General features: G+C 64.8%; 113 protein-coding genes (2 of these 113 cut by a window edge). 60 read left to right on the forward strand and 53 right to left on the reverse strand.

Annotated features, from left to right (window positions below):
- The 7 genes from AC1Q6Z_RS19110 to era form a co-directional block, all read left to right on the forward strand.
- Window positions 1–741: the 3' portion of a RelA/SpoT family protein gene (locus tag AC1Q6Z_RS19110; protein WP_435265147.1), read on the forward strand. The gene continues 1,491 nt to the left of window position 1, outside the view; the window shows 741 of its 2,232 coding nt (coding positions 1,492–2,232); its start codon lies beyond the left edge, outside the window; its stop codon occupies window positions 739–741.
- Between the two features lie 169 nt (window positions 742–910).
- Entirely contained in the window at window positions 911–1,063 is a 153-nt protein-coding gene (locus tag AC1Q6Z_RS19115; RefSeq protein ID WP_256118772.1) for a DUF3563 family protein, read from the forward strand.
- A 120-nt stretch (window positions 1,064–1,183) separates the two neighbouring features.
- Window positions 1,184–1,777 (forward strand): DUF2062 domain-containing protein, encoded by a 594-nt coding sequence (locus tag AC1Q6Z_RS19120; RefSeq protein WP_492648892.1) that lies wholly within the window; start codon window positions 1,184–1,186, stop codon window positions 1,775–1,777.
- On the forward strand, window positions 1,774–2,184 hold the full coding sequence (acpS, locus tag AC1Q6Z_RS19125; RefSeq protein ID WP_256118774.1) for a holo-ACP synthase: 411 nt from the start codon (window positions 1,774–1,776) through the stop codon (window positions 2,182–2,184). The genes AC1Q6Z_RS19120 and acpS overlap by 4 nt, the downstream gene beginning before the upstream one ends.
- A gap of 94 nt (window positions 2,185–2,278) precedes the next feature.
- Window positions 2,279–3,022 (forward strand): signal peptidase I, encoded by a 744-nt coding sequence (gene lepB, locus AC1Q6Z_RS19130; RefSeq protein WP_256118775.1) that lies wholly within the window; start codon window positions 2,279–2,281, stop codon window positions 3,020–3,022.
- A complete protein-coding gene (gene rnc, locus AC1Q6Z_RS19135) occupies window positions 3,019–3,738 on the forward strand; it encodes a ribonuclease III (RefSeq protein ID WP_256118776.1) in 720 nt (239 codons plus the stop codon). The genes lepB and rnc overlap by 4 nt, the downstream gene beginning before the upstream one ends.
- An 8-nt stretch (window positions 3,739–3,746) precedes the next feature.
- Entirely contained in the window at window positions 3,747–4,691 is a 945-nt protein-coding gene (era, locus tag AC1Q6Z_RS19140; RefSeq protein WP_439630569.1) for a GTPase Era, read from the forward strand.
- A gap of 3 nt (window positions 4,692–4,694) precedes the next feature.
- Here era and AC1Q6Z_RS19145 read toward each other — a convergent pair whose 3' ends face one another.
- From AC1Q6Z_RS19145 to AC1Q6Z_RS19155, 3 genes are all read right to left on the reverse strand, one after another.
- Window positions 4,695–5,663, reverse strand: coding sequence for a glycerophosphodiester phosphodiesterase family protein (locus AC1Q6Z_RS19145; RefSeq protein ID WP_492648893.1), 969 nt, complete (start codon window positions 5,661–5,663; stop codon window positions 4,695–4,697).
- 69 nt (window positions 5,664–5,732) lie between these two features.
- Entirely contained in the window at window positions 5,733–8,096 is a 2,364-nt protein-coding gene (locus AC1Q6Z_RS19150; protein ID WP_492648894.1) for a putative bifunctional diguanylate cyclase/phosphodiesterase, read from the reverse strand.
- Window positions 8,093–9,133, reverse strand: a complete 1,041-nt coding sequence (locus tag AC1Q6Z_RS19155; protein WP_256118780.1) for a polyamine ABC transporter substrate-binding protein — start codon at window positions 9,131–9,133, stop codon at window positions 8,093–8,095. Before AC1Q6Z_RS19155 ends, AC1Q6Z_RS19150 begins: the two co-directional genes overlap by 4 nt.
- Before the next feature lie 229 nt (window positions 9,134–9,362).
- Here AC1Q6Z_RS19155 and AC1Q6Z_RS19160 point away from each other — a divergent pair, with 229 nt between their 5' ends.
- Window positions 9,363–11,672 (forward strand): Tex family protein, encoded by a 2,310-nt coding sequence (locus AC1Q6Z_RS19160; protein ID WP_492648895.1) that lies wholly within the window; start codon window positions 9,363–9,365, stop codon window positions 11,670–11,672.
- A 141-nt stretch (window positions 11,673–11,813) separates the two neighbouring features.
- Window positions 11,814–12,704 carry a BKC/GPC family carbapenem-hydrolyzing class A beta-lactamase gene (bla, locus tag AC1Q6Z_RS19165; protein WP_492648896.1) on the forward strand — a complete coding sequence of 297 codons (891 nt, stop codon included), beginning with the start codon at window positions 11,814–11,816 and terminating at the stop codon, window positions 12,702–12,704.
- Between the two features lie 29 nt (window positions 12,705–12,733).
- On the opposite strand, the gene AC1Q6Z_RS19170 is transcribed toward bla, so the two are convergent.
- Window positions 12,734–13,057 (reverse strand): ArsR/SmtB family transcription factor, encoded by a 324-nt coding sequence (locus AC1Q6Z_RS19170; RefSeq protein WP_492648897.1) that lies wholly within the window; start codon window positions 13,055–13,057, stop codon window positions 12,734–12,736.
- A 71-nt stretch (window positions 13,058–13,128) separates the two neighbouring features.
- On the opposite strand from AC1Q6Z_RS19170, the gene AC1Q6Z_RS19175 reads away from it, so the two are divergent.
- Together AC1Q6Z_RS19175 and AC1Q6Z_RS19180 are read left to right on the forward strand one after the other, a co-directional pair.
- Entirely contained in the window at window positions 13,129–13,617 is a 489-nt protein-coding gene (locus AC1Q6Z_RS19175; RefSeq protein WP_492648898.1) for an SRPBCC domain-containing protein, read from the forward strand.
- A 10-nt stretch (window positions 13,618–13,627) separates the two neighbouring features.
- Window positions 13,628–13,990 carry a hypothetical protein gene (locus AC1Q6Z_RS19180; RefSeq protein ID WP_492648899.1) on the forward strand — a complete coding sequence of 121 codons (363 nt, stop codon included), beginning with the start codon at window positions 13,628–13,630 and terminating at the stop codon, window positions 13,988–13,990.
- Window positions 13,991–13,993: 3 nt separating this feature from the next.
- Here the strand turns inward: AC1Q6Z_RS19180 and AC1Q6Z_RS19185 are convergent, their stop codons facing one another.
- A complete protein-coding gene (locus AC1Q6Z_RS19185) occupies window positions 13,994–14,707 on the reverse strand; it encodes a L,D-transpeptidase (protein WP_492648900.1) in 714 nt (237 codons plus the stop codon).
- A 235-nt stretch (window positions 14,708–14,942) separates the two neighbouring features.
- Between AC1Q6Z_RS19185 and recO the strand changes: the two genes are divergently transcribed.
- The 5 genes from recO (at window position 14,943) to AC1Q6Z_RS19210 (ending at window position 20,763) form a co-directional block, all read left to right on the forward strand.
- Complete coding sequence (recO, locus tag AC1Q6Z_RS19190) at window positions 14,943–15,704, forward strand: DNA repair protein RecO (protein ID WP_256118787.1); 762 nt, start codon at window positions 14,943–14,945, stop codon at window positions 15,702–15,704.
- Window positions 15,701–16,210: a PaaI family thioesterase gene (locus AC1Q6Z_RS19195; protein ID WP_492648901.1), complete on the forward strand. Its 510-nt coding sequence runs from the start codon at window positions 15,701–15,703 to the stop codon at window positions 16,208–16,210. Before recO ends, AC1Q6Z_RS19195 begins: the two co-directional genes overlap by 4 nt.
- Window positions 16,211–16,307: 97 nt before the next feature.
- Window positions 16,308–19,148, forward strand: a complete 2,841-nt coding sequence (locus tag AC1Q6Z_RS19200; RefSeq protein ID WP_492648902.1) for a DUF2339 domain-containing protein — start codon at window positions 16,308–16,310, stop codon at window positions 19,146–19,148.
- A 36-nt stretch (window positions 19,149–19,184) separates the two neighbouring features.
- Entirely contained in the window at window positions 19,185–19,838 is a 654-nt protein-coding gene (locus AC1Q6Z_RS19205) for an HD domain-containing protein (RefSeq protein WP_492648903.1), read from the forward strand.
- A 79-nt stretch (window positions 19,839–19,917) separates the two neighbouring features.
- On the forward strand, window positions 19,918–20,763 hold the full coding sequence (locus AC1Q6Z_RS19210; RefSeq protein ID WP_492648904.1) for an MOSC domain-containing protein: 846 nt from the start codon (window positions 19,918–19,920) through the stop codon (window positions 20,761–20,763).
- Window positions 20,764–20,765: 2 nt separating this feature from the next.
- On the opposite strand, the gene AC1Q6Z_RS19215 is transcribed toward AC1Q6Z_RS19210, so the two are convergent.
- A complete protein-coding gene (locus tag AC1Q6Z_RS19215; RefSeq protein ID WP_492648905.1) occupies window positions 20,766–21,527 on the reverse strand; it encodes a Stf0 family sulfotransferase in 762 nt (253 codons plus the stop codon).
- A 62-nt stretch (window positions 21,528–21,589) separates the two neighbouring features.
- Window positions 21,590–22,582: a magnesium transporter CorA family protein gene (locus AC1Q6Z_RS19220; protein ID WP_256118793.1), complete on the reverse strand. Its 993-nt coding sequence runs from the start codon at window positions 22,580–22,582 to the stop codon at window positions 21,590–21,592.
- A 299-nt stretch (window positions 22,583–22,881) separates the two neighbouring features.
- On the opposite strand from AC1Q6Z_RS19220, the gene AC1Q6Z_RS19225 reads away from it, so the two are divergent.
- From AC1Q6Z_RS19225 to AC1Q6Z_RS19255, 7 genes are all read left to right on the forward strand, one after another.
- On the forward strand, window positions 22,882–24,117 hold the full coding sequence (locus AC1Q6Z_RS19225; protein WP_256118794.1) for an MFS transporter: 1,236 nt from the start codon (window positions 22,882–22,884) through the stop codon (window positions 24,115–24,117).
- A 170-nt stretch (window positions 24,118–24,287) separates the two neighbouring features.
- Window positions 24,288–25,367, forward strand: a complete 1,080-nt coding sequence (gene nadA, locus AC1Q6Z_RS19230; RefSeq protein ID WP_492648906.1) for a quinolinate synthase NadA — start codon at window positions 24,288–24,290, stop codon at window positions 25,365–25,367.
- Between the two features lie 66 nt (window positions 25,368–25,433).
- Window positions 25,434–27,032: an L-aspartate oxidase gene (locus AC1Q6Z_RS19235; protein WP_492648907.1), complete on the forward strand. Its 1,599-nt coding sequence runs from the start codon at window positions 25,434–25,436 to the stop codon at window positions 27,030–27,032.
- Between the two features lie 60 nt (window positions 27,033–27,092).
- Window positions 27,093–27,350, forward strand: coding sequence for a type II toxin-antitoxin system ParD family antitoxin (locus AC1Q6Z_RS19240; protein WP_492648908.1), 258 nt, complete (start codon window positions 27,093–27,095; stop codon window positions 27,348–27,350).
- Window positions 27,347–27,721: a type II toxin-antitoxin system RelE/ParE family toxin gene (locus tag AC1Q6Z_RS19245; protein WP_492648909.1), complete on the forward strand. Its 375-nt coding sequence runs from the start codon at window positions 27,347–27,349 to the stop codon at window positions 27,719–27,721. Before AC1Q6Z_RS19240 ends, AC1Q6Z_RS19245 begins: the two co-directional genes overlap by 4 nt.
- Entirely contained in the window at window positions 27,718–28,626 is a 909-nt protein-coding gene (gene nadC / locus AC1Q6Z_RS19250) for a carboxylating nicotinate-nucleotide diphosphorylase (protein ID WP_492648910.1), read from the forward strand. The genes AC1Q6Z_RS19245 and nadC overlap by 4 nt, the downstream gene beginning before the upstream one ends.
- A 68-nt stretch (window positions 28,627–28,694) precedes the next feature.
- A complete protein-coding gene (locus tag AC1Q6Z_RS19255; protein WP_256119077.1) occupies window positions 28,695–29,213 on the forward strand; it encodes a superoxide dismutase family protein in 519 nt (172 codons plus the stop codon).
- 4 nt (window positions 29,214–29,217) lie between these two features.
- Here the strand turns inward: AC1Q6Z_RS19255 and AC1Q6Z_RS19260 are convergent, their stop codons facing one another.
- From AC1Q6Z_RS19260 to ygfZ, 5 genes are all read right to left on the reverse strand, one after another.
- A complete protein-coding gene (locus AC1Q6Z_RS19260; RefSeq protein WP_435265170.1) occupies window positions 29,218–30,048 on the reverse strand; it encodes a mechanosensitive ion channel family protein in 831 nt (276 codons plus the stop codon).
- 62 nt (window positions 30,049–30,110) lie between these two features.
- Window positions 30,111–31,076, reverse strand: coding sequence for an NUDIX hydrolase (locus AC1Q6Z_RS19265; RefSeq protein WP_256118801.1), 966 nt, complete (start codon window positions 31,074–31,076; stop codon window positions 30,111–30,113).
- On the reverse strand, window positions 31,073–31,606 hold the full coding sequence (locus AC1Q6Z_RS19270; RefSeq protein ID WP_492648911.1) for a tyrosine phosphatase family protein: 534 nt from the start codon (window positions 31,604–31,606) through the stop codon (window positions 31,073–31,075). Before AC1Q6Z_RS19270 ends, AC1Q6Z_RS19265 begins: the two co-directional genes overlap by 4 nt.
- 2 nt (window positions 31,607–31,608) lie before the next feature.
- The gene (locus AC1Q6Z_RS19275) at window positions 31,609–32,238 is read right to left on the reverse strand and encodes a YfbR-like 5'-deoxynucleotidase (protein ID WP_492648912.1); all 630 of its coding nucleotides are present in this window, start codon (window positions 32,236–32,238) and stop codon (window positions 31,609–31,611) included.
- Between the two features lie 208 nt (window positions 32,239–32,446).
- Window positions 32,447–33,292: a CAF17-like 4Fe-4S cluster assembly/insertion protein YgfZ gene (gene ygfZ / locus AC1Q6Z_RS19280; RefSeq protein ID WP_492648913.1), complete on the reverse strand. Its 846-nt coding sequence runs from the start codon at window positions 33,290–33,292 to the stop codon at window positions 32,447–32,449.
- Between the two features lie 168 nt (window positions 33,293–33,460).
- On the opposite strand from ygfZ, the gene AC1Q6Z_RS19285 reads away from it, so the two are divergent.
- The gene (locus AC1Q6Z_RS19285) at window positions 33,461–34,075 is read left to right on the forward strand and encodes an amino acid transporter (RefSeq protein WP_492648914.1); all 615 of its coding nucleotides are present in this window, start codon (window positions 33,461–33,463) and stop codon (window positions 34,073–34,075) included.
- Here AC1Q6Z_RS19285 and AC1Q6Z_RS19290 read toward each other — a convergent pair.
- From AC1Q6Z_RS19290 to AC1Q6Z_RS19305, 4 genes are all read right to left on the reverse strand, one after another.
- On the reverse strand, window positions 34,062–34,859 hold the full coding sequence (locus tag AC1Q6Z_RS19290) for a hypothetical protein (protein ID WP_492648915.1): 798 nt from the start codon (window positions 34,857–34,859) through the stop codon (window positions 34,062–34,064). The genes AC1Q6Z_RS19285 and AC1Q6Z_RS19290 overlap by 14 nt on opposite strands.
- A 16-nt stretch (window positions 34,860–34,875) precedes the next feature.
- Window positions 34,876–35,145, reverse strand: coding sequence for a hypothetical protein (locus AC1Q6Z_RS19295; RefSeq protein ID WP_256118807.1), 270 nt, complete (start codon window positions 35,143–35,145; stop codon window positions 34,876–34,878).
- Between the two features lie 93 nt (window positions 35,146–35,238).
- Window positions 35,239–35,664 (reverse strand): TIGR02301 family protein, encoded by a 426-nt coding sequence (locus AC1Q6Z_RS19300; protein WP_492648916.1) that lies wholly within the window; start codon window positions 35,662–35,664, stop codon window positions 35,239–35,241.
- Entirely contained in the window at window positions 35,661–36,095 is a 435-nt protein-coding gene (locus tag AC1Q6Z_RS19305) for an NUDIX hydrolase (RefSeq protein ID WP_492648917.1), read from the reverse strand. The genes AC1Q6Z_RS19300 and AC1Q6Z_RS19305 overlap by 4 nt, the downstream gene beginning before the upstream one ends.
- 60 nt (window positions 36,096–36,155) lie before the next feature.
- Here AC1Q6Z_RS19305 and AC1Q6Z_RS19310 point away from each other — a divergent pair, with 60 nt between their 5' ends.
- The gene (locus AC1Q6Z_RS19310; protein WP_492648918.1) at window positions 36,156–36,932 is read left to right on the forward strand and encodes an SOS response-associated peptidase; all 777 of its coding nucleotides are present in this window, start codon (window positions 36,156–36,158) and stop codon (window positions 36,930–36,932) included.
- A 31-nt stretch (window positions 36,933–36,963) separates the two neighbouring features.
- On the opposite strand, the gene AC1Q6Z_RS19315 is transcribed toward AC1Q6Z_RS19310, so the two are convergent.
- Both AC1Q6Z_RS19315 and AC1Q6Z_RS19320 read right to left on the reverse strand, forming a co-directional pair.
- A complete protein-coding gene (locus AC1Q6Z_RS19315; protein ID WP_492648919.1) occupies window positions 36,964–37,146 on the reverse strand; it encodes a hypothetical protein in 183 nt (60 codons plus the stop codon).
- Window positions 37,147–37,322: 176 nt separating this feature from the next.
- Window positions 37,323–37,448: a hypothetical protein gene (locus AC1Q6Z_RS19320; RefSeq protein WP_492648920.1), complete on the reverse strand. Its 126-nt coding sequence runs from the start codon at window positions 37,446–37,448 to the stop codon at window positions 37,323–37,325.
- A gap of 295 nt (window positions 37,449–37,743) precedes the next feature.
- Between AC1Q6Z_RS19320 and cysS the strand changes: the two genes are divergently transcribed.
- From cysS to rarD, 8 genes are all read left to right on the forward strand, one after another.
- Window positions 37,744–39,270 (forward strand): cysteine--tRNA ligase, encoded by a 1,527-nt coding sequence (gene cysS, locus AC1Q6Z_RS19325; protein ID WP_492648921.1) that lies wholly within the window; start codon window positions 37,744–37,746, stop codon window positions 39,268–39,270.
- Between the two features lie 176 nt (window positions 39,271–39,446).
- Complete coding sequence (locus tag AC1Q6Z_RS19330; protein ID WP_492648922.1) at window positions 39,447–39,833, forward strand: endonuclease domain-containing protein; 387 nt, start codon at window positions 39,447–39,449, stop codon at window positions 39,831–39,833.
- Window positions 39,830–40,312, forward strand: coding sequence for a GFA family protein (locus AC1Q6Z_RS19335; RefSeq protein WP_492648923.1), 483 nt, complete (start codon window positions 39,830–39,832; stop codon window positions 40,310–40,312). Before AC1Q6Z_RS19330 ends, AC1Q6Z_RS19335 begins: the two co-directional genes overlap by 4 nt.
- Complete coding sequence (locus tag AC1Q6Z_RS19340; RefSeq protein WP_492648924.1) at window positions 40,309–40,800, forward strand: GFA family protein; 492 nt, start codon at window positions 40,309–40,311, stop codon at window positions 40,798–40,800. The genes AC1Q6Z_RS19335 and AC1Q6Z_RS19340 overlap by 4 nt, the downstream gene beginning before the upstream one ends.
- Window positions 40,801–40,802: 2 nt before the next feature.
- The gene (locus AC1Q6Z_RS19345) at window positions 40,803–41,276 is read left to right on the forward strand and encodes a GFA family protein (RefSeq protein ID WP_492648925.1); all 474 of its coding nucleotides are present in this window, start codon (window positions 40,803–40,805) and stop codon (window positions 41,274–41,276) included.
- Window positions 41,273–42,232, forward strand: a complete 960-nt coding sequence (pip, locus tag AC1Q6Z_RS19350) for a prolyl aminopeptidase (RefSeq protein WP_492648926.1) — start codon at window positions 41,273–41,275, stop codon at window positions 42,230–42,232. The genes AC1Q6Z_RS19345 and pip overlap by 4 nt, the downstream gene beginning before the upstream one ends.
- Before the next feature lie 179 nt (window positions 42,233–42,411).
- Entirely contained in the window at window positions 42,412–44,028 is a 1,617-nt protein-coding gene (cimA, locus tag AC1Q6Z_RS19355) for a citramalate synthase (RefSeq protein WP_492648927.1), read from the forward strand.
- A gap of 109 nt (window positions 44,029–44,137) precedes the next feature.
- Entirely contained in the window at window positions 44,138–45,082 is a 945-nt protein-coding gene (rarD, locus tag AC1Q6Z_RS19360) for an EamA family transporter RarD (protein WP_492648928.1), read from the forward strand.
- A gap of 55 nt (window positions 45,083–45,137) precedes the next feature.
- Here rarD and AC1Q6Z_RS19365 read toward each other — a convergent pair whose 3' ends face one another.
- Window positions 45,138–45,758: an LOG family protein gene (locus AC1Q6Z_RS19365; protein WP_256118821.1), complete on the reverse strand. Its 621-nt coding sequence runs from the start codon at window positions 45,756–45,758 to the stop codon at window positions 45,138–45,140.
- 160 nt (window positions 45,759–45,918) lie between these two features.
- Here AC1Q6Z_RS19365 and AC1Q6Z_RS19370 point away from each other — a divergent pair, with 160 nt between their 5' ends.
- Together AC1Q6Z_RS19370 and AC1Q6Z_RS19375 are read left to right on the forward strand one after the other, a co-directional pair.
- Window positions 45,919–48,339 carry a LysM peptidoglycan-binding domain-containing protein gene (locus tag AC1Q6Z_RS19370; protein WP_492648929.1) on the forward strand — a complete coding sequence of 807 codons (2,421 nt, stop codon included), beginning with the start codon at window positions 45,919–45,921 and terminating at the stop codon, window positions 48,337–48,339.
- Window positions 48,340–48,462: 123 nt separating this feature from the next.
- Complete coding sequence (locus AC1Q6Z_RS19375; protein WP_492648930.1) at window positions 48,463–50,355, forward strand: ABCB family ABC transporter ATP-binding protein/permease; 1,893 nt, start codon at window positions 48,463–48,465, stop codon at window positions 50,353–50,355.
- Between the two features lie 4 nt (window positions 50,356–50,359).
- On the opposite strand, the gene AC1Q6Z_RS19380 is transcribed toward AC1Q6Z_RS19375, so the two are convergent.
- Complete coding sequence (locus tag AC1Q6Z_RS19380) at window positions 50,360–51,007, reverse strand: VOC family protein (protein WP_492648931.1); 648 nt, start codon at window positions 51,005–51,007, stop codon at window positions 50,360–50,362.
- Between the two features lie 151 nt (window positions 51,008–51,158).
- Here AC1Q6Z_RS19380 and AC1Q6Z_RS19385 point away from each other — a divergent pair, with 151 nt between their 5' ends.
- The 6 genes from AC1Q6Z_RS19385 to AC1Q6Z_RS19410 all read left to right on the forward strand — a co-directional run bounded on the left by AC1Q6Z_RS19385 (window position 51,159) and on the right by AC1Q6Z_RS19410 (window position 56,728).
- On the forward strand, window positions 51,159–51,671 hold the full coding sequence (locus AC1Q6Z_RS19385; RefSeq protein WP_492648932.1) for a hypothetical protein: 513 nt from the start codon (window positions 51,159–51,161) through the stop codon (window positions 51,669–51,671).
- Window positions 51,667–52,476 carry a phosphatidylserine decarboxylase gene (locus AC1Q6Z_RS19390; RefSeq protein WP_492649043.1) on the forward strand — a complete coding sequence of 270 codons (810 nt, stop codon included), beginning with the start codon at window positions 51,667–51,669 and terminating at the stop codon, window positions 52,474–52,476. The genes AC1Q6Z_RS19385 and AC1Q6Z_RS19390 overlap by 5 nt, the downstream gene beginning before the upstream one ends.
- 85 nt (window positions 52,477–52,561) lie before the next feature.
- Complete coding sequence (locus AC1Q6Z_RS19395) at window positions 52,562–53,413, forward strand: CDP-alcohol phosphatidyltransferase family protein (protein ID WP_256118826.1); 852 nt, start codon at window positions 52,562–52,564, stop codon at window positions 53,411–53,413.
- Between the two features lie 134 nt (window positions 53,414–53,547).
- Window positions 53,548–54,003 carry a MarR family winged helix-turn-helix transcriptional regulator gene (locus tag AC1Q6Z_RS19400; RefSeq protein ID WP_256118827.1) on the forward strand — a complete coding sequence of 152 codons (456 nt, stop codon included), beginning with the start codon at window positions 53,548–53,550 and terminating at the stop codon, window positions 54,001–54,003.
- A 107-nt stretch (window positions 54,004–54,110) separates the two neighbouring features.
- A complete protein-coding gene (locus tag AC1Q6Z_RS19405) occupies window positions 54,111–55,685 on the forward strand; it encodes an MFS transporter (RefSeq protein ID WP_492649044.1) in 1,575 nt (524 codons plus the stop codon).
- A gap of 5 nt (window positions 55,686–55,690) precedes the next feature.
- The gene (locus AC1Q6Z_RS19410) at window positions 55,691–56,728 is read left to right on the forward strand and encodes an HlyD family secretion protein (RefSeq protein ID WP_256118828.1); all 1,038 of its coding nucleotides are present in this window, start codon (window positions 55,691–55,693) and stop codon (window positions 56,726–56,728) included.
- A gap of 280 nt (window positions 56,729–57,008) precedes the next feature.
- On the opposite strand, the gene AC1Q6Z_RS19415 is transcribed toward AC1Q6Z_RS19410, so the two are convergent.
- The 5 genes from AC1Q6Z_RS19415 to alr form a co-directional block, all read right to left on the reverse strand.
- Entirely contained in the window at window positions 57,009–57,749 is a 741-nt protein-coding gene (locus tag AC1Q6Z_RS19415) for an SDR family NAD(P)-dependent oxidoreductase (protein WP_256118829.1), read from the reverse strand.
- Window positions 57,750–57,760: 11 nt separating this feature from the next.
- Window positions 57,761–59,254: an amidophosphoribosyltransferase gene (purF, locus tag AC1Q6Z_RS19420; protein ID WP_256118830.1), complete on the reverse strand. Its 1,494-nt coding sequence runs from the start codon at window positions 59,252–59,254 to the stop codon at window positions 57,761–57,763.
- A 197-nt stretch (window positions 59,255–59,451) separates the two neighbouring features.
- Window positions 59,452–60,099, reverse strand: coding sequence for a CvpA family protein (locus AC1Q6Z_RS19425; protein WP_492648933.1), 648 nt, complete (start codon window positions 60,097–60,099; stop codon window positions 59,452–59,454).
- Between the two features lie 145 nt (window positions 60,100–60,244).
- Entirely contained in the window at window positions 60,245–61,648 is a 1,404-nt protein-coding gene (gene radA / locus AC1Q6Z_RS19430) for a DNA repair protein RadA (protein WP_492648934.1), read from the reverse strand.
- Between the two features lie 68 nt (window positions 61,649–61,716).
- Entirely contained in the window at window positions 61,717–62,886 is a 1,170-nt protein-coding gene (gene alr / locus AC1Q6Z_RS19435) for an alanine racemase (protein WP_492648935.1), read from the reverse strand.
- A gap of 138 nt (window positions 62,887–63,024) precedes the next feature.
- On the opposite strand from alr, the gene AC1Q6Z_RS19440 reads away from it, so the two are divergent.
- Complete coding sequence (locus tag AC1Q6Z_RS19440; protein ID WP_492648936.1) at window positions 63,025–63,606, forward strand: hypothetical protein; 582 nt, start codon at window positions 63,025–63,027, stop codon at window positions 63,604–63,606.
- 155 nt (window positions 63,607–63,761) lie between these two features.
- Here the strand turns inward: AC1Q6Z_RS19440 and AC1Q6Z_RS19445 are convergent, their stop codons facing one another.
- The 6 genes from AC1Q6Z_RS19445 to rpsF all read right to left on the reverse strand — a co-directional run bounded on the left by AC1Q6Z_RS19445 (window position 63,762) and on the right by rpsF (window position 69,467).
- Complete coding sequence (locus AC1Q6Z_RS19445; protein ID WP_256118835.1) at window positions 63,762–65,261, reverse strand: replicative DNA helicase; 1,500 nt, start codon at window positions 65,259–65,261, stop codon at window positions 63,762–63,764.
- A 205-nt stretch (window positions 65,262–65,466) separates the two neighbouring features.
- A complete protein-coding gene (locus AC1Q6Z_RS19450) occupies window positions 65,467–66,753 on the reverse strand; it encodes a cyclopropane fatty acid synthase (protein WP_492648937.1) in 1,287 nt (428 codons plus the stop codon).
- 198 nt (window positions 66,754–66,951) lie between these two features.
- Window positions 66,952–67,527, reverse strand: a complete 576-nt coding sequence (gene rplI / locus AC1Q6Z_RS19455; RefSeq protein WP_256118837.1) for a 50S ribosomal protein L9 — start codon at window positions 67,525–67,527, stop codon at window positions 66,952–66,954.
- 22 nt (window positions 67,528–67,549) lie between these two features.
- Window positions 67,550–68,524, reverse strand: a complete 975-nt coding sequence (locus AC1Q6Z_RS19460; RefSeq protein ID WP_492648938.1) for a YybS family protein — start codon at window positions 68,522–68,524, stop codon at window positions 67,550–67,552.
- 210 nt (window positions 68,525–68,734) lie between these two features.
- On the reverse strand, window positions 68,735–68,983 hold the full coding sequence (gene rpsR, locus AC1Q6Z_RS19465; RefSeq protein WP_069059269.1) for a 30S ribosomal protein S18: 249 nt from the start codon (window positions 68,981–68,983) through the stop codon (window positions 68,735–68,737).
- A 25-nt stretch (window positions 68,984–69,008) separates the two neighbouring features.
- Window positions 69,009–69,467, reverse strand: coding sequence for a 30S ribosomal protein S6 (gene rpsF, locus AC1Q6Z_RS19470; RefSeq protein WP_256118839.1), 459 nt, complete (start codon window positions 69,465–69,467; stop codon window positions 69,009–69,011).
- A gap of 386 nt (window positions 69,468–69,853) precedes the next feature.
- Between rpsF and AC1Q6Z_RS19475 the strand changes: the two genes are divergently transcribed.
- Together AC1Q6Z_RS19475 and AC1Q6Z_RS19480 are read left to right on the forward strand one after the other, a co-directional pair.
- Window positions 69,854–70,168 carry a hypothetical protein gene (locus tag AC1Q6Z_RS19475; RefSeq protein WP_492648939.1) on the forward strand — a complete coding sequence of 105 codons (315 nt, stop codon included), beginning with the start codon at window positions 69,854–69,856 and terminating at the stop codon, window positions 70,166–70,168.
- Window positions 70,169–70,459: 291 nt separating this feature from the next.
- Entirely contained in the window at window positions 70,460–71,848 is a 1,389-nt protein-coding gene (locus AC1Q6Z_RS19480) for a nucleobase:cation symporter-2 family protein (protein ID WP_256118841.1), read from the forward strand.
- Window positions 71,849–71,887: 39 nt separating this feature from the next.
- Here AC1Q6Z_RS19480 and AC1Q6Z_RS19485 read toward each other — a convergent pair whose 3' ends face one another.
- Window positions 71,888–72,931, reverse strand: coding sequence for an aldo/keto reductase (locus AC1Q6Z_RS19485; RefSeq protein WP_492648940.1), 1,044 nt, complete (start codon window positions 72,929–72,931; stop codon window positions 71,888–71,890).
- A 182-nt stretch (window positions 72,932–73,113) separates the two neighbouring features.
- Between AC1Q6Z_RS19485 and fabD the strand changes: the two genes are divergently transcribed.
- The 7 genes from fabD to gmk all read left to right on the forward strand — a co-directional run bounded on the left by fabD (window position 73,114) and on the right by gmk (window position 79,928).
- Window positions 73,114–74,058, forward strand: coding sequence for an ACP S-malonyltransferase (gene fabD, locus AC1Q6Z_RS19490; protein ID WP_492648941.1), 945 nt, complete (start codon window positions 73,114–73,116; stop codon window positions 74,056–74,058).
- 112 nt (window positions 74,059–74,170) lie between these two features.
- Window positions 74,171–74,908, forward strand: coding sequence for a 3-oxoacyl-[acyl-carrier-protein] reductase (fabG, locus tag AC1Q6Z_RS19495; protein ID WP_256118844.1), 738 nt, complete (start codon window positions 74,171–74,173; stop codon window positions 74,906–74,908).
- A 282-nt stretch (window positions 74,909–75,190) separates the two neighbouring features.
- Window positions 75,191–75,427, forward strand: a complete 237-nt coding sequence (locus AC1Q6Z_RS19500; RefSeq protein WP_018327362.1) for an acyl carrier protein — start codon at window positions 75,191–75,193, stop codon at window positions 75,425–75,427.
- Between the two features lie 109 nt (window positions 75,428–75,536).
- Complete coding sequence (fabF, locus tag AC1Q6Z_RS19505) at window positions 75,537–76,796, forward strand: beta-ketoacyl-ACP synthase II (RefSeq protein ID WP_435265199.1); 1,260 nt, start codon at window positions 75,537–75,539, stop codon at window positions 76,794–76,796.
- A gap of 220 nt (window positions 76,797–77,016) precedes the next feature.
- Window positions 77,017–78,198, forward strand: a complete 1,182-nt coding sequence (mltG, locus tag AC1Q6Z_RS19510) for an endolytic transglycosylase MltG (protein WP_256118846.1) — start codon at window positions 77,017–77,019, stop codon at window positions 78,196–78,198.
- Between the two features lie 179 nt (window positions 78,199–78,377).
- On the forward strand, window positions 78,378–79,265 hold the full coding sequence (locus tag AC1Q6Z_RS19515; protein ID WP_256118847.1) for a YicC/YloC family endoribonuclease: 888 nt from the start codon (window positions 78,378–78,380) through the stop codon (window positions 79,263–79,265).
- 3 nt (window positions 79,266–79,268) lie between these two features.
- The gene (gmk, locus tag AC1Q6Z_RS19520; RefSeq protein WP_256118848.1) at window positions 79,269–79,928 is read left to right on the forward strand and encodes a guanylate kinase; all 660 of its coding nucleotides are present in this window, start codon (window positions 79,269–79,271) and stop codon (window positions 79,926–79,928) included.
- Window positions 79,929–80,100: 172 nt separating this feature from the next.
- Here the strand turns inward: gmk and rsmA are convergent, their stop codons facing one another.
- The 6 genes from rsmA to lptF all read right to left on the reverse strand — a co-directional run bounded on the left by rsmA (window position 80,101) and on the right by lptF (window position 87,679).
- Entirely contained in the window at window positions 80,101–80,928 is an 828-nt protein-coding gene (gene rsmA / locus AC1Q6Z_RS19525; protein WP_492648942.1) for a 16S rRNA (adenine(1518)-N(6)/adenine(1519)-N(6))-dimethyltransferase RsmA, read from the reverse strand.
- A complete protein-coding gene (gene pdxA / locus AC1Q6Z_RS19530) occupies window positions 80,928–81,950 on the reverse strand; it encodes a 4-hydroxythreonine-4-phosphate dehydrogenase PdxA (RefSeq protein WP_492648943.1) in 1,023 nt (340 codons plus the stop codon). The genes rsmA and pdxA overlap by 1 nt, the downstream gene beginning before the upstream one ends.
- 59 nt (window positions 81,951–82,009) lie before the next feature.
- Window positions 82,010–82,948: a SurA N-terminal domain-containing protein gene (locus AC1Q6Z_RS19535; protein ID WP_256118851.1), complete on the reverse strand. Its 939-nt coding sequence runs from the start codon at window positions 82,946–82,948 to the stop codon at window positions 82,010–82,012.
- Between the two features lie 146 nt (window positions 82,949–83,094).
- The gene (locus AC1Q6Z_RS19540) at window positions 83,095–85,431 is read right to left on the reverse strand and encodes an LPS-assembly protein LptD (protein ID WP_435265204.1); all 2,337 of its coding nucleotides are present in this window, start codon (window positions 85,429–85,431) and stop codon (window positions 83,095–83,097) included.
- Window positions 85,431–86,513: an LPS export ABC transporter permease LptG gene (lptG, locus tag AC1Q6Z_RS19545; protein ID WP_439628335.1), complete on the reverse strand. Its 1,083-nt coding sequence runs from the start codon at window positions 86,511–86,513 to the stop codon at window positions 85,431–85,433. Before lptG ends, AC1Q6Z_RS19540 begins: the two co-directional genes overlap by 1 nt.
- Window positions 86,510–87,679 (reverse strand): LPS export ABC transporter permease LptF, encoded by a 1,170-nt coding sequence (lptF, locus tag AC1Q6Z_RS19550; protein ID WP_492648944.1) that lies wholly within the window; start codon window positions 87,677–87,679, stop codon window positions 86,510–86,512. The genes lptG and lptF overlap by 4 nt, the downstream gene beginning before the upstream one ends.
- A 269-nt stretch (window positions 87,680–87,948) precedes the next feature.
- On the opposite strand from lptF, the gene AC1Q6Z_RS19555 reads away from it, so the two are divergent.
- Together AC1Q6Z_RS19555 and AC1Q6Z_RS19560 are read left to right on the forward strand one after the other, a co-directional pair.
- Window positions 87,949–89,439 carry a leucyl aminopeptidase gene (locus tag AC1Q6Z_RS19555; protein WP_492648945.1) on the forward strand — a complete coding sequence of 497 codons (1,491 nt, stop codon included), beginning with the start codon at window positions 87,949–87,951 and terminating at the stop codon, window positions 89,437–89,439.
- Between the two features lie 7 nt (window positions 89,440–89,446).
- Window positions 89,447–89,896 carry a DNA polymerase III subunit chi gene (locus AC1Q6Z_RS19560; protein WP_256118856.1) on the forward strand — a complete coding sequence of 150 codons (450 nt, stop codon included), beginning with the start codon at window positions 89,447–89,449 and terminating at the stop codon, window positions 89,894–89,896.
- Here AC1Q6Z_RS19560 and AC1Q6Z_RS19565 read toward each other — a convergent pair.
- Entirely contained in the window at window positions 89,893–90,264 is a 372-nt protein-coding gene (locus AC1Q6Z_RS19565) for a winged helix-turn-helix transcriptional regulator (RefSeq protein WP_492648946.1), read from the reverse strand. The genes AC1Q6Z_RS19560 and AC1Q6Z_RS19565 overlap by 4 nt on opposite strands.
- 138 nt (window positions 90,265–90,402) lie before the next feature.
- Here AC1Q6Z_RS19565 and AC1Q6Z_RS19570 point away from each other — a divergent pair, with 138 nt between their 5' ends.
- Window positions 90,403–91,242, forward strand: coding sequence for an SDR family oxidoreductase (locus AC1Q6Z_RS19570; RefSeq protein ID WP_492648947.1), 840 nt, complete (start codon window positions 90,403–90,405; stop codon window positions 91,240–91,242).
- Window positions 91,243–91,284: 42 nt separating this feature from the next.
- Here AC1Q6Z_RS19570 and AC1Q6Z_RS19575 read toward each other — a convergent pair whose 3' ends face one another.
- A complete protein-coding gene (locus tag AC1Q6Z_RS19575) occupies window positions 91,285–92,211 on the reverse strand; it encodes a Gfo/Idh/MocA family protein (protein WP_492648948.1) in 927 nt (308 codons plus the stop codon).
- 247 nt (window positions 92,212–92,458) lie between these two features.
- Here AC1Q6Z_RS19575 and AC1Q6Z_RS19580 point away from each other — a divergent pair, with 247 nt between their 5' ends.
- Window positions 92,459–93,034 carry a TRAP transporter small permease subunit gene (locus AC1Q6Z_RS19580; protein ID WP_492648949.1) on the forward strand — a complete coding sequence of 192 codons (576 nt, stop codon included), beginning with the start codon at window positions 92,459–92,461 and terminating at the stop codon, window positions 93,032–93,034.
- Window positions 93,031–94,812 carry a TRAP transporter large permease gene (locus AC1Q6Z_RS19585; protein ID WP_492648950.1) on the forward strand — a complete coding sequence of 594 codons (1,782 nt, stop codon included), beginning with the start codon at window positions 93,031–93,033 and terminating at the stop codon, window positions 94,810–94,812. Before AC1Q6Z_RS19580 ends, AC1Q6Z_RS19585 begins: the two co-directional genes overlap by 4 nt.
- A 90-nt stretch (window positions 94,813–94,902) precedes the next feature.
- Here the strand turns inward: AC1Q6Z_RS19585 and AC1Q6Z_RS19590 are convergent, their stop codons facing one another.
- The gene (locus tag AC1Q6Z_RS19590) at window positions 94,903–96,009 is read right to left on the reverse strand and encodes a TRAP transporter substrate-binding protein (protein WP_439616974.1); all 1,107 of its coding nucleotides are present in this window, start codon (window positions 96,007–96,009) and stop codon (window positions 94,903–94,905) included.
- Between the two features lie 254 nt (window positions 96,010–96,263).
- Here AC1Q6Z_RS19590 and AC1Q6Z_RS19595 point away from each other — a divergent pair, with 254 nt between their 5' ends.
- Window positions 96,264–97,106, forward strand: a complete 843-nt coding sequence (locus AC1Q6Z_RS19595; RefSeq protein ID WP_492648951.1) for a GNAT family N-acetyltransferase — start codon at window positions 96,264–96,266, stop codon at window positions 97,104–97,106.
- 6 nt (window positions 97,107–97,112) lie between these two features.
- On the opposite strand, the gene AC1Q6Z_RS19600 is transcribed toward AC1Q6Z_RS19595, so the two are convergent.
- The 5 genes from AC1Q6Z_RS19600 to AC1Q6Z_RS19620 all read right to left on the reverse strand — a co-directional run bounded on the left by AC1Q6Z_RS19600 (window position 97,113) and on the right by AC1Q6Z_RS19620 (window position 102,233).
- Window positions 97,113–97,940 carry a polysaccharide deacetylase family protein gene (locus AC1Q6Z_RS19600; RefSeq protein ID WP_492648952.1) on the reverse strand — a complete coding sequence of 276 codons (828 nt, stop codon included), beginning with the start codon at window positions 97,938–97,940 and terminating at the stop codon, window positions 97,113–97,115.
- A gap of 85 nt (window positions 97,941–98,025) precedes the next feature.
- Complete coding sequence (locus AC1Q6Z_RS19605) at window positions 98,026–99,912, reverse strand: ABC-F family ATP-binding cassette domain-containing protein (protein WP_439628313.1); 1,887 nt, start codon at window positions 99,910–99,912, stop codon at window positions 98,026–98,028.
- A gap of 54 nt (window positions 99,913–99,966) precedes the next feature.
- A complete protein-coding gene (locus AC1Q6Z_RS19610) occupies window positions 99,967–101,046 on the reverse strand; it encodes a GGDEF domain-containing protein (RefSeq protein ID WP_492648953.1) in 1,080 nt (359 codons plus the stop codon).
- A 194-nt stretch (window positions 101,047–101,240) separates the two neighbouring features.
- On the reverse strand, window positions 101,241–101,525 hold the full coding sequence (locus tag AC1Q6Z_RS19615) for a hypothetical protein (protein WP_256118866.1): 285 nt from the start codon (window positions 101,523–101,525) through the stop codon (window positions 101,241–101,243).
- A gap of 198 nt (window positions 101,526–101,723) precedes the next feature.
- The gene (locus AC1Q6Z_RS19620; protein WP_492648954.1) at window positions 101,724–102,233 is read right to left on the reverse strand and encodes a DinB family protein; all 510 of its coding nucleotides are present in this window, start codon (window positions 102,231–102,233) and stop codon (window positions 101,724–101,726) included.
- A gap of 134 nt (window positions 102,234–102,367) precedes the next feature.
- Between AC1Q6Z_RS19620 and AC1Q6Z_RS19625 the strand changes: the two genes are divergently transcribed.
- Window positions 102,368–103,069 carry a glutathione S-transferase family protein gene (locus AC1Q6Z_RS19625; protein WP_492648955.1) on the forward strand — a complete coding sequence of 234 codons (702 nt, stop codon included), beginning with the start codon at window positions 102,368–102,370 and terminating at the stop codon, window positions 103,067–103,069.
- Between the two features lie 138 nt (window positions 103,070–103,207).
- Entirely contained in the window at window positions 103,208–103,630 is a 423-nt protein-coding gene (gene ndk, locus AC1Q6Z_RS19630) for a nucleoside-diphosphate kinase (protein WP_050742909.1), read from the forward strand.
- A gap of 72 nt (window positions 103,631–103,702) precedes the next feature.
- Here ndk and AC1Q6Z_RS19635 read toward each other — a convergent pair whose 3' ends face one another.
- The 3 genes from AC1Q6Z_RS19635 to AC1Q6Z_RS19645 all read right to left on the reverse strand — a co-directional run bounded on the left by AC1Q6Z_RS19635 (window position 103,703) and on the right by AC1Q6Z_RS19645 (window position 106,229).
- Window positions 103,703–105,115, reverse strand: coding sequence for a hypothetical protein (locus AC1Q6Z_RS19635; protein ID WP_492648956.1), 1,413 nt, complete (start codon window positions 105,113–105,115; stop codon window positions 103,703–103,705).
- Window positions 105,116–105,177: 62 nt separating this feature from the next.
- On the reverse strand, window positions 105,178–105,678 hold the full coding sequence (locus tag AC1Q6Z_RS19640) for a hypothetical protein (protein WP_492648957.1): 501 nt from the start codon (window positions 105,676–105,678) through the stop codon (window positions 105,178–105,180).
- Entirely contained in the window at window positions 105,675–106,229 is a 555-nt protein-coding gene (locus AC1Q6Z_RS19645) for a CGNR zinc finger domain-containing protein (protein ID WP_492648958.1), read from the reverse strand. Before AC1Q6Z_RS19645 ends, AC1Q6Z_RS19640 begins: the two co-directional genes overlap by 4 nt.
- A gap of 66 nt (window positions 106,230–106,295) precedes the next feature.
- On the opposite strand from AC1Q6Z_RS19645, the gene AC1Q6Z_RS19650 reads away from it, so the two are divergent.
- Window positions 106,296–107,192 (forward strand): branched-chain amino acid ABC transporter permease, encoded by an 897-nt coding sequence (locus AC1Q6Z_RS19650; protein ID WP_492648959.1) that lies wholly within the window; start codon window positions 106,296–106,298, stop codon window positions 107,190–107,192.
- Between the two features lie 63 nt (window positions 107,193–107,255).
- On the opposite strand, the gene AC1Q6Z_RS19655 is transcribed toward AC1Q6Z_RS19650, so the two are convergent.
- The 4 genes from AC1Q6Z_RS19655 to AC1Q6Z_RS19670 all read right to left on the reverse strand — a co-directional run.
- Entirely contained in the window at window positions 107,256–107,723 is a 468-nt protein-coding gene (locus tag AC1Q6Z_RS19655; RefSeq protein ID WP_492648960.1) for a molybdenum cofactor biosynthesis protein MoaE, read from the reverse strand.
- Window positions 107,724–107,726: 3 nt separating this feature from the next.
- Complete coding sequence (gene moaD, locus AC1Q6Z_RS19660) at window positions 107,727–107,981, reverse strand: molybdopterin converting factor subunit 1 (RefSeq protein WP_327510390.1); 255 nt, start codon at window positions 107,979–107,981, stop codon at window positions 107,727–107,729.
- Between the two features lies 1 nt (window position 107,982).
- Complete coding sequence (pgsA, locus tag AC1Q6Z_RS19665; protein WP_256118876.1) at window positions 107,983–108,567, reverse strand: CDP-diacylglycerol--glycerol-3-phosphate 3-phosphatidyltransferase; 585 nt, start codon at window positions 108,565–108,567, stop codon at window positions 107,983–107,985.
- 143 nt (window positions 108,568–108,710) lie between these two features.
- Window positions 108,711–109,155 carry the 3' portion of a hypothetical protein gene (locus tag AC1Q6Z_RS19670; protein ID WP_492648961.1) on the reverse strand. 29 nt of this gene lie beyond the right edge of the window, so the window shows 445 of its 474 coding nt (coding positions 30–474); its start codon lies off the right edge, out of view; it ends in the stop codon at window positions 108,711–108,713.

Raw genomic sequence — 109,155 nt, forward strand, 5'->3', positions numbered from 1 at the left:
CGCACCTTCGACCGCGCCGGCAAATCCTTCTCGCGAGACGGGCTGAAGCCGGTGCTGCACCGGCTCGGCCACAAGGACGTCGAGGACGCCATTGCGGCCGTCGGGCGCGGCGAACTGTCATCGCTCGACGTGCTGCGCGCGGTCTTCCCGGATTACCAGGACGAGCGCGTGACGGTGAAGCCGAGCTCCGGCGACGGCTGGTTCAACATGCGCAGCGCTGCTGGCATGGTCTTCAAGCTGCCCGGCAAGACCAAGGCGGCGCTGGCGGAGGCCGCGACCGAGACCGGCCCAGAAGCGCTGCCGATCCGCGGCCTTTCCGGCAATGCCGAGGTGCATTTCTCCGCCGGCGGCGCCGTGCCGGGCGATCGCATCGTCGGCATCATGGAGAAGGACAAGGGAATCACCATCTACCCGATCCAGTCGCCGGCGCTGCAAAAGTTCGACGACGAGCCTGAGCGCTGGATCGACGTGCGCTGGGATCTCGACGAAGCCAACAACACCCGCTTCATGGCGCGCATCATGATCAATGCGCTGAACGAGCCGGGCACGCTGGCCGAAGTCACGCAGACGATCGCCACCAGCGACGTCAACATCCGCTCCATGTCGATGACGCGGGTGGCGGCCGACTTTACCGAGGTCCATATCGACCTGGAGGTCTGGGATCTCCGCCAGCTCAACCAGCTGATGGGCCAGCTTAAGGAACTTCAGTGCGTCTCGACGATCAGTCGGGTCTTTACATGACGGTTTCTATGCAAATTTGTGGCAACCTGCCTCGATTGAGGCAGGTTTGCCCAAGTTTTGACCAGCCGTTATGCGCCTTTCGCATGGCTGCAATGGAATAGTGTCGCTGGTAACTTTGGCGCGATAAACTATCTTCTGTCTCGGGAGGTCAACCGATACGAGGTTTACCATGCTGAAGCAGTTCAAGAACTTTACCCGCGCCCTGCGCATCCCTTCGAGCGAAGAGCGCGAAACCGCCTATCTCAACGGCGCAATCGACCGGATCGACCTGGAATACCGCCAGCGTCAGATCGACCGCGGCCTCTTCCGCAAGAATTACTAAAATCTGACCGGATCATGTGGCGCAGCCTGCTTGCGCCACCGTGACCGCGCGCCTCGGCACCATGAAGGTGTCATCCAGGCGCCATTGAAATGCCACTAACGGATCGGCTATGTCTGGGCAATGTTGTTCAGACGCCGAAAGAAGGCCACCTGGCCCGACCGATTGCGCGAATTCTTCTGGCCGCGCAAGGGATTGACGCGTCCCGCGCGCTATCTCGCCAAGCGAATTCTGCGTCTGTCCGCGTCGCCGCACGCGGTTGCCGCAGGGGTTGCGGCCGGCACTTTCTCCGCGTTCACGCCGCTTCTCGGCTTTCACGTCATTCTGGCGCTGGCGCTGGCCTATCTTTTCGCCGGCAACCTGCTGGCCGCCGCGCTCGCGACGACCATAGCCAACCCGCTCACCATTCCCCTGATCGCGCTTGCGACCTTCCGGCTCGGCGAGGTGCTGCTCGGCATCCAGTCCGCCGAAGCGGTCACGGCGGCCGAGCTTTTCCATCGGCTGGAGCATCTCCAGCTTTCCGAGCTGTGGCAGCCGGTGCTGAAGCCGATGCTGGCCGGTGCGGGCATTCTCGGCATCACCGCCGCAGCGCTTGCCTATGGCGCGACGCGGTTTGCCGTGCGCTCCTTCAAGGCACGGCGCCACGCGCGGCTCCTGGAGCGGGCCGGCCTGGTATCCGCCCATCCCGTCCTTTCCCGCGGAGAAAAATCCCTATGATCATCGGCATCGGCAGCGACCTCATCGACATCCGCCGGGTGGAGAAGTCGCTGGAGCGGTTCGGCGAGCGCTTCACCCAGCGCTGCTTCACCGAGATCGAGCGGACGAAATCCGACCGCCGCAAGAACCGTGCCGCCTCCTATGCCAAGCGTTTTGCCGCCAAGGAGGCCTGTTCCAAGGCGCTTGGCACCGGTCTTGCGCAGGGCGTGTTCTGGAAGGACATGGGCGTCGTCAACCTGCCGGGCGGCAAGCCGACCATGAAGCTCACCGGCGGCGCGCTGGAACGGCTGAATGCGATGATGCCCGAGGGCCATGAGCCGCGCATCCACATCACCATCACCGACGACTTTCCGCTGGCACAAGCTTTCGTGATCATCGAGGCGCTGCCGGCCGGAACGCCCGGATAACCGGCGCCCCGCGTCTTTTTGACCGACACGATTTCCAACACGCAACCTTTCCTCTATAGAGGGCCCCATGTTTGCAGATAAGGACAGATCCGGCGTGGCAGAGAAGACTGAGAAGGCCCAGAGCGGCCTGTGGGAAAACGTCAAGGTCATCATTCAGGCGCTGCTGCTTGCCGTGGTGATCCGCACGGTGCTTTTCCAGCCCTTCACCATCCCGTCGGGCTCCATGATGCCGACGCTGCTCGTCGGCGACTATCTCTTCGTCAACAAGTTCTCCTACGGCTATTCGAAATATTCGCTGCCGTTCTCGCCGAACCTGTTCTCCGGCCGCATCTTCGCGAGCGAACCGGCGCGCGGCGACATCGTCGTGTTCCGCTTCCCGCCGAACCCGGACATCGACTATATCAAGCGCCTCGTCGGCCTGCCGGGCGACCGCGTCCAGGTGCGCGACAGCGAGCTCTACATCAACGGCGTGGCGGTGAAGCGCGAGCAGGACGGCTTCTTCCGCGCCGACGACCAGTACGATACCGGCGAGGACGTGCCGGTGTTCCGCGAGACGCTCGACACGGGCACGACCTACGACACCCTGGATACGCGCCCCGGTACCGTCGGCGACAACACGCGCGAATTCATCGTGCCGGAAGGCCATTATTTCATGATGGGCGACAACCGCGACAACTCGGCCGACAGCCGCTTTGACGTCGGCTTCGTTCCGGCGGAAAACCTGATCGGCCGCGCAAGCCTGATCTTCTTCTCGCTCGGCAACGACACGTCCTTCAGCGAAATCTGGAAGTGGCCGACGAACCTGCGCTGGGACCGCCTCTTCAAGGTTGTTGAATGAAGGGCGCCATCCCGCTGAACGACGCGAACCGCAAGGTTCTCGAAGACCTGATCGGCTACGCCTTCACCGACAAGGACCGTCTCGACCGCGCGATCACGCATGCCAGCGCCCAGTCGGGCAAGGGCAGCAATTACGAGCGGCTGGAGTTCCTGGGCGATCGCGTGCTCGGGCTCTGCATTGCCGAAATGCTGTTTCGCACCTTCCGCGATGCGAAGGAGGGCGAGCTTTCCGTGCGCCTGAACCAGCTCGTCAGCGCCGAAAGCTGTGCCGCCGTCTCCGACGATCTCGAACTGCATCGCTTCATCCGCACCGGGGCGGATGTGAAAAAACTCACCGGAAAAGCCATGCTGAATGTGCGCGCCGATGTGGTAGAGTCGCTGATCGCCGCGATCTACCTCGACGGCGGGCTGGAAGCGGCGCGGGGTTTCATCCTGCGCAACTGGCAGGGCAGGGCGGAACGCGCCGAAGGCGCGCGGCGCGACGCCAAGACCGAATTGCAGGAATGGGCGCATGCCAGGTTCGGCGTGACGCCGCACTACCGGGTGGACGAGCGCTCCGGCCCGGATCATGATCCCCGCTTCACCGTGACGGTGGAGGTGAAGGGCGTGAAGCCGGAAACCGGCATCGACCGCTCGAAACGGGCCGCCGAACAAGCGGCCGCGACAAAGATTTTGGAACGCGAAGGCGTCTGGCCAAAGAGCCAAACCGCGGATTGACGGATACTATGACCGAAGAACAAACAAACCCCGCCGAGAGCAGCACGAACGGCGAGGGCCCGACCCATTCGGGCTTTGTGGCCCTGATCGGTGCGACCAATGCCGGCAAGTCCACGCTGGTCAACCGCCTCGTCGGCGCCAAGGTGTCGATCGTCAGCCACAAGGTGCAGACGACGCGCGCCATCGTGCGCGGCATCGCCATCCACAACAATGCGCAGATCGTCTTCATGGACACGCCCGGCATCTTCAAGCCGCGCCGCAGGCTCGACCGCGCCATGGTGACGACCGCCTGGGGCGGCGCCAAGGATGCCGACTTCATCATGTTCCTGATCGACAGCGAGCGGGGCCTGAAGGGCGATGCGGAAAAGATCCTGGAGGGCCTGAAAGAGGTCCACCAGCCAAAAATCCTCGTGCTGAACAAGGTCGACCGGGTGAACCCGGAGGACCTCCTGAAGCTCACGGCCGCGGTGAACGAGGTCGTGTCCTTCGAACGCACCTTCATGGTCTCGGCGCTGACCGGCTCTGGCTGCGACGACGTCATGGACTACCTCGCCGCCGCCCTGCCGGAAGGCCCGTGGTACTATCCGGAAGACCAGATCTCCGACCTGCCGATGCGCCAGCTCGCAGCCGAGATCACCCGCGAAAAACTCTTCCTGCGCCTGCACCAGGAGCTTCCCTATTCCTCGCATGTCGAGACGGAAAACTGGGAAGAGCGCAAGGACGGCTCGGTGCGCATCGAGCAGGTGATCTATGTCGAGCGCGACAGCCAGAAGAAGATCGCACTCGGCAAGAACGGCGATGCGATCAAGGCGATCTCGATGGCATCCCGCAAGGAACTGTCGGAAATCCTCGAACAGCCCGTGCACCTTTTCCTCTTCGTGAAAGTGCGCGAGAACTGGGGCGACGACCCGGCCCGCTTCCGCGAGATGGGCCTCGATTTTCCGACGTCGTGACGGTTACGGCCGCGCCTTGATGGCGGAGACGACCTCCAGGATACGGTTCGTCCAGATATAACCGGGAAATTGTTCGGGCAGGTCTTCCACCTGTTCGGCCGTGTCGATTCCGGCCGAGCCGCCGCCGCCGGAATAGGGGCCGACGAGGATGACGTCGCTGCCGGCATCCCGCATGCGGGTCATGAAGCGGTTCGGCCAGCCCCAGAGCAGCCAGGCATAGTTGCTCGGCACCGGTACCAGCGTGTTGCGGCAGGCCTCCGGCACATAGCCGATCCAGCCGGTCGCAAGATAATGCAGCAGGCAATCCTTGGCCGACGTGCGGGTGTAACCCTTGAGGCCGGGCAGGGCGGCAAGCGCCGCATCCGTCGGCTCGCCCCCGCCATAGACGCCGAAGACTTTTTCGCGCCAGGCCGGGTTGGCGTTCAGCAATGCCGCCAGCGCCTCGCCTTCCTCCGCCCGCCGGCTCTTGAAATTGATCAGCAGCGGGCCTGCCGGATTGGCGGCGAAGATATCCTCCAGCATCGGCATCTGCCCGACGCCCTTGCCGCGGAACGGATAGGTCTTGCCGCCATCCGCCGTATAGCCGTAACCGATGTCGAGCGTCTTCAGCACCGCGCTGTCGGTTTCCTCGGTCACGCCCTGGCCGTTCGTGCGGCAATTAAGCGTCCAGTCGTGGAAGACTGCGAATTTCTTGTCGGGCGTCAGGTGCACGTCGATCTCGACGACCGCGGCACCGGCCGCAAAGGCGGCCTGCATGCCGGCAACCGTATTTTCCAGATAGTCGTGTGTCGGCGGATCGATCAGCGTCGCCGTGCAGGTATCGTTGTCGAGCTCTTCACGGCCATAGGTCTGGTGGACGCCGCGATGCGCGAGAAGCCTTGTCTCGCCCTCCGGCGCGTTGGCAATCAGCGAACTGTTGAAGGACCAGACGAGAAGCGCGAGGCCCAGCAAGAAGATCGGCGTGTTTTTCATGAAGTTCCTCCAGCGGCCCCGTCACAGGGATAGGGGCTCGCTGGAGGCACTGCAAGTCGCGGAAAATGGTCAGGCGCTGGCGCGCCGCTCCGGGGTCAGTGCGGCCTCGCGGGCCTTTTCGACGAGCCGCTGCATCGCCCAGATGCCGATCTCTTCCAGGGTGAGGGGACGGCTGATGAGATAGCCCTGGTAGAGGTCGCAGCCGGCGGCGGCGAGCAGCGCCATCTTCTCCGTCGTGTCGACGCCCTCGGCGATGACCGACATGTCCTGCGCATGGCAGAGCGCGACGAGGGCGCGCAGCGTCGGCAGTGCCGCCGAGCGCGTCAGGCTTTCGACCAGTTCGCGGTCGAGCTTGATGGTCTCGGCCGGGTACTCGATGATCTGCTGCACCGAGGTATAGCCGGCGCCGAAATCATCGATCGAAATGCGGAAGCCGCGGGCGCGGAGAATCTCGATGTTGCGGCGGGACTGATCACCCAGCTTCACCGCGAAGGTTTCGGTGAGCTCGATCTCGATCATGCGCGCATCGACGCCGTGGCGGTCGGCGCATTCGCAGAAATGGTCGCTGATCGACTTGGTATAGAGTTCGGCCGACGAGATGTTGATGCAGAGGATCGTCTCGGGGCCGAAAAGCTTGCGGATATGGCTGTGCTCCGACATCGCCCGGTCGATGACCCACCAGTCGATCTTGCTGAACAGGCCGGTCGTCTCGGCGATGGGGATGAATTCGTCCGGTGTGACGCGGCCGAGCACCGGCGAGGTCCAGCGCAGGAGCGCCTCGCAGCCCGTCACCTTGCCGTGGCCGTCGACGATCGGCATGTAGACGAGGTGGAATTCCCGGTCCGGTTCGAGGACGCGCAGTTCCTCCTCGATACGGCGCTGGCGGTTGCGTTTTTCGTGCAGGGAGCGGGAATAGCGGGCCGAGCCGTTCTTGCCCTGGGATTTCGCCTGGTACATCGCCGCGTCGGCATGCGCCACCAGTTCCGGCAGCGTGCGGGCATCTTCCGGATAGACCGCGATGCCGATGCTGGCGGTGACCGGATAGGCCTTGTCCAGCACTTCGAAACCTTCGCCGAACAGCGCCAGGATGGCGTTGGAGATTTCCGTGATCGTGCCGCTGCCCGGCTGGCAGCGCAGCATGATGGCGAATTCATCGCCGGAAAGCCGGGCGAACAGGCCGTTCGGCAGGCCGCGTTCGCCAACGACGCGCTCCACGATATCGGAGATGCGGTCGGCCAGCGTCTTCAGAAGCTCATCGCCGATCTTGTGGCCGTGTTTGTCGTTGACGAACTTGAAATTGTCCACGTCGATGAAGAGCAGGGTGCAGCCGATATCCTCGGCCTCCGCCTCTTCGAGGATCTGCGTCGAGCGGATGTTGAAATATTCGCGGTTGGAAATGCCGGTCAGCGTGTCGGTCCAGGAGGCGTTGCGCACGAGATCGAAGGACTTCATCGAATGGTCGTGCAGCCGCTTGACGTTTGCCGAGAGGCGTCCGATCTCGCCGGGTTCGTTCATCTCGGGCAGCGCGCTGCGGTTGCCGGTCATCACGTCGGTGAGCTGGCGGTCGAGGCTGGCGATCGGATTGGTGATGTAGCGGCGCACCAGGCCGAGCACGAGGATGATCGTGCAGAGGCTGAGTGCGATGGCGCCGAGCGCCAGAAGCGATTTCAGCGTCCAGAGCCGGTTTTCAAGATAGGATGGGTCCGGCGTCAGGCGCGCGAAGAGCGAGGGGCTGAGCGTTGCGGTCGCCGAAAGCGAGCCCTGCGCCAGAAGCTGGTGCTGCCCGATGTCGATCGTTGCGCCATATTCCTTTTCCAGCGCCCGCTTCATGTCGAGGAAGAGCTTCGGCCGGACCGCTGTCTGCACCAGGATCGCGCTGCTTTTGGCGCTGGCGACCGGGCGGTTGAAGGTCAGCGGGTCGATGAATTCCGAATGCACGATCAGCGGTTCCAGGCCGGCCGTGTTGAGATAGGACCAGGAGGAGAGCCGCGGGCTGTCGATGACCTGCTGCGCATGCGCGATCTGCTGCGGCGTGATCTCGGCGAACGGGTCGTCGCTATCCTCGAAATAATAATCCACCGTCAGCGGCGGACGTATGATCGCGACCGAGATGAAGCGTTTGCGGTCGTCGGTGAGCGAGGTGATGCTCTGCTGCAGCCGCACGCCGAGCGCGGTGTTGCGATAGGCAGCATCCGGCTCGTTGACGAAGAGGCGTACGGCGCCGCCTTCGACCAGCGAATAGATGAAGCTTCGGTTCTGCGTCACCTCGTTCTGGAAGACGGCGGTGAGCAGGCCCATCTGCTGCCACAGGCGCGCGCGCTCGAGCGCGAGGATCGACGAACCCTGCACGTAATAGATCAGTGCGCCGGCGAGCACGTAACCTGCCAGCACGACCGGGAAGATGAGGGAGAGGGCGCGTTTTCCGAGCGTCACTGATTCTGGGCCAGACTGCTGATGATGCGGCGGCGGGCCTGGACCGATTGAACGGTCAGTTCCTCCTGAAGCTGGCTCTTCGCCAGGATTTCCGGTGCCGCATAGATTTCGGGATTGGATCGCATGTCTTCCGGCAGCAGGGCGAGTGCGGCCGTGCTTGCGGTCGGCATGTTAAGCTTGACGGCGTTGCGCGCGCCGTTCTTGGCGTTGCTGATATAATCGACCAGCTTCAGCGCGAGGTCCTTGTTGTTCGAGCGGGCGCTGACGGAGATGCAGTCGAGCCAGGAGAGCGTGCCTTCCTTCGGCACGACGTAGCGCCAGAGGCCGGGCGAGGAGACCTTGTCGTTCAGCGTGTACTGGTCGCCGCTATAGCCGAGCGCCATGTGGATGTTCGGACCCTTGTCCGCGCTCTGGATCGAGGTGATGACATAGTCGTAGGTCAGCACGAAGGGGGCCTGTGCCTTCATCAGCTCGTAGGCTGCCTTCAGCGTCTCGTTGTCGTTGGCGTTCACCGATTTGCCGAGCAGCACCAGCGGGCCGACGAAGGCCTCGTTGTGGTCGTCATACATGGCGATATGGCCGCGCAGGCTTTCGGCCGGCCGCATGATGTCCGCCCAGGAGGTCGGCGGCGTGGTGATCTTGTCGGAGCGGTAGAGAATGCCCATCGTGCCCCAGAGATAGGGCACGCCGTAGCCGCCGCAGCGCTTCGACCAGTCTTGTGCGTAATCCTTCAGCGCCGGCACGTTTTCCGCGTCGAGCGCCATGATGACGCCGCGGTTTCCATAAAGCTTGGCACCGTTCTCGTTGGTCACGACCACATCGACATTGCTGTTGGGGTCGGCGAGGATTTCGTCGCGCGCGTCGCCGCTATCGTAGAAGGTCTGGCGCACCTCGATGCCCGTCTCGGCGGCCCAGTCGGCGAGGATCTGCTCGTCGATATAGGATTCCCAGATGAGCAGGTTGAGTGACGCCGCATGCGCGGGCCCTGCCGCGGCCAGGGCCGCCAGTGAAACTGCTGCAAGAACTGTTGCGCGCATGCCGATGGCCCCGTTGCAGTTGCGTGCGGGCAGGATAGTCGGCAAGACTTTATGAAGGGTTACAACCAGTAAGCCTATGTTGACGGCCGTTCAACCCTGGCACAGTTCTGCCACGCCCCGCCTTCCGTGATATATATTGTGGACGTGGCCGCCGGTCCGGGGCCTTTCGGTGGCCTGCCGGGGGCCGGCGCACTATGGTCGCCGCCCGCGCCACCCAGAGGAGTTCCCCATGGCCCCGACACCGCTCAAGATCGCGAACCTGATCGCCGCCGAGATCAAGGCGACCTCCGCGCAGGTTTCCGCCGCCGTGGGGCTGCTCGACGAGGGTGCCACGGTGCCCTTCATCGCGCGCTACCGTAAGGAAGTGACCGGCGGCCTCGACGACACGCAGCTTCGCACGCTCGCCGAACGGCTGACCTATCTCCGCGAACTGGAAGCCCGCCGCGCCTCCATCCTCGAATCGATCTCAGGGCAGGGCAAGCTGACGGACGAGCTGACCGCCAAGATCGCCGCCGTCACCACCAAGGCCGAACTCGAAGATATTTACCTGCCCTACAAGCCGAAGCGCCGCACCAAGGCGGAAATCGCCCGCGAACGCGGCCTCGGCCCGCTCGCCGAACAGATTCTCGCCGAGCGCGCGCTGGTGCCGGCGGAGCTGGCCGAAAAATTCCTCTCGGCCGAGGTGTCAGACGTCAAGACGGCGCTGGAAGGCGCGCGCGACATCGTCGCCGAGCAACTGACCGAAAATGCCGACCTGCTGAAGCGGCTGCGCGAATATATGAAGAGCAACGCCTTCCTGCGCGCCCGCGTGGTCGAGGGCAAGCAGGAGGCCGGCGCGAAGTTTTCCGACTATTTCGACCATACCGAACGCTGGGCGACGGTGCCGGGCCATCGCGCGCTCGCCATGCTGCGCGGCTGGAACGAGGAATTCCTGTCGGTCGACATCGTCGTCGACCAGGACAACACCGAACCGGTCAAACCTGTCGAGCGCATCATCGCCTCCTTCTATGCCATCGGCACGAAGCCCGGCGACAAGTGGCTAGCCGAAGTCATCGGCTGGACCTGGCGCGTGAAGCTCTCCATGTCGCTGTCGCTCGACCTGATGCGCGAGATGCGCGAGCGTTCGGAAGAAGAGGCGATCCGCGTTTTTGCCCGCAATCTCAAGGACCTGCTGCTTGCCGCCCCTGCCGGCACCCGCGCCACGATGGGCCTAGACCCGGGCATTCGTACCGGCGTCAAGGTCGCGGTGGTGGACAATACCGGCAAGGTGGTGGAGACGACGACCGTCTATCCGTTCCCGCCGAAAAACGACGTGCGCGGCACCCAGGCCGAAATCGCCTCGCTTATCCGCAAGCACAAGGTGGAGCTGATCTCGATCGGCAACGGCACCGGCAGCCGCGAGACCGAAAAGCTCGTCGCCGACCTGTTGGCACAGTTGCCCGCGCCAAAACCCACCAAGGTCATCGTTTCGGAAGCCGGTGCCTCGGTCTATTCCGCCTCGGAAACGGCGGCGGCCGAATTCCCCAATCTCGACGTCTCGCTGCGCGGCGCCGTCTCCATCGCGCGGCGATTGCAGGACCCGCTCGCCGAACTGGTGAAGATCGAGCCGAAGTCGATCGGCGTCGGCCAGTACCAGCACGATGTCGACCAGGGCAAGCTGTCGCGTTCGCTCGATGCCGTGGTTGAAGACGCAGTGAATGCCGTCGGCGTCGATCTCAACACGGCGTCGGCCCCGCTGCTCGCCCGCGTTTCCGGCCTCGGCAAATCGTCGGCGGAGGCGATCGTCGCGCATCGTGACGCCAACGGCCCGTTCGGAAGCCGCAAGGAACTGATGAAGGTTCCCCGCCTCGGTGCCCGCACCTTCGAACAGGCCGCCGGCTTCCTCCGCATCCCCAACGGCAAGGAGCCGCTCGACGCCTCGTCCGTGCATCCGGAAGCCTATGGCGTCGCGAAAAAGATCGTCGCCGCCTGTGGCCGCGACGTTCGCACGCTGATGGGCGACAGCGCGGCGCTCAAGCAGCTCGACCCGAAACTCTTCGTCGACGAGCGCTTCGGCCTGCCGACCGTCAAGGACATTCTCGCCGAACTGGAAAAGCCCGGCCGCGATCCGCGTCCGGAATTCAAGACGGCGACCTTTGCCGACGGCATCGACGACATCAAGGACCTGAAGCCCGGCATGTTGCTCGAAGGCACGGTGACCAATGTCGCCGCCTTCGGCGCCTTCGTCGATATCGGCGTGCACCAGGACGGCCTCGTGCACGTCTCGCAACTGGCGGACCGCTTCGTCAAGGATCCGCATGAGGTGGTGAAGGCGGGCGACGTGGTGAAGGTGCGCGTCACCGAAGTGGACGTGCCGCGCAAGCGCATCGGCCTGACCATGCGCAAGGAGGGCGGCGAGCCGGCACCGCGCGACAACGCGTCCCGCAACGATAAAAATGCGCAGATGAAGCCGAAATTCGCCCAGGCGGCGCCGAAGCAGCAGGCGCCGTCGCAGGGTGCCTTCGGCGCAGCGCTTGCCGAGGCGATGAAGCGGAAGTAAGCCCAAATTTTCCTAATGGCTGCCGGCAGAAATCGTCGTTTGTTTTGACCCGCCCGCTTTCGCATAGTCGCGGCATGGGCGGGCTCAAACGGGCCGGGCGGGCGTAGTCACGCTCCCGGCGCCGACAGACAGGACAGAAACATGACGATCACCCTTTCACGCCGGCAGGCGATTGCCGGCGCTCTCTTTGCCGTTCCCGCGGTGTCCGTGCTGGCAGGTGCCGCCGGTGCGGCGACGGGCGACAGCCTGGAAAAGCGGCTTGCCGCGCTGGAAGCGCGCCATGGCGGCCGCATCGGCGTTGCCATACTTAATCTCGCGACGGGCGCGCGGCTTGGCCATCGCACGGACGAGCGCTTCCTGATGTGCAGCACCTTCAAGGCGCTGTTGGCCGGGCATATCCTCGCCCGCGTCGACCGCGAGGAAGAGACGCTCGACCGGCGCATCACCGTCAAGAAAGCGGACCTTGTCGACTATGCGCCGGTGGTGGAAAAGCGCGTCGGCGGCAGCATTTCCGTTGCCGAGCTCTGCGAGGCGACCATCACGCTCAGCGACAATGCAGCTGCAAACATCTTGCTGGCCGGTTCCGGCGGGCCGAAGGCGGTGACGCAGTTCCTGCGCGGCCTTGGCGACGAGATCACTCGCCTCGACCGCACGGAGCCGACGCTCAACTATCGCGAAACGCCGGACGACGAGCGCGACACGACGACCCCGGTCGCCATGGTTGAGACGCTGCGCAAGCTGATCTTCGGCGACGTCCTTTCGCCGCGCTCGAAGGCGCAGCTCGCCGCCTGGCTCGTCATGAACAAGACCGGCGACACCCGGCTGCGCGCCGGTTTCCCGGCCGACTGGACGACCGGCGACAAGACCGGCACCAACGGCGACAAGGCCGGCAATGCCAATGACGTGGCCGTCGCCTGGTCGCCGGACCGCGGCGCCATCATCGTCAGCGCTTTCTGCGAAATCCCCGGCATTTCGGGCGATGAGCGCAACGCCCTCATCGCCGAAATCGGCCGCATCGCCGTCGACGTCTGATCGCAGGGCGCCGCCCATGCGGCGGCGCCTCAGCCCTCCAGTTCGCCCTTCAAGGCCGACAGCACGTTCATCGCGTGGCCGGCATATTGGCTGATCCACCGATCGTGGATCGCCTGGATCGGCAGCGCATTGAGGTGGTTCCAGCGCTCGCGGCCCTCGCGGCGCGGAAGCACGAGATCCGCCTCTTCCAGCACCTTCAGGTGCTGCATCACCGTGCAGCGGTCCATCTCCGGAAATCTTTCGCACAGGGCGCCCGTCGTCAGCGGCGCGTGTTTGATCGCATCCAGCATCTGCCGGCGGTTGGCGTTGGCGAGCGCCTTGAACACGGCGTCCTCTTTCGATTCGCTTGACATGTTATGTTTTTATAACATATTTTGAGCGGGCACAAGCAGAGGAGGGCGCTTTCGCCCCGAAGGAGGACGGCATGACGCTGGAATTTCGCGTGAACGGGCGGATCGGCAAGCCGGTCGCCGACGTCTTCGACGCCGTGGTCAATCCGCAAAAGCTGAGCGGCTATTTCACCACCATCGGCGGCGCGAGCGCGCCGCTCGTCGAAGGCACGACGGTCACCTGGTGGGGCATGGCCCCGGTCATCGTCGACAAGGTGGAGGAGAACGCACTCATCGTCTTCCGCTGGGATGCGATGGTCGAGGAGGGGGAGGACCCCTACAAGACGCGCGTCGAGATGCGCTTCAAGGCGCTGGACGACGGCGGCACGATGGTGACCATCGCCGAGACGGGCTGGCGCGAGAACGGACGCGGCCAGAAATCATCCTACATGAATTGCGAGGGCTGGTCGCAGATGCTCGCCTGCATGAAGGCCTATGTCGAATACGGCATCAATTTGCGCGAGGGCTATTACCCGAGCGAGCTCAAGGGCGTCGTCGCCGCCGAGCAGCAGGATTACACCTGAGGAGAAGATTATGACTGCAAACATCAAGGGCGGTATCAACATCGCCATGAAGGTGCCGTCGCACCAATACGAGGCGACGATCGCCTTCTACCGCGACATCGTCGGCCTCGAACCCTTCGACGACAAGGCGCCCGCCGCGGGCTTTCACCTCGGCCCGAACCGGCTGTGGATCGACGAGGCACCGACTTTCAGCCAGGCGGAAGTCTGGCTCGAACTCTTCACGCCGGACCACAAGGTGGCGCTCGGCCATCTGGAGAAGAACGGCGCCGTGCGCTGCGACGCCATCGAGGATCTCGGCGAGGGCTTTCGCGGCGGCTGGATCATGAACCCGGCCAATGTCGTGCACATGGTGCGCGAGCCCGACGCCTGGTAGTTCTTATATCGCGGCCGGCGGCGTCAAACCGTCGGCGGCCGCCATCGGCATGGGCTCGTCCACCGGCGCATGATGCTGGAGGACCACGACGCGGCTTCCGGTCGGCACGCGGCCATAGAGATCGATGATATCCTGGTTGAACAGCCGGATGCAGCCGCTCGACACCGCCTTGCCGATCGACCACGGCTCGGACGTGCCGTGGATGCGGAAGAGCGTGTCCTTGCCGTCCTTGTGAAGATAAAGCGCGCGCGGGCCAAGCGGATTGGTCAGCCCCGGCTCCATGCCGCCCGCCCATTTCAGGTTCCGCTCCGGCTCTCGCGCGATCATGTTCTGCGTCGGCGTCCAGCGCGGCCATTCCGCCTTGCGGCCGATGCGCGCGCCGCCCTCGAATTCCAGGCCCGCCTTGCCGACGCCGATGCCATAGCGCAGCGCCATGCCGCCATCCTGCACGAGGTAGAGGAAGCGGTCCTGCGTATCGATGACGATCGTGCCGGCCGGCTCCGCCGTCTGGTAGGCGACGAGCTGACGGAAATATTTCGGGTTCACCCGGCTGATATCCATGCCCGGCAGCGGAAAACGTTCCTCCGGCTGCGGCCCGTACATCGCCACATGCAACGGGTCTGGCCCCTTTTTCACCGGCTTGGCGGTGGTGCCGCAGCCGGCGAGCGTGGCGGCAAGGGCCAGGAGGGCGAGGGCGCGGAGGGGGGACACACACATGAGTTGGGCACCTGTCTTTTTGATTCCGAAGCTGGCCTGTCGGCCTTGCCGCGGTTCTTTGAAGCCAAAGCCGGCATCGGCAGGGCGAGAAGAAAGCGAAACTGTGGCAAGGGCTTAGGTGTGGCGGCAAGGCCACGCGTCGTTCCGCCGCAGCAGGTTTCGTGCCGTCGCGAGGGCGTGCCGGGGCATGCGCGCCCGCTTGCCCCCAACCGGCCGAGAGCGTAAGGCTTGGCGCATGCAATGGAGTGATGAGGCCATCGTTCTGGGCGTTCGGCGCCATGGCGAGACGTCGGTGATCGTCGAGGTGATGACGCGCGAGCGCGGGCGCCATCTCGGCATGGTGCGCGGCGGGCGCTCGCGGACCATGCAGCCGGTGCTCCAGCCGGGCAATTCCGTCGAGGTGACATGGCGGGCGCGGCTCGACGAACATCTCGGCGAGTTCCGCATCGAGCCGCTGGAACTGCGCGCCGGGCGGCTGATGGAGACGGCGACCGCCGTCTATGGCGTGCAGGCCATGGCGGCGCTGCTGCGCTTCCTGCCGGAGCGCGATCCGCATCCCCATCTCTATGAAGCGCTCTCCGTCATCCTCGACCACCTGCACGAACCGGCCGATGCCGGCGAGCTTTTCGTGCGCTTCGAGCTGGCCGTCCTGAACGACCTCGGTTTCGGCCTCGACCTGCTCGAATGCGCGGCGACCGGCACGCGCGACGACCTCTGCTACGTTTCGCCGAAATCCGGCCGCGCCGTCTCGCGCAATGCCGGCGCGCCCTGGGCGGCCAAGATGCTGGCGCTGCCCGCCTTCCTCGGCGACGAGAGCCGGCATGCAGCGGATGTGACGGCGCTTGCCGACGGCTTCCGCCTGACGGCCTACTTCCTCAACCGGCATGTCTGCGAACCGCGCGGGCTGGAGCTTGCCGACGCCCGCGAGGGCTTCGTGCAGGCGGCGCTGAAGGCACTGACGCCGAAACACGAACAACCGAAAGAGGCGAGTGCATGACGGTCGAAATCTATCCGGGGCTGACGGTGGGCAGCGTCGGCACGCTGCCCTTCGACGTGGTGAAGCGCGACGGCGGGCTGAAAGTGTTGCACGCCATGCTCGCCGGCGACCTGCCGGCGCCGCCCATGGCGAAGACCCTCGCCTTCAGCATGACCGAGGTGGAGGAGGGCCGCGTCGTCTTTTCCGGCATGCCGTCGGCCGATCACCTCAACCCGCTCGGCACCGTGCATGGCGGCTGGACGGCGACGGTGATGGATTCCGCACTCGGCTGCGCCGTCTTCTCGGTCATCAAGCCGGGCGAGGCCTATACGACGATCGAGTTCAAGCTGAACCTCGTGCGCCCCGTGCTGCCCGGCATGGGCGAAGTGTTCTGCGAGGGAAAAATCATCCACCGCGGCCGCACCATCGCCACCTCCGAAGCGTGGCTGCGCGACGGCAAGGGCAAGCTGCTCGCCCACGGCACGGAAACCTGCGCCATCTTCCCGATCGAGAATTTGACGCGCTGACGGCGAAGAGATCAACGCGCTGAAACGTAACCCCGTTTGGCGTTTGGAAAAAACCGGGTAGTGTCGCCACCCTGAAGTGTGCCGTGCTGGAGTTGCAATGCTCGAAATCCTATCCCTGGTCGCTATCGGCCTGGCTCTCTACACCCTCAATGCCTCCCGCAACTCCGCCCAGAAGATCGGCGAAGAGGTGATGCGGCTGAAGCGCGAGGTCGAGGCGCTGAAGGCTGGCGGGGTGCTGGTGCCGGCAGCGGAAGGGGCGGGCGAGGCGTCCGTGGAGGTGGCGGAGGCCGCGCGCGAGGCGGCGGCGGATGAGCCGGCCGAAACCCCGTTCGCAGGCCCTTGGGCCGGCCCGAAGCCGGTTACGTCGGACGACGTCGAAAAGGGCCGCGCAGTCTTCGGCGGCGCAACGCCCGCCGAAGCGTCGGCCGCCAGCGAGACAGCGGAGGAAGCCGTTGCAGCGCAGCCCGTTGCCGCCCCGGTCAAGCCGAAGGAAAGTTTCGAAAGCCGCATCGGCGCGCGCTGGGCTGTCTGGGTGGGCGGCATCGCGCTGGCGCTCGGCGGCATCTTCATGGTCAAATATTCGATCGAGGCGGGGCTGCTCAGCCCGGCGGTGCGCCTGTCGCTCGCCGCGGTCTTCGGCCTAGTCCTGATGGCGGTCGGCGAGTTCGTGCGCCGCCGCACCCAGCCGCTCATCGCCAATGCCTTCCAGAACGCCATGATCCCCGGCGTGCTCACCGCCGCCGGCGCCATCACGCTCTTCGCCGTCACCTATGTTTCCTACGAATTCTACGGCTATGTCGGCCCGGTCGCGGCCTTCGTGCTGCTCGCTGCCGTCTCCTTCGCGACGATCGGCCTGTCGCTGCTGCACGGCCAGGCGCTGGCCGGCCTCGGCCTGCTCGCCTCCATGCTGACGCCCGCGCTGGTCTCGACCGACGAGCCGAGCGCCTGGAGCCTCTTCGGCTTCCTCTCCGTCGCCTGGCTCGCCACCTTCGCCGCCTCGCGCATCCGCCACTGGCAGGTCGTGCCGGCGCTCGCCAATGGCGGCATGGCGCTCTGGGCCTTGCTCTACCTGGCCGGGGCCGAAACTGTCGATGTCGTGCCGGTGCTCGCCGCCCTGCTGGTGCTCGTTCTCGGCCATGGCCTGATCTGGCCGGGCGCTATCGCGTTCGACGACACGCCAGTAGCCGCCGGTGCCGCGCCCGCCGATCCTTTCGACAAGCTGCTCGCCCCGCCCGCCGTCGCGGTGTCGCTGACCGGCGCGCTCGCCGTCGTCTTTCCGGCGCTGGTGCTCGCAAGCCGGGTACCGACGATCACCCATGCGGATTACGGCTTCGTCATCCTGGTGATGGCGCTGGCGGTGCTCGGCGCCCTGCGCGGCTGGGCGATCTATCCTGCCATCTTCTCCGCAATCGGCGCCGTCGTCGGTGTCACAACGATGGTGGCGCTGCCGGGCGGCGCGCTGATCGATACGTTCGGCGGGCTGGCACCCCCGACGCTGGAAGGCACCACGCCTATTCCGGTCCTGGGTGCTGCCCCAGTCACCCTGCTGCTGGTCCTCGCGGTGGCCTATGCCGCCGTCGGTCTCGCGGCGGTGCGCCTGCGCATCGCGGGCTCGTCCCATTTCGGGGCGCTGTGGAGCCTGTTGGCGCCGGCCGTGCCCTTTGCGGTGCTCGCCGTCAGCTTCCTCAATTTCGGCAATCTCTCGTTCGACGCGAAACACGGCCTCCTCGCCGTGCTGCTCGGCCTCGTCTTCTTCGCCGCGGCGGAAACCTTTTCCCGCGAACGGACGGAGGAGGGCGGCCTGTTCATCCCGCAATGGACGCTTGCCGCCGGCGGCTTCGCCTTCCTTGTTCTGGCGCTGCACGCGCTGACGGACGGCCTCTTCACGACGCTCGGCGTCGCGGCTCTCGGCACCGCGGCCGTCTTTGCGACACGCGTTCGCGCCTGGCCGGTGCTGCCCTGGCTGATGGCGGGTGCCGCCGCGGTCGTTGTCGGCCGCATCGCCTGGGAGCCGACCATCGTCGGCGCCGCAAACCTTTCCAAGACGCCGGTCTTCAACCAGCTCCTCGCCGGCTACGGCATCCCGGCCGCACTTCTCGCACTCTCCGCCTTCGAGCTGCGCCGCTGGCCGGGCGAGCGCATCCGTAACCTGCTCCAGGCGCTGGCCAGCCTCTTCCTGCTCCTGACCGCCGCGATCCTCGTGCGCCACGGCATGAATGGCGGCGTGCTCGACAGTTCCGTGCCGACGCTCGGCGAGCAGGCGACCTATACGCTCTTGGTCATCGGCGCTTCGGCGATCATGATGTCGCTCGATCTCAAGTCGCCGAGCCCCGTCTTCCGCTATGGCTCCATGGCGGTCGGCGTGCTCTCGGTTTTCTCTATCGCCAGCGCCCATTTCATCGGCCTCAACCCCTATTTCACCGGCGAACTGCTCGGCAAATGGCCGTTCGTCGACCTGCTGCTCGTGGGCTACCTGCTGCCCGGCATCGCCTATGGCGGCCTCGCCTGGTATGCGCGCTGCCGGCGGCCGATGCCCTATGTCATCATGCTGGCGCTGGCCGGCGTGGCGCTCGCCTTCGCCTGGGTCACGCTTTCGGTGCGCCGCTACTGGCATGGCGAGGGCATTGCGGACTGGAAGGGGTTCCTCCAGCCGGAGACCTACACCTATTCCGTCGTCTGGCTGCTGCTCGGCGTGGCGCTCCTCGTCGTCGGCTCGAAGTTCGATTCGAAGAGCATTCGCCTGGCCTCGGCCGGCCTCGTGCTGATCGCGGTGGTCAAAGTCTTCCTGATCGACATGGCCAACCTCGAAGGCATCTTGCGCGCGCTCTCCTTCATCGGGCTCGGCGCGGTGCTGATCGGCATCGGGCTGTTCTACCAGAAAATCCTCTCCGGAAAGTCCGGGACCAGCGAAAAGGCGGAATTGAACGCCGAGGCGTGACAGGTTAGGTCTCGGGCAATCGAAACCGGATCGCCCATGTCCTTCACCTGCCTTGCCGCCGCCTTTTCACCCCTCGGGGATCTCGCCGAGCGACTCTTACCGCAGGCCTTCGCCGCCGATGACGGCTCGCATGACGCCGCGCACCTGATCCGCGTGTGGAAGAACGCGCGTCGCATCCAGGCGGAGGAGGGCGGCGACCGGCGACTTCTGGCGGCCGCCGTGCTGCTGCACGATTGCGTGGCGGTGGAAAAGAATTCGCCGCTGCGCATGCAGGCGTCCCGCCTTGCGGCCGAAAAGGCCTCCGCCCTGCTTGCCGCCGAGGACTGGAATGCCGCGGATGTGGCGGCGGTCGGCCACGCCATCCTCACGCACAGCTTTTCCGCCAATATCGCGCCGGAAACGCTGGAGGCGAAGATAGTGCAGGATGCCGACCGGCTCGACGCGATCGGCATGGTGGGAGCCGCACGCTGCTTCTACATTGCCGGGCGCATGGGCAGCGGCCTCTACGATCCCCTGGACCCGCTCGCCGAACACCGCCCGTTGGACGACAAGGCCTTCGCCATCGATCATTTCGAGGTCAAGCTCTTCAAGCTGGCGGATGGTTTCCAGACGGCGGCGGGCGCGCGCATGGCCGGCGAGCGCACGGCGCGCCTGCGCACGATCCGCGACATGCTTCTGGATGAAATCTGAAGAAAAACATGCTTTTGTGACACCGGATTGAATCGGTTCGCCAAAGCGTTGACTCAAAACCTCAGGAAACGGCGCCGCCATGAAGATTGAAGGTCTGAACATTTACCCGCTGAAGAGCGGCCGGGCCATCCCCGTCGAAAGTGCGACCGTGCGCCTCGATGGGCTTGCGGGCGACCGCCGCTTCATGATCGTCGAGCCGGACGGCCGTTTCATCACCCAGCGCGAGTTGCAGGCGCTCGCCCGCGTCGAGGCGACGGCGGTCGGCGAAAGCCTCCACCTCGAAATGGAAGGCCGCCAGCTCTTCGCGAGCTTCGAACCGGAAGACCGCATCGACGTGACCATCTGGGACAGCCCGGTCAACGCCGCCGTCGCCGACGAGGCCGTCAACGAGACGCTTTCCGACTGGTTCGCGCGTCCCGTCAAGCTCGTGCACATGGACGCCCTGGCCGTGCGCGCCGAGGGCGAGGACTGGGCCGGCAGCCCGGCGCCCGTCGGCTTTGCCGATGGTTTCCCCGTCCTCGTCACGACGACCGGCTCGCTTGCCGACCTCAACCGCACGCTTGCCGCCAAGGGCCAGGAGCCCGTCGGCATGGACCGCTTCCGCACCAACATCCTCGTCACCTGCGACGACCCCTGGGCCGAGGATTTCTGGGAGGCGATCGAGATCAACGGCATCGTCTTCGATTTCGTCAAACCCTGCGCCCGCTGCATCATGACCACGCAGGACCAGATGACCGGCGAACGCATCGGCGGCAACCCCATCCAGGGGCTCGCCGAAAAACGCATGTCCGCCGACCGCCGCGTGCCCGGCGTGCTCTTCGGCTGGAATGCGGTGCCGCGCAGCGAAGGCGAAATCCGCCTCGGTGATGAGGTGCGCGTGACGAAGACGCGGGCTGAGCGGTGGCCGATGAAGATTCGGGCCTGAATTCAGGCCACCGAATTTTGCGCACGAAACCGCGCCACCCATTCCTGGCTGGTGTGGTCGGCCAACTTCCGGACGCCGGGCGTAACCCCGTCTGCCGCCGCCGGATCAAGCCCCAGGCGGATGAGCACAGTGCGTAAAGTGCCCTGCGGATCGTTGGATAGATCATCATAGGAAAGGCTAAGCGGAGCGATCGCTTCGCGCTCGAACCACGCCTCCCATGCACGGTCATAGTCGGTCATCGTCTCGACGCAGACTCGAATGGCGTCACCGTCGTAGACGGGTGCACGATGCGGCGCGGTCCGCTCCAGTTCCGTGCCATCCGGGGCGAGGTGCCACAAGCCGGTCTGTTCCGCCTTCAGATACGAGACCGCCTGCGCGAGCTTGTCGGCGCGTGTCAGGTGAATGAAGAGCGTGGTGCCGAAGACCCGTTGGAAACGCTCGGAATCTCTGAGGTCGCCGGGATGGAGGATCGCCAGCTTCTCGCACAGGAACTCGAAGCCGTGCCTCTGCTGGCGAAGCCCGAAAACCGCCGTATCGCCGCATCCTTTGTGGATCGCAGCTTCAAAGATCGTTTCCAGAATCTCGCGTTCCGTCGCCGATTCTGGCGGCGTCAGGCCGAGCCGCGCCAGCCAGTCGGACAGGGCGGGACGGTAGAAGAGCGAGGCCGGGTTTCCGGCAATGCCGGTGGCGGCCAGCAGTTTGCACAACAGGGTGCTGCCGCTGCGCGGAGAAGTGCAGATAACGTAGGAGCTGTAGCGTGCCATGCCGGCCCGACTATCGGTGGCATGTGACAGCCTGATGTCGAGCCGGTTTGCTCATAGTGCTCTCAAACCCAACCGCGCCGCTTGAAATACAAAAACGGCATCAGCGCTGAAAAAATCATCAGGCCGATCGCGAAGGGGTAGCCGAGCGTCCATTGCAGCTCCGGCATCAGTTCGAAATTCATGCCATAGGCCGAGGCGACCAGTGTCGGCGGCAGGAAGACGACCGAGGCGACGGTGAAGATCTTGATGATCTGATTCTGCTCCAGATTGATCAGGCCGAGCGTCGCGTCGAGCAGGAAGTTGATCTTGCCCGACAGGAAGGCGGCATGGTCGCCGAGCGAGGCGGCATCGCGCTGCACGAGCTTGACGAGCTGGCGGATTTCCTTCGAGGGCCGGCGTGACGGGCTTTCCAGCGCCGCGTGGTAGGCGACGAGGCGCGAGATGCTGACGAGGCTTTCGCGCACGCCGCTCAGGAAATCGCCCTTGCGGCCGAGCTGCTCGATCAGCGCTTCGAGGTCGCGCGTCTTCTTGCGGGAGGGGCCTTTCTTGCTGCGGAACACCTCGCGCGAAATACCGTCGATCTCGTTGCCGAGCCGCTCCAGCACATCCGCCATGCGGTCGATCACCGCTTCGATGACGCCGAGCATGACGTCCTCGCCGGTCTCGTAGCTATGGCCGTTGCCGCGAAGCGCCCGGTTGCAGAAGGTGACGAAGGGTTTTGCCTCGGCATGGCGCACCGTCACCAGCGTCGGCCCGCGCAGGATGAAGGTCACCGGCATCTTGGCCGGCTCGTCGCCGTCGAGATTGGTGAGCGCCGTCATGGTCATGAAGGCGGCCCCGTCCTCCTGGTAGAGGCGGGCGGACAGCTCGATGTCCTCCATCTCCTCGCGCGTCGGCATGGTGATGTGCAAGGCCGCCTCGACGTCCGTCACTTCCTCGGCCGTCGGGTTCAGAAGGTCATACCAGAGGGCAGGGGCGATCGCCTGCTCGATGGCGGGGTTGGAAATTTCGCGCAGGCAAAAGCGGTCAGCCTTGCGGGCATAGATCTGCAGCATGTTTCGCTCCTTGGAGGGCATTCTCGCCATCCGGAGCGAAGCCGAAGCCTCTTACCGGAATGGTCGCGCGATCGCTCTCGATAGTCGACTGTCGGGGTCCATTGATCTTATCCGGGTTTGGTTGGCGTCCTGTGACGCCTGCGTGGCACATGCGCCTAAAATGCAGCGGCGTCAAGCACATCCGGCCGCCGGCGGGACCGGTTTGTTTCATCAATCCGGCTGATCGCTCGGTCAATTAAATTCGCTTTTGTTAATGCATGCCCGGCGATAGGTTTCCCTCTCAGATTTCGGAGATGCCCATGTCCGCCCCATCCATCGTTGCCGCCCGCGCCGCGAGCCGGCCCATGCCCTGGCTCATCATCATCGCCGGCTCGCTGATCGCCGTGCTCACCTTCGGCCCGCGCTCGGCGATGGGCTTTTTCCAGCTTCCCATGTTGCAGGATACCGGCTGGGACCGCACGACCTTCGGGCTTGCCATGGCGTTCCAGAACCTCGCCTGGGGCGTCAGCCAGCCGTTCTTCGGCGCCATCGCCGACAAATTCGGCACCTGGCGCGTTCTGCTGATGTCGGGCCTTCTTTATGCGCTCGGCCTGTTCCTCATGTCGCTCGGCACCTCGCCGCTCTGGTTGCATATCGGCGGCGGCGTGCTGGTGGGGCTCGGCGTCGGGTCCGGCTCCTTCGGCATCCTGCTTTCGGCCTTCGCGCGCAATGTCACGCCGGAGCAGCGCTCCATGGCCTTCGGCATCTGCACGGCGGCGGGTTCCGCCGGCATGTTCCTGTTCGCGCCGCTGTCGCAGGGGCTGATCAGCGCCTATGGCTGGTCGGACAGCCTCGTCTATCTCGGTATATTGATGCTTCTCGTGCCGCTGATCGCCATTCCGCTGCGCGGCAATTCCTCCTCCGGCATCACCGCCGCCAGCGATTACAAGCAGACGATCGGCGAGGCGCTCAAGGAAGCGCTCGGGCACCGCAGCTACCTGCTGCTGGTCGCAGGCTTCTTCGTCTGCGGCTACCAGGTGGCGTTCATCACCGCGCATTTCCCGGCCTATCTCGGCGACCTCGGCATCGACGCGCGCTATGCGGTGATCGCGCTGGCGCTGATCGGCTTCTTCAACATCATCGGCTCGCTCGCCGCCGGCGTCATCGGCCAGCGCTACTCGAAACCGTATTTCCTCGCCTATATCTACATCGCCCGCTCGGTGGCGGTGTCGGCCTTCATCCTGCTGCCGAAATCGCCCACCTCGGTCATCATCTTCGCCATCGTGATGGGCCTGCTGTGGCTCTCCACCGTGCCGCCGACCAATGCGCTCGTCGCCATCATGTTCGGCACGAAGCATCTCGGCCTGCTGGGCGGCATCGTCTTCCTGTCGCATCAGGTCGGTTCGTTCCTCGGCGTGTGGATGGGCGGCTATCTCTACGACCAGTTCGGCACCTATGATCCGGTGTGGTGGCTCGGCGTGGCGCTCGGCATCTTCGCGGCGATCGTGCACTGGCCGATCCAGGAAAAGGCCGTCCTGCGCCCGGCGATCGCCTGATGCCAAATGCTTGCGCCGCCCGAAATGATTTCAGGCGGCGCTCCTTGCAAACCGTCACAAAAGTTTCTAAATCTGAATCACCGGCCCATGCCGGTTTTGTTTTGAAGCTATTATGCTCAAAGTGAGCAAAATAGAATTCCGCCGAAGGGGCGGAGGAAAAGGAGGGTTCCATGACCGTTCTGGCCCAGCACGCGGCAGCTGCCGGCGCAGCGCGCCCGCTCACCGCCGCGGAGCGCTTCGGCGTGCTCGAAAAGCCCGACCTTTTCTTCACGCCCGAGATCGCGCGCGAGACCGAGCACCTCTATGAAAAAGTGAAGCAGTTCATCCCCGCCTTCGAATGGCCGGTCTATGCGCCCTATGTCGCCGCCATCAACCGGCTGAAGAAGGAGCGCGGCGCCGTCATCCTCGCGCATAATTACCAGACGCCGGAGATCTTCCACTGCGTCGCCGATATCGTCGGCGATTCGCTGCAGCTCGCCCGCGACGCCACCAAGGTGGATGCCGAGATCATCATCCAGTGCGGCGTGCACTTCATGGCGGAAACGTCGAAATTGCTGAACCCGGAAAAGACCGTGCTCATCCCGGATTCGCGCGCCGGCTGCTCGCTGTCGGAATCGATCACCGGCGAGGACGTGCGCCTGTTGAAGCAGCGTTACCCGGGCGTGCCGGTCGTGACCTACGTCAACACGTCGGCCGACGTGAAGGCGGAGACGGACATCTGCTGCACCTCATCGAACGTGCTCGCCGTCGTGGAGAGCCTGGAGAGCGACACCGTGCTCTGCATTCCCGACGAATATCTCGCGATGAACGTCGCCAAGCAGACCAACAAGAAGATTTTGACCTGGAAGGGCCATTGCGAGGTGCATGAGCGCTTCACGGCGGCCGAACTGCTCTCCTATAAGGAATCCCATCCCGGCATCGAGATCATCGGGCACCCGGAATGCCACCCGGACGTCATCGCCGTCTGCGATTTCGCCGGCTCCACCTCGGGCATGATCAACTACGTCAAGGACAACCGTCCCTCGCGCGTGCTGCTCGTCACCGAATGCTCGATGGCCTCCAACATCCAGGCGGAGCTGCCGGGCGTCGATTTCGTCAAGCCGTGCAATCTCTGTCCGCACATGAAGCGCATCACGCTGCCGAAGATCCTCGACAGCCTGGTGAACATGACGGACGAGGTGCTGGTCGATCCGGCGATTGCCGATCGCGCCCGCCTCGCCGTCGAGCGGATGGTGAACCTGAAGCAGTAGGCCGCCCTCCAGCCTGGAGGGAAGGGGCAATGCCCCTCGGCTAGCGGCGCGTCGGAGGAGTGAGACATGCCCATTGATAGTTTTCGCCCGCAATCCTGGAACGGTATCGACGATATCGTCATCGTCGGCGGCGGCCTTGCCGGCCTCTTCTGCGCGCTGAAACTCGCGCCGCGACCCGTCACGATCCTCGCGGCCGCCCCCATCGGCCAGGGCGCGTCGTCTGCCTGGGCGCAGGGCGGCATCGCGGCGGCGATGAGCCCCGGCGACACCTTCGACAAACACGTCGCCGATACGCTCGAAGCCGGTGCCGGCATCGTCGACGAGAAGATGGCGCGCTTCATGGTCTCCGAAGGCCCTGCACGCATCCACGACCTGCTGGAATACGGCGTGCCCTTCGACCGTGACCTAGAAGGCAAGCTGCTGCTGTCGCGCGAGGCCGCCCATTCCGAGCGCCGCATCGTGCGCGTCAAGGGCGACATGGCCGGCAAGGCCATCATGGAAGCGCTCATCGCCGCCGTAAGGAAAACGCCGTCGATCCGCGTTCTCGAAGGTTATGTCGTCGAGGAGTTGGTGCGCGAAGGCCGCTTCATTTCCGGCGTTGTCGCGCGGCCGGATGCCGGCCAGGCGAAGAACCGCGTGCATTTCCCGGCCCGCGCCGTGGTGCTGTGCTCGGGTGGCGTCGGCCATCTTTTTGCGGTGACGACCAATCCGTGGCAGGCCTGCGGCCAGGGCGTCGGCATGGCCGCGCGCGCCGGCGCCATTATCGCCGATCCGGAATTCGTGCAGTTCCACCCGACCGCCATCAATATCGGTCGCGATCCCGCACCTCTCGCCACCGAAGCCCTGCGCGGCGACGGCGCGCATCTGATCAACTCCGCCGGCCATCGCTTCATGCTGGATATCCACGAGGACGCCGAGCTCGCACCCCGCGACATCGTCTCGCGCGGCGTCTTCGCCGAAGTGCAGGCCGGCCGCGGCGCCTTCCTCGATTGCACCAAGGCGGTGGGCGCCCATTTCCCCGACATGTTCCCAACGGTCTATGCCTCCTGCAAGGCTGCCGGCATCGACCCGGTCACGCAGCCGATCCCTGTCGTGCCCGCCGTGCACTACCATATGGGCGGCGTGCTGACGGATGCGGAAGGCCGCACCTCGATCGACGGCCTTTGGGCCGCCGGCGAAGTCACCTCCACCGGCGTGCACGGCGCCAACCGCCTGGCTTCGAATTCCCTGCTCGAAGCCGTCGTCTTCGCCGCCCGCATTGCCGAAAACATCAAGGGCATGCTGCCGGAGCCGAAGATCAACGACTGGGGCAAGAATGCCGGCGAGAGCGACGACCTCGTGACGATCGAGGACAGCCCCGCCTTGACGCGGCTGCGCCGTATCATGAGCGACCACGTCGGCGTCATCCGCACCCGCGAGGGCCTGAAGGCCGCAATCCGCGAGATCGCCGCGCTGGAACGCGAAAACAGCCGCATGCGCTTCCACAACATCGTCACCACGGCAAAGCTCATCGCCGCCGGCGCCTATCTGCGCGAAGAAAGCCGCGGCGGCCACTACCGCTCCGATTTTCCCGAGCAGAAAGCCAACTGGAAACACCGCACCTTCCTCACCCTTGCAGAGGCGGAAAAGGTGGTGGCGGATGTGGCGGAGACGGCGGCGGCGTGAGGATTGGCAAAAATTGACAATTGCCTTTCCAGCGCTAGAATCGGGCGAGAGGATCGTGCCATGCCGACACTGAACGTAAGCCTGACACCGGAATTCACCGATTTCATCGAGGATGCCGTCGCAAGCGGCTGCTATGTCTCGGCAAGCGAGGTCGTGCGCGACGCGCTGCGCCTGATGCGCCAGGAGCAGGAAAGCGAAGCGGCAAAGCTCGCCATGCTGCGCAAGGCAGTCGATGCCGGGTTGGCGCAATCCGAGCGGGGCGAGTTTGCCGAGCGTTCCGTCAGCGACATCTTTTCCGCGGCCGTCGCCGAGCTATGAGCCGTGTCCGGCTGACGCGGGAGGCCGAACGGGATCTCGCCGAAATCGCCCGCTACACCGTGGCGACGTTCGGCGCCGAGCAGGCCATGCGCTACGCCGCGCTGATCGAGCACGCCCTCCGCCTCCTGGCGGAAGACCCCGGCCGGCCCGCCTCGCGCGACCGCGACGAACTGCGCCCCGGCGTGCGCTCGCTGCATATCTCCCGTGCCGCCGGCCGGCGTCATGCCGCCTCGCATGTTCTCTATTACCATCTTGTCGCCGGCGCGGAGGGCGCGCAGGATATCGTCATCCTCCGCGTCCTGCATGAACGCATGGAGCCGCTGAAGCGGCTCGTCGACGCCAATAGCCCTGAAAAGGATCAACAGCCATGACCACCCCCTATCTCCCCGTCCTCTCGCCCCTGATGGTGGAGGAGCAGGTGCGTGCGGCCTTGTCGGAGGATCTCGGGCGGGCGGGCGATATCACCAGCCAGGCGACGATCGCGCCGGAGATGGTGGCGGAGGCGGAGTTGAATGCGCGCGAGGATGGCGTCGTCGCCGGGCTTGAGCTTGCCCGCGCAGCGTTCCGGCTGATGGACCCGGCGATCCGCTTCGAGGCCTTCGTGAAGGATGGCGACAAGCTCGCGCCCGGCACGGTGATCGCGAAAGTGTCCGGGCCGGCGCGCGCGGTTCTTTCGGCCGAGCGGGTGGCGCTCAATTTCCTCATGCATCTGTGCGGCGTCGCGACCCACACCGCGCGGTTTGCCGACGAGATTGCCCATACGGCGGCAAAGGTCTGCTGCACGCGCAAGACTATTCCGGGGCTCAGGGCGCTGGAAAAATATGCGGTGCGCATGGGCGGCGGCTCGTCGCATCGCTACGGGTTGGATGATGCGATACTCATCAAGGACAACCATATCGCGGTCGCCGGCGGCGTGGCGGGCGCGATCCGCGCGGCGCGTGCCTTTGCCGGCCATCTGGTGAAGGTCGAGGTGGAGGTGACGACGCTGGAGGAGCTGGAGGAGGCGCTGGAGGCGCAGCCGGATGTCATCCTGCTCGACAATATGGGGCCGGAACTGCTGCGCCGCGCCGTCGAGATCAACCGCGATTGCGCCGGTCTGACGGATGCGACCTACGCGGCCGACCCGCGACGCGTCAAGCTGGAAGCCTCCGGCAACGTTAATCTCAAGACGATCCGCGCCATCGCCGAGACCGGCGTCGACTATATTTCCACCTCCAAGATCACTATGGCCGCGCCGGCGCTCGATATCGGTCTTGACGTTGTCGTGAGCGGCTAGCTGGGAACACCCCCGACGGCGATGCGTTCCGGTTTCATGAGCAATCACAATCGGAAGGACGCATCATGTTGAAGATCGTGGCACTCGCGGCGGCGGCGGGCACGCTTGCAGGACTCGCCAGCCCCGTTTTCGCGCAACAGGCCAAGGATACGGCGCAGGCCAATTTCGTTGACCGCTCCGGCAAGGAGGCCGGGCGGGCGCAGATCACAGCCGGAAACGACGGCGTCCTCTTCGAGGTTGAAGTCTCCGGCCTGGAGCCGCGCAAATGGGTGGCGCTGCACATCCATGAGACCGGCACCTGCGACCATGCCGGCGGCCATGACTCCGCTGGCGGCCATTTCAATCCGGACGGCAAGGAACATGGTTTTGCGGCGGCCAATGGCCCGCATGCCGGCGACCTGCCGAACCAGTATGTGGCGGATGACGGCGTGCTGCGCGCGCAGGTCTATTCGGCCATGGTGCGGCTCGACGATGCCGAACGCGGCATCCGCGGCCGCGCCCTGATCGTGCATGCCGGCTCGGACGACTACCGCACCGACCCGACCGGCGGCGCGGGCGATCGTCTCGCCTGCGCTGTGATCGAATAAGAGCCTATTCGGCCGGGGCCGCATCAGGCTCCGGCCCCGCCAGCTTCTGGCCGAAGGCGATGCGCACGCGACGGTTCATTTCGCGCGTCGTCTTGAACCATTGCGGCGTCGAGACCCAGTAGCGCAGGGTCAGGATCGCCGAACTTTCTTCCAGGCTATCGACGAAGACCTGCGGTGCGGGCACGGATTCGATCGTCGAATCCTGTCGGGCGATCGTCAGCAGGCGGTCGATCTCGTCGTCGATGTCGCGGTCATTTGCCACTTTCACCTTGAGATCATGCTTGCGCGTGCGCTCGCGGCTGAAATTGGTGACGGGCGTGTTCCACAGCGTGGAGTTCGGCGCCAGCCGATATAGGCCGTCGCTGGTCTTGAGTTCGGTGGCGAAGAGCCCGACCTCGGTGATCGTGCCGGACACGTCCTTCGTCTCGATATATTCGCCGACCCGGAAGGGCCTGAGCACGAGAAGCATGATGCCGGCGGCGATGTTCTGCAGCGTGCCCTGCAGCGCCAGGCCGATGGCCAGGCCGGCGGCGCCGAGGGCAGCGATGATCGAGGCTGTCTGCACACCGAACTGGCCGAGCACCGTCACGAAGACCAGGATCAGCACGGCATAGCGCAGGATGTTCGCGAAGAAATGCGCGAGCGTCGCATCGATGCCGCGCACATGCGAAAGCCCGGTCAGCGCCCAGCGATGCAGGATCCGCGAGAGAAACCAGCCGAGCACCAGCAGCACCAGCGCGCCCATAATCGAGAAGGAATATTGCACGGCGAGCGCGCTTGCCTGCGCCAGCGCCGCCCGTGTCGCAACGATGATGTCGGTTGCCTGTTGTTCCATGAAACCTTTCCCCGGTCGTTGATATCATTGAGGGGAATGGCACGATGGCCGATAAGTTCCGGCTAGCGCATGCCGACCTTGAGGCCGGGTGCCGGGCGTTCTTCCAGAATGCGGCGGCGGAAGCGGAAGAGGGCGGCGGGGCGCCCGCCGGTGGCGGAGGTCGAGCTTCCGGTCGGCTCGACGAGTTCGGCGCCCTCCACGAGGCGGCGGAAATTCTGCTTGTGCAAATGACGGCCGGAGATCGCCTCCACTGTCGCCTGCAATTCGGTCAGCGTGAATTCTGGCGCCATCAGCTCGAAGATCACCGGGCGATATTTGAGCTTGCCGCGCAGCCGCGCCATGGCGGTCGCGAGAATCCGGCGATGATCGTGCCGCATGGCGACACCGGGCGAGACCTGACCGGGCCGGGCGCGGCCATCCGTCACCGCCTCCTCGGCAAGGCCCGCCTCGTAGAGCAGCTCGTAGCGCTCCAGCACGCGCTCCTCGTCCCAGGGGAAATCGTCGAGGCCGAAGGCGAGGCGGATGCGGGTGCGCGGCGTGGTGCGCTCCGCCTGCACCACCTCGGCCGCCCAGGCTTTCAGCGCCGGAAGGATGAGCTGGTCGATCAGCGCCGGCCGGCCCTGCCGCCAGTCCTCCCAGGGAAGATAGGTGTACCAGTCGCGCCAGGCGGCGCCCGCTTCCGCCAGTTGCTCGTTCGCCTCGGCATCGGTGCGGGTCAGCGCGAGATAACCCACGGAGACCATATGCGTGCCCGCTTCGTCGGGCAGTTTCTGGCGGCCGCGATCGCCGAAGGTGTAGAGCTGCTCGATATAGCCGAGCTTCAGCGCCGTCTGCGCTTCCACGCTGGCGCGCAGGCTCGTCTCGAAGGTGCGGTGCTGCTGCGGGTCGAAGGGGCCGAATGGCAGCGCGTCGCGTGCCCGCGCACCCTCGCCGCCGATCGCCAGGATGCAGGGGTTGCGCTCGGAAATCGCGACGACTGCGGCATTGAGGCCGATTTCGACAGGCGGGCGGGCAGGGTGCTCCGTCATGACTGCACCGTTTCGGGCGTGGCGGAAAAGACGAAGGGGCTGTCGCCGACATAGTCCGCGCCGCGGCCGATCGCCTTGACGGCGGCCACAAGCCGGCCGCCCCGCGAGAGCACATGGTCGCCGATCTCGATCAGCCGGGCATTCGGCGTGGCCTGCACGGAGGCGCGGCGCAGGCGTTGCGCCAGGTCGTGTTCGTCCTGGTCCGGTTCCACGGCAAGGGCCGCAAGCAGGGCGGCGGCGGGCGAGCGGGAGACGCCCATCATGCAATGCACCAGCAACGGCGCCTGCCGGTCCCAGCCACGGGCGAAACCGATGATCGCGGCGACATGCTCCTCGCCGGGCGCGACGAGCTTTCCCGTGCCGGCAAAGGCGATGTCGTTGACGCCGATGATCATGTGGCGCGCGGCGGCGATGACCGCGGGCCGGTGGAAGCCCTGTTTCGGCGCAACGAGGCTCAGCATCTCGCGACAGCGATGGCGCACGGCGAGTTCCGCGATCTTTCCAAGCGGGGCGACGACGATCGTGCCCATGCTCACACCGCCGCGGCGGCCGCGCCGCGCTCCCCTTCAAGCGCCGTGAACCGGTCGGCAAAACGTTGCTGGGCGTCGATGGCGGGAAGCGGCGCAATCTCGATCATCTCCAGCGTGATGCCGCGCGGCGCGCCGAAGAACTTGATCGCCTCGGCATGCGAGAAGCCGGCAAGCTCCGTCGCCTCGAAGAAGGCAGCGACCTGGTCGGCCTTCTTGATCTTGGCCTTCAGGCTGGCGGGGGTTGCGGGCGGCAGGCCAAAACGCAGGTGCACGGCCGCCTCCAGCCGCTTCTCCACCGTCTTGTAGCCGCCGCCGACCACCGCTTTGAAGGGCGAGATCATGTCACCGATGACATATTCCGGCGCGTCGTGCAGCAGCGCCATCAGGCATTCGTGCGCATCGCAGCGGTTCTGCTGGCGAAAGATCGCCTCGACGACGAGCGAATGCTGCGCCACCGAAAAGGCATGGTCGCCGTTCGTCTGGCCGTTCCAGCGCGCGACGCGGGCAAGGCCATGGGCGATGTCGGAAAGCTCGATATCGAGCGGCGAGGGATTGAGTAGGTCGAGACGGCGGCCGGACAGCATGCGCTGCCAGGCGCGCGGCTCCGTCTTCGCGCGCGCCGCTCCGCTCATGGGGTGACACCCTTTTGCAGCACGAAGTTACCCCCCTCTGGCCTGCCGGCAATCTCCCCCTCAAGGGGGGAGATTGGCAAGAGGCGGGAACGGGACTCAAACTGCCCTCTCAAAGAAGGGCTAAACGGTGCTCCATCCAATCTCCCCCCTTGAGGGGGAGATGCCCGGCAGGGCAGAGGGGGGTGTTGTCCTCCACGACGAACCCGACTCATTGCGCCGGCACCTCGGATGCGTCCTGCGGGAAGGTGAGGCCGGTCCATGGGGCGAGCTCGACGGTGACGGGGGCGCCGTCCGCGGTGATCGGCGCGCCACTGTTGATCGCGTCGGCCGCGCGGTCGATGCGCACGATGGCGAGGCCGAGCGCACCGGAGACGCTGCCGAGCGTGCCGATCGGCTTGCCGCCGGCGAGAAGCTCGGTGCCGGTCGCGGGAAGGGCGGCCTCGCCCGTGACGATGACCGGGCGACGGCGCGCGGTGCCGCGGTGCTGCATGCGCGAGACCACTTCCTGCCCGACATAGCACCCCTTTCGGAAGGAGAGCCCGCCGGTGAGGTCGAGGATGATGTCGTGCGGGAAGGCGTCGGAGAGCGCATAGTCGCGGCCGGCTTCCGGGATGCCGGCGCCGATGCGCAGCGCATCGTAGAGCGTCGGATCGTCGCTGCCACCGGCGCCGGGGCGGCGGGAGACGGCGAGGCCAGCCTTGGCGAAGCGCGCGTCGCGCGCCGCATCGGCCTCGGGAGCGTCCCAGGCGATCGTCACCGCGTCGCCCTCGATCACCGCGAGATCGACCGCGGCGCGCAGCTTGTACATGGTGAGCCGCTTGAGCAGCGAATCACGCTGGTCTTCCGTCGTCTCGATCAGGAAGGCCTCGTCGCCGTCGCGGCGGATCAGGAAGTCGAACAGGATCTTGCCCTGCGGCGTCAGCAGCGCGCCGGGGCGGATTTCGCCGGCCGGCAGGTCCGGCAGGTTGGTGGTGATGAGCGATTGCAGGAAGGTCTCGGCATCCTTGCCGGAAAGGCGGAGAAAGGCGCGGCCGGAAAGCGTGACGGAAGGCATGATTCGATCCAGTTTTTCGCGCGCCGGCACCATGCGGGCCGCGGGCGGTGCACCATCGCACCTGTTGAAACAGAAGTAGAACGCCCGGGCGGCTTTCGCAAGGTCGTGCTGTCTTGTCCGCGTGCCCGCGTTGGGCCAGAAGGGCGTTCGAAAGACCATGAGGCACCGATGAACGCTCAGCCGACACTTCCCCATGATGCCTGGTCCGCCTGGCATCCGCGCGAGCTTGCCCGCCGGCTCACCGGCGTTGCGCGGCCGTGGTGCGTCGTCGGCGGCTGGGCGCTCGATCTTTGGCATGGTTTCGAGACGCGTCCGCACGAGGATCTCGAATTCACCGTGCTGCGCGGCGATTTCGCAGTCTTCCGCAGCGCCCTGTCCGGCCTGCGCTTCCATGCGGTCGGCGATGGCCATGTCGAGCCGCTTGCGCCGGACGAAGCGCCGCCCGCCGAGATCGCGCAGGTGTGGTGCGAGGACGAGGCGGCGGGCCGCTGGCGCGTAGACATGATGCTGGAGAATGGCACGCCGGACACCTGGATCTACAAGCGCGACCCGTCGATTCGCCGGCCGCGCGAAGAGGTGGTGCGCGTGAGCGCCGAGGGCATTCCCTATCTCGCGCCGGAGGCCATCCTGCTCTTCAAGGCGAAATACCGGCGCGACAAGGACGAGGCCGATTTCGAAAAGGCCCTGCCGAAACTCGACGCGGCGCAACGGCGCTGGCTGAGGGCCGGCATCGAGGCGGCCCATCCGGATCATGCGTGGCTAAAGCGGCTCAATCGCCGGTGATGAAGAATTTCCACTGGCCGTCCGGCGTAATCCCGATGCGGTAGAAATTGTAGCTGCCGAATTCCTGCATGTCGGCAAAGTCGCCGGCCGTCACGATGCGCAGAAGCTCCACCTTTTCCGGCGGCGTCAGCGTCGCAAGCGGCTTTTCGGCAAAATAGGGCCAGACATACATTTCGTCCGGCGTGCCCTTTCCGACATGCACGAAGCCGGTCGCCAGCACGTCGAGCAGGATTGCGAGCACCTCGATGCCCTCGCTGTCGCCGGACTGGCCCTTCAGCGTCTCGACCGGGCCTTCGTCTGTCTCGACGATCGAGACCTGCGTCTCGGTGACGCCCTTTCCGAGCAGCGGGCGAAGGCGCTCGATATCGCCGGAGGCGGCGGCCTCGACGATCAGTTCGCGCATCCGGCGCACCGCTTCCGGCGCCTTGCCGATGTCGTAGAGCACTTCGACGGGGGCCTGTGGCTCGTCGTCGGATTTGTCGTCGGTGACGGGCGCGTCGTCGGTTGGCTCGGTGACGGTGTCGCCGCGGCGAATCAGCGGGTCGGGCAGCGGCAGTTCGAGGGGCGCGGTCTGCTGCTCCTCCTCCTGCGGTTCCTCTTCCTCGACGGTCGGCGTTTCGCCGCCCTCGGCCGGCTTCTGCTGCACCTGGCCCTGTTCGTTCTTCAATTCGCTGAGCGCAAAGGCGGGGCGCACCGGCGCCACCAGCGCGGTTGTCGCGAAAAGCACCGACAAGGCGATAAGGCTGCTGCGAAACAGCATTTTGCCGTCAGGCGACGTCTGCATGACTTGTCTTTCCAGCCTATTGCAGGATGCGCTCGGGGGAGAATTCTCCAGCCAGCATACGCTCGCGCAGCGATTCGAGCATCGCTTCCGCGCCCCGTTCGCCATGGATGCGGATCGTCTCGCGCATGGCGAGTGCGATCGCGGCATCGGCGATGATTTCCGGTTCGATGCCATCAGCCATGCCGTCGGCCCAGGCCTCGTTCTGGTATTCCAGAGCGGCCTGCATCTTCTCGTGCACGATCATCTCGTCGATATCGTTGAGAGTAGGTTCCATCAATCGGTCCATGCGAGGCATTTCAGTTCTTACTCGACTGTTAACGACCTTAGCAGCCTTTTCCCAAAACGGCACTGGCTCGTGAAGAAAGAGGTTAATTAACCGCTAATTTCCGAATCGCGCGGTAATTTCTGTGGCAAGTGTTGCACCTTCGTTACGGTATCTCTGTTCTGCGACAACCGCCGAGTCGGTGCAAGCGGTATAGATGGCCGCAAAAGAGCGGTATCCACGGTTGAATGCAGCGGTGAGCTTTTCCTGCCGCTTCGGTTCATTGCCCGCTTCCATCTCGATCAGCCGCTGCATCGATGCCCGCCAGCCATCCTCGGGCTTGTCCGTGCAGAGATTGCGTAGATAGTGCACCGCGCCGATGATCTCGGAGAGCCGCTCCAGCCGCTCGTCATAGGGCGCCGGTTTTTCCTCCACCACGGCGGCATCCGGCGTCTCAGCCGCCTTGTCGCCGCTCGCCTGCTGGGCGAAGGCGGGACCTGCGAAGAGGAGGATTGCGAGAAGGGCAAGGCGAATCACTTTCATGCGCTGCGTCTCGCCCGTTCGGCTTCGAGCCGCGCGATGCATTCGCGCACGCTGTCGGGCGCCGGCAGCCTTGCGATTTCCTCGGCCGAATACCAGCCGACGCTTGCGGCATCGTCGGAGGCGACGGCGATGGCCTCCTCGTCTGCCCGCACCTTGAACACGGAGAGGAAGAAGGACGGGCCGTCAGGCGCGTCCAGGCGGCCGGGCAGGTCGTAGGTGGCGAAAAGCAGCGGTTTTTCGCCGCGAATGCCGGTTTCCTCGAAGAGTTCGCGCAGCGCCGTCTCGGCCGGCGTCTCGCGGTCCTCGCCCCGCCCGCCCGGAAAGGCATACATGTCGGCGGACGGCGGATTGCTGCGCAGCACGAGCAGGTAACGCCCGTCGCGCTCGATGATGGCGGAGGAGGCGGGCTGTGGCTTCTTCGATTTCTTCATCGCGGTCCGGTTCGGTTGCGCTCGATTGACCCCTTATAGGCAAAGTGCGATGACGACGCCATGTGTGGACGATTTGCATTGCTGGCCAAAGCCGATCTCATGCGCGAATTCCTCGATGTGCTGAACATCGAGGATCCGCCCGAGCGCTACAACATCGCGCCGACGCAGCCGATCCTGATCGTGATTGCGGGCAACAGGCGGGAGCCCGGCAGCAACCTGCCGGAGCGCAAGGCCATGCTGGTGCGCTGGGGTTTCATGCCCGGCTGGGTGAAGGACCCGCGCGATTTTCCGCTTCTGATCAATGCGCGCGCCGAAACGGCGATCGGCAAGGCATCCTTCAAGGCCGCCATGCGCCACCGCCGCATTCTCGTGCCGGCCTCCGGCTTCTTCGAATGGCGCCGGCCGGAGGAGAAGGGCGCCAAGGCGCAGGCCTATTGGATCCGCCCGAAGAAGGGCGAGATCGTCGCCTTTGCCGGCCTCATGGAGACCTGGTCTTCGGCGGATGGTTCCGAGGTCGATACCGGCGCGATCCTGACGACGGCGGCCAACAACGACACCAGCCGCGTCCACGACCGCATGCCTGTGGTCATCCGCCCGGAGGATTTTTCGCGCTGGCTGGACTGCAAGACGCAGGAACCGCGCGACGTGGTGGACCTGATGAAGCCGATCGACGACGGCTTCTTCGAGGCGATCCCGGTGTCCGACAGGGTGAACAAGGTCGCCAATATGGGCCCCGATATTCTGGAGCCGGTGGAAGAGCGCGCCGAGGAGGCGCTACCGGAAAAGAAAAAGGGCGCACACGCGCCCCCGCTGTCCGATCAGCTTTCGCTGTTCTGAAATCATTCCCGGCAAATGGCCTCGAAGCGGCTCAGTCGTAGAGCGGCTGAAGCACGGCCGGAATGTCGCGCTTCTTGCGCTTGTCCTGGGACTTCGTCTCGGGCTTGCACTGCGTGGCCGCCACGACGGCGCGCAGGCCGAGCGGCTTGTAGCGCTCCTGAAGATTTTCGTTTGCTGCGGTCTTCTGCAGCGGCTGCTTCCTTACGGTCGACATTATCATTCTCCTGAAGTGAGCAGGTAGCCCCGTATGATGTCCCCGGTTGCTACCCCCAATGAGCTATGCATTTACGCGACCCATTCGGCCAAATTCTGCTCAAACTTTGATCGCTTAGAGGCGAAGACCCCAAATTGCGGGTTTCTGCGATCAACAATTATAACGGCCACTTACATTCATTTTCCGGGAAAGTGCTTTACCTTGACCTGCAAGGCCGCGGCGGCGACGGCGCGAATGCCGATCGGATTGTATCGGGTTGCGAGATCGCTCGCGGGGCGGGTGCCGGTCTTTTTAGTTGTCATGGTGCTGTCCCTTCGTTTGCCGGCGGCCTTCGCCGGTCTGGTGTCTCCTTTCTCGCATGGGGGAGCGCACGATCATGTCACCGCGGGAACAGGGCGCCGGCGGCGCGTTTTTCGCTTTCGGCCCGCTTGACCGGACGCCGCGACGGCGCGATAAAGCAGGCCATGAAAACGGTACTCTGCATTCGCCGGAGCATTATTCGCTAGCGCACGCGCTGGCCCGGCCGTTTTCGTCCCTCAAAATCCCCGGATGACAACGACCCGGCCAGCCGGGTTTACGCCTTTTGGGGAGATTCTTATGGCCGACACGCCGGTCCTTACGCTGTACAACACGCTCACGCGGTCGAAGGAGCCCTTCCAGCCCATCGATCCCGACAATGTGCGCATGTATGTCTGCGGCCCGACGGTCTATGACTTCGCCCATATCGGCAATGCGCGGCCGGTCATCGTCTTCGACGTGCTGTTCCGACTGCTGCGCCATGTCTATGGCGAAAACCACGTCACCTATGCCCGCAACATCACGGACGTCGACGACAAGATCAACGCCCGGGCGCTGCGCGATTTCGGAGCCGAGATCGAGAACGGCACGCTCTCGCTGAACGAGGCGATCCGCCGCGTGACGGAGAAGACGGCAAACCAGTTCCACGCCGACATCGCCGCCCTTGGCGCGATGCAGCCGACGCACGAGCCGCGCGCCACCGAATTCGTGCAGCCGCGCGACGACGGCAAGGTGGACATGATTACGTTGATTCAACGTCTCATCGAACGCGGCCATGCCTATGAAGCGAACGGCGAAGTCCTGTTCGACACGCGCTCCATGGCCGATTACGGCGACCTCTCGAAGCGCAACCTCGACGAACAGCAGGCCGGCGCCCGCGTCGCCGTCGATGCGCACAAGAAGAACCCCGGTGATTTCGTGCTCTGGAAGCTTTCCTCGCCCGAAGAGCCAGGCTGGGACAGTCCCTGGGGCCGCGGTCGTCCGGGCTGGCATATCGAGTGCTCCGCCATGTCGGCCGCCTATCTCGGCGAGACCTTCGACATCCACGGCGGCGGCCTCGATCTCATCTTCCCGCACCATGAAAACGAGATCGCCCAGTCGCGCTGCGCGCATGGCACCAAGGTCATGTCGAATGTCTGGATGCACAACGGCTTCCTGCAGGTCGAGGGCCGCAAGATGTCGAAGTCCGAAGGCAATTTCTACACGATCTCGGAACTGCTGGAGGAAGAGAAGTTCGGCGGCCGGAAATGGCCGGGCGAGGTGCTGCGCCTTGCCATGCTGATGACGCACTACCGCGAACCGATCGACTTCAGCGTCAAGCGCCTGGAGGAGGCGCTCGCAACATTGAACCGTTGGGAGCGAATTGCTCGTGAAGAGGCGGCTAAGCCCTCTGAGCCCGATCCTAAGTTCATGTCGCTGCTGGCCGATGACCTTTCAACGTCCGAAGCCATCGGTCGAATCCACGAACTGATGAATTTTGGTCGCTTCGCGGACACGTCAGCGCCCAAAGATTACCAGAAGGGTTCATTTGGTTTTGGTGATGGTTATTCCGGTTTTGAGAATCTCAGTGACCGGCAGGCGAGTGTTGGGACGGCGTTGGCGTGCCTTGAATTACTCGGAGTGAAAGTTGTCAGAGAAGATTTGGACGAAGCCCTGAAAGACGGGCTGGAAGCAGTAGTCCAAATGCGTCTGGAACTCCTTAAAGCAAAGAATTTCACTGAAGCCGACAAAATCCGCGACGACCTCGCCGCCAAGGGCGTCCAGCTCAAGGACGGCAAGGACCCGGAAACGGGCGAGCGGGTGACGACGTGGGAGGTGAAGCGGTGAACCCAGCCACCCCCCTCTGTCACTTCGTGACATCTCCCCCACAAGGGGGGAGATTGGGGAATCGTGGCGCTGTCGCCAAGCAGCAATTACTGGTTGAATATGGTGTAAGCGGTTATTCTGGCTCCCAATCTCCCCCCTTGTGGGGGAGATGTCACGAAGTGACAGAGGGGGGTGTCATGCCGCACGGGAAGGTTTCCAAAGTCAATCGCATCCGTGCGCGCCGCATGCGCATGACATTGACGGAAGCCGAACTGGCCCTTTGGAATGAACTTCGGGCTCACCGTCTGATGGGTTTGAGCTTTCGGCGCCAGATGCCGATAGCCGGTTATATTGTCGATTTTGCCTGCCCGGTTCACCGCCTTATTGTCGAGCTCGACGGCTCTCAGCACGCGCTGGACAAGGCACTCGGGTACGATGCGGACCGAACGGCCCGCCTCAAGGCTGACGGTTGGACTGTACTGCGGTTCTGGAATGACGACGTTTTGAAAGATATCGATGGCGTTTGCCGTCATATCCTTGCGGTGATTGAGGAAATCAGCCGCGCGACGGAGGCAAAATCATGAGCACCCCCTTCTACACCGGCGGCTGCCAATGCGGCGCTGTGCGCTTCCATGTCGAGGGCGCGCTTGGCGATGCGTCGGTCTGCCATTGCCGCATGTGCCAGAAGGCGAGCGGGAATTTCTACCTGCCGCTCGTTTCCGTGCGCGAGGCGAAGCTGACATGGACGCGGGGGGAGCCGAAGCGGTTCCAGTCGTCGAACCATGGCTATCGCGGTTTCTGCGCCGATTGCGGTACGCCGCTGACCTATGAGGCGCCGGACGGGGTCGCACTCACCATCGCCGCCTTCGACGATCCGGCCGGGATCGCGCCGCGCATCCAGTGGGGCATCGAGGCGAAGCTGTCCTATGTCGATACGATCCACGACCTGCCGGGCGAGGACACGATGGCAGACCAGGATGCGCAGTCGTTCCTGGCCGATCTCGTCTCCTACCAGCACCCGGACCACGACACCGACGACTGGCCGCCGGAGCGGGACCGATGAGCATCTCGCGCATCTATACCGGCGGCTGTCAGTGCGGCGCGGTGCGTTACCGCGTGGAGGGCACGCTCGGCGATCCGCATCTGTGCCATTGCCGCATGTGCCAGAAGGCGGCGGGCAACTATTTCCTGCCGCTCGCCAATGCGCCGCGCACGCGCTTTTCGGTGACGCGCGGCGAGCCCGGCTGGTTCCAGTCCTCCGAGATCGTGCGCCGCGGCTTCTGCCGGGATTGCGGCACGCCGCTGTTCTATGACGGCCTCGCGTCCGCGCATATCAATGTCACGCTCGGCTCGCTCGATGATCCGGACGACGTGCGCCCGATCGCCCAGTCCGGCGTCGAATCACGGCTTGTCTGGTTTTCGCAATTGCCGAAGCTTGCCGAAAGCGAGAGCAACGAAGGCGAGGGCGGCGAGGTGCGCCATGCGAAGATCCGCGACTCGAACCGCCAGCATCCCGACTACGACACCGATCATTGGCCGCCGGAGGACTAGACATGACAGAGACCGTTCGTACCGGAGGCTGCCAGTGCGGCGCCGTCCGCTTCCGCATCAGGGGCGAACTCGGCCGCCCGTCGATCTGCCATTGCCGCATGTGCCAGAAGCAGTTCGGCGGCTTTTTCGGGCCGCTCGTCACCGTAAAGGGCGAGACGGAATGGACGCGCGACGAGCCGAGCTACTTCCAGTCGTCCATCAACATCGCCCGCGGCTTCTGCAAGCAATGCGGCACGCCGCTGACCTACAAGCATCCCGGCGGGCTGGAAATCGCCATCGGCGCCTTCGACGACCGCAGCGACCTCGCGCCGCAAATCCAGGTCAACTACGGATCGCGCAACCCCTGGGTCACGACGATCTTCAACCAGCCGGTCCATGAAGACCCGGACTATTACAGCCAGCAGGAGAGCATCATCTCCTTCCAGCACCCCGATCACGACACCGAAAACTGGCCTGCCCACGGATTGAAATTATGAGCGAGACCTTGCGTACCCTCTACCCCGAAATCGAACCCTACGCCTCCGGCCATCTCGACGTCGGCGACGGGCACAGCATCTATTGGGAGCGCGTCGGCACGCCCGGCGCCAAGCCCGCCGTCTTCCTGCATGGCGGCCCGGGCGGCACGATCGGCCCAAACCACCGCCGCCTCTTCGACCCGGCGCTTTACGACGTGACGCTGTTCGACCAGCGCGGCTGCGGCAAGTCCACGCCGCATGCGGAACTGGAGGCTAACACGACCTGGCACCTCGTCGCCGATATCGAGCGCCTGCGCGCGATGGCGGGCGCGGAAAAGTGGCTGGTCTTCGGCGGCTCCTGGGGTTCGACGCTGGCGCTCGCCTATGCGGAAAAATACCCGGAGCGCGTCTCCGAACTTGTCGTGCGCGGCATCTACACGCTGACCAAGGGCGAACTCGACTGGTACTACCAGTTCGGCGTCTCGGAAATGTTCCCGGACAAGTGGGAGCGTTTCATCGCCCCCATCCCGCCGGAAGAACGCCACGAAATGATGCACGCCTACCATCGCCGCCTTACCAGCGACGACAAGGCGACCCGCATCGCCGCCGCCAAGGCCTGGAGCCTGTGGGAAGGCGAGACGATCACGCTCCTGCCGGAGCCCGCGACCAGCGATCCCTTCGCCGAGGAAGAATACGCCCACGCCTTCGCCCGCATCGAGAACCACTTCTTCGTCAATGCCGGCTGGTTGGAAGAGGGGCAGCTTTTGCGCGATGCCCACAAGCTGAAGGGCATTCCGGGCCTCATCGTGCACGGCCGCTACGACATGCCGTGCCCGGCAAAATATGCCTGGGGGCTGCACAAGGCCTGGCCGGAGGCGGAGTTCTACATTGTGGAAGGGGCAGGGCATGCCTATTCCGAACCGGGCATCCTCGACCGGCTGATCTACGCGACCGACAAGTTCGCGGGCAAGGTTTGAGATTGCCCCTCACCCTAACCCTCTCCCCGTGAACGGGGAGAGGGTACGTGCCCCGCACGACGGAAACGTGTGAGCAAAACGGCGCGGCATACCCTTCTCCCCGCTTGCGGGGAGAAGGTGGCGGCAGCCGGATGAGGGGCCAAACTAGACGTGCAAATATGTTCCCAGGGAGGGAACCGATGAAAAAAGACCGTATCCACCTCTTCGACACCACGCTGCGCGATGGCCAGCAGACGCCCGGCATCGACTTTTCCGTCGAGGACAAGATCGCGATTGCCGGCATGCTGGACGAGTTCGGCCTGGACTATGTCGAGGGCGGTTATCCCGGCGCCAACCCGACGGATACGGCCTTTTTCGCGAAGAAACGCACCGGCCGCGCCAAATTCGTCGCCTTCGGCATGACGAAGCGCGCCGGCGTTTCCGCCTCCAACGATCCGGGCCTTGCCGCATTGCTGGGCTCGAAGAGCGACGCGATCTGTCTTGTCGCCAAGAGCTGGGACTATCATGTGCGCGTGGCGCTCGGCTGTTCGAACGAGGAGAACCTCGAAAGCATCTCCGAATCGGTGAAAGCCGTGGTGGCCTCCGGCCGCGAATCCATGGTCGATTGCGAGCATTTCTTCGACGGCTACAAGGCCAACCCGGATTATGCGCTGGCCTGCGCCACGACGGCCTTTACTGCCGGTGCACGCTGGGTCGTGCTCTGTGACACCAATGGCGGCACGCAGCCGTCGGAAATCCAGGCGATCGTCGCGGCCGTCATCGCCGCCGGCGTGCCGGGCGAAAACCTCGGCATCCACGCCCACAATGATACCGGACAGGCCGTCGCCAATTCGCTTGCCGCCGTGGAAGCGGGCGTGCGCCAGATCCAGGGCACGCTGAACGGCATCGGCGAGCGCTGCGGCAATGCCAATCTGGTGACGCTGATCCCGACGCTGGCGCTCAAGGAAGCCTATACCGGCCGCTTCGAGATCGGTATCGACGCGGAAAAGCTCACCGGCCTCACCAAGCTGGCCCACACCTTCGACGAATTGCTGAACCGCTCGCCGGATCATCAGGCCCCCTATGTCGGCGCCTCTGCCTTCGCCACGAAGGCCGGCATCCACGCTTCGGCACTGCTGAAGGACCCGCGCACCTACGAACATGTCACGCCGGAAAGTGTGGGGAACCTGCGCAAGGTCATGGTGTCGGACCAGGGCGGCAAGGCGAATTTCATCAACGCGCTGAAACTGCGCGGCATCACGGTCGGCAAGGACGATCCGAAGCTCGACCGCCTGATCCAGATCGTCAAGGAACGCGAGGCGACAGGCTACGCTTACGAAGGCGCCGATGCGAGTTTCGCATTGCTCGCCTACCGCACACTCGGCACGGTGCCGGATTTCTTTCATGTCGAGAGTTTCCGCGTGATGGTCGAGCGCCGCTATGATGCCAACGGCCAGCTCAAGACCGTGTCGGAAGCAGTGGTGCGGGTCATCGTCGACGGCGAGACGATGATGTCGGTCGCCGAGGGGCACGGCCCGGTCAACGCGCTGGACCTGGCGCTCCGCAAGGACCTCGGCAAATACCAGGCCGAAATCGCCGACCTGGAACTGGCGGACTACAAGGTGCGTATCCTTAATGGCGGCACCGAGGCGATTACCCGCGTGCTGATCGAATCGACCGACGGCAGCGGCGCGCGTTGGTGGACGGTCGGCGTCTCCGACAACATCATCGACGCTTCCTTCCAGGCCCTGATGGATTCGATCGTCTACAAGCTCCTGAAGAACCGCGGCGAGGCGGGCCGGGTGGCTGCAGAATAAAGGGATAGGTTCAGCGCCGCTCATCATCCCTTCACCGGAATGAATTGGTGCATTTGCGTTCGTTGGAGTACGACGTCGGAAAATCCATAAATCGACGGGAAATGACACCATGGCCGACGCGAATTCCACCAGCGGCCCCCAAACCGGCGATTCGCCGCGCGGTTTTGCCTTCGCCCTGACGGCCTACCTGCTCTGGGGCTTCCTGCCCTTCTTCATGAAGGCCGTGGCGCACATCCCCGCCTCCGAGGTGGTGGCGCACCGCATCGTCTGGTCGGTGCCGCTCGCCGGCCTCGTGCTCGTCTGGCTGGGCCGAACCGGGGATATCAAGGCGGCGCTGCGCTCGCCGCGCATGCTCGGCATGGCGACGCTGACGGCGGTGCTGATCACCATCAACTGGGGCATCTATGTCTGGGCGATCGGCGCGGGCCGGGCGATCGAGACGGCGCTCGGCTACTATATCAACCCGCTCTTTTCGATCTTCCTCGGCGCTGTGCTCTTGAAGGAAATGCCGGACCGGGCGCAGATGGTGGCGATCGCGCTTGCCGCCGTCGCCGTCGGCGTGCTCGCCTTCGATGCCGGCGGCCTGCCCTGGGTGTCGATCGGCCTCTGCCTGTCCTGGGGCTTCTACGCCTTCTTCCGCAAGACGCTGCCGATCGGGCCGAACCAGGGCTTCTTCCTGGAAGTGCTGCTTCTCAGCGTGCCGGCGCTCGGTTACATCGTCTGGCTCGAAGCCTCGGGCGAGGGGCATTTCGGCGATACCGGCATGGCTGATGTGCTGTGGCTGCTCGCCTGCGGCATCGTCACCGCCATTCCGCTGATGATCTATGCCAACGGTGCGAAGCTCCTGCGCCTCTCGACCATCGGCATCATGCAATATATCGCGCCGACGATGATCTTCATCATCGCCGTCTTCGTCTTTGGCGAACCCTTTGGCACGGCCAAGCTGATCGCTTTCATCCTGATCTGGGTGGCCCTGATCATCTATTCCGGCTCCATGCTGCGCACGGCGCGCGCGCGCCGCATCGCCGCCACGGAACTGAAGCCGGCGGAATGAGCGCACGAAAAAACCGGAGGCCCTGGCCTCCGGTCCTGAAATTCTTCGGATAGCCTCAAAGCCGCGCGATAATATCCGCTTCGCCGTCGCGGTCCACCTGGCCGGCCCAGTGCTCGACGAGGGCGGAGACGATCTCTTCCGGTTCGTCGATGACCATCGGCTGCACGAGATGGGCGGTGTGGATGAAGCCTTCGTCCGCCATGTGGCGGATGAGCTTCAGCATCGGATCCCAGAAGCCGCCGATATTGGCGAAGACCATCGGTTTGCGGTGGCGGCCGAGCTGCGCCCAGGTCATCACCTCGACGATCTCCTCCAGCGTGCCGATGCCGCCGGGCAGCGCCACGAAGGCGTCGGCGCGGTCGAACATCTTGTGTTTGCGCTCGTGCATGTCGGGCGTGATGATCAATTCGCTCAATTGCCCGAGCGAATGGCGGGTGGCCTCCATATCGACGAGGAATTGCGGTATGATGCCGGTGACGCGGCCGCCATGCGAGAGCACGCCGCTGGCGACCGCTCCCATGATGCCTTTCGTGCCGCCGCCATAGACGAGGCGGAGATGGTTTTCGGCCATGGCCTGACCCAGCCGCCGGCCCGCGGCGATATAGGCAGAATCACGGCCCGGCTGGGAGCCGCAGTAGACGCAGACGGATCGAATCGGCAGGGTTTGTTCACTCATGACGGGATTCAGCCACCCGGCAGGAGACTCGTCAAGGATAATGACGGAAAAAGCACGGGGCCAAGGGCCTGGAACGTCTCGGGAACCTTGTGCAAAACCTTGGGAATCGGTAGCAATTTCAGGAGGGGACGCCCGCGAAACCGGGATAGAAAGAGAGTTGATGATGAACAACAAGACCGGTCTGGTGGCCTTGATCGTGCTGGCGGTGGCAACGCTGCTCATGGTTTTCCTCGTGCTGCCCAACATGAACAAGGAAACGCCGGCGGAAACGCCCGTCGCCAACCTCACCAACAAGGTGACCGAAGGGGGCGGCGAGACCACGACGGCGGACGGAAAACAGGCCCGTCCGAAGACCGAGACCGGCGCAGCGACCACGACCGAACCCGCCGGCGGAAGCGACGCCACCGCGGAAGCCGAGAAGCCGGCAGCGGACGCCACGACCGGCGAGGCCGCATCCACCGAGACCGCGACCCAGGAGGTCGCCAAGGCCGAGACGACGCCGGCCGATGCGACCGCCGCCTGGGTCACGCCCGCCTTCGATCTGCTGCGTGTCGAGCCGGATGGCTCCACGGTGATCGCCGGCCGCGGCCAGCCCAATACCAAGCTGGAAATCAAGAATGGCGAGACGGTGGTCGCCACGGCCGATATCGGCCCGTCCGGCGATTTCGCCGCCGTCTTCGACCAGCCGCTTGCGGCCGGCGACTATCAGCTCACCCTCAACACCAAGGACGACAAGGGCGCGACGAAGACCTCGGAAGAGGTCGCGACCGTCTCCGTGCCGAAGGACACCGCCGGCGAGCTGCTCGCCATGGTCTCCAAGCCTGGCGAGGCGAGCCGCCTGATCACGGTGCCGGAAGCAGCCGAGAAAGCCGCAGCCGATGCCACGGCGACGGCGGAAAAGACGATTGACCAGCCAGCCGGCGAGACCGCCACGGCGACCGACGCTGGAACCACGGCCGTCGAAAAGCCCGCGACCGAGACGGCCACGGCGACCGACGAAGGCACCGCCGCCGCATCGGGCGAGACCGCAACCGCGAGTGCTGATACGCAGGGGGCCGACACGCAGAGTGCCGCGACGGAGAGCGCCGCCACGGCTGAAGGCGCCGCGGGTGTCACCGCGACGGAAGCGACGTCCAAGGCGCAGGCCCGCGTTTCGGCCGTCGAGCTGGAAGGCGAGCGCATGTTCATCGCCGGCACGGCAAAGCCTGGCGCGCTGGTGCGCATCTATGCCGACGACAAACTCGTCGGCGAGGCGAAGGCCGACGAAGCCGGCCGTTACGTCGCGGACGGCACGATCGATCTGTCGGTCGGCCGCCACACGGTGCGTGCCGACGTGATGAGCCCCGACGGCGGCAAGGTGGAATTCCGCGCTTCCGTTCCGTTCGACCGGCCGGAAGGCGAGCAGGTTGCCGTGGTGGCGCAGGACAGCGCCACCGGCGATACCGGCCCGGCGCTCGGCCTCATCGGCGGCGGCACCTTCGACAAGCTGCGCAGCGAGGCGGACAAGGCGATCGCGCTCCTGAAGGGCCTCTATGCCAACGGCCGCGTGCCCACGGCCGAGGAACTGGCGGCAGCACGCTCCGCGACTGAGATCGCGCTGCGCTCGCTCGCCGAGTTCCGGCCCGGCGCGGAGGAAGGCGAAGCGGCCCGTGACATGGCCGCCAGGGCCTCTGCCGCGGCCGCCTCCGCCCTTGCCAGCCTCCAGTCGCTTCCGAAGGATGCGGCCGCGGTCGGTGAAGCGCTCGGCTCCATCGAGACCGCCGTCGCGGAAGCGTTGGCACCGGCAATCGAGAAGGCCGAGGCGGTGGTCGGTGCGGCTTCTGCCGCGGCGGACCGCTCGATCGAGGCGCTCGCGGACCAGGCGACCGCCCTCCAGCAGCAGTTCGTCAGCCTTTTCTCCGATGGCCGCAACGCGACCACGGCGGAAATCCAGACTGCCCGCTCGGCGCTTGAGACCGCGCTGAAGAGCATCACCGGCTTCGCACCGCCCGCCGGCACGGCCGCAGATGTCACCGCGGCCATCGAGCGGCTGAAGGGCTGGGCCTCGACGGCGCTCGATCGCCTCGCCGCCGTTCCGGCCGGGGCCGGCAAGGAAGCCTACCAGCAGGCGCTCGCAGCACTCGAAGGCATGCCGTCGCTGACGGCAGCGGCCAATGCCGTGGCCTCCGGTAACGAAGGCGCCAGCGGTTCCACGGCCGCCGAAACCACCACCCCGGCGGAGGAAACCACGACGGCCGGCGGCACCGCGGCCTCCACCGAGAGCGATACCACCGCTGGCGGCACGGGCACGGCAACGGGCAGCGAGCAGGCGGTGGCCGAAGAGCCGGAAACGGTGGAGCAGGCGCCGCTGCAGGCGAGCAAGACCTCGGTCATCATTCGCCGCGGTGATACGCTGTGGCAGATTTCCCGCCGCATCTACGGCAAGGGCGTGCGCTACACGACGATCTACCTCGCAAATGAGGACCAGATCACCAATCCGGACCGCATCATCCCCGGCCAGGTGTTCGGCGTGCCGGACAAGATGGCGGAGAGCGACGCCGAGGCCGAGGAACTGCATCGCAAGCGCGTGCGGGGGAATTGATTTCCCGCGGACTGTTGCGAAGCAGCCGGCAAGGACCTATCTGCACAATGCGGCGCCCCACGGGGCGCCGCATTTTCATTCGAGCGATTCCCGGATCATCGCGGCGGTCCGGCGGAGGCCAGCGTGGCAACGACGACGAAGAAGACGGTTTCGGCCGACAGCAGCAATCCCTTCCACACGCTGGTGAACCTCTGGCCCTATATGTGGCCGTCGGACCGGCCGGACCTGAAGATGCGCGTCGTCTGGGCGTCGGTCTTCCTGCTCTTGTCCAAGGTCGTGCTGCTGCTGGTGCCCTATTTCTTCAAATGGGCGACGGATGCGCTGAACGGCAAGGCGGATGCGGTCAACCTGCTGCCGACCTTCCTGCTCGGCGCCGTCATGCTGGTGCTCGCCTATAATGGCGCGCGCATCCTGCAAGCCGGCCTCAACCAGCTGCGCGACGCGCTCTTTGCCAGCGTCGGGCAATATGCCGTGCGCCAGCTCGCCTACCGCACCTTCGTGCATCTGCACCGCCTGTCGCTGCGCTTTCACCTGGAACGGCGCACCGGCGGCCTGTCGCGCGTCATCGAGCGCGGCACCAAGGGCATCGAGACGATCGTGCGCTTCACGATCCTCAACAGCATCCCGACCTTCATCGAATTCCTTCTCACCGCCGCCATCTTCTGGTGGGGCTACGGCTTCGATTACCTGGTCGTCACCGCCATCACCGTCTGTCTCTACATCTGGTTCACCGTGCGGGCGAGCGACTGGCGCATCTCCATCCGCCGCTCGATGAACGACAGCGACACGGAAGCCAACACCAAGGCGATCGATTCGCTCCTGAACTTCGAGACCGTCAAATATTTCGGCAACGAGGAGATGGAGGCGCGCCGCTTCGACCAGTCGATGGAGCGCTACGAGAAGGCGGCCACCCAGGTCTGGACCTCGCTCGGCTGGCTCAATTTCGGCCAGGCGCTGATCTTCGGCGTCGGCATGGCGGTCATGATGGCGCTGTCGGCGCTCGCCGTGCAGCGCGGCGAACAGACGGTCGGCGACTTCGTCTTCATCAATGCGATGCTGATCCAGCTCGCCATCCCGCTCAATTTCATCGGCTTCGTCTACCGCGAAATCCGCCAGGGCCTGACGGATATCGAGCAGATGTTCGATCTGCTGGAAGTCGAGCAGGAGGTGCAGGACAAGCCGGGCGCCGCCGACCTCGTCGTCACCGAGGGCGCGATCTCCTTCAAGGACGTGTTTTTCGCCTATGATCCGGCCCGCCCGATCCTCAAGGGCATTTCCTTCGACGTGCCGGCAGGCAAGACCGTGGCCGTCGTCGGTCCGTCCGGTGCCGGCAAATCGACGCTCTCCAGGCTGCTCTACCGCTTCTACGACGTGCAGCAGGGCACGATCACTGTCGATGGCCAGGATGTGCGCGACGTCACGCAGAAGAGCCTGCGCTCGGTGATCGGCATGGTGCCGCAGGATACGGTGCTGTTCAACGACACGATCGCCTACAACATCCGCTACGGCCGGCCGGGCGCCAGCGACGTGGAGGTTTCTGCCGCCGCCGAGGCCGCGCAGATCGGCCCCTTCATCCGCCACCTGCCGGAAGGGTTTCGGGCGATGGTCGGCGAGCGCGGCCTAAAACTTTCGGGCGGCGAGAAGCAGCGCGTGGCGATTGCCCGCACCATCCTGAAAAGCCCGCCGATCCTCATCCTCGACGAGGCGACCTCGGCGCTCGATACCCGCACGGAACAGGAAATCCAGGCCGCACTCGACGTCGTGTCGAAGAACCGCACCACGCTGGTCATCGCCCACCGCCTTTCCACCGTCATTTCGGCTGACGAGATCATCGTGCTGAAGGACGGCGTGATCGCCGAGCGCGGCACCCATGGCGAGCTGATGCAGCGCGACGACGGCCTCTACGCCTCCATGTGGAACCGCCAGCGCGAGGCGGTGCAGGCCGAGGAACGGCTCAAGCAGGTGCGCGAGAGCGACGATCTCGGCATCGTCGTGCGCCATCCCGCGGCAAGCTGACCCATCAATCGCCGGGTCCGGCGAACAAGATCAGATTGCCGTCAGGATCGAGCAGGATGAAGTTGCGTGCGCCCCAGGGCTGCGTCTTCAGCGGCAGGTGGAAGGCGACGCCGGCCGCCTGATAGTCGAGGAACAACTGCTTGATCGCGGCCGCACTGTCGAGCGTGATCGAGGCCGACAGCAGCTCCTCCCGCCGGCGGATGTCCCCGACGAAGACGGGCTCGTCGACGAAGCGCAGGCAGAGCCGTGCCCGGTCGCGCTGGACCACGCCGTAGAACGGCGGATCGCCATAGGTGAAATCGACGGCAAAGCCGAGTTTTTCCGTGAAGAAGGCAAGCGAGGCGGGAAAATCGGTGACGTAAAGCACCGGCTCCGCACCGCTGAGAAAGGGCTGTTCGGCTTTCTTTTGGGTCGTGTCGCTCATGGCGGGGACTCCTGTCCTGAGCGCCGGCCATCCTTCAAACCCGTTCTGGCGGGCGACAAGCTCCTGCGCATCGGCAAGCGAGAACGGCGCCTCCAGCACCTCACGATCGGTGAGGGGCCGGAAGCGGGGCAGGGCGGCGCGGATGGCGGCGGCCACCGGATAGTGCCCTTCGCGATGCCAGCGCAGATATTGCTTGGCCTGCTTCTTGAGGTTTTCGAGGTTGGGCATGGGCGCAGCTACGGTTTCGGTTCGCAGGTGGGCATTGCCCCTTCGGCCCTTGCCGATGCGCCCTACAGCAACGCGAAAATTTTGCCCCTGTTGATCAAAGCTTGTCAACACCAAGTTAGAAGGTGAGGCGCATGATGGATTGCGGAGGTCGATGATGGACACGATCGGCGAAGACGGCCTGTTCCGGCACCCCGTTCCGGTGCCCTTCGCGCTGCGCCTGTTTCTTGTCCTCGCCGGCCTTTTCGTCGTCACGGTCGCGACCTGGGAGCTGCATCCCGGCGTCTGGCCGCCCAACATCACCAGCCCCTTCTTCTTCTTTCTCATTCTTGGCGCCTGGTCCGTCGGCGGGCCGGTGGCCTGGGCCGGGCTGAATGGCGCGGCCGGGCTGTGGATCGTCGGGCCGGGCCGCATCGTGATCGAGCGCAAGCGGCCGTTCCTGAAGCTTCGGCGCGATACCTTCGGCGAGAACGACGACATGCATCTGGAGGTGGTCGAGGTGGAGGCGATGGAAGGGGATTCGACCTGGGCCGTCATCCTCAGCGCCGCGGACGGCCGGCGCTTCGAGACGCGCGAATTTCGCACACGCGCCGCCGCCGAGCGGCTGCTGAAGCGCATCGAGACGGCGTTTGCCGCCACGGAACCTTTGAAACCCCGGCGGGATTGACGCGGGGAAGGCGCGGAGCGGCTGGGGGCTATTCGCCACGCCGCATTGCTCCCGCCCTCGTTTCACGCTAGGTCCATGGCGTGAAAACAGCAGGAGATGTCGGAAGATGAGTTTGGTCGATACGATACGCAGCACCCTGGTCCCGATCCACCGGGAGGGCTGGAAGTTCGTGGCCGGCTTCTTCGTCGCCTCGCTGCTGCTGGGCGCTGCCTGGGAGCCGCTGATGTGGATCGGCTTCATCCTGACCGCCTGGTGCGCCTATTTCTTCCGTGATCCCGAGCGCATGACGCCGCAGGACGACGATCTCGTCATCAGCCCGGCGGACGGCCGCGTCTCGGCGGTCGCCATGGTGACGCCGCCCTCCGAGCTGGAGCTCGGCGACCAGCCGATGATGCGCATCTCCGTCTTCATGAACGTCTTCAACTGCCATGTGAACCGCGCCCCGATGCGCGGCCGCGTCTCGCGCGTCGCCTATCGCGCCGGCAAATTCCTCAATGCCGACCTCGACAAGGCGAGCCAGGAGAACGAGCGCAACGGCCTCGTCATCGAAACGGCGCACGGCCAGATCGGCGTGGTGCAGATCGCCGGCCTCGTCGCGCGGCGCATCCTGTGCTGGACCGTGATGAACGACAGCCTGGAGGCCGGCGAACGTTTCGGCCTCATCCGCTTCGGCTCGCGCCTCGATGTCTTCCTGCCGGCAGGGGCCGAGCCGCGCGTCAGCGTCGGCCAGATGGCGATTGCCGGCGAGACGGTGCTGGCGGAATTCGGTTCGGCAAAGGGGCCGGTGATCAGCCGCCGCGGTTGAGACCGCGCGATTGACCATTGGCAGTTGTGGCTTATCTAGCACTGTGACAGCCGCCCGCAGACGAGAGAGAACGAAGCGAAAAGAGATGGACACACCCTTTCCGCCCTATGAGCCCAATGGCCCGAACGACGAGGCCCGCGGCCCGCGCCTGCGCGAAATCCCGCTGCGCATCATCATCCCGAACGTCATCACGGTTCTCGCCATCTGCGCTGGCCTGACGGGCATCCGGCTTGCCTTCGAGAACCGCTACGAGCTCGCCGTCGGCATGGTGCTGCTCGCCGCGTTTCTGGATGGCATCGACGGCCGCATCGCGCGCCTCCTGAAGGCCACCTCGAAATTCGGCGGCCAGATGGATTCGCTGGCCGACATCGTCAATTTCGGCGTAGCGCCGGCGCTGGTGCTCTACGTCTTCATCCTCGACCAGGCGCGTTCCTTCGGCTGGATCGCCGCTCTGATCTACGCCATCGCCGCGGGCTTGCGCCTTGCGCGTTTCAACGTCATGGCCGAGCGCGAGACCAAGGCGAAGTGGCAGACGGAATATTTTGTTGGCGTGCCGGCGCCGGCGGGCGCCATGCTGGTGCTGCTGCCGGTCTATCTCGGCTTCCTCGGCATCGCGCCGAGCCCGCTCTTCGGCTTCCTGGCGTCCGGTTACACCGTGCTGATCGGCTTTCTGCTGGTAAGCCGCCTGCCGGTCTGGTCGGGCAAGTCGGAAGGAAGCCGCATCCGGCGCGATCTCGTGCTGCCGGCAATCCTGCTCGTCGTGCTCTATGTCGCGACCCTGATGAGCTTCACCTGGGAAACCATGGTGGTGACCGTCGTCGGCTATCTCGCGACCTTGCCCTTCGGCGCGCGCTCGTGGAAGCGCAAATATGGTGGCTGGTCGGCGCCCACCACCCATGGCGCCAGCGAATTCCCGGAAGAAACGGACGGCCACTAAACCCTCGCCATCACATCCGCGTGAACCCGATGAAAGCCCTGTCTACAGCTTGTGGACAGGGCTTGATTTTTTATTGCAGGTCGACTAACTAGCAAACAAATAGATAGTAAGCTAATAGTAGTTGGACTAGCAAGATGAACGCTACCGATCCTCGCGAACGCCTCCTCGACGACCTGTCCCGCGTGCAGCGCAAGATGCGCGCGCTGTTCGATGCCCGGGTGAAGGAGAGGGGGCTGACGCTGCCGCGCGCCCGCGCGCTCCTTATCCTCGGCCGCGGCGTGAACCTCAACCAGCGCGAACTCGCCGACGAGCTCGACATCGAGACACCGACGCTGGTGCGCCTGCTCGACGGCATGGAAAAGCAGGGTTTCATCGAGCGCCAGTCGGTCGAGGGCGACCGCCGCGCCAAGCAGATCGCCATGACGCCCCACGGCGCCAAGGTCGCCGAAGAGGTGCTGGACCTTGCCCGCTCGCTGCGCGCCGACGTGCTGAAGAGCATCTCCGCCAGCGAGATGTCGACGACCGTCAAGGTCTTTGCCGCCATGTCGGAAAACATCGCCAAGAGCTGTCGGGAAAGCGTCGAGGCATGAGCAGCGTTCCCGCCACCGAGGCGCGCGGGACCGAGGACGAGCCGCAGGAGCCAGTCGAGGAGCAACCCGTCGAGGCGGGGCCAGTCCCGCCACCGGCGCCAGCGCCCATGGCCCCGCCGCGTGCGGCCGCCTACATGGCCGCCTCGACGCTGCTGGCCATGACCCAGGGTTTCGGCCTGAACCTCGTCGCCGCCAACATTCCGCAGCTCCAGGGGCTGCTGGGTGCCACGAGCACGGAGGCGGTGTGGCTGATCGCGGCCTATATGGCGCCCAACGCCTCGCTGTCGCTGGCGCTGATCAAGATCCGCAACCAGTATGGCCTGCGCCGTTTTGCCGAGTTGGGCATCGCCGTCTTCCTCCTCGTCTCGGTGCTGCACATTTTCATCACGGACCTGCAATCCGCCATCGTGCTGCGCTTCTTCGCCGGCATCGCGGCCGCACCGCTGTCCTCGCTCGGCTTTCTCTACATGCTGGAAGCCTTCTCGCCGGCGCGCAAGCTGACGGTCGGCATCTCGCTGGCGCTCACCAATATCGGGCTTGCCGCACCGCTGACCCGGCTGATCTCGCCGGCACTCATCGATCTCGGCGGGGTGCGGGCACTGTTGCAGTTCGAGGTGGCGCTGGCGATGCTGTCCTTCGCCGCCATCTACCTCCTGCCGCTGACCGCGCCGCCGCGGGTAAAAGTCATCGAGAAGCTCGATATCGTCAGCTACCTGTTCATCGCCATCGGGTTTGGCGCAGGCGCCGTGGTGCTCGTCACCGGGCGAACCTATTGGTGGCTGGAGGCGCAGTGGATCGGCGAACTGCTGGTGGTCATGGTCGTCGCACTCACCATCGCCGCGGTGATCGAGCTCAACCGCAAGACGCCGCTCATCGACCTGCGCTGGCTGTTCAGCCGCGAGATCCTGCATTTCGCCGGCGTGCTGATCCTCTTCCGCCTGATGCTCGCCGAACAGACCGCCGTCGCGGGCAATTTCTTCCAGATCACCGGGCTCCTGAACGACCAGCTTATAGGCCTCTACACCGCGGTGACGCTTGCCACCATTGCCGGTGGCCTCGTCTGCGCGGCCGTGCTGAAACCCGGCCGGGAGCCGGGCCTGCACATGGTCGCTCTGATGCTGATCGGCGTCGGCGCCTATCTGGACAGTCATGCGACCAACCTGACGCGGCCCGAGCAGATGTACTGGAGCCAGGCGATGATCGCCGCCGGCGGCAGCCTGTTCCTGCCGCCTGCCATCGCCTCCGGCTTCACGCTGGCGCTGCGCAAGGGGCCGCAATATATCCTGAGCTTCATCGTCGTCTTCCTGGTGACGCAGAGCCTCGGCGGCCTTGCCGGCTCCGCGCTCTTCGGTTCCTTCATCACGCTGCGCGAAAAGTTCCACTCGAACATCCTCGCCGAGGCGATGACGCTGGCCGATCCGCTGGTCGCCGCCCGCGTCTCGCAGCTTTCCGCCGCCTATGGCCGCACGATCGTCGATAGCGCGGTGCTGAAGGCGGAAGGCGTGGCGCTGCTCAGCCAGCAGGTGACGCGCGAGGCCAATGTGCTCGCCCACAACGACGCGTTCTTCGTCATCGCGCTCTTGGCCGTGGGGGCCGCGGCCGCCCTTGCCATCCACCTGCTTACCGTTCGTATCAGAGAGGCCATTGCGCGCGACCGCGAGCAAGCGGCCGTTGAAGGTTGACAGACATGAAGACTTATATCCGCCACACAGCCACAGCACTCGCCGTGCTTCTCGGCATCGCCGGCCTCGTCGCCGTGCTCTATGCCTGGCACCTGCCGCCCTTTTCGAGCGAGGTCCAGACGACGGACAATGCCTATGTGCGCGGCTACGTGACGCTGATCAGCCCGCAACTGAGCGGCTATGTCACGGATGTGCCGGTCAAGGACTACGAGACCGTCAAGGCCGGCGCCGTGCTCGCTCGCCTCGATGACCGCATCTATCGCCAGAAGGTCGAGCAGGCCAATGCCACGCTCGCCACCCAGAAGGCAGCGCTTGCCAATTCCGTGCAGCAGGAAAACGCCGCCAAGGCGCGCATTGGCGCCAGCGACGCCGCCCTCGACAGCGCGCGCTTCGCCAAGCGCCGGGCGGAGGAAAACTGGAACCGCATCGAGGAACTGTCCAACAAGGGCATCGCCACCCAGAGCGACCGCGAGCAGAGCCGCACCACGCTTGACCAGGCGAACGCCTCCGTCTCGCAGGCCGAGGCGAACCTCGAAGTCTCCAAACAGGATCTCCAGACGATCATCGTCAGCCGGGATTCGCTGCGGGCCGCGGTGGCGGGCGCCGAGGCCTCAGTGGAGCTTGCCAAGATCGACCTGTCCAACACCAGCATCACGGCGCCGCGCGACGGCGTGGTGGGCGAGGTCGGCGTCAAGCTCGGCCAATATGTCGCCGCCGGCACGCAGCTCATGGCCGTCGTGCCGCACGACACCTGGGTCATCGCCAATTTCAAGGAAACCCAGCTCGCCTATATCCAGCCCGGCCAGAAGGTCGAGGTCAGCGTCGATGCGCTGAAGCATGCCACGCTGACGGGCCACGTCGAGCGCTTCTCGCCTGCCGCCGGCTCGGAGTTCAGCGTCATCAAGCCGGACAACGCCACCGGTAACTTCACCAAGGTCGCCCAGCGCGTGCCGGTGCGCATCGCGATCGACGAGGGGCAGGAGCTGGCGAAGCACCTGGCTCCGGGGTTGTCGGTGGTGGTGAAGACGGTGGTGGGGGAATAGGCGAAAGGCGCTGTTTTCGGGTGTGGCGTGGATCCTCGGGTCAAGCCCGAGGATGACGGAGGAGAGGTTGGCGGGCAATCTCTAGATACGTGCCGCTCAGCCAATAAACATCAACGGCTCCCGCGCTCGCAAACGCCAATGGCTTATCCGCCAACACACGCTCGTGGTTCACCTTCCGACCGTCACCTCACCCTCCGTCATCCTCGGGCTTGACCCGAGGATCCACACGGCACGCGCGACGTGGTTGGTTGAAACGACCTGGCCGTAAGAACCAGCCCGATCACTCCGGCAAACGATAATCCAGCAAACGCCCCTGGCGCATGTCGAATAGCTTGCCCGTCTCGGCAAAATCCCGCGCCACCAGCGGCAGGATGGCCTTCGCCACTTCCGACGGGTGCTGCACCGTCATCGGGTCTTCGCCGGGGATCGCCTGGGCGCGCATGGCGGTGCGGGTGCCGCCGGGGTCGAAGGAGGTGATGCGCAGCGCGGTGCGCTGCGTCTCGGCGGCCCAGGTGCGCGCCAGCGCCTCGACGGCGGCCTTGGAGGCGGAGTAGGGACCCCAGAAGGGCTTGCACTTGTGCGCGGCGCTCGACGACAGGACGACGGCGCGGCCGGCATCCGACTTCAAGAGCAACGGCTCGACCGAGCGGATGAGACGCCAGGTCGAAGTGACGTTGATCGCCATGACCTTTTCGAACACCTTGGCTTCGACATGGCCGATCGGCGAGATCACGCCGAGGATGCCGGCATTGGCGACGAGGATGTCGAGCTTGCCCCAGCGCTCGAAGATCGAGCCGCCGAGCTTGTCGATCGCCGGCATGTCGGTGAGGTCGAAGGGAACCAGCGTCGCGCTGCCGCCGACGGCCTTGATCGCATCGTCCAGCTCTTCCAGCCCGCCGACGGTGCGCGCGCATGCGATGACATGGGCGCCGGCTTTCGCGAGTTCGAGGGCGGTGAAATAGCCGATACCGCGCGACGCGCCGGTGACCAGCGCGATGCGGTCTTTCAGGTCGATGCTCATGCTGCTGTCAATTATCCGTTGCTTGCCATTACCGAGATCTTCCGTCCCATCGTCTCGCCTTCCTTGTCAAGGAGGCGCGTCGGATAGTCGCCGGTGAAGTAATGGTCGGTGAACTGCGGGCGGGCCGGGTTGCGGTCCTCGCCGCCGACGGCGCGGTAGAGGCCGTCGATGGAGATGAATTCCAGCGAATCCGCTCCGATGTATTTCGCCATCGCCTTGACGTCGTTGTACTGGTTGGCGAGCAGCTTGTCGCGGTCCGGCGTGTCGATGCCGTAGAAGTCCGGGTAGAAGATCATCGGGCTGGCGACGCGCACATGCACTTCCTTGGCGCCCGCATCGCGGATCATCTGCACGATCTTCAGCGACGTCGTGCCGCGCACGATCGAATCGTCGACGAGGATGACGCGCTTGCCGTCGATCATCGCGCGGTTGGCGGAATGTTTCAGCTTGACGCCGAAGGCGCGGATCTGCTGCGTCGGCTCGATGAAGGTGCGCCCGACATAGTGGTTGCGGATGATGCCGTATTCGAACGGAATGCCGCTTTCCTGCGCATAACCGAGCGCTGCCGGCGTGCCGCCATCGGGCACCGGCACGACGACGTCGCCCTCGACCGGGTGTTCCTTGGCGAGGTTGATGCCCATGTTCTTGCGCGCCACATAGACGCTGCGGCCACCGACGACGGAATCGGGACGAGCGAAGTAGACATATTCGAACAGGCAAAGCCGTTCCGGCTGCACATTGCCCGCCTTCTTCGCCTCGATGGAGATCGAGCCGTCCGGCTGGATTTCGCAGACGATGATCTCGCCATTCTCCACGTCGCGGATATATTTCGCGCCGATGATGTCGAGCGCGCAGGTTTCCGAGCAGAAGATCGGTTTGCCGTCGAGTTCGCCCATGACGAGCGGGCGGATGCCGGTGGGGTCGCGCGCGGCGATCAGCTTGGTGCGGGTGATGCCGAGCATCGAATAGCCGCCTTCCATCTGGCGGATCGCGTCGATGAAGCGGTCCGTCGTGGAGGTGTAGCGCGAGCGGGCGATGAGGTGCAGCACGACCTCGGTATCCGACGTCGACTGACAGATGGCGCCGCCGGCGATGAGCTGGCGGCGAAGCGTCAGGCCGTTGGTGAAGTTGCCATTATGGGCGACCGCGATGCCGCCGACTTCCAGTTCCGCAAAAAGCGGCTGCACGTTGCGCAGCGCGACTTCGCCGGTGGTGGAATAGCGCGTGTGGCCGATCGCCATGGTACCGGGCAGCTTCGCGATCGTCACCGGGTTGGTGTAGTGGTCGCCGACGAGGCCCATGTGCTTTTCGGTGTGGAACTGCTTGCCGTCGAAGGAGACGATGCCGGCAGCCTCCTGGCCGCGATGCTGGAGCGCATGCAGGCCGAGCGCCGTGAGAGTGGCTGCTTCCGGATGGCCGAGAATGCCGAAGACGCCGCACTCTTCGTGAAGCGTGTCGCCGTCGAGATCGTCATCGTGGCGGCCGGGGAACTTGAAATCGCTCATTGCTGCAAGCCTTTGCTCGGGACCGTAGGAGGTTGCACGGGTCTGGTCTTCGTTGCGTCCTGGCCACGCCCATATGGGTATGGCCTAAAGCATTTGCCACCGAGGCCCGGAAGCATCAGTGGCGATCGTCTCATCCTATCAAAAAATCGGGGCGCCCGCCTTCGTCAATTATCGCGAGTGGCGGCGCCCCTGATCACTTATCCGTTCGTGGCCGGAACCTCTTCGGCGGGCGTCTGGCCCGTCGTACCTTGGCCCGTACCCTGGCCTGTGCCGGTGGCGGCATCCGGGTCTTCCGCGCCACCTTCGCCCTCGGTCGGCTGACCTTCCACGGGCTTGCCGCGCAGGCGATCGAGGATCGTCGCGTCGGCATCTTCCGGCAGCAGCGCCACGAGGCGCGAGCCGAGATTGTCGAGAAGGGGCTTCGATTTCGCGGTGGTCACCCAGGACGGCTGCTGCTGCGGCGCGACCAGCCAGTTGAAGAACAGCATGGCGACGACGACGAGCAGGATGCCGCGGGCGGCACCGAACAGGAAGCCGAGCGTGCGGTCGAGGGCGCCGATGCGGCTGTCGATGATGAAATCGGCAATGCGCATGGTGATGAACGAGATCACGATGAGCGCGACGAGGAAGACGGCGGCGGCGGAGCCGACTATCGCGACCGTATCGCTTGTCGTATAGTCCTTCGCATAGGGCAGGAGGACCGGATAGAGGAAGTAGGCGGCTGCCGCGGCACCCACCCAGCTTGCGACGGAGAGCACCTCGCGCGAGAAACCGCGCACCATCGCCAGCACGGCGGAGAACAGCGCGACGCCGATGACGATACCGTCGAGAATTGTGATGGGCATATTCGTCCTACTCCAAACCCGAAATGTCGCCGGGCCCACGTCGCCTAAAGCCGGGGGCACCTTAACGCAAGGCCTATCCGTCGTCCCGCTTCGGCACGCCGGCGGCCAATGTTTCCCACAGGCCTTTGCCGTGCGCCGCAGGGCGTCAAACGTCCTCGTCCTCCCGCTTGAGGGCGGCCTTCGATCCGGCAATGCGCGCCACCAGATCCGGCAGGCTGTCGATCTCGCTCCAGCGGCCGCCCGTGCCTTTCGGCAGATCGGCGGAACCGGCGGGGAGCACGGCCTGCGAAAACCCCAGTTTTTCCGCCTCCTTGAGGCGCTGGGCGGTGTGCGCCACCGGGCGAATGGCGCCCGACAGGCTGACTTCGCCGAAATAGACGCAATCTGCGGGAAGGGCAAGTCCGGCGAGCGACGAAACCAGCGCAGACGCGACGGCAAGGTCGGCCGCCGGCTCCGAAATGCGATAACCGCCCGCCACATTGAGGTAAACATCGTGTTGCCCGAGGCGCACGCCGCAATGCGCCTCCAGCACCGCGAGGATCATCGAGAGCCGCGCCGAATCCCAGCCGACAATCGCGCGGCGCGGCGTGCCGAGCGATGTGGGGGCAACGAGCGCCTGTACCTCGACCAGCACGGGCCGCGTGCCCTCCATGCCGGCGAAGACGGCGGCGCCCGGCGATTTTTCATTGCGCTCGCCGAGGAAGAGCTCGGAGGGATTGTTGACCTCGCGAAGGCCCTTGTCGGACATTTCGAAGACGCCGATCTCGTCCGTCGGGCCGAAACGATTCTTCACCGTGCGCAGGATGCGGTAGTGGTGGCCGCGGTCGCCCTCGAAATAGAGCACGGCATCGACCATGTGCTCGACGACGCGCGGGCCGGCGATCTGGCCTTCCTTGGTGACATGACCGACCAGCACCATGGCGGCACCCGTCTGCTTGGCGAAGCGGATCATCGCCTGCACGCCGGTTCGCACCTGCGTGACGGTGCCGGGGGCCGCGTCCGCCGTGTCGCTCCACAGCGTCTGGATCGAATCGATGATCACGAGGTCCGGCCGCTTGCCTTCGCCAACGGTGGCGAGGATGTCCTCGACATTGGTCTCGGCGGCGAGCAGCACGTCGGTCTCGGCGGCATGCAGGCGCTGGGCGCGCAGGCGCACCTGCGCGACGGCCTCTTCGCCCGAAACGTAGATGATGCGGTGGCCGCGGCGGGAGAGGGCGGCTGCGGCCTGCATGAGCAGCGTCGACTTGCCGATGCCGGGATCGCCGCCGATCAGCACGGCGGAGCCGCGCACGAAGCCGCCGCCGGTCGCCCGGTCAAGTTCGGCAATGCCGGTGTGGATGCGCGGCGCTTCTTCGATTTCGCCCGACAGCGCCGTCAGCGCCACCGGCCGGCCCTTCTTCGGCACCTTGCCGGGGCCGGAGCCGATGCCGCCCATCGGGTCTTCCTCGACGACGGTGTTCCACTCGCCGCAGCCCTCGCATTTGCCCACCCAGCGGGAATGCGCGGTGCCGCAGTTCTGGCAGATGAATTGGGTGCGGGGTTTCACCATTAAATCGCGCTTTCCGGAAGGGTTTGGGAATCGATCCGGAAGCCTCTAGCACAAAACAGGAACATGTCCTATTTTTTCACCGCCTCGTAGCGCCGCTCATAGCGGCGGCCGAGGCTGGTCAGGAGTTCGTAGTCGATGGTGCCGCCGGCACGCGCCACGTCCTGGATGGGCATGTGGCGGCCGAAGAGCTCGATGAAGTCGCCGGCGCGCACGCTGCCGGGCGGAAGGTCCGTCACGTCGAAATGGGTAAGGTCCATGGTGACGCGGCCAATCAGCGGCACGCTGCGCCCATGCAACACGCCGCTGGCGCCCGCGATGTTGGCCGTGCGCAGCGGCACGCCGGAGCCGGAGAGGCTGCGCATGTAGCCATCCGCATAACCGACGGTGGCGACGGCGATGCGGGTGTCGCGGGTGAACACCATGGACGCGCCATAGCTGACGCTCTCGCCGGCCTTCGCCTCCCGCACCTGAAGGATGCGTGCCTCGGCGGTGACGACGGGTTTCATCGGGTTCGGCGCGTCGTTGACGGCAGCACCGCCGTAAAGCGCGATGCCCGGGCGGGTGAGGGTGAAATGGTAGTCCTCGCCAAGAAAGATGCCGGCGGAATTGGCGAGCGTCGCATCGATGCCGTCGAAGGCCTCGATGGCGGTGCGAAAACGCTGGAGCTGCTGCCGGTTGAGCGGGTGGCTCGGGTCGTCGGCGCAGGCGAGGTGGCTGAGCAGCATGATCGGCGAAAAGCTCGCCGGGCGCGCGACGTCGCCCGCCAGCGCCAGTGCATCCTCGACCCGGAGGCCGAGGCGGCTCATGCCGGTATCGACATGCAGCACGCAGGGCAGGTCGCCGCCATCGGAGATCGCCGCCATGAAGGTGACGAGCTGTTCCTCCGAGATGATGACGGGCACGAGGTCGAATTCGAAGAATAGCCGTTCCGAGCCGGCCCACATGCCGGACAGCACATAGATGCGGACATCCGGCAGCACGGTGCGAAGGGCAGCGCCTTCCGCCGGGGTGGCGACGAAGAAATCCCGTGCGCCCGCCTGGTGGAAGGTCTTTGCCGCCGGCTCCAGCCCGATGCCGTAGGCGTCGGCCTTCATGACCGCGGCGGTGCGCGCGGCGCCCGAGCGTCGCGCCATGGCGCGCCAGTTGTCGAAGAGCGCGGAAAGGTCGATCGTCAGGCGGGCATGGTCCTCGCCGGCGACGGGAAGGGTGGAACGGGCGGGCGTGTGATGCGTGCTCATGGTTTTGAGATACAGCCTGTGGATCATGGCGGCAATACGCCCGCCGGCCGCATTGCCGGGGCGAAAGGGCGCCTCTATGGTGCGGCCCAAAAAACCGGGAAGCAAACGGGGAAGCACATGCGGGCGCGGACACGGACGATGGTTTTGGGCGTGGCGCTGGCCGCAGCCTGCTTCGCGCCGGCAGCCGCGCAGGATGTGCCCACGGATGCCGAGATGCGAGAGGCACATGCGGTGCTGCTCGGCCTTGCGCAGGACGGCGCGGTGCCGGAGCGCGACGACAGCGCGGACATCTATTATTCGATCGTCGACAATCCGAATGCGCCGCGGCTGGTCACACGGCTCGAAGTCTCCGGCGCGCCCTGCCGCGCGCGCACCACATCCGCCCTGCAATTTCCCGATCAATGGGCGAGCCTGACGCTCGGCATCGTGGACCTCAGCCACGTCACCGCCGTCACGGCCTATGCCTCGGTCGACGACATGATCGCCGAAGGCAACCCCGTCGCCTTCGATGCGCCGGAGGCGCAGCAGATCGTTTTGACAGGGAAGGGACTGCTCTGCACCAGCCGGATGTCGCTCTCCGGCGAGAGCGGCGCCCCGGACGACATGTGCGCCGACCGGCTCGACCTGCCGATGATGGACGAGGAGCAGAAGGCGCGCGCCAAACGCGCGCTCGCCATCGTCGCGGATTTCTGCAAGGCGCCGGCTTTCGGCAAGAAGTGAAAGCCGGAAGCGGCACCTAGACTATCCGCACGACCTTTCTTTTCGTCATGGTCGGGCTTGACCCGACCATCCACGCCACACCCGCGGCCTGGATCCTCGGGTCAAGCCCGAGGATGACGGAGGAGGAGGTGTGCCGAATTTTGGAGCGGTTCGCCTCAGTGCTCGTACTGGCTGAAGGACGGGTCGGCGAGGTCGGTGAAGCGGGTGTATTCCGACTGGAAGGCGAGTTTTACCGTGCCGGTCGGTCCGTGACGCTGCTTGGCGATGATGACGTCGGCGGTGCCTTTCACGGCCTCGAACTTCATCTTCCACTCTTCGTATTTCGGGTCGAACTCGTCGCGGGGCTCCATGTTCTTTACGTAATATTCCTCGCGGAACACGAAGAGCACCACGTCGGCGTCCTGCTCGATCGAGCCCGATTCGCGAAGGTCGGAGAGCTGCGGGCGCTTGTCCTCGCGGCTTTCCACCTGACGGGAGAGCTGGGAGAGCGCGATGATCGGCACGTTCAGTTCCTTGCCGAGCGCCTTGAGGCCCGTGGTGATCTGGGTGATTTCCTGCACGCGGTTGTCGCTCGACTTGCCGGAGCCGGTCATGAGCTGGATATAGTCCACCACCAGGCAATCGAGGCCGCGCTGGCGCTTCAGGCGGCGGGCGCGGGCGGAAAGCTGGGCGATCGAGATACCACCCGTCTGGTCGATATAGAGCGGCACCTTCTGCATCATCTGGGAGCAGGCGACGAGCTTTTCGAAATCGGCCTCGGAAATGTCGCCGCGGCGGATTTTCGACGAGGACACTTCCGTCTGCTCGGAGATGATACGGGTGGCGAGCTGTTCGGACGACATTTCGAGCGAGTAGAAGCCGACGACGCCTCCGTTCTTCGGCTTGAACGACCCGTCCGCCTGCACTTCCGGCTCATAGGTGGCCGCGATGTTGTAGGCGATGTTGGTGGCAAGCGAGGTCTTGCCCATGCCGGGGCGTCCGGCGAGCACGATCAAGTCCGAGCGCTGGAGGCCGCCCATGCGGGCATCGAGCGAGTGGATGCCGGTGGAGATGCCGGAGAGCGAGCCGTCGCGCTCGAAGGCCGCACCCGCCATGTCGATCGCCTGGGCGACCGCATCGTTGAACGACTGGAAGCCGCCGTCGTAGCGACCGGTCTCAGCGAGCTCGAACAGGCGCCGTTCAGCGTCCTCGATCTGGGTCTGCGGTGGCATGTCGAGCGGCGCGTCATAGGCGATGTTGACCATGTCCTCGCCGATATTGATCAGCGAGCGGCGCAGCGCAAGATCATAGATCGCGCGGCCATAGTCTTCCGCGTTGATGATCGTCACGGCACCGCCCACGAGGGCCGCCAGGTATTGCGAGACCGTGTGCTCGCCGACCTTCACATCCGTCGGCAGGTGCGTCTTGAGCGTGATCGTCGTGGCGATCTTGCCCATGCGGATCATGTCGCCGGCGACCTCGTAGATCTTGCGGTGCAGCGGCTCGTGGAAATGCACGGGCTTCAAGAAATCCGAAACGCGGTAATAGGCGTCGTTGTTGAGGATGATGGCACCGAGCAGCGCCTGTTCGGCCTCGATGTTGTTCGGCGACTCGCGGTGATGCAGCTCCGCATTGTCGCGATTTTGCTGGTTGAGCTTTCGCGCAGCGTCGTTCATCGTCCCGAATCTCCCCGTCCCTGTTTCCGAAGCCCGCTGGTTTCTTCGCTTTGCCGGAAGGGGTCAAGCGCTTCCGCAGGCTCTCGCCGTTTAAGCCCGTTGTTAGACTTTTCCACAGGCGGCGGGGACACAGCAAGTCCGGATTGCGCCGGGCCTGCTGGCTTTCGGTTGACTCACATCCCGAATCTCAAGGCGAGGCCGAATCTCAGAGCGACGCCTCCTGCGGGAACTGCCGCGCGCCGCGCCGGTCGCCCTTCGGATTGCCCTCGTGCGCCTTGAGACAATCCTCGCCGCGCCCGATATATTCGCGCGTCAGCGGCACGGCCTCCTGGTCATGCGCAAGCTGGAGCTGGAAGACGACGAGGTTCTGCCAGCGGAAGGCGCTTTCGGAGGCTGCCAGGTAGAACTCCCAGATCCGGCAGAATTTCTCGTCATAGAGTGCCTTCGCCTCGTCGCGTCGCGCCAGGAAACGCTCCCGCCAGTGGCGCAGCGTCTCGGCATAGTGCAGCCGCAGGATCTCGACGTCGGTGACCGCCAGCCCGCTCTTTTCCACAGCCTGCATCACCTCGGAAAGGGCAGGGATGTAGCCGCCCGGGAAGATGTACTTCTCGATGAACGGGTTGTTGGCGGATGGCCGGTCCGTGCGGCCGATCGTGTGCAGCAGCATGACGCCGTCGCGTTTCAGCAGCGACGCGCTCTTCTTGAAGAAGGTCAGGTAATTCGGCCGGCCGACATGCTCGAACATGCCGACGGAGACGATGCGGTCGAAGGGGCCTTCCGTGTTGCGGTAGTCCTGCAGCAGGAATTCGATGTCGCCCGCAAGCCCGGCCTCGTTCGCCCGTTTCACGGAGAGCGCGTGCTGCTCGTCGGAGAGCGTCACGCCGGTCACCTTGGCGCCAAGCTGGCGGGCGAGGTAGAGCGCCATGCCGCCCCAGCCGCTGCCGATGTCGAGCACGCTCTGGCCCGGCCGGTTGATGTTGAGCTTGGCCGCGATGTGGCGCTTCTTGGCAAGCTGCGCCTCGTCGAGCGTCTGGTCCGGCCGCTCGAAATAGGCGCAGGAATATTGCCGGTCCTGGTCGAGGAACAGGTCGTAGAGCGCGCCGGTCAGGTCGTAGTGATGCTGGACGTTGCGGCGCGAGCGCACGATGCTGTTCTTCTCCCGCGCCCAGCGCAGGAGATAGCGCCCGCGTTCCAGCACGCGGCTCCAGAATGTGTCGTAATAATTGAAATCGGGACTGCCGGTGAACACGGCCTTGAGCAGGCCGTATATGTCGCCTTCGATGATGTCGATATCACCGGTGCCGTAGTGATGGCCGAGATAGTAGGCGGGGTCGAGGGCGATGCCCCACACGGCCTTCCTACTGTTGAGACGCATGTGGACCGGGTTGCCCGTGCCGTCGCCGAAGACCTGGCGGGTTCCGTCCGGGTAGGTGATCGTCAGGTTTCCGGTCTCGACGAGGCGGGAAACGAGAGCCTGTACAATGAATTTCATTCGCTAAACTCCGTCGCGCTTAAAAACGTGGCGGGACGGGTCTGGGTCGGAAACCGGCCTGGGAAGCGGCCCGACCGCCAATCCAGTCTAACGAAGTATAAATATTGATGCGGGAAGCCGGATTTCAAGCCGTGCTTTTTGGCCCTTGAAACGAAAACGGGCCGGCAAAGCCGGCCCGTCCTGGAAAATGCCTGACGATCAAGCGTCTTCGTCTTCGCCGTCTGCTTCCGGATCGAAGAAATCTTCCGGCTTCAGGGCGTCTTCGTCGATGCCGTAGATGGCGTCGGCCGAGGTCAGGCTTTCGCCCTTGGCCTGGCGCTCGGCTTCGTCGGCGGAGCGGGCGACGTTCAGCTCGATGGTGATCTCGACTTCGGCGTGCAGGTGCAGGACGACCTTGTGCAGGCCGATAGCCTTGATCGGGGTGTTGAGCTCGACCTGGTTGCGGCCGATGTTGAAGCCTTCGGCTGCAAGCACTTCAACGATGTCGCGGGCAGCGACCGAGCCGTACATCTGGCCGGTTTCGCCGGCGGAGCGTACGACGATGAAGGACTTGCCGTCGAGCTTTTCGGCAACCGACTGGGCTTCCGACTTGCGCTCGAGGTTGCGGGCTTCGAGCGTCGAACGCTCGGATTCGAAGCGCTTCTTGTTGGCTTCGTTGGCGCGCAGCGCCTTGCCGAGCGGCAGCAGGTAGTTACGGGCAAAGCCGTCGCGAACCTTTACGGTTTCGCCCATCTGGCCGAGCTTGGCGATGCGTTCAAGGAGAATGACGTCCATTTTAGAGTTCCTTTCGTGACGTTCAGGTGTTCTGGTTTTTCTTTTCCGCCGGACCGGTGGGCGTCAGCGCTATGGTGCGCCGCGTGTCCATCAGGCCCAGAATGAGGATGACGAAGACCGGTATCGTGAAGAGCAATACCGAGAGATAGACGAGCCACAGGACGGGAAGCCGCCAGGACTTGCCGCGTGTCCTGAAATGCAGGCTCGCGAAGCCGGCGAGCACGAAACCGGCCCCGAAGGTGCCGCAGACGAGCGCGCCGATGATCGCCGGTACGCCGCCGAAGAAGGCGATGAGGAGGCCGGCGAGGAAGAAGAAGATGGCGTTGCGGTGCATGCGCAGCGTCGAGGGCATGTCCTCGCGCGGGCGAAGACCCTTGCCGGAAACGCGCACGATGAAGCTTGCGATGTAATAGGCCGCAAACAGCAGGAAGACCCAGAGTGCGCCCTGCACCAGCGGCAGCGCCAGTGCGAACACGGCCTTGAGCTGCGCGATCGCCGTCGCATCCGGATTGTAGAGCGGCTCCTGCGCCTTCAGCGTCTGGATGACGATATCGACCAACTGGCTCGCCATGGCGCTGTCATAGCCGACGATCGCGCCGACGGCGATCATGCCGAGCGTCACCATGATGGCGAGATGCACGAGGATGTTGGACAGCGGATACCAAGCGAGCGCGTTGTCCGGGCCGCCGAGCTCGGAGGCGGGGCGGGCGAGGTTCGCGAGGTTGGACAGCCAACCGGCCGGGATCAGCGTGATGATGACGATCAACAGCGCGAAATAGGAGGAGACGAGTGCTGATGCGATGGCGCCGCCGGCGACGACCGCGATCAAGGCGCTGGCATTGCCCCAGCCGAGGCCGGCAATGAGAATGGGAAGGGCGGACGCGGCGTAAAACACGATCGCAAACGACGACTGCGCATTCGCGCTCAGCGAAAGCAGAGCGGCGGTCACACCGGCAATCAGGCCGGTCGCAATCGATGTCGGCGTCAGGTTTTTCACGGTTCGCTGTCCTGTCTGGTCAGACAGTTAGAGGAGTTTCCTGACAAACTGATTCAGGACCGTCTCCCCAACATGGGTTTTGGCTTTGAAAAAGCCGGCGGCTCCGATCCGCGCCCAACGCGGAAGGGAAATGGGGAAGGCGGCGCAAACCGTCTTCCCCGCAGTCATGTGCTTCGGCCCGACGTCGAGTCAGGCCGCAGAGTCACATCATTACGCTACGACGTAGGGCAGCAGGCCGAGGAAGCGGGCGCGCTTGATCGCCTTGGCGAGTTCGCGCTGCTTCTTCTGGGAAACGGCCGTGATGCGGGACGGAACGATCTTGCCGCGCTCGGAGATGTAACGCGACAGAAGACGGACGTCCTTGTAGTCGATCTTCGGAGCGTTTGCGCCCGAGAAGGGGCAGGTCTTGCGGCGGCGGTGGAACGGACGGCGTGCCGGAGCGGAGGAAGTATCAGCCATTGTCTTAATTCTCCTTCAGCTTCGATTACGCGCGGTCTTCGCGCGGGCGGCGTTCGCCACCACGGTCCGGACGATCGCCGAAGTCACGGCGCGGCGGACGGTCGCCGAAGTCGCGGCGCGGGCCACGGTCGTCGCCATCGCGGCGCGGACGGTCGTCGCGGTCGCGCTTCTGCATCATGGCCGACGGGCCTTCTTCGTGGGCTTCCACGGCGATGGTCATGTAACGAAGAACGTCTTCGTTGATGCGCATCTGGCGTTCCATTTCGTGGATCGCAGCAGCCGGGGCATCGATGTCCATCAGGGCGTAATGTGCCTTGCGGTTCTTCTTGATGCGGTAGGTCAGGGACTTGAGGCCCCAGTTTTCGATACGGCCGACCTTGCCGCCGTGTGCTTCGATCACACCCTTGTACTGTTCGACGAGACCGTCGACCTGCTGGGCGGACACGTCCTGGCGGGCCAGGAATACATGTTCGTAGAGAGCCATGTGGCTTTGCCTTTCTTGCGTTTACACCCGAAACCGGCGCCAAGCCTCAACGACAGTTCTTATGGGGCCAGAGGCCCGGGGCAAGAAAAGCGTTAATCCAGACGGTCGAGAGCGGAGACACGGGAGGCTGGAGCCCTTGGCTCCAAACGGCATAAAGGAAAGCCGGCCCTCCGTTCAGCCACCAGCCGATTGACCGGGTGTGTTGAACAGCGCGCTTATACGGATTTTTCGGCCGAACGCAAGGCCTGGCGGGCGAAAGCCTTGCCCCGTTTTGCAACAGGGGCGGGAACCAAATCGCGAATGCCGCATTCTTCCTCCCGATCCAACCAGATGGAGTGACCGACATGCAAGACCCGAACCTTGTCAATCGTCCCCCGGAAGATCGCTTGACGCGTCCGGTGGATGACCGTGGCCCGACCGTCGTCAACCAGACAAGCCGCGGCAGCGGCACCGGCGGCTGGGCCGTGGCCGTGATCCTGGCTGTCCTCGTCGCCGTGGGCATCTTCTATTTCGTCGGCAGCGGAACGCCGGGTGACGGCGTCGATCCGAATGCCAATACCTCGGCAATCGGCACGACCGATACGGCACCGGCCGGTGGCACGACCACCGAAGGCCAGACTGGCGGCACGCAGACGCTGGAAACCCAGCCGAGTGGCGGCCAGCCGGCTGAAAGTGGTGGCGCAACCACGACCACCCCGTAACGTCACCCGCCAGGGGCGCAAAAAAGGAAGAAACCCGCCGGAAACGGCGGGTTTCTTTTGTTTGTGGGGCCGAACCGGCCATTTGCGCGAAACTCTTTCCGGTTTTTTTGAAGAATCGCTTTCGACGAACTCGGCTAGCCTGATCCGCCCGAAGTCTGGAGGTTTCGGGCACGCCCTCGGGGCGAAAACGACCAAGCCGGGAGGAGAAGGCATGACTTACCGCAACGATCGTGCGCGAGCACGACGCCGTAAAGCCGCGCGCAAAATCGCGATCTTGAGCGAGGTCCGCGCATGAACGCCCATACGCATCCGGACCTGCCGCCGTCGCCATCGAGCGAACTGGTCTTCGCGCTGGAGGATCGGCCGAAGCCGCCGATCGCCCTTCTCGCTGCCATCCAGCACCTGCTCGCCATCATCGTGCCGATCGTCACGCCGGGGCTTTTGATCTGTCAGGCGCTCGGCGTTTCCGCGCGTGATACGAACATGATCGTCTCGATGTCGCTGGTCATTTCCGGCATCGCCACCTTTGTCCAGTGCCGCCGGTTCGGCCCGCTCGGCGCCGGCCTGCTGATCGTCCAGGGCACCAGCTTCAACTTCGTCGGCCCGCTCATTGCCGGCGGCGTGCTGATGGTCAATTCGGGCACACCTGTCGAGGCGGTCATGGCCTCGATCTTCGGCGTGGTGATCGCCGGCTCCTTCATCGAAATGGGGCTGTCGCGCGTGCTTCCCTTCATCCGCAAGCTGATCACGCCGCTCGTCACCGGCATCGTCGTGCTGATGATCGGCCTGACGCTCATCAAGGTCGGCCTCATCAGCATGGGTGGCGGTTTCGGCGCCATGAAATCGGGCACCTTCGCCAATGGCGAGAACCTGCTGCTCTCCGGCACAGTGCTGGCGCTGATCATCGGCTTGAACCGCATCCAGGTCGTATGGGTCCGCAGCAGCGCCATCATCATCGCGCTCGGCGTCGGTTATGCGCTGGCAGCCTGGCTCGGCCGGCTCGATTTTGCCGGCATCCACCAGGCCGCCTGGTTCCAGGTGCCGACGCCGCTGCATTTCGGGCTGGATTTCTCCTGGACGCTGTTTGCGCCCATGGTGGTGATCTACCTGGTGACCTCGCTCGAAGCGATCGGCGATATTACCGCCACCAGCAAGATCTCGCGCCAGCCGGTCGAAGGCCCGGTCTGGATGGAGCGCGTGAAGGGCGGCGTGCTGGTCAACGGCGCGAACTCGTTCCTCGCCGGCATCTTCAACACCTTCCCGAGCTCGGTCTTCGCGCAGAACAACGGCATCATCCAGCTGACCGGCGTCGCCAGCCGCCATGTCGGCGTCTATATTGCGGGCGTGCTTGTCATCCTCGGCCTGTTCCCGGCCATTGCCGGCGTCATCCAGGCCGTGCCGGAGCCGGTGCTGGGCGGGGCTGTCATCGTCATGTTCGGCGCCGTCGCTGCCTCCGGCATCAATATCCTGGCGGGCGTCCAGCTCGATCGCCGCGCGCTGCTGATCATCGCCATCTCGCTGGCGCTGGGGCTTGGCGTCTCGCAGGTGCCGGAATTCGTCTCGCACATGCCGCGCTTCATGAAGGACGTGCTGGAATCGGGTGTCGCGACCGGCGGTCTCTGCGCCGTGCTCTTGAACTGGCTGCTGCCGGAAACGCAGGAGCCGAAGCCCATCCACTGATCATCGGTCCGGGCGGCACAAGGCCGCCCGGCCTGTCTTTTACATCGGCGCCGGATAGAGCCGGTGGATGCGGCGAATGCCGTTCAGCACTTCGGGCGACAATTCCAGGTCCTTCGCACCGATGTCCGTCTTCACCTGTTCCATGGTCGTCGCCCCGATGATGACGGAGGCCATGAAGGGCCGCGTCAGGCAGAAGGCCAGCGCCATCTGGGCGGGATCAAGCCCGTATTCCTTCGCAAGCGCCACATAGGCACGCACCGCCGGTTCCTGATGCGGCTGGTAACGGCCGCCGAGATCGCCGTTCTTCGTCAGGCGCGAGCCTTCCGGCCGGGCACCGTCAAGATATTTGCCGGTCAAGAGCCCGGCGGCGAGCGGCGAATAGGCGAGCAGGCCGATATCCTCGTGGTGCGAAACTTCGGCGAGGTCGAGATCGTAGGCCCGGTAGAGCAGGTTATACTCGTTCTGGATCGAGGCGACGCGCGGCAGGCCCTTCTCTTCGGAAAGCTTCAGCAACTGCATCGTGCCCCAGGCCGTATCGTTGGAAAGGCCGAAGGCGCGCACCTTGCCGGCCTTGACGATGTCGCCGATGGTCTCGTGGACTTCCAGAAGCTCGGCGGCAACCTTCTCGCGGTGCTGCTTGGACGGGTCGTAGCTCCAGGCATTGCGGAAGTGATAATGCCCGCGGTTCGGCCAGTGCAGCTGGTAGAGATCGAGATAGTCGGTCCCAAGGCGCGAGAGGCTGTTGTCGATCGCCTCCAGGATGCCGGCGCGGCTCATCGGCTGGCCGCCGCGAATATAGGGACGGCCGGGACCGGCGACCTTGGAGGCGAGCACCACTTTGTCGCGGTTGCCGCGCGCCTTCATCCAGGAGCCGATGAAGCGCTCGGTATCGCCGTAGGTTTCGGGGGAGAGGGGTGTGGTCGGATAGAGTTCGGCAGTATCGATAAAGTTCACGCCCTGGGAGAAGGCGTAGTCGAGCTGGTCGTGCGCGTCCTGCTCGCTGTTCTGCGAACCCCAGGTCATCGTGCCAAGGCAGATTTCCGACACGCTGATGCCGGTCCTGCCGAGCGGATTATATTTCATGGGAGGAGAAATCCTGTTGTGGGAACGGCGCGAATGTAGGCCGGTCGCCGCAAAGTGCAAGCCGGAAGTCTGTGCGAAGCCCTTGGAAATGCCGGCCGCGCGGCTTGCGGGATTGGCCCGACGCCTTGACTCGGCCTTCCGGAATGTGAATGGAAAAGAAAACATAAGATGGGAGACCCCCGATGAGCGTAGCATTCACCTTCCCCGGCCAGGGCAGCCAGGCCGTCGGCATGGGCAAGGATCTCGCCGAAACCTTCCCGGAAGCGCGCGCCGTTTTCGCGGAAGTCGACGAGGCCCTCGGCCAGAACCTTTCCGCCATCATGTTCGAGGGACCGGAAGAGACGCTGACGCTGACGGCGAACGCCCAGCCGGCGCTGATGGCCGTGTCCATCGCCGTCATGCGCGTGCTCGAAGCGCGCGGCCTGTCGCTGAAGGATCAGGTCTCCTATGTCGCCGGCCATTCGCTTGGCGAATATTCCGCGCTCTGTGCCGCCGGCACCTTCTCGCTGGCCGATACGGCACGCCTGCTGCGCATACGCGGCAATGCCATGCAGTCGGCCGTGCCGGTGGGCGAGGGCGCCATGGCGGCGATCATCGGCCTGGAGCAGGCGGATGTCGAAGCGGTCTGCCAGGAAGCCTCCAAGGGCGGCTCGTGCCAGATCGCCAATGACAATGGCGGCGGCCAGCTCGTCATCTCCGGCTCCAAGCCCGCCGTCGAAGTCGCGGCCCGGCTCGCGACGGAGAAGGGCGCCAAGCGCGCGCTGATGCTCACCGTCTCCGCCCCCTTCCATTCCGCCCTGATGGCGCCGGCCGCCGACGCCATGCGCGAGGCGCTTGCCGGTGTTACGGCAAAGGCCCCGATCGTGCCGGTCGTCGCCAATGTCCGCGCAGCGCCGGTAAGCGATCCGCAGGAAATCATCCGCCTGCTCGTTGAGCAGGTCACCGGCCAGGTGCGCTGGCGCGAGACGGTAGAATGGTTCGCGAAGAGCGACGTCACCACGCTTTATGAAGTGGGCTCGGGCAAGGTCCTGACCGGCCTCGCACGCCGCATCGACAAGTCCGTCACCGGCATCGCCATCAACACCCCCGCCGATATCGACAGCGCGCTCGCCGCGCTCATAGGCTGATTTGAGAGGCGAATAGGGAATGGCGAATAGCGAATAGTTGCAATCCACGATCGCTCTTCCCCTATTCCCTACTCCCCATTCGCTATTCGCTCTAATAAAGAGGAACCCGACCATGCTTGATCTTACCGGCCGCAAGGCCCTCGTTACCGGCGCGTCCGGCGGCATCGGCGAAGAGATCGCCCGCATCCTCCACGCCCAGGGCGCCATCGTCGGCCTGCACGGCACGCGCGTCGAGAAGCTCGAAACGCTCGCCAACGAACTTGGCGAGCGCGTGCATATCTTCCCGGCCAACCTCTCCGACCGCGCCGAGGTGAAGGCGCTGGGCGAGAAGGCGGAAGCCGAGCTCGGCGGCGTCGATATCCTCGTCAACAATGCCGGCATCACCAAGGACGGCCTGTTTGTGCGCATGAGCGACGACGACTGGGATGCGGTTCTCGAAGTGAACCTGACGGCGGTCTTCCGCCTGACGCGCGAGCTCACCCACCCGATGATGCGCCGACGCTACGGCCGCATCATCAACATCACGTCGGTCGTCGGCGTCACCGGCAATCCGGGCCAGGCGAACTATTGCGCCGCCAAGGCCGGCATGATCGGCTTCACCAAGTCGCTTGCCGCCGAGATTGCCACCCGCAACGTGACGGTCAACTGCGTCGCCCCCGGCTTCATCGAAAGTGCAATGACCGGCAAGCTGAACGACAAGCAGAAAGACGCCATCATGGGCGCCATCCCCATGAAGCGCATGGGCACCGGGGCGGAAGTCGCCTCCGCCGTCGCCTTCCTCGCCTCGTCGGAAGCCTCCTACATGACGGGCCAGACGCTGCATGTGAACGGCGGCATGGCGATGATCTGACGAGGGGCAAAGCGCCCGGTCAACCAGCTGAAATTGCATGTTGACCGCCGGAGCCCCAGCCATTTTCGCACTTTGCGACAGACATAAACCGTGTTAATCGGGCCATGACTGTCAGCAGTCGACCGTGAAATGCCTGCGCGTTCAGGCGGTACAAAACAGTATCGCCAATGCCGCATTGCCGGTTGAAGGGATTGCCGGATGTGTTCTTGAGGCACATCGGGCGTGTTGAGTGTCCGGTGCCGTGACAGGCGCCGATCAAAAACAAAGGTCGAGGAATCCGACATGAGCGACGTAGCAGAACGCGTAAAGAAAATTGTCATTGATCATCTGGGTGTTGACGCCGAAAAGGTCAGCGAAGGCGCAAGCTTCATCGATGATCTTGGCGCGGACTCGCTCGACACCGTCGAACTGGTCATGGCGTTCGAAGAAGAATTCGGCGTCGAGATCCCGGACGATGCTGCTGACTCGATCCTGACGGTCGGCGACGCGGTCAAGTTCATCGAGAAGGCCCAGGCCTGATCTGACTTCCGGCGGGCCGCTTCCAGCGGCCCGTCCCGGTCTCCCATTGGAGGCCGCACCTCCTCGTCGAGGCGATAAAGATAAAAGCAGGTAGGGTGGATCACGAACGATGAGGCGTGTCGTTATCACGGGGACCGGCATGGTATCCCCGCTCGGCTGTGGCACTGAAATCAGCTGGACCAGGCTTCTTGAAGGCCGTAGCGGCGCAGCCAGGGTCACCACTTTCGAGGTCGAGGACCTTCCCGCAAAGATTGCCTGTTCCATCCCGCTGGGCGATGGCACCGATGGCACCTACAATCCTGACCAGTGGATGGAGCAGAAGGAACGCCGCAAGGTCGATCCCTTCATCGTCTACGCCGTCGCTGCCGCCGATATGGCGCTTGCCGACGCCGGCTGGCATCCCAAGACCAACGAAGACCAGATCGCGACCGGCGTGCTCATCGGCTCTGGCATCGGCGGCCTCGAAGGCATCGTCGAGGCCGGCTACACGCTGCGCGACAAGGGTCCGCGCCGCGTCTCGCCCTTCTTCATTCCCGGCCGCCTGATCAACCTTGCCTCCGGCCAGGTCTCGATCAAGCACAAGCTGCGCGGCCCCAATCATTCCGTCGTGACCGCCTGTTCGACCGGTGCGCACGCCATCGGCGATGCCAGCCGCCTGATCGCGCTCGGCGACGCCGACGTGATGGTGGCGGGCGGCGCGGAATCGCCGATCTGCCGCATCGCGCTCGCAGGCTTTGCCGCCTGCAAGGCGCTCTCGACCGAGCGCAACGACGACCCGACCGCAGCCTCCCGGCCCTATGACCGTGACCGTGACGGTTTCGTCATGGGCGAGGGCGCCGGCGTCGTCATCCTGGAAGAGCTGGAACACGCCAAGGCGCGCGGCGCGAAGATCTATGCCGAAGTCGTCGGCTACGGGCTTTCCGGCGACGCCTTCCACATCACGGCACCGGCCGAAGACGGAGACGGCGCCTATCGGTGCATGCAGATGGCGCTGAAGCGCGCCGGCATTCCGGCAAGCGAGCTCGACTACATCAACGCGCACGGCACCTCCACCATGGCCGATACGATCGAGCTCGGCGCCGTCGAGCGCCTGGTCGGCGATTCTGCCCCCCGCGTCTCCATGTCGTCCACCAAGTCGGCGATCGGGCATCTGCTCGGTGCCGCCGGTGCGGTCGAGGCGATCTTCACGGCGCTGGCGATCCGCGACAACATCGCGCCGCCGACGCTGAACCTCGACAATCCCGACGTCGAGACGGCGATCGACCTGGTGCCGCACAAGGCGCGCAAGCGCGAGATCAACGTGGCGCTGTCCAACTCGTTCGGCTTCGGCGGAACGAATGCGTCCATCGTTTTGAAGCGATACGCCTGATACCGGGGATAAAAACCCGGCACGCCACACACCCGAATGCGAAGAGCGGGGTCGATCCTGCTTTTGCCGTATTGCTCTGTTGGAAGACGTCTACAGCGCCGCGCGTCCGTCATGATGCGTAAACCACGCCGTAGCATTTTTTAAATTTCTGCATGATTCGTGAAATCGACGTGGATTTGGCGAATGATGCAGGGGCAATGCCCGAACATGAGGACAGTCCGTGAGCGACACGAACGATTCCGGCGAGACGCAGTTTGGCCGCGGCGAGGCATCCGGCCAGCCGCGCATCATTCCCAAGTCCGCCAGCGAGGCCCTTCGGCCGGAACAGGTGCCGCAGCCGCCGAGCCGCAAGCGCTCGCGCAAGGCCCGCAGCCAGATCGTCATCTTCCTGAATTTTGTCATGACCGTGGTCGTCTTCGCGTCGATCATCGGCATCGGCGTGTTCTATTACGGCGTAAAGAGCTACGAGGAACCGGGTCCGCTCACCGCCAACACAAACTTTATCGTGCGCGCCGGCGCCGGCACGAACGAGATCGCGGCCAATCTCGAACGCAACAATGTCATCAGCGACAGCCGCGTCTTCCGCGTGCTCTCGCGCGTCTATCTCGACGGCGACACGCTGAAGGCCGGCGAATACGAGATCAAGGCCGGCGCTACGATGCGCGAGATCGTCGAACTTTTGAAATCCGGCAAGTCGATCCTCTATTCGGTTTCCGTGCCGGAGGGCCTGACGGTCAAGCAGGTGTTCAAGCGCCTCACCGACGATCCGGTACTCGAAGGCGACCTGCCGGCGGAGCTTCCGGCCGAAGGCTCGCTGATGCCCGATACCTACAAGTTCTCGCGCGGCACCAAGCGTGCCGATATCCTGCACCAGATGCAGGATGCGCAGAAGGCGTTGATCGACCAGATCTGGGAGCGCCGCGACGACGACCTGCCGGTCGCCACGCGCGAGGAGTTCGTGACGCTCGCCTCGATCGTCGAGAAGGAGACGGGCAGGGCCGACGAGCGTCCGCGCGTCGCTTCGGTCTTCCTGAACCGGCTGGAAAAGGGCATGCGCCTGCAGTCCGACCCGACGATCATCTACGGCATCTTCGGCGGCGACGGTAAGCCGGCCGACCGCCCGATCTTCCAGTCGGACCTGGAAAAGCAGACGCCGTTCAACACCTACATCATCAAGGGCCTGCCGCCGACGCCGATCGCCAATCCCGGCCGCGCGGCGCTCGAAGCGGTGGCAAACCCGTCGCGCACGCCGGACCTCTACTTCGTCGCCGACGGCACCGGCGGGCACGTCTTTGCCGAGACGCTCGACGAGCACAACCAGAACGTCCGCCGCTGGCGCAAGCTCGAAGCGGAGAAGGCGGCAGAGGCTGCGAAAGAGGCGGAAGCGGCCGGCTCCCAGTAAAAGGGGCCGGTGGGCGACCGGGCGATGCCTTTGATGTGGATCGCCGCGCGATCCGCCGGCTTGGCCGTTTCCAACCCCGGCAAACTGCTTCACTTTGAGCGCGTGATTCCGTGCGAGGCCCCTCGCGCGGTTTCGGCGCAGCTGTTGGCGAACCCCGGCGGGCGCCAGGGGAGGACGACATGACATTGCAATCGATGACCGGCTTTGCGCGGGTCGAGGGAACCAGCGGGCGCACCCGCTGGGCGTGGGAGCTGCGCTCGGTCAACGGCAAGGGCCTCGACCTCCGGCTCCGCATACCACCCGGTTTCGAGGCCATGGAGGCCGATGTGCGGCGCGTGGCCGGCGAGGCGTTTTCGCGCGGCAATCTCCAGATCGGCCTTGCCGTCAGCGTCAGCGAGCCGCAGATCGAGGCGGTGGTGAACCAGGGCGCGCTCTCCGCGGTGCTGGCGCTGCGCGACCAGCTTGCCGGCATCGTCGATCCCGCCCCCCTCAAGCTCGACACGCTGCTGGCGGTGCGCGGCATCGTCGATTTCCGCGAGGCCGAGGAGAGCGAGACGGAGCGCATGGCGCGCGACGGCGATATCCGCGCGGGCTTTGCCGAGGCGATCCGCTGTCTTGCCGACATGCGCGCGAGCGAGGGCACGGCGCTTGCCGGCGTGCTGCTCGGCCAGGTCGCCCGCATCGAGGCGCTGACCGCCGTGGTGGAGGCCGATCCGTCGCGCAGCGTCGCGGCGATTGCCGAGCGGCTTTCGGGGCAGGTGGCGCTGCTCATGCAGGGCACGACGGCGCTCGATCGCGACCGGCTGCACCAGGAGGCCGCCCTTATCGCCACCAAGGCGGATTTGCGCGAGGAGATCGACCGGCTGAAGGCGCATGTCGCGGCCGCGCGCGAACTTCTGGCGCAGGGCGGGCCGGTCGGCCGCAAGCTCGATTTTCTCGCACAGGAATTTAACCGGGAATCGAATACGATCTGTTCCAAGTCGAACGCCGCTGCTGTAACGGCTGCAGGTATCGAGCTGAAGGTCGTCATCGATCAGTTCAGGGAACAGGTCCAGAATCTGGAGTAGGCCATGGCCGAGCCGTCGAAACATATCCAAATCGAACGCCGCGGGCTCATGCTCGTCATCTCCTCGCCATCGGGCGCCGGCAAGTCGACAATCGCGCGCAACCTGCTGGAGGCCGATCCGGGTCTCAGCCTGTCGGTCAGCGTCACCACGCGCCAGCGCCGCGCGAGCGAAATCGCCGGCCGGCACTATCATTTCATCAACCACAAGGAATTTGAACGCCTGCGCGACAGCGATGCGCTGCTCGAATGGGCCGAGGTGCACGGCAATTTCTACGGCACGCCGCGCGAGCCGGTGGAAGAGGCGATGTCCGTCGGCCGCGACATGCTGTTCGACATCGACTGGCAAGGCGCCCAGCAGCTCCAGGAAAAGATGCCGGCCGACGTCGTCTCGATCTTCATCCTGCCGCCCTCGATGACCGAGCTGCAATCGCGTCTGCATCGCCGCGCCGAGGATACCGAAGAGGTCATCCAGACGCGGCTTGCCAATTCCTGCGCGGAAATCGAGCACTGGCGCGAATACGATTACGTCATCCTCAACGACGACCTCTCCGTCGCCTTCGACGCGGTGCAGAGCATCGTGAAGGCCGAACGCCTGCGCCGCGACCGACGGCATGGGCTGTTCGAGTTCGTGACGAAGCTGGTGACGGAGAAGCCGGTTCTTTAGGCGCTCGTCCATACCGTCTTGGCAGGATTGCCCCTCACCCTAACCCTCTCCCCGCAGGCGGGGAGAGGGGACGTGCCCCATGGGATGGTGAGGGTCTGGGAAACCGGAGCGGCATATCCCCTTCGCCCCGCTTGCGGGGAGAAGGTGGCCGGCAGGCCGGATGAGGGGCAGCTCAGAGCGCGTTCGCCAGCCGCACGAATTCTTCCACGCTCAACGTCTCCGCCCGCCGCTGCGGATCGATCTCCGCTCGGGCGAGCAGCGCCTCGCCGCCGAGGGATTTGACGCTCTGGCGCAGCATCTTGCGGCGTTGGCCGAAGGCGGCGTGGGTGACGCGTTCCAGCTTGGCCACGTCGCAGGGCAGCGGGTTGGCGATCGGCTCCAGGTGCACGACGGAGGAGGTTACCTTCGGCGGTGGCGTGAAGGCCTGGGGCGGCACGTCGAAGGCCATGCGGGCGCCGGTGCGCCAGCCGCAGAGCACGCCGAGCCGGCCATAGTGGTCGTCGGTTTCATCCGCCACGATGCGCAGGCCCACCTCGCGCTGGAACATCAGCGTCAGCGAATCCCAGAACGGCGGCCAGGCCTTCGGCAGGAGCCAGTTGACGAGCAGTTGCGTGCCGACATTGTAGGGCAGGTTGGCGATGATGCGCACCGGCTCGCCGGGTGCCAGCGCCTCGAAATCGGTCTTCAGCGCATCGCCTTCGATGACTGTCAGCCGGCCGGGATAGTGATCGGACACTTCCGCCAACGCCGGCAGGCAGCGCGCGTCGCGCTCGATGGCGATCACTCGCTTGGCGCCGAGCGCGAGGATGGCGCGCGTCAGGCCGCCCGGTCCCGGGCCGACCTCGATGACCGTGTGGTCCTCGATGGGGCCGGCGGTGCGGGCGATCTTCTGCGTCAGGTTGAGGTCGAGCAGGAAATTCTGGCCGAGCGCCTTCTTCGCATCGAGCCCGTGGCGCTGGATGACGTCGCGCAGCGGCGGCAGTCCGTCGAGTGCCGCCATCACGCGGTCCTTTCGTGCATGGCGAGGTCGTAGGCAAGACGGAGGGCGGCCAGCAGGCTGTCCGGCCTGGCGATGCCCTTGCCGGCGATGGCAAAGGCGGTGCCATGGTCCGGCGAGGTGCGGATGAAGGGCAGGCCGAGCGTCGCATTGACGGAATCGTCGAAGCCGAACGCCTTGGCGGGGATGAGCGCCTGGTCGTGATACATGCAGAGCGCCACGTCATAGGTGGCCCGCGCCGCATCGTGGAACATCGTGTCGGCCGGCAACGGCCCGACGGCGTCGATGCCGGCGGCCTTCAGCCGCTCCACGGCCGGGCGCACGATCGCGTCGTCCTCCAGGCCGAGCGCTCCGCCTTCGCCCGCATGCGGGTTGAGGCCGGCAATGGCAAGGCGCGGGCGCGCAATGCCGAAACGCTGGCGCAGGTCCCGTTCGGTGATGACGGCGGTCTCGACGATCAGCTCTTCCGTCAGCGCGGCGGGAACGTCCTTCAGCGGGATGTGGATCGTCACCGGCACGCTGCGCAGCTTCGGTCCGGCAAGCAGCATGACGGGCAGCGCCGGCCTGCCGGTGGCCTTGGCCGCGATGTCGGCGAGGAATTCCGTATGGCCGGGGAAACCGAAGCCGGCATCGTAGAGCACGGCCTTGGCGATCGGGTTCGTCACGACGGCGGAGGTGCGTCCGGCAAATGTGAGCGCAACCGCCGTCTCGATCGCGCCGGTGATGGCGGCGGCGTTCTCCGAGTTGGGCGCGCCGGGCACGACGGCGGTCGCGCAGTCACAGGCAAGCACCGGAAGGGCATCGGGGAAGAGGGCGTTCGCCGTCTCGGGCTCCGCCGCCGCGATGGCGACGTCGAGGCCGAGCAGGGCGGCGCGCTCGCGCAGAACGCGGGCATCACCGATGAACAGGAAGGGCGGCAGGGAAAGCGTCTTGCGGGCCGACCACAGCGCGAGCGTGATATCCGGCCCGATCCCCGCCGGATCGCCCATGGTGAGCGCCAGCGGAGGAATGTTCGTCGTCGTCATGGGACCTGCCGTCAGCGGGTTGGAGAGAGCGGACCGGCCGGAAGCTTACGGCCGAGACATCAGCGTTCGGTGATCGTCGCCTTCTTGCGCAGTTCGGCGAGGTACTTCTTGCTGTTCTCGTCGTTCTCGTTGCCGTTCGACTTGGCGAGGTCTTCCGCGCGGAACACCATTTCGGCGGCCACGTCGTCGTTGACTTCACGCTTCTTGCAGATCGCGAGATATTCCACGCCGCGTTCGGTGACGCGCGTGCCGGTCGTCAGGCCGTCGGCCTTCTCGATGAGCGGTTTCCAGTCTTCCGGCATTTCCGGCGCGAGCACGCGGCCGAGGTCGCGGATCGAGACATCGAGCATCGTGGCGGCGAAAACCTTGGCCTGGTCGCAGCCCGGGAATTTCGAGCGCGAGGCTTCCGCTTCCGCCTTGCGCTTGCCGAGAATGGCGTTGCGGCGCTTTTCCGGCACGACAAAGATGACCTGCTTGAGGAAATATTCCGTCGTCACCGGCTTCTTGCCGCCGTTTGCCTGCATGCGCTCGACGAGCGTCTTGCCGGTGGCGGTGCCGCTATAGCGGGCATTGACCACACGCGGCCAGCTCATCTGCACGGCGATATACTGCTTGAAGTGTTCGACGCCGACGCCGGCGCGGTCGAGGACCTGGCCGAGCTGCTGGGTCGTCATCTTGTTGGAAGAGGCGAAACGCGCATAGGCGGCTTCGACGTCCGAGCTACTGACGGAGTTGCGCACGCGCAGAATTTCCGTGCGCTTCAGAGCGTCCTCGATCATCTGCTCGCGGGCCATGGCGCGAAGGTTGCCCTTGGCGCGCTGCAGCCTGAGGAAGGCGGCGCGGCGCTCGATCTCGCCGGAGGTCACCGGCATGTTGTTGACGACAGCCACGACGGAGCTTGCCGCCTGAACGGTGCCGACCGGGGCCGCGATCGTCACGGCGGCGGCAAGTGCCACGCCCATCATCATGGAGCGCACCAGAGATTGTCTGCCCATCATGCCAGTCCCTTTCCCAAACCCATTGCCGCGTCCACCGGTGTCATCCGTGCGGGCGCGCCTCCCATGCGGAAGGCGTTCACCAGCGGGCGCTCTCCCGGATGTGCATAATACATGCGGCCAAACGATGACAAGAGCCGCCGCGCGGCCTATTCGAAGCCCGTCAGCGTCGTATCGCCGACATTGATGTCGCCGAGCGTGCGGAACATCAGCCGCGCGCCGATCGACCAGTCGTTCGCCGTCGTGCCGGACTTGTCGCGCGTCTGCTCGTAAACGACCGAGAAGACCGTGTCGCGATCGTCGTAGGAGAAGCCGAAACCGTTGCGCGACAGGCTCTGGCGGTTGATGTCGTAGGTCAGCGACCCGAACACCGACCAGTAGTTCTCGAACTTGAAGGCCGCGGCGCTCTGGATTTCGCTGGCATTCTCCGCCAGGCCGTAAAGCGGCTGCGCGGCGATGCGCGTATAGGTGACCTCGGTCTCGAAGCGGGCGCCATCGAAGCGCACCGACGTGTCCGAGCGGCGCAGCGACAGGTCGTTCTTGTCGAGGCGAGCGCTGTGGGCGACCGAAAGGCCGTTCGGCAGGTCGAAGCCGGCCATTCCGACATAGTCCGACGTATCCCGTTCGAGGCCGGAATTGGCACCGGCATTCACGAGGTCCGGCGTCGCGAAGGAATTGACTCCGCCTAGATGGAACGACTGGCCGACGATCGAGCGCAGGCGCACGCCATTGTCGAAGGTGCCGGTGTAACGCAGGCCGATATTGGCGCGCGAGCCGCCCTCGATACGGTCGAAGCCGGAGAACTTGTCGCGCTCGAAGAGGTTCGTCGCGTCGAAGACGAAGCTCTGCGCGTCCTCGTTCGGCAACCCGCCCGGATAGTCTTCATCCGGGCGCAGGTAGATCTGCGCGATCGGCTCGAAGAGGTGGGTGCTGGTGTCGGTCGTCGCCAGGATCGGGTAGCGCGCCTCGAGGCCGGCGGTCAGCATCGAGCGGGTCGCGCTGCTGTCGTCCTCGTAGATGCCGGCATAGGCGAGGCCGGGGTCGTTCATGTCGAGGCGGTGGATATCGCCGCGGGCCGCGAGCAGGGGCGTCAGCACGAGGCCGCCGGGTACGACGAACTGGCGCTTCCATTCGAGTTCGCTGGTCAGCCGCGTTGTGCCGCCGGCAAGCCCGCGGAAGCGTTCATTGCCGCGCACGCTGTATCGGTCGGAGAGGTCGCGCTCGATATTGGTGATGTTCGTCGTGATCGACAGCTCGCCGCCGAGGACCGGCTGCGGCGCGATATATTCGTAGTCGAGCGTCTGGGCGATCGCCTGCTTGCGCTCCAGCCGGTCCTGCGGGTCGGCATCCTGCACGTCGAAGTAGAACGAGCGCAGGTCGAAGATGTTGCGGCGTCCGAGACCGGTCAGATAGACCTGATTGGTGTGAATGCGGTCGCTCAGGCCGTCCAGGTCATAGGTGCGCGAAAAATTGTTGTCGCTCTGCACCATGACATCCCAGCCGAAGGCCCAGCGGGGATTGATCTTGAAGCGGCCCTCGGAGGCGACCATGCCGCGGAAATCGTCGCGCCGGTCGCTCGTGCCTGCGGAAAACACGCCCGGATTCCACTGGTCGATGCCGGCGGCACGCAGCGTGATCTGGCCGTTGTGGAAGCGCTTGCGGAACTCCGCCTCGACGAGGAAACCCTGGCGGGTCAAGACGCTCGGCGAGATCGTCGCGTCCATGTCGGGCGCGATCGCGAAATAATAGGGTGTCGTGATGCCGAGGCCGAGCTTCTGCTCATAGCTGAACTGCGGGAACAGGAAGCCGCTCTTGCGCTTCACAGTATGGTCCGGCACTTCCAGCACGGGAATATAGGCGATCGGCCGGCCGAACATCTCGAAGCGGGCGCGCTCGAGCCGGATCGTCTTGGTTCGGCCGTTCTGCACGACGCGCTCGGCCTTGATCTGCCAGAGAGAGCGGTGCGTCGGGTCCGTGGCGCAGGGTGTGCAGGCGGTATAGACGGCGTGGTTGAGGATCATCTCCTCGCCGTTGACGCGCTCGCCGCTGGTCGCCGCCAGCTTGGTCAGGTCGGTCGTCTCGATACGTAGCGCATTGACGAAACCGTTGGCGAAATCGTCCGACAGGTCCATCTGCTCGCCGTAGACGCGGTTGCCCGTCGGCTCGATGAGTTCGATGTTACCGAAGGCGGTCAGCCGGCCGGTCTTCTGGTTGTATTCGACCTGGCGGGCGACGAGCTTGTAGCCGCCATAGTTGATCTGCACCGCGCCGCGGGCGATCACCTTTTCGGAGTCATTGTTATAGACGAGCTCGTTCGCCGCCAGAAGCAGCTTGGCGTCGTCCGGGATATTCGGTTCCATCGACTGGATGTCGGGTGCCTGCGCCCGGGCGGGGAGCGCGGAGGCGGGCACGATGGCGCACATGGCCGCACCTGCAAGCAGGGCGGCTCTCAACCACCTATTCGTTTTGCGGTCGCCTGCCGCCACTAGCCATCCTCCTGATGGAGAAGAATCGTCGCCCCTAACGACATTGCGACGACCACTGGGAGCCAGGCCGCAACGAACGGAGGTACAACACCGCTGCTTCCGAATGCTTTCACAAGCACGGTGACGACATAAAGCATGAAGCCTGACAGGATTCCACCCAGAATCACCGCACGCGATTGATTAAACCGGCTAAATTTCAATGATACACAGGCTGCGATCAGCGTCATGGCAACCAGGAGCAGTGGCAGCGAGAGCAGGGAATGGAACTGCGTTTCCATCGCGTCGGTGGGGAAACCGAAGGACTTTGCCGCCTCGATCTTGCGCCCAAGGCTCAAAAACGGAATGGATTCAGGCTTTTCGAGGCTCTCCTGGACGAATTCCCGTTTCAGGTTGGTACGAAGCTGTACCTCTTCGAGACGAACCGGCAACTCGCCGTTGCGCGTCTCGTGCACGTTCTTAAGAAGCCAGTAACCATCTTCCAAGGTTGCCGAATCGGCATCCTGGCGCAGCACGATGCGGCCGTCCGTATCGAAGTGGATGACGGTGACGTTCAACAGCCGCGTGCCCTCGTCGAGGACTGCCTTGGCGCCGATGATCGCCTGGTCGTCGCCATAGATCTGGCGCAGCCACGGCACGGCGTTTTCGGTGCGCGAGGCATTGGCCGCGCCCCAGCTCGCTTCGAGCTCCACGGCCTTCCTGCTGCTCCAGGCCGCGATCGGATTGATGGCGAGAACGGCGAGCACGCCGAACAGGAAGGAGCCGATGATGAAGGGGCGCAGGAACTGCCAGACCGAAATGCCCGCCGCCCGCGTGACGACCAGCTCGTAACGCCGGTTGAGCGAGATCAGGGAGGCCATGCCCGCAAACAGCGCCACGAAGGGCACGGTCTGCATCAGGATCGTCGGGATGCGCAACGCCGTCACCAGCAGGCCGCTGGTCAGCGTATAGCCGGGCAGGGCGCCGACGCGGTTCGACATCTCGCTGAAATCGATGATGAAGATCAGCGAGAAGATGCCGAGCAGGAACCAGACAGTGGTGACCGTGTAGCGGCGGAAGAAATAGAAGCCGAGTGTGGGGATCATGGCTGGCCGCTCCCGCCAGTGGAGGCCGGGCCTGCTCGCCATCGATTGCCGAGCTCGGTCAACCGCTCGCCGAGCGTCACGGGAATGTCGAGGCTCTTGTTGCGCCCGAGATAGCGGATCGCCAGTGCGGCGGTGACGCCGGGGATGAGATACATGATCGGTATGAAATAGGCGGAATCTTCCGCATTGTTGGACGCATAGAAACTCGCCCAGCGCACGAAGAGGGCGGTGAGCAGCGCCGTGATCATCGGGTGCACGCGGGCTTCGCGGTGCGAGCGCGCATCGCCGCTGACGACGAGCGCGATGAGGCCGAAGACGGCCGGGAACAGCCATTCCGTGAAGCGGCGGTGGATTTCCGCGGTGAAGGCGCCCGGATTGCGCTGGTATTGCGGATCGTTCGGGTCCGGATCGAACAGATAGAAGAGGTCGCGGTCCTTGGCGCGGATGTTCGTCTTGCCGACGCTCTGCGTCAGGTCCGCGAGATCGAAGGCGTAGGAATCGAACTTGATGATCGAGACGTTGCCGTCCGGCAGCTTGCGGTGCACCTCGCCGTCCTTCATCACCAGCGCCGAGCTGTTTTCGTCCACCGCGCCCTCTCGGGCATAATAGACGAGCTCGAAGCGCGGATCGCGCGTATCGGCCACGAACAGGCCTTCCAGCACGCCGCCGTTGCGACGCTCGGCCACCTGCACATAGAGGCCGTCGGTGATCTTGCGGAAGGTGTTTTCCTGCACGACGGAAGAGAGCATGTCGGCATGCGCCGTCGCGATCATCTTGCGCACGGCGGTGCGCGAATAGGGTTCGGCGAAATTGTCGACGACGAAGGACACGAGGCTCATCGCCACGGACAGAATCATGACCGGCCGGATGATCGTCATGCGCGAGGCGCCGGCGGAGTTCAGCACCGTCAGCTCCGAATCGGCGTTCATCACCGTCAGCGTCTGCGACACGCCGATGACGAGCGCGAAGGGCAGGATGATCGGGATGACGGAGGGGAGAATGAGCGTCGCGAGCCGCAGGAAGGCGAAGATCGACTGGCCGCTGTCGGTGACGAGGTTGATGCTGCCGAGCGCCTGCGTGACCCAGACGATGCCGAGCAGGGGCACGAGCGTGGCGACGAACATGAGCGACGCCCGCCGCAGGATATAGCGCTCGATCAATTTCATCGTTTCGTCCGCGTTTCCGACAGGCGGCTCCGGCTTCGTGCAGGGGCACCCCTCGGAACAGCCATGGGCATATAAGCTTTCTTCAGGCTGATGCCATAGCCGGGAGTCTCTCCGGCCAAGGAAAATTTATGGCGAACAAGCATGACTAACCATCTGTAAACAAGGTGCCGCATCTTGCCAAGCGCCGCAAAAGCGACAAGGAATTGATGAGATTGGCGGCCGTCTCTTATCGGACGACAGGCCCGCCGGCCACAGATTCGGAGTAAGTCATGGCTTCCAGATTCGACATCGGTTTCGCAAAGACGGCACGCGCCTCGGGCGGTCTTGCGATCCTCCTGCAGATTGCCGACCAGACGGCGGCCGGTCTCGGCGAGGTCGATCCGGAAGGCATCGCCACCCGCGCCGCCGGCGTGGCGAAATTCACCGGCAAGGCGCTGAAGACCCTCGACGTGCTGGCGCCGCATGGCGCCCCGGTCGATCGCATCCTGGTTCTCGGCCTCGGCGAGGCGGACAAGCTCGTCGCGCACGACTGGCTGAAGGCCGGCGGTGCCGCAGCCGGCAAGATCGGCCGCGCCGACAAGGCGACGATCTACCTCGATGCGCCGGGCGCCACCGTCACGGCGAAGAACGCCGCCGATTTCGCGCTCGGCATGCAGCTCGGCGCCTATAGCTTCGATATCTACAAGACGAAGAAGGGCGAGGACGACGACGCCAAGAACGGCAAGGCCGCCAAGGTGACGATCGTCACCGCCGCCGCCAGCGCCGCCAAGAAGGCGAACGACGTGTCCGATGCCGTTGCGGAGGGCGTGATTCTCGCCCGCAACCTCGTCAACGAGCCGGCCAACGTGCTCGGCCCCGTCGAGTTCGCCGAAAAGGCCAAGGCGCTCGAAAAACTCGGCGTCGACGTGGAAATCCTCACCGAACGCGAGATGAAGCGGCTCGGCATGGGCGCGCTGCTCGGCGTCGCGCAGGGCTCCGTACGCCCGCCGCGCCTGGCCGTCATGCACTGGAAGGGCGGCAAGGAGAAGGACCGGCCGGTCGCCTTCATCGGCAAGGGCGTGGTCTTCGATACGGGCGGCATTTCCATCAAGCCGGCTGCCGGCATGGAGGACATGAAGGGCGACATGGGCGGTGCCGCCGCCGTCATCGGCCTGATGCACACGCTCGCCGCCCGCAAGGCCAAGGCGAACGTCGTCGGCATCCTCGGCCTTGTGGAAAACATGCCTGACGGCAACGCCCAGCGCCCCGGCGACATCGTCAAGTCCATGTCCGGCCAGACGATCGAGATCATCAACACCGATGCCGAAGGCCGCCTCGTTTTGTGCGATGCGCTCTGGTATTGCAACGAGACCTTCAAGCCGCAGTTCATGGTCAACCTCGCGACGCTGACCGGCGCGATCATGGTGGCGCTCGGCAGCCATCACGCCGGCCTGTTCTCCAACGACGACACGCTCGCGGCGCGCCTTACCGCCGCCGGCCTCTCGACGAACGAGCGCCTGTGGCGCATGCCACTCGGCCGCGAATACGACAAGATGATCGACAGCAAGTTCGCCGACATGAAGAACACCGGCGGGCGTTATGCCGGCTCGATCACCGCTGCGCAGTTCCTGCACCGCTTCGTCAAGGAAACGCCCTGGGCGCATCTCGATATCGCCGGCACCGCCATGGGCTCGCCGACCGACGAGATCAACCAGTCCTGGGGTTCCGGTTTCGGCGTGCGCCTGCTCGACGAGCTGGTGCGCGCGAATTACGAAAGCTGAGGAGAGGGTGAGCGAAGTCCTCTTCTACCACCTGACCGAATCGAAGCTTGAGGACGCGCTCCCGCCGCTCCTCGACAAGAGCCTCGAACGCGGCTGGCGCGTCGTCGTGCAGACCGGCGATGCGGAGCGCCGCGATGCGCTCGACACGCATCTGTGGACCTTCCGCGAGGACAGTTTCCTGCCGCACGGCACCGACGAGCAGGCGTTTCCCGCCGAACAGCCGGTTCTGCTGACCATGACGGCCGACAATGCCAACGCCGCCACCGTGCGCTTCCTCGTCGCCGGCGCCGAACCGCCGGCGCTCGATCCCTATGACCGCGTCATCTTCATGTTCGACGGCTACGACCAGGCGGAAGTCGAGACCGCGCGCGAGCACTGGAAGCGCCTGAAGGGCGAGGGGCATCAGCTCACCTATTGGCAGCAGAACAGCGACGGGCGCTGGCAGAAAAAAGCCTAGCGGGCGGCAAGCGCGGTGTCATAGGCCTGCTGTGCTTCCAGCACCGAATCCATGTGCCGTTCCGCCCAATGGGCGATGGCGGCGACGGTGTCCTTCAGCGTCCCGCCAAGCGGCGTCAGCGCATATTCGACGGTGACCGGCACGCTTGGATAGACGGTGCGCGAGACGAGCCCGTCGCGCTCCAGCTTCTTCAAGGTCTGTGACAAGGCCTTCTGAGAGATGCCCTTGATGTCGCGCCGGAGGTGGTTGAAACGCTTCGGACCGGCCTGCACCTGGTCGAGAATCAGCAGCGCCCACTTGTCCGCGAGGCGATCGAGCACCTGCCGTGTCGGGCAGTTTTCCTCATAGATATCATAGATGTAAGCCATTCGATCGTGACCTCGCATATGGCACCCGGTTTCCAGCAGGGAACTACCTGACGGCAAAGTGCCTCCTTACGCCGCTTTCCATTCTTCATTATGTATCATTTCGGAAGTTGGTTTCCAATCGATACTTAGGAGATGACAATGGCTGGAAAGATTCTGGTTCTCGGCGCGACCGGCAATGTCGGCACGCCCCTCGTCAAGGCGCTTGTCGCAAAGGGTGAAAAGGTGAAAGCGGCATCGCGCTCGGGCAAGGCGGTCGCGGGCACGGAGGGCGTCGCCTTCGATTATGCCGACAAGGCGACCTTCGGCCCCGCCTTCGAGGGCGTCGACCGGGCCTATGTGATGCTGCCGGCCGGCTATGTGAACATCACGGAGCTGCTGCTGCCGGTGATCGAAGCGGCTGCGGCGCGCAAGGCCAAGGTGGTGTTCCAGAGCGTGTTCGGCGTGGATGCGGATGACAGCATTCCCTACCGCCAGGTCGAGATCGCGCTGGAGAAATCGGGCACGCCCTATGTCATCCTGCGGCCGAACTGGTTTGCCGACAATTTCCAGACCTACTGGAAGGCCGGCATCGACCACGGCACGATCGCGGTGCCGGCGGGCGAGGGCAAGTCGAGTTTTGTCGACACCCGCGACATCGCGGCGAGCGCCGCTGCCGTGCTCACCACCACGCAGTTCGACGGCAAGGCCTTCAACCTCACCGGGCCGGAAGCCCACAGCTATGGGGAAGCGGCAAAGATCCTGTCGGATGTGATCGGCAAGCCTGTCGCCTATGAGGCCGTGGATGACGCGACCTTCGTCGGCATCCTGACGGGCGCCGGCGTTCCGGCGGACTACGCCAATTTCCTCGCCGCGATCTTCTATCCGGTGCGGCAGGGCTGGACGGCAGCGGTTTCCGATGCCGTCGAGGTCCTGACCGGCCAGGCGCCGCGGTCCCTCGTGACCTATGCGCGCGACAACGCGGCCGCCCTGAAAGCGTGACGACGGTCCGAGGGCGGCAACCTGCCGCCCTCGACGCCCATTCTAGTCGTGGAAAGCCTCGACGAATTTGCGGCGGCCGAGCATGAAGGCGTCGGCGACGTGGCGCAGCGGCGCGAGGTCGACGTCGGATTTTCCGGCTTTCACGATCTCCGCGAAGCGCTTGTAGAGCATCGGATATTCCTGCTCCGGCTCCTCGTGCACGAGCTTGCCGTCGATGGAGAGTTTCGCGCCGCCCTCGGACAGCACCATCTCGCCGGCTTCGGTCTGCGCGACGATGTCCCAGCTCTGCTTGCCGGTCTGGCGCCAGTCGAAATCGGCCTTGAGGTCGAGGCCTTTGGCGTCGGAGAAGGTGATCGCGGCGGCGATCGGCGCGTCGCGGTTTTCCGGAAATTCCAGCGTCGCGGCAGTGATGAAGACCGGGCGCGGCAGGATATGGGTGACGATGGAGAGCGCGTTGATGCCCGGATCGAAGACGCCGAGGCCGCCGGCCTGCCAGATCCAGTCCTGGTTCGGATGCCAGTGGCGCACATCTTCCTTCCAGATCACCTGCATCGAGCGGATCGTCGTGCCGGCGAGGAAGCTCCTTGCGGCTTCGACGGCCGGCGCATAACGCGAATGCCAGCTCGCGAAGAGTGACACGCCCTTGACGGCGGCGAGTGCTTCGAGGTCGGCGACTTCGGAGAGCGTCGCGCCCGGCGGCTTTTCGAGGAAGACATGCTTGCCGGCCGAAAGCGCCTTCTCCGCCGCCTCGTAGCGATATTGCGGCGGCATGCAGAGCGAGACCGCATCGATTGCCGGCACGGCCGCCAGCATCTCGTCGATCGACTTGAAATTGTCGATTCCGTCGACCGTGCCGTGGCGGCTTGCAGCGGCGATCAGCTTGTAATCGCTGTTCTTGGCGACGGCCGGAAGATGCTGGTCGCGCACGATCTTGCCGACGCCGACGATTGCGAGATTGATCGGGGACATGGCTCCACCCTCATTTGTATGATGATTTGGCGGTGTTGTAGCAGAACCTTCAGCCGGGGCAAGAGTGCCTCCGCACTGACGCTTGCCTATCCTTTGTGCAAGGCCGCCGGGGCGGCCTTCGCCTTTCGTCTAATGCCGGGCCTCAGACCGGGAAAACCCGGCCTCGGACTTGAAACCAGCCTTGAAATCGGCACTCTGGCTGTGCTTGGCACAACAGCAATAACACGCCAAGCGGGGAGGAGTTCTCATGAAGACGCTGCTGGTTTTCAGCCGGCTCATCGACACGATTACGGAAAACATCGGGAAAGCCGTTGGCTGGCTGATCCTGATCGCCGTGCTTGTGAGCGCCGGAAATGCCGTTATCCGGAAACTGTTCAATATGTCATCCAACGCCTGGCTTGAGGCGCAATGGTATCTCTTCGGCGGGGCCTTCATGCTCGCTGCCGCCTATACGCTGTCGCAGAACGAGCACATCCGCATCGACGTCGTCTACGGCAAGTTTTCGCGCCGCGTGCAGCACTGGATCGACCTTCTCGGCCATTGCCTGTTCCTGATGCCCTTCGTGCTGCTGATGGTCTATTTCCTCGTGCCCTACGTGCTGATGTCCTATCGCTCGGGTGAGGGCTCCTCCAGCGCCGGCGGCCTGATCGTCTGGCCGGCCAAGGCGATCCTGCTTGCCGGCTTCGTGCTGCTTGCCGCCCAGGGCGTGTCGGAGATCATCAAGAAGATCGCCATCATGAGCGGCGACATGGAGGACCCGACGCCCTACGTGCCGACGCACGCGCCGCTTGACAATACCGTGGCGGAGGAGAAGGGCGCATGATCGAGTTCATTGCGGAAAACCTCGCGCCGATCATGTTCGTGTCGCTGATCGTGTTCCTGCTGCTGGGCTATCCGGTGGCATTTTCGCTTGCGGCAAACGGCCTGCTCTTTTTCATCATCGGCGTGGAGCTCGCGCCGCTGTCCGATTCGATCAACCTGTCCTGGCCGCTGTTGAACGCGATGCCGGAGCGGCTATGGGGGGTGATGTCGAACGACACATTGCTCGCCATCCCATTCTTTACCTTCATGGGGATCGTGCTCGAAAAATCCGGCATGGCGGAAGACCTGCTCGATACGATCGGCCAGCTTTTCGGGCCGATCCGCGGTGGCCTTGCCTATGCGGTGATCTTCGTCGGCGCGCTGCTTGCGGCCACCACCGGCGTCGTCGCCGCCTCGGTCATCGCCATGGGCCTCATCTCTCTGCCCATCATGCTGCGCTACGGTTATGACCGCCGCGTCGCCTCCGGCGTCATTGCGGCGTCCGGCACGCTCGCCCAGATCATCCCGCCGTCGCTCGTGCTGATCGTGCTCGCCGACCAGCTCGGCCGTTCGGTCGGCGACATGTATGCCGGCGCTCTCATCCCGGGCCTGATCCTGACCGCCCTCTACATGGGCTACATCCTGCTGATGAGCTTCCTCAAGCGGGATTCCATGCCGGCCTTGCCGCTAGAGGCGCGCTCGCTCGGCTCCGGCGTCACGTCGCTCATCATCGCGCTGATCGTCGCGGCCGGCTTCGCCTACGCGGCGCATGTCTATCTCTACCCGACACAGGGCCCGAATGCCGATATTCTCGGCGCCACCTGCGGCGTTGTCTTCATCTACGTTGTTGCCCTCGTCGATAAGACGATGAATATCAATATGATGTCCCGGCTGGCGCAGCAGGTCATCATCGTGCTGATCCCGCCGCTGGCGCTGATCTTCCTCGTGCTCGGCACCATCTTCCTCGGCATCGCGACGCCGACGGAAGGCGGCGCCATGGGTGCTGTGGGTGCGCTGGTCATGGCGGCTGCCAAGGGCCGGCTCAACATGGCGGTGATGCGTTCGGCACTCGCCGCCACGACGCGCCTTTCCGCCTTCGTGCTGTTCATCCTGATCGGTGCCCGCGTCTTCTCTCTCACCTTCTACGGCGTGAACGGGCACCTGTGGGTCGAACACCTGCTGGTCTCCCTGCCGGGCGGCGAGACGGGCTTCTTGATCGGGGTGAACATCCTGGTGTTCTTCCTGGCGTTCTTCCTCGATTTCTTCGAGCTCGCCTTCATCATCGTGCCGCTGCTCGCACCCGCGGCCGACAAGCTCGGCATCGACCTCATCTGGTTCGGCGTGCTGCTCGGCATCAACATGCAGACGAGCTTCATGCACCCGCCCTTCGGCTTTGCGCTGTTCTACCTGCGTTCGGTCGCCGCCAAGGTGCCCTATCTGGACAAGGTGACGGGCAAGGTGACCCAGCCGGTAACGACCGGGCAGATCTATTGGGGTGCTGTGCCCTTCGTCTGCATCCAGATCGTCATGGTGGCACTCACCATCATGTTCCCGCAGATGGTCATGCACTACAAGGATACGGGAACCGGCATCGATCCAGCGACGATCAAGATCGAGGTGCCCGGCTTCGGTGCCAATGGTGGGGGCATGACGCTGCCGGACAACGGCGGCGGCCTCGGCCTGCCGGGTGGCCTGCAGCTTCCCGCCGGTAACCCGCTGGAAGGCGGCGAACAGAAGCCGGCTGGTGAAGGTGAGCAGAAGCCCACCAACGACCTTTCGAGCCCGCCATCCTTCAACTGATGTTTTGGGCCGGCGTCAGCCGGCCCTTTCCAAAGAAAAACCCCGGAGCATCGCTGCTCCGGGGTTTTTTGTGCGGTTTCCGCCAGGCGCTTAGAGCTTGTTGCCGCGCTGCTGGATCATCATGAAGGTGTCGTAATTGTATTCGGCGATCTGCGCGTTGAGGTAATACTCGCCGCGGAACGCCTTGATCGATTCCCAGATCTTCTTGAAAGTCGGGTTCGAGGCTTCCATCTCGGCATAGACCTCGTTGGCGGCGTCGAAGCAGGCCGACAGGATTTCCTGGCTGAAAGGGCTTAGCTTCGCGCCGGCGGCGACAAGGCGCTTGATCGCCGTCGGGTTCAGGTAATCATACTTCTGCAGCATGTTGGCGTCGGTCGCCTGGCAGGCGGTGCGCAGCAGCGACTGGTAGGCCTTCGGCAGGCCGTCGAAGGCCGCCTTGTTGAAGAGGGCGTGAACCGTCGGGCCGCCTTCCCACCAGCCGGGATAGTAGTAGTAGGGCGCGACCTTGAAGAAGCCGAGCTTCTCGTCGTCATAGGGCCCGACCCATTCGGCCGCGTCGATCGTGCCTTTTTCCAGCGCCGGATAAATGTCGCCGCCGGCGATCTGCTGCGGCACAACGCCGAGCTTCTCGACAACCTTGCCGGCGAACCCGCCGATGCGCATCTTCAGGCCGGACATGTCGGCGACGGTCTTGATCTCCTTGCGGAACCAGCCACCCATCTGCACGCCGGTATTGCCGCCCGGGAAGCCGATCAGGCCCTGGGTCGCCAAGAACTCGTTGAACATGTCGATGCCGCCGCCATGGTACTGCCAGGCATTGTGACCGCGGGCATTGAGCGCGAAGGGAACGGCGGCGCCGAGCGCCCAGACCGGGTCCTTGCCCCAGTAATAGTAGGAAACCGTATGGGCGGCTTCGACCGTGCCGGCGGAAGCCGCGTCGGCGGCCTGCAGGCCGGGCACAATTTCACCGGCGGCGAAAACCTGGATCTGGAAATTGCCGTCCGTCGCTTCGGAAACGTATTTCGACAGCACTTCCGCGCCGCCATAGATCGTGTCGAGCGATTTCGGGAACGAGGAGGCAAGGCGCCAGTTGACCTTCGGGTTGCTCTGCGCAAGCGCCGGAGCGGCCAGTACGGTCGCAGCCGCACCACCCACGCCGGCGACACCGGCCTTCTTGATGAATGAACGACGATCCATAGATTTCCTCCCAATTGCGAGCAGGGTTCCTCTTCCCCACCCTTGTGTCATCGCGCGGAAGCTAACCATGTCGGGTTTGGTGTTTCAAGCCGCAGGCGGAAAGAAGGGTGAATGGGACCCCTACGACTTTCGTCTTACGTGCAGCATTTTGCTATCTGCCTGTTTTTTGAGCGTTTCTTCCTTTTCCTGCATGGTTGACAGCCCTCTTTCCGGTTGAAAGATTGGCAGCAACGCGGCAGGGCGAAGGGCAGGGCATGGATATCCAGATTCGCAAGGCCTATCGCGACGAACTGGTCGACATTCTGGATTGGGCGGCCGCGGAAGGCTGGAACCCGGGGCTTGGCGATGCCGGACCCTTCTGGGTGGCTGATCCGGAGGGCTATCTCGTCGCGGAGGCGGAAAAGCGCATGGTGGGGGCGATTTCGCTCGTCCGCTATGGCACGCATTACGCCTTTCTCGGCTTCTATATCGTGCACAAGGACGTGCGCGGACAGGGCGTGGGGCTGCGCCTGTGGGAAGCCGCGATGGCTATGGCGGAAGACCGTATAGTCGGGCTCGACGGCGTCGTCGCCCAGCAAGAGAACTATCGCAAATCCGGCTTCGCCTATGCGCACGCCAATGTGCGTTATGGCGGCCGGGTGCAATGCACGGTGCCGAACGACCCGCGGCTGACGCCGGTCTCGCCCGTGCATGTGCCGCTGATCGCCGATTACGATGAACGGTTCAATCCGGCCCGCCGGGAGACGTTCCTGCGCGAATGGCTGAAGGAACAGGAGACGCGCCAGAGTTTCGCGCTGCTCCAGGGCACCAAGGTCTCCGGCTACGGCACGATCCGCGCCTGTCGCGAGGGTTTCAAGATCGGCCCGCTGTTCTCCGATACGGATGTCGGCGCCGACCTGCTGTTCCGGGCACTCGTCGCAAATGTCGGCGGCGGCCGGATCTTCCTCGATATCCCGGCGCCGAACACCGAGGCGAAGGCGCTCTGCGTGCGCCACGGCCTGTCGCCGGTCTTCGAGACGGCGCGCATGTATCGCGGAACGATGCCGGACCTGCCGCTCAACCGCATTTTCGGCATCACGACATTCGAGCTTGGCTGACCTGTCTCAGCCGCCCGCCATGGCGAGGAGATCCGATCCGCCCACGCCCTTGTGGCGCAGCGTCACGACGGAATAGCCTTCGGCCTTCAACTGCGCGAGCAATGCCGGCAGCACCGCGGCGGTGCGCTTGTGGATATCGTGCAGCAGGATGATGCCGCGGCCGCGCTTGCGCAGGCCCTCCATGGTGCGGCTCGCGACGGATGCCGGCGAGACTTTGAAATAGTCCTTCGAATCCACGTCCATATCCATGATGATCGTGCCGCGCCGCGAGACGGCGCTGCGCAGGGCCGACGTGTCCGACAGATAGGGGAAGCGGAAGAAATCCGGCTGGCGGGCGGTGGCGCGCTGAACGGCCTTTTCGCCCTTGCGGATTTCCGCCATCGCCGCCTCGAAGGCGAGATAGCGCAGGTTGGCATGGCGATAGGTGTGGCTGCCGATCGTATGGCCGCGGGCGACGACCTTGCGGGCGATGGCCGGATAGGCATCCGCCATCTGGCCGACCATCAGGAAGGTCGCCTTGACGCGGTAGGCGTCGAGCGTGGCGAGGATCGCCTCCGTGCGGCCCGGCACCGGGCCGTCGTCGAAGGTCAAAACGACCTCCTTGTGCCGCAGCTTCAGGTCGGAGAGCGAGGCGACGGCGAGCGTGCGCCCGGCAAGCCCCGTGCGCCCGGCCCAGCGGGCGGGCGACATCGGCACGGGATCATCCGCGTCGAGCACCTTCGCCTGCTTGGCCTCGACGAAGGCGGTCTCGGTGGAGGCGCGCGGTTTGGTCGTGTTGCACCCGGCAAGGAGGGGCAGGACCGCCAATGCGGTAAGAAGCAGGCGGCAACGCATGGGCGCACTCGGCAAGATGATGATCTTGCAAGCACTTTTGTCCGATCATGGTTAATGAAGCGTTGAGGCGGCGGGCGGAAAGGGCTTATCCCGCCATCGCCTCCTCATATTCGGCGGAAAGCTCCAGCCATTGCTCCTCGGCGTCGTGCAGCTTGTCGACCGCCATGGCGCGCAGCTTCGCCTTTTCGGCCGCCTTGGCCGGGCTCTTTTCGTAAAGCACCGGATCCGCAAGCTCCGCATCAAGAAGCTGAATCTGCTTCTGCAGCTTTGCCGTCAGGGATTCGATTTCATTGATCTTTTTCTTGAGCGGCGCGTACTGGGCGCGCCGGTCGGCATTCGCCTTGCGCTGGTCGGCCTTGTTCGCCTGCTCGCCGTTGCCGGCCGGTTTTTCCCTGTCGTCCTTCTTGCCGGACTGCACGATGAGGCTGCGATACTCCTCCATGTCGCCGTCGAAGGTTTTGACCGTGCCCTCGTTGACCAGCCACAGCCGGTCGACGGTCGCCTCGATCAAGTGGCGATCGTGCGAGATCAGGATGACGGCGCCCTCATAGTCGTTCAGCGCCTCGATCAGCGCGCGGCGGCTGTCGATGTCGAGATGGTTCGTGGGCTCGTCGAGGATCAAGAGGTTGGGCGCATCGAAGGCGGCAAGGCCCATCAGCAGGCGCGCCTTCTCGCCACCGGACAGGTCCTTGGCGGCCGTCGACATCTTTTCCGTCGCAAGCCCCATCTGCGCCACGCGGGCGCGCACCTTGGCCTCCGTCGCCTCCGGCATCAGCCGGCGTACATGCTCGACCGGCGATTGGTCCGGAATGAGATCGTCCAGCTGGTGCTGCGCGAAAAAGCCGATCTTCAGGCCCGGCGCACGTTTCACCGCGCCCGATTCCGCCTCCAGCCGGCCGGAGATGAACTTTGCAAAGGTCGACTTGCCGTTGCCGTTCGAGCCGAGCAGCGCGATGCGGTCGTCATTGTCGATGCGCAGGTTGATCTGCTTGAGGATTGGCTGCCCCGGCGTATAGCCGACGGCGCCGCCTTCGATGGCAATGATCGGGGAGGCGGGCTGGCGCTCCGGCTCGGGGAAGGTGATCGGCTGTACATGCGTCTCGATCACGGCCGCGACCGTGCCCATGCGCTCCAGTGCCTTGACGCGGCTCTGCGCCTGCTTGGCCTTGGTGGCCTTGGCCTTGAAGCGGTCGATGAAGCTTTGCAGATGCTTTCGCGCGGCTTCGTTCTTCGCTTTCGCCTTCATCTGCAATTCGTCGTTCTCGGCCTTCTGCCGCTCAAACTGATCGTAGGAGCCGCGATAGAAGGTGAGCTTCTGCTGGTCGAGATGTACGATGGCGTTGACGGCGGTGTTCAGAAGGTCGCGGTCGTGGCTGATGATGATGACGGTATGCGGATAGCGCCGCACATAATCCTCCAGCCACAGCGTGCCTTCGAGGTCGAGATAGTTGGTCGGTTCGTCGAGCAGCAGCAGGTCCGGCTCGGAAAACAGCACGGCCGCCAGCGCCACGCGCATGCGCCAGCCGCCGGAAAAGCTCTTGGCCGGCCGCTGCTGCGCCTCGTGGTTGAAGCCGAGGCCGGCGAGGATGCTCGCCGCGCGCGATTGCGCCGAATGCGCGCCGATATCGGTGAGCCGCGTCTGGATTTCGGCGATACGGTGCGGGTCGGTCGCCGTCTCCGCTTCCTTGAGCAGCGCGGCGCGCTCCTTGTCGGCCGCCAGCACGATCTCGATCAGCGCGTCGTCCGTGCCCGGCGCCTCCTGCGCCACCTGGCCGATGCGCGCGTTCTTCGGCAGCGAGATGCTGCCGGCCTCCGAGGCGAACTGGCCGGTGATGATGCGGAAAAGCGTGGACTTGCCGGTGCCGTTGCGGCCGACGAGACCCACCTTCACGCCGCTCGGCAGCGAGAGGGACGCGTTTTCGATGAGGAGACGCCCGGCAATGCGGGCGGTGAGGCCGGAAATCGTGATCATTCCGGGTCTATAGGGCGGGGCGGCCAGTCAAGGCAAGGGGTGAGGCGCGCCTCTTCAGGCGGCCGACCCGGAACGATAGCCACGGCCCGCCCGATCGGCGACTTCCGCGGAGTATATGCGCAGCGCAATGCCGGTTTCGGCGGCATAGGCGAGCGCCTGGTCGGCCTGCTCGTAGAGCATGGCGGGAGCGCTCGCCGAATCGCTGAGCGAGACGCCGGCCGTCAGCGTCAGGAAGCCGGCCGGCAGCTCGCGGTCCATGAAGGGAAACGGCTTTTCCGCGACGCGAACGGCGATGCGGCGCGCGATGGTGACCGCGATCTCGCGGCTGACGTCGGACAAAAGCAGGCAGAACAGGTCCGGCCCGGTGCGCGCGACGAAATCGTCCTTCTTGACAGAGCGGCGGAAGATGGCGGCAAGCCGCTTCAGCGTCTTTTCCGCCGCACCCGCCGGATGGCTCTCGGCAAACTCCTTGAGCTGCTCGACGCGGAACATCAGCAGCGCGGAAGTGCCCGCCGCTTCGCCCTGGAACACGCCCTTTATCCGGCCGAGCAGGGCGGCATGGTTGCCGAGGCCCGTCACCGGATCGTGCGTCAGCGCCTCGCGGCTGACGGAGAGGCCGCTGCGCAGCCCGTCGAGATGGGCTTGCAGATCGTCGATCTTCGTCGCCGCCGAACGATCCATGCCGAGGATGTCGCGCACCAGCGAGAGCAGGCGCACCGTGTCGCTGGAGAAATCCGAAATGCCGAGCACCGGATCGGCGCGCATGCGGTCGGCGATTTCCTGCAATTCGTGCAGCGCGACGGCGCGGTCGCGGCGGCTCGTTTCCGCGGTCTGGGAAATTTCCGCAAGCACGCGCACGGCTTCCCCCGCGGCCTGGCCGGCGGCCAGAACATTGTGGCTCGGCAGCGAATGGCGCAGCGCGATCGAATCGAGCGCCGCCTGTTCCGGCGACTTGCCGAGGGCGGCGATCTCGCGCGCCACGCTCGCATTGCCGTTCAGCGCCTCGAACAGCAACTCATAGTTCCGCGGCAGGCCGGAAATGCCGAGATTGGCCATCACATGCGCGATGCGCGCCATGATGGGCGGCACGGCCGGCTGCTGGTCTTTCGGGGCGGGGGAGGCTTTGCTGGTCATGAAACGCCGTCGGCTGGGCGCCGCGGAAGCCGCCTGCGCCATGATGATGTCAGTCGGCGTAACTATCGGATTGCACGGTTAATTTTGCGTGTGCTGATGAAGAAATTCAACCGGACTTGACGAAACGCAAGCACCTTCCACGCCTCGTGCGGCCGCATCGCCCGATGCAGCCGCACGAAGGGTGTCGCTTGAATTCAGGCTGTCCGGCGGGCGAGCGGGATAACCCGCATCACCTGCCCGATGACGGTCGCGCGGGTCGGTTCCTTGGCGCGCGCCGGTCGGTTGTGCTGGAGGTCGCGCATGGCGGCGGCGTAGCCTTCCGCACGGGCGTCCTTCAGGGCCACCTCCAGGGTCTTCTCGATCACCGGATAGCATTCTTCCGGCAGGTAGGCATTGGGGGCGTCGGTACCATAGACCCGTGCCATCTTGCAAAGCGTACTACCGAGCAGGGCTGCCCACTCTTCGGTCGTTCTTGCCATTTTTTTTCCCTCTTCCAGGAGAGGTAAGTGCCCTCCTGGCACCCACCCCATGGCAGCGACTATCCCATCACCGAATGCCCGTGCCTGTCACCTGAGTGACAGGGCGGGGCTGCCCTCACAGTCGATGTAGAGCGCTTCCATACCGCATGACTGTATCACTACTATTGCAGGAACCGAAGATACCACTCTCCCTAAAATTTATAGGAATTTCGAGCCCTCTGTCCTCACAAAATAAATCAGGTCCAGCGTAATACTTGAACCGCCCAAAGCCGTCAGCATCCCGTGGCACTGGCCCCTGTGATGGGTCTGGTGGTTGAAGACGTGGGTCAGGGCGGGGCCGAGCGGGTGGGTGACGATCGTCGGATTGGTCAGCGGGCTGTAGGTGAAATCGGCGGCGATCTTCTCTTCCGTCAACGAATCGATGAAGGCCGCCAGGCGCGCGTCCTCCACCTCCCTTGCCGCCCGCAGGCCGGCGAAATCCTCGTGCAGGATGGTGTCGAGGCTGGTCGGCGCGTCGCCGCTGCCGGTGAAACGCTTCAGCCAGATCCGATCCGCGGTGAGCAAGTGGTTCAGCGTGCGGTGCAGCGAGCCGAAGAAGGCGCCGAGGTTCTGGCGGTAGGCGGCATCGTCGAGCTTGCCAACCTCGTCATAGAGCGCGCGGTTGGCCCAGGCATTGTAGGCGGCATACATGCGGTAGTGGTCGAGCATCGGGGTCTCCGTGATGTGCTCGGACTATAGCGAATGCCTGCATCGCCTGCATGAATGTGACCCATGAAATTATCTGATTTGCGTGACGGGCCGCGCTGCGCTCCAATGCGCCGACACCAAACGACGAGGCTTTGATGACCCGCTTGCTCTATGCGCTTTCCGGCGCCGACAGGACCCGCCAGTTTTCGCCCCATGTCTGGAAGACGGTCTTGTCGCTCGCCCACAAGGGCCTCGACTATGAGACGGTGCCGGTCGGCTTCACCGAGATCCCGGCAATCGAGGGCGGCAGTTCGCAGACCGTGCCGCTGCTGCGCGATGGCGACCGCCTGGTGCGCGACAGTTTCGACATCGCGCTCTATCTCGACGAGGCCTATCCCGACCGGCCGTCGCTGTTCGGCGGCGAGGGCGGCGTGGCGATGGCCCGTTTCATCGAGAACTGGTCGCAATCGACGCTGCACATGGCGGTCACCCGCATCGCCATCCTCGACATTCACAACCTGCTCGGGCCGGCCGACCGGGACTATTTCCGCCGCAGCCGGGAGGAGCGCCTCGGCGCCTCGCTGGAAGACATCGCGGAAGCCGGCAAGGCGGAGATCGAGGGCTTTTCCAAGAAGCTCCAGCCGCTGCGCAACATGCTGAAGATCCAACCTTTCATCGGCGGCGCAGGCCCGCTTTTCCCGGACTATATCGTCTTCGGCGCGCTGCAATGGCTGCGCACCACGGCGGGCACGAAAGTGCTTGCCGAGGATGATCCGGTGGCGGACTGGTTTGCCCGCTGCCTCGATCTGCACGGCGGCGTCGGCCATCGCGTCGCGGCGGCCGACGCCGCCGTGTGACGGCGGCCCAGGTCGCCGTGTGACGGCTGCATGAAACTTCGGCCCTGACATCGCCAATCGCCGCCACCCCCTTGTTTTGCCGGGCGTTGGCGGCTATGGAACCGCCACTTTCACCGGAAAACCAAGGGAAACGGGAAAATGGCGATTGAACGCACCTTTTCGATGATCAAGCCGGACGCGACCAAGCGCAACCTGACCGGCGCGATCACCAAGATGCTCGAAGACGCGGGTCTGCGCGTCGTGGCCTCCAAGCGCGTCTGGATGAGCAAGCGCGAAGCCGAAGGCTTTTACGCCGTTCACAAGGAACGCCCCTTCTTCGGCGAACTGGTTGAAGGCATGACCTCCGGCCCGACGATCGTCCAGGTTCTCGAAGGCGAGAACGCGATCCTCAAGAATCGCGAAGTCATGGGCGCCACCAACCCGGCAAACGCCGACGAAGGCACGATCCGCAAGACGCACGCCCTGTCGATCGGCGAAAACTCCGTTCACGGCTCCGACGCTCCGGAAACCGCTGCTCAGGAAATCAAGTACTGGTTCTCCGACACCGAAATCGTCGGCTGAATCGCATTGTCCGGCTTCGGCCGGACATGACTGATATGTTTGAAGAACCGGGGCCGAAAGGCTCCGGTTCTTTCATTTTTGGGCATCGAACTTGAAGATCGGCTGGCCGGAGAGCAGCACCGCTTCGGCCTGGTGATACATGGTGCTGCCGCAGCCGCGGTCGAGCCGCATGGCAAAGTCGGTCGCCATGGCAAGCTTGGCCTCCACCGGTTCCGCCGCGAGCACGACATCGGCGAGGCGGGCATGGTCGCCGGCGGCAAGCAGCAGTTCCGCGACGATCGGTGCCTTCAGCGGGTCCTTGGCGAGCGGCGTCAGCGGGGCCGCCTTCAGCGCCGCCGCCATCTCCGTCCAGAGCGGCCATTGCGCCTGGAACCTGGCGCTGAGCTCCTCAGGTTTCTCCGGCACTGCGGTCGCTTCGCCCTTGAGGAAGGGCGTCAGGGCCTCGACCGCGATGAGGCGGTCGATGACGTCGCGCACGGAGAGGCCGTCGGCGGTGCGCAGATAGCGCCCGGCATAGAACGAGATTTCCGTAAGCACCGTATCGACCTTTGCCGGATCGGCCGCCGTGGCGCGCAGGCTGCGATAGGCGGTCAGCCAGGCGCGGTCCAGCAGGCCCTCCGGCCGGATATCCCCGCCGTCGATCTCCGCCAGAACGGCCTGCGCCGCTTTCTCCGTGTCGGCGATGTCGCCCGTATAGTTCAGGTAGGTCATCAGGAAGTCCCGCTCCGGCTCGCGGGCGGCGACGATGAAGACGGTGTGAACGGATTTCCGCATCGCCTCGGCTTTCGCATCTTGTGCCGGACGCGGCAGGGCCGGATTGCCGACAAACCCCGGCACCCAGTTCCAGGCCTGCACCAGATCCGCGAGCCTGTCCGGTTTCGAGGCGGCGAAGGTGGCCCAGGCTTTCGGGTCGCGCTGCGAGGCGATGAGGCCGGCCTGTATCAGGAGGAGGCCATGCTTGCCTGCCCCCTCGGCAAGCGCTGCCTTTCGCTCGTCCGGCCAGTCGATGACAGCCGCCACGATGCGCTGGCCGAATGACGCCTGCTGGTCGGCCTTCAAGGCGGCGATCGCGGCGAGCAGCTTTTCCGTATCGCCCTGTTCCAGAACCGCCCGAAGGGTGGAGATGAGCACGCCGAATTGCGGCAGGCCTGCCGGATCGTCGGCAACCGCGGCGAAGCCCTCGCGCCGCGCATCGAGCGCACCAGCAAGGTCGATCGCCTCGCGCACCCCGGCGTCACGCAGACCGTGGGCAAGCGTTGTCGCCGCATCCATCGAAAGCGCGCCGTAGCGGATCTTGAGATAGGCGGCCTCGGCGCCAAAACCGCGCGCCTTCAGCCGCGGCAACGTTTCCCGCTCGGCGAGCACCGTATCGGAAAGGGCGAGAATGGCGGCCTTGGCCGGGCAGGCGGCCGGTTCCTGCGCGCGGGCCGCGGTGGACATCACCATGAGGCCGGCGGCGGCGGCTAGGACAGGCAGAACCCTCATGCGCATAGCCTCCCGCGACAAACCATTTGAGGCGGAACGCATGAGCCTTGGCGAATATTCGCTCAGAACGGGCACGTCGCCATTTCGAAATGCTCCGGCGTCTTGCCGTCCTTGAAAACTTCCGGGTTCTTGTCATAGCCGGGACCGACGACCAGCGCCTTTGCCGGCAGGGCGCTCTGGTCGAGCGTGGAGGTGACCTCGGCCTCAAGGGTTTGCAGCGTCGTGCCATCCGGCCCGACGACCGAAATCGCCACCTTGTAGGGTTTGCCCTTCTTCACGCAGGAAAGGTCGGGGCTCTCTAGCGCGACGCGCTTGAGATTGGCAAAGAGCTTGCGCTCCAGCTTCAGCGGGGCGCCGCCCGCCGGGTTCTCGAACTCGGCCTTCACCACCGAGCCCTCCGGCACCGGCGCGATGCGGTCGAGCGTGATCATGTAGGTCGCGTAAGCCAGCCGGTAGTTGAAGACGAACATTTTTCCGGTCAGCTTCAGCGGGTCCGCCCCCGTCTCGCGCTGGCAGGCGGCAAGCATCAGGGGCAGCAGGGCGATCAGCAGAAACCTCTTCATGGCCGTGGCTCCTCGCGGTTGCGGCGATAGTGGCGGCTGGCCTTCGCCCGGTTGCCGCAGACGGCCATGTCGCACCAGGCGCGCGACCGGTTGCGGCTGCGATCGAGGAAGAGCCAGTGGCAGTTCGGGCAGATTTTCAGCCGCTCCGGCTCGGGCTGCGTCAGCAGCATCAGGGCGGAGCGGGCGGTGGCCGTATCGAGCGCGTGGGGCCGGGTGCCGGAGCGGCGCAGCGTTGCCGAAATGGCATCGAGCAGGTCGGCCATCAGCGCCGGCTTTCCCGCACCCAGCACTTCGGCGCGAAAATGCCGGTCGATCGCCTCGCGCAGCGCCACCAGCCCGTCGCGGGCGTCCGCGCCGACCGGCTCCAGCGCGCCAAAAAGCGCGCGTTCCGCGCCATGCCGGTTCGCACCGTCGGGAAAGGCGTCCATCACGGCCGGATCTGCGAAACGGTCGATCCGGCGCTCGGGATCGGCGCGCAGAACGACTGAGTTCGCGACATCAAGGGCGAGCGCGCCGCCGGAAAACCGATGCGGGGTCCAGGAAAAGGTCATGGCGATATTCTAACTGGTAAAAGCAATTTTGCCAGTTATAATTTACCGAACCCGTCCGGAACCGCCATGGCCTATTTCCTCCAGCAGATCGCCAATGCCTTGCCCGTCGCCGCGCTCTATGCGGCGCTCGCCTTCGGCTATTCGATCGCCTTTGCCGTGACGCGCCGGGCGGACATCGGCTACGGCGCGCTCTTCGCCTTCGCGGCGCAGATGTTCATCCTGTTTGCGGGTTTCGGTTGGGACCGGCTGTGGCTGGTGCTGCCGGCGGCGCTGGGTTTCGGCGCGGTCGTGGCGCTCCTCTACAGCATCGGCGCCGGCCTGGTCATCGGGCGGTTCGTGATGCGCCCGCTCGCCTTCTCCTCGGACAATACGGTCGTGGTCGCCGCCGTCGGCACCGTGCTGGTGCTGATGGAGACGGCGCGGCTTGCCTCGGATACGCGCAGCCTCTGGCTGCCGCCCTTCCTCAACACCCCGATCGTGTTCTGGGGCGACCCGGCCTTTCCGGTGGCGTTGACGCTGCTGCAACTCGCCAATACGGCCGCCATGATCGCCATCGTCCTCGTCGGCCACGTCTTCCTCGCCCGCTCCGCCTGGGGCCGGCGCTGGCGGGCTGTCTCGGAAGACCGGCAGGCGGCGGAACTGTGCGGTGTGGATTCTGCCGGCGTCTACCTCGCCGCCTATGCCATCGCCGCGCTGATCGCCAGTCTCACCGGCATCCTTGCGGTCTCCTACTACGGCAACATGGATTTCGGCGCCGGCCTCGTCTTCGGCGTGAAGGTGCTGTTCATCGCCGCGATCGGCGGGGCGGGGGCGCCCTTGCTTTCGGCACTCGGCGGTGCGGCCATGGGTTTCGCGGAGACGCTCTGGAGCGCCTACGGCGATTTCCTCTGGCGCGATTTGGTGATCTTTTCCGCGCTCGTGCTGCTGCTGGTGATTTTCCGCCGCGAACGGCCGGTGCCGTAGAGTTTGTCAGGGAAAAGTGGGAACCGGTTTTCCCGAAAAGACAAACGAAAACAAAAGAGCCAATTACGCCCACTTCTCCCGCGCCCGGTCGTCGCTCTCCTTGGCGTCGACCCAGCCGCCGGTGCGGCCGTCGGCGAAATGTTCCTTCTTCCAGAAGGGGGCGGAGGTCTTCAGGTAATCCATCACGAAGGACGCGCCGTCGAAAGCGGCGTGGCGGTGGGGGGCGGTGGCGATGACCAGCACGATGTTTTCGCCCGGCGCGATCTTGCCCACCCGGTGGATGGCGGCGATGCCGAGGAGGGAAAAGCGCGTGACGGCCTCGCGGCAGATGCGCGTGATCTCCGCTTCCGCCATGCCCGGATAATGTTCGAGTTCAAGCGCTGCGAGAAGGCCGCCCTCATCGCGGCAGAGGCCGGTAAAGGTGACGATGGCACCGACATCGCCGCGGCCGCCGGTGAGGCGCGCGGTCTCCGCTGCCGCGTCAAAATCGTCCGTCTGGACGCGCACGATGACCGGAGCGTCGCCGGCCACCGTTCAGCCCCCCGTCATCGGCGGGAAGAGGGCGATCTCGCGGGCGCCCGCGATCGGCTCGTCGTGCTCGACATGTTCCTGGTTGATCGCGATGCGGATGACGTTCTCGTGCTCCAGCGCATGGGCGTAGTCGTCGCCGAGCGTCTTGAGGTGCCGGAGAAGGTCGCCGCCCGTCTTCACGGAGGCGGGCAGGTCGATCTCTTCCTCGCCCTTGCCGATCCGTTCGCGCACCCAGGCGAAATAGACGAGCTTGGTCATCTCATTCGTCCACGATGTGCTTCAGGCCGACGCGAAAATAGTCGTAGCCGGTATACATGGTGATGAGCGCCGCGATCCAGAGCAGGCTGATGCCGATCTCGGTCGTGTAGGGCAGCACCTTGTCGCCGGCGGGACCGGCCAGCAGGAAGGCGATGGCCAGCATCTGGATGGCCGTCTTCCACTTGGCGATGCGCGTCACCGGCACGCTGACCTTGAGGTCCGCGAGATATTCGCGCAGGCCCGAGACGAGGATCTCGCGGCACAGGATGATGATCGCGGCCCAGATCGTCCAGCCGGCGATGGTGCCGTCGGCGGCCATCAGCAGCAGCACAGAGGCGACCAGCAGCTTGTCGGCGATCGGGTCCAGCATGCGGCCGATATTCGACGTCTGGTTCCAGATGCGGGCGAGGTAGCCGTCGAGATAGTCGGTGATGGAGGCGACGACGAACAGGCCGAACGCCGCCCAGCGCGCGAAATCCGACGATTCCAGCCGTCCTTCGATGAAGAAGCACAGCACGATCAGCGGTACGGCCACGATGCGGGCGTAGGTGAGGAGATTCGGGATATTGTATGCGCGGGAAGCCATGGATTCTTCAGTCTCGACTATTTCCGGCTAGATGAGGTCTTTGTGACAGTGCCGTCAACCTTTGTTTCCGGCAATTCTTGGCGAATTTACGGAGCCGGGCCGAATGACGCATCTGTTTGCGAAAAACCGCGCCTTGGGGGAGGTCACGTCGGCGGTCTGCCGTCCGTGGTGAAGCGTGCGGAAAAGGCCTGCCCGTCGGCCAGCGTACCCTCGCAGGAGACCGTCATGGCGCCCTTCATCGGATTGCCGAAGCCGCAGGTGCCCTTTGCCGGGAAGACATCTGGCGTGTCCGGCGTGTCCTTGCGGCTGACGATCACCTTGTCGAGGTCGATCACGTCGCTATCCGGCGTCGGATTGGCGCCGTCCATGCCGCTGAAGGTGATGATGCGGCTATCCTCCAGCACGAAATAGAAGCCGACGCGGCCGTTCGGATAGGAGACGTTGAGCAGCTTTTGCGAGCAAGTGTCGCTGAACTGCTGTTCGCCCACGACGAGCGCCTCGCAGGTGCCGGTCACGCCCAGCATCCGCGCGTCGCCCACCTGGGTCTGCGCGGCGGCACCTGTTGCCAGCAGGTAGAGGCCGGCGATG

Source organism: Shinella sp. GW835-FHT14H05 (assembly GCF_058793575.1).

Bases quoted from the DNA above. Each gene is read 5' to 3' on its own strand.
- AC1Q6Z_RS19270 (WP_492648911.1), bottom strand. From the start codon at position 31,606: ATGGGCACGATCGTCGTCGCCCCGCTTGGAAAGATCGCGGAACTCGCC.
- nadA (WP_492648906.1), top strand. From the start codon at position 24,288: ATGACCGTTCTGGCCCAGCACGCGGCAGCTGCCGGCGCAGCGCGCCCG.
- AC1Q6Z_RS19345 (WP_492648925.1), top strand. From the start codon at position 40,803: ATGACAGAGACCGTTCGTACCGGAGGCTGCCAGTGCGGCGCCGTCCGC.
- lptG (WP_439628335.1), bottom strand. From the start codon at position 86,513: ATGATCCCCACACTCGGCTTCTATTTCTTCCGCCGCTACACGGTCACC.
- AC1Q6Z_RS19450 (WP_492648937.1), bottom strand. From the start codon at position 66,753: ATGAAATTCATTGTACAGGCTCTCGTTTCCCGCCTCGTCGAGACCGGA.
- AC1Q6Z_RS19320 (WP_492648920.1), bottom strand. From the start codon at position 37,448: ATGACAACTAAAAAGACCGGCACCCGCCCCGCGAGCGATCTCGCAACC.
- moaD (WP_327510390.1), bottom strand. From the start codon at position 107,981: ATGACCAAGCTCGTCTATTTCGCCTGGGTGCGCGAACGGATCGGCAAG.
- purF (WP_256118830.1), bottom strand. From the start codon at position 59,254: ATGAGCGATTTCAAGTTCCCCGGCCGCCACGATGACGATCTCGACGGC.
- AC1Q6Z_RS19260 (WP_435265170.1), bottom strand. From the start codon at position 30,048: ATGGAACAACAGGCAACCGACATCATCGTTGCGACACGGGCGGCGCTG.
- AC1Q6Z_RS19175 (WP_492648898.1), top strand. From the start codon at position 13,129: ATGACGCTGGAATTTCGCGTGAACGGGCGGATCGGCAAGCCGGTCGCC.
- fabG (WP_256118844.1), top strand. From the start codon at position 74,171: ATGCTTGATCTTACCGGCCGCAAGGCCCTCGTTACCGGCGCGTCCGGC.
- AC1Q6Z_RS19370 (WP_492648929.1), top strand. From the start codon at position 45,919: ATGATGAACAACAAGACCGGTCTGGTGGCCTTGATCGTGCTGGCGGTG.
- AC1Q6Z_RS19600 (WP_492648952.1), bottom strand. From the start codon at position 97,940: ATGCGTTGCCGCCTGCTTCTTACCGCATTGGCGGTCCTGCCCCTCCTT.
- AC1Q6Z_RS19415 (WP_256118829.1), bottom strand. From the start codon at position 57,749: ATGAGCATCGACCTGAAAGACCGCATCGCGCTGGTCACCGGCGCGTCG.
- nadC (WP_492648910.1), top strand. From the start codon at position 27,718: ATGACCACCCCCTATCTCCCCGTCCTCTCGCCCCTGATGGTGGAGGAG.
- AC1Q6Z_RS19565 (WP_492648946.1), bottom strand. From the start codon at position 90,264: ATGGCTTACATCTATGATATCTATGAGGAAAACTGCCCGACACGGCAG.
- AC1Q6Z_RS19500 (WP_018327362.1), top strand. From the start codon at position 75,191: ATGAGCGACGTAGCAGAACGCGTAAAGAAAATTGTCATTGATCATCTG.
- ygfZ (WP_492648913.1), bottom strand. From the start codon at position 33,292: ATGCCTTCCGTCACGCTTTCCGGCCGCGCCTTTCTCCGCCTTTCCGGC.
- era (WP_439630569.1), top strand. From the start codon at position 3,747: ATGACCGAAGAACAAACAAACCCCGCCGAGAGCAGCACGAACGGCGAG.
- AC1Q6Z_RS19205 (WP_492648903.1), top strand. From the start codon at position 19,185: ATGTCCTTCACCTGCCTTGCCGCCGCCTTTTCACCCCTCGGGGATCTC.
- AC1Q6Z_RS19625 (WP_492648955.1), top strand. From the start codon at position 102,368: ATGACCCGCTTGCTCTATGCGCTTTCCGGCGCCGACAGGACCCGCCAG.
- rplI (WP_256118837.1), bottom strand. From the start codon at position 67,527: ATGGACGTCATTCTCCTTGAACGCATCGCCAAGCTCGGCCAGATGGGC.
- AC1Q6Z_RS19555 (WP_492648945.1), top strand. From the start codon at position 87,949: ATGGCTTCCAGATTCGACATCGGTTTCGCAAAGACGGCACGCGCCTCG.
- AC1Q6Z_RS19195 (WP_492648901.1), top strand. From the start codon at position 15,701: ATGACGGTCGAAATCTATCCGGGGCTGACGGTGGGCAGCGTCGGCACG.
- AC1Q6Z_RS19295 (WP_256118807.1), bottom strand. From the start codon at position 35,145: ATGGACCGATTGATGGAACCTACTCTCAACGATATCGACGAGATGATC.
- rpsF (WP_256118839.1), bottom strand. From the start codon at position 69,467: ATGGCTCTCTACGAACATGTATTCCTGGCCCGCCAGGACGTGTCCGCC.
- AC1Q6Z_RS19620 (WP_492648954.1), bottom strand. From the start codon at position 102,233: ATGCTCGACCACTACCGCATGTATGCCGCCTACAATGCCTGGGCCAAC.
- gmk (WP_256118848.1), top strand. From the start codon at position 79,269: ATGGCCGAGCCGTCGAAACATATCCAAATCGAACGCCGCGGGCTCATG.
- bla (WP_492648896.1), top strand. From the start codon at position 11,814: ATGACGATCACCCTTTCACGCCGGCAGGCGATTGCCGGCGCTCTCTTT.
- AC1Q6Z_RS19225 (WP_256118794.1), top strand. From the start codon at position 22,882: ATGTCCGCCCCATCCATCGTTGCCGCCCGCGCCGCGAGCCGGCCCATG.
- AC1Q6Z_RS19615 (WP_256118866.1), bottom strand. From the start codon at position 101,525: ATGGCAAGAACGACCGAAGAGTGGGCAGCCCTGCTCGGTAGTACGCTT.
- AC1Q6Z_RS19605 (WP_439628313.1), bottom strand. From the start codon at position 99,912: ATGATCACGATTTCCGGCCTCACCGCCCGCATTGCCGGGCGTCTCCTC.
- AC1Q6Z_RS19290 (WP_492648915.1), bottom strand. From the start codon at position 34,859: ATGCAGACGTCGCCTGACGGCAAAATGCTGTTTCGCAGCAGCCTTATC.
- fabF (WP_435265199.1), top strand. From the start codon at position 75,537: ATGAGGCGTGTCGTTATCACGGGGACCGGCATGGTATCCCCGCTCGGC.
- acpS (WP_256118774.1), top strand. From the start codon at position 1,774: ATGATCATCGGCATCGGCAGCGACCTCATCGACATCCGCCGGGTGGAG.
- AC1Q6Z_RS19395 (WP_256118826.1), top strand. From the start codon at position 52,562: ATGGACACACCCTTTCCGCCCTATGAGCCCAATGGCCCGAACGACGAG.
- AC1Q6Z_RS19160 (WP_492648895.1), top strand. From the start codon at position 9,363: ATGGCCCCGACACCGCTCAAGATCGCGAACCTGATCGCCGCCGAGATC.
- AC1Q6Z_RS19185 (WP_492648900.1), bottom strand. From the start codon at position 14,707: ATGTGTGTGTCCCCCCTCCGCGCCCTCGCCCTCCTGGCCCTTGCCGCC.
- AC1Q6Z_RS19330 (WP_492648922.1), top strand. From the start codon at position 39,447: ATGCCGCACGGGAAGGTTTCCAAAGTCAATCGCATCCGTGCGCGCCGC.
- AC1Q6Z_RS19610 (WP_492648953.1), bottom strand. From the start codon at position 101,046: ATGACCAGCAAAGCCTCCCCCGCCCCGAAAGACCAGCAGCCGGCCGTG.
- AC1Q6Z_RS19245 (WP_492648909.1), top strand. From the start codon at position 27,347: ATGAGCCGTGTCCGGCTGACGCGGGAGGCCGAACGGGATCTCGCCGAA.
- rnc (WP_256118776.1), top strand. From the start codon at position 3,019: ATGAAGGGCGCCATCCCGCTGAACGACGCGAACCGCAAGGTTCTCGAA.
- AC1Q6Z_RS19115 (WP_256118772.1), top strand. From the start codon at position 911: ATGCTGAAGCAGTTCAAGAACTTTACCCGCGCCCTGCGCATCCCTTCG.
- rarD (WP_492648928.1), top strand. From the start codon at position 44,138: ATGGCCGACGCGAATTCCACCAGCGGCCCCCAAACCGGCGATTCGCCG.
- AC1Q6Z_RS19400 (WP_256118827.1), top strand. From the start codon at position 53,548: ATGAACGCTACCGATCCTCGCGAACGCCTCCTCGACGACCTGTCCCGC.
- AC1Q6Z_RS19480 (WP_256118841.1), top strand. From the start codon at position 70,460: ATGAACGCCCATACGCATCCGGACCTGCCGCCGTCGCCATCGAGCGAA.
- AC1Q6Z_RS19590 (WP_439616974.1), bottom strand. From the start codon at position 96,009: ATGGATCGTCGTTCATTCATCAAGAAGGCCGGTGTCGCCGGCGTGGGT.
- AC1Q6Z_RS19170 (WP_492648897.1), bottom strand. From the start codon at position 13,057: ATGTCAAGCGAATCGAAAGAGGACGCCGTGTTCAAGGCGCTCGCCAAC.
- pgsA (WP_256118876.1), bottom strand. From the start codon at position 108,567: ATGGCTTCCCGCGCATACAATATCCCGAATCTCCTCACCTACGCCCGC.
- AC1Q6Z_RS19380 (WP_492648931.1), bottom strand. From the start codon at position 51,007: ATGCCCAACCTCGAAAACCTCAAGAAGCAGGCCAAGCAATATCTGCGC.
- AC1Q6Z_RS19585 (WP_492648950.1), top strand. From the start codon at position 93,031: ATGATCGAGTTCATTGCGGAAAACCTCGCGCCGATCATGTTCGTGTCG.
- AC1Q6Z_RS19180 (WP_492648899.1), top strand. From the start codon at position 13,628: ATGACTGCAAACATCAAGGGCGGTATCAACATCGCCATGAAGGTGCCG.
- AC1Q6Z_RS19575 (WP_492648948.1), bottom strand. From the start codon at position 92,211: ATGTCCCCGATCAATCTCGCAATCGTCGGCGTCGGCAAGATCGTGCGC.
- AC1Q6Z_RS19405 (WP_492649044.1), top strand. From the start codon at position 54,111: ATGGCCCCGCCGCGTGCGGCCGCCTACATGGCCGCCTCGACGCTGCTG.
- AC1Q6Z_RS19445 (WP_256118835.1), bottom strand. From the start codon at position 65,261: ATGAACGACGCTGCGCGAAAGCTCAACCAGCAAAATCGCGACAATGCG.
- rpsR (WP_069059269.1), bottom strand. From the start codon at position 68,983: ATGGCTGATACTTCCTCCGCTCCGGCACGCCGTCCGTTCCACCGCCGC.
- radA (WP_492648934.1), bottom strand. From the start codon at position 61,648: ATGGTGAAACCCCGCACCCAATTCATCTGCCAGAACTGCGGCACCGCG.
- AC1Q6Z_RS19515 (WP_256118847.1), top strand. From the start codon at position 78,378: ATGACATTGCAATCGATGACCGGCTTTGCGCGGGTCGAGGGAACCAGC.
- AC1Q6Z_RS19440 (WP_492648936.1), top strand. From the start codon at position 63,025: ATGGTTTTGGGCGTGGCGCTGGCCGCAGCCTGCTTCGCGCCGGCAGCC.
- AC1Q6Z_RS19650 (WP_492648959.1), top strand. From the start codon at position 106,296: ATGGCCTATTTCCTCCAGCAGATCGCCAATGCCTTGCCCGTCGCCGCG.
- AC1Q6Z_RS19120 (WP_492648892.1), top strand. From the start codon at position 1,184: ATGTTGTTCAGACGCCGAAAGAAGGCCACCTGGCCCGACCGATTGCGC.
- AC1Q6Z_RS19645 (WP_492648958.1), bottom strand. From the start codon at position 106,229: ATGACCTTTTCCTGGACCCCGCATCGGTTTTCCGGCGGCGCGCTCGCC.
- ndk (WP_050742909.1), top strand. From the start codon at position 103,208: ATGGCGATTGAACGCACCTTTTCGATGATCAAGCCGGACGCGACCAAG.
- AC1Q6Z_RS19265 (WP_256118801.1), bottom strand. From the start codon at position 31,076: ATGACGGAGCACCCTGCCCGCCCGCCTGTCGAAATCGGCCTCAATGCC.
- AC1Q6Z_RS19275 (WP_492648912.1), bottom strand. From the start codon at position 32,238: ATGAGCGGAGCGGCGCGCGCGAAGACGGAGCCGCGCGCCTGGCAGCGC.
- lptF (WP_492648944.1), bottom strand. From the start codon at position 87,679: ATGAAATTGATCGAGCGCTATATCCTGCGGCGGGCGTCGCTCATGTTC.
- AC1Q6Z_RS19145 (WP_492648893.1), bottom strand. From the start codon at position 5,663: ATGAAAAACACGCCGATCTTCTTGCTGGGCCTCGCGCTTCTCGTCTGG.
- AC1Q6Z_RS19220 (WP_256118793.1), bottom strand. From the start codon at position 22,582: ATGCTGCAGATCTATGCCCGCAAGGCTGACCGCTTTTGCCTGCGCGAA.
- alr (WP_492648935.1), bottom strand. From the start codon at position 62,886: ATGAGCACGCATCACACGCCCGCCCGTTCCACCCTTCCCGTCGCCGGC.
- fabD (WP_492648941.1), top strand. From the start codon at position 73,114: ATGAGCGTAGCATTCACCTTCCCCGGCCAGGGCAGCCAGGCCGTCGGC.
- AC1Q6Z_RS19640 (WP_492648957.1), bottom strand. From the start codon at position 105,678: ATGAAGAGGTTTCTGCTGATCGCCCTGCTGCCCCTGATGCTTGCCGCC.
- recO (WP_256118787.1), top strand. From the start codon at position 14,943: ATGCAATGGAGTGATGAGGCCATCGTTCTGGGCGTTCGGCGCCATGGC.
- AC1Q6Z_RS19410 (WP_256118828.1), top strand. From the start codon at position 55,691: ATGAAGACTTATATCCGCCACACAGCCACAGCACTCGCCGTGCTTCTC.
- AC1Q6Z_RS19340 (WP_492648924.1), top strand. From the start codon at position 40,309: ATGAGCATCTCGCGCATCTATACCGGCGGCTGTCAGTGCGGCGCGGTG.
- AC1Q6Z_RS19310 (WP_492648918.1), top strand. From the start codon at position 36,156: ATGTGTGGACGATTTGCATTGCTGGCCAAAGCCGATCTCATGCGCGAA.
- AC1Q6Z_RS19335 (WP_492648923.1), top strand. From the start codon at position 39,830: ATGAGCACCCCCTTCTACACCGGCGGCTGCCAATGCGGCGCTGTGCGC.
- AC1Q6Z_RS19215 (WP_492648905.1), bottom strand. From the start codon at position 21,527: ATGGCACGCTACAGCTCCTACGTTATCTGCACTTCTCCGCGCAGCGGC.
- rsmA (WP_492648942.1), bottom strand. From the start codon at position 80,928: ATGGCGGCACTCGACGGACTGCCGCCGCTGCGCGACGTCATCCAGCGC.
- cysS (WP_492648921.1), top strand. From the start codon at position 37,744: ATGGCCGACACGCCGGTCCTTACGCTGTACAACACGCTCACGCGGTCG.
- AC1Q6Z_RS19365 (WP_256118821.1), bottom strand. From the start codon at position 45,758: ATGAGTGAACAAACCCTGCCGATTCGATCCGTCTGCGTCTACTGCGGC.
- AC1Q6Z_RS19485 (WP_492648940.1), bottom strand. From the start codon at position 72,931: ATGAAATATAATCCGCTCGGCAGGACCGGCATCAGCGTGTCGGAAATC.
- AC1Q6Z_RS19210 (WP_492648904.1), top strand. From the start codon at position 19,918: ATGAAGATTGAAGGTCTGAACATTTACCCGCTGAAGAGCGGCCGGGCC.
- AC1Q6Z_RS19570 (WP_492648947.1), top strand. From the start codon at position 90,403: ATGGCTGGAAAGATTCTGGTTCTCGGCGCGACCGGCAATGTCGGCACG.
- pip (WP_492648926.1), top strand. From the start codon at position 41,273: ATGAGCGAGACCTTGCGTACCCTCTACCCCGAAATCGAACCCTACGCC.
- AC1Q6Z_RS19285 (WP_492648914.1), top strand. From the start codon at position 33,461: ATGAACGCTCAGCCGACACTTCCCCATGATGCCTGGTCCGCCTGGCAT.
- pdxA (WP_492648943.1), bottom strand. From the start codon at position 81,950: ATGACGACGACGAACATTCCTCCGCTGGCGCTCACCATGGGCGATCCG.
- AC1Q6Z_RS19425 (WP_492648933.1), bottom strand. From the start codon at position 60,099: ATGCCCATCACAATTCTCGACGGTATCGTCATCGGCGTCGCGCTGTTC.
- AC1Q6Z_RS19535 (WP_256118851.1), bottom strand. From the start codon at position 82,948: ATGATGGGCAGACAATCTCTGGTGCGCTCCATGATGATGGGCGTGGCA.
- AC1Q6Z_RS19305 (WP_492648917.1), bottom strand. From the start codon at position 36,095: ATGAAGAAATCGAAGAAGCCACAGCCCGCCTCCTCCGCCATCATCGAG.
- AC1Q6Z_RS19580 (WP_492648949.1), top strand. From the start codon at position 92,459: ATGAAGACGCTGCTGGTTTTCAGCCGGCTCATCGACACGATTACGGAA.
- AC1Q6Z_RS19635 (WP_492648956.1), bottom strand. From the start codon at position 105,115: ATGAGGGTTCTGCCTGTCCTAGCCGCCGCCGCCGGCCTCATGGTGATG.
- AC1Q6Z_RS19300 (WP_492648916.1), bottom strand. From the start codon at position 35,664: ATGAAAGTGATTCGCCTTGCCCTTCTCGCAATCCTCCTCTTCGCAGGT.
- AC1Q6Z_RS19200 (WP_492648902.1), top strand. From the start codon at position 16,308: ATGCTCGAAATCCTATCCCTGGTCGCTATCGGCCTGGCTCTCTACACC.
- cimA (WP_492648927.1), top strand. From the start codon at position 42,412: ATGAAAAAAGACCGTATCCACCTCTTCGACACCACGCTGCGCGATGGC.
- AC1Q6Z_RS19240 (WP_492648908.1), top strand. From the start codon at position 27,093: ATGCCGACACTGAACGTAAGCCTGACACCGGAATTCACCGATTTCATC.
- AC1Q6Z_RS19595 (WP_492648951.1), top strand. From the start codon at position 96,264: ATGGATATCCAGATTCGCAAGGCCTATCGCGACGAACTGGTCGACATT.
- AC1Q6Z_RS19315 (WP_492648919.1), bottom strand. From the start codon at position 37,146: ATGTCGACCGTAAGGAAGCAGCCGCTGCAGAAGACCGCAGCAAACGAA.
- AC1Q6Z_RS19235 (WP_492648907.1), top strand. From the start codon at position 25,434: ATGCCCATTGATAGTTTTCGCCCGCAATCCTGGAACGGTATCGACGAT.
- AC1Q6Z_RS19155 (WP_256118780.1), bottom strand. From the start codon at position 9,133: ATGCGCGCAACAGTTCTTGCAGCAGTTTCACTGGCGGCCCTGGCCGCG.
- AC1Q6Z_RS19385 (WP_492648932.1), top strand. From the start codon at position 51,159: ATGATGGACACGATCGGCGAAGACGGCCTGTTCCGGCACCCCGTTCCG.